Genomic DNA, 86935 nt, shown 5'->3' on the forward strand with positions numbered 1-86935 from the left:
TATTATCCTTGCCCTTGACTGGCAGATAGCCAGACTCCGCATTCAAAGCTCCCAGCAACTCTGAGATAGACTTGGTCTCGCCAGGAGCCAAGTAAACATTCTGCAGCTTATAAAAGGCTGTTTTCATGTTTTGAGCTTGGGCAGCGTTGGTCGGCAGTGGTACTTCCTTACGCTCTATAAAGTGCGTATATTGGCTCAGAAGCTCACTCTGATCTTCTGCTTCAACAGGCGTGCTCTCAACCTTGACATCATCAAATTTACCAGTCTTGGCAATCTCCTCAGATGCTTGGATAAAAGCAGCAGGGTCAATCTTATAGCCATTAGACTTGTCTCCCACCTTTACATTAGACTCGCCGTCCATGACCAGGTGATTGGTCGTTGGAAGCTGACTGAGAACATCAGGATGGGCAGCTAAGACATCGTTTAAAGGTCTAAGCCAAAAAAGACGGTTAGGATAGATGGAAATCTGCAGGTTTTCCTTGGTATCGAAAAACGGTGTAAACTTATCCCAAACTGTCTTGGCTGAGATATTATCCAGCCGCTTGAGCTCTTCTTCTGTGAAATAGCTCAATCCTAAAAAGCGCATATCTACAGAGAAGTGTTGCCCCGTAGACAGCTGAAAAGTCGCCTTATAGGGCAGTTCTCTGTAAACTTCAATCTCAGCTTCGCTCCGAGAGCGAACCTTCATAGAGGGACGGCCATTGATACTCAGGTCAATCGTTGGATTAAAGACAAAAATGACATAAAATAAACTACCCAGCAGAAAGGCAGCAAGTGTCGCTGCTGGAAGTAGTTTTTGATATTTTGATGAAACCTTTCTTTTTCTTCTTGACATGAATCTCATCCCAACCTTATACTACGCATTCAGCTAAGCGGATAAGGAATTTACGGTCGATACGGCGAAGAAAATCAATGATGTCATCTGAAACAGTATCTCCGGCATTCAGGATAACTCCTCCATCTGCATTAACAAGATCTTTTTGCAGTGTTTTGCCTACCAGAAGACGTTTTTGCCGATCGATAAAATCGTTAACAGCTTTCTTTGCTCCTGACTCTTCTTCAGCAACTGGCGCTGTGCTGATAGTTGTTTCTACTTCCTCAGCAGGGGCTGCCAATACTTCTTCCAAAGCAGCATCCAGACTCAGCGCTGCATCTGTTTCTTCAACTTCTTCTTCAGCTGGAGCTGTTGTTTCTTGTACCAAGTCTTGGACTTCTGGCTCTTCTGCTGTCTCTACGACTGCTTCAGAAAACTCCAACTCAGGAGCAGCAGCTCCCAGACCTACAGCAGCCAAGGCCTCTGTCAAATCTGTCGCAGCTTCTTCTTTTACATCTACTTTTTCATCTACAACTGGCTCGAATACAGGTACTTCAGCAACTACTTCCTCAATTTTTTCGGCAGGTTTTGCAGCTTCAGTTTCATGAAGCAGATCTGCTGCAGCCAGACGGCCCATTTCTACATCTGCTTCAAGATGAGGAGCTGTCTTTTTTTCATCATTGAGGATGATGTACTCTTTACCAATCATCAAGATGCGTGATTTAGGAATCTGAATTTCCTCGCTGGCATCTTCAGAATTAACCACCAAGTAACCAATTTCATTCTTTTCATCAATATGATAGTCAACAACAGTTCCCACCTTGTTTCCATCAATTGTGATGACAATTTCGTCAAAGACGCTACCCTGCTTGTCGTTCAAGACCTTCAGATCAGCCTCTTCCAGCTCTTGAAAGACTGAGCTGTTTTCTACCATGACCGCAAAGTCACCGATGCCTTGGATGTTCTTGCTAGACAGCAAGGCAAAAGGCTGTTCAGACTGCTTTGACTTAATAACAAAAGTCAGATTGACCCCCTCGTCAACAAAGACTTCATGGACTTCACCCAGTCCCATCCCTTTTTCAATCTCAATGACAACGGTCCCTGTGATTGTTTTACAACTTTTCATAATTTCCCCTAAAACCCTTCTAATTGATTACAATCAATTGTATGTTTATATAGTATTAATTTTTCACGATTTTGTCCAGCATGTTGAACGCTTCTTGACGAAGATTTTGATCTGAGCTGCCTTGGACAATTTCTTTCAGATAGCTCTCAGCTTCTTGAACTGCATTAGAAGCCAATAATTCCTGACTTTCCAGTAGGAGGAATTGGAAATAGACTTCTTTATCTCCCGCAGTTGCTGCAGCTGGTCTTGCTTCTGCCGCTTCCTCAGCTTTGAGGATGTCGGTGATTTTCTGAAGCAAATCTTCTTCTGTTTCATCTACAGCCGGAACGACTGGAGCTGCTTTGATTTGTGTTTCCTCAGCTTTGAGGATATCAGCAATTCCCTTGAGCAAGTCTTCTTCTGTCTCATCTGCAACTGCTTCTTGGATAGGCTCAGCCTGTGTCCAAAGAGCGTCTTCAGAAACTGATTGAACAACCGCTGGTTCAGCAGCTTCTTCAAATTCAAACGTTTCTGCAGCAGGTTCGAAGCTGCTTTCTTCCTCCCAAGCCTCTGCCACTTCAGCAGTCAAATCTTCCTCTTCAGATCCCAACAAATCATGCTGAATCTGGCTGAGAATATCTTGATAACCCTGAATATCAGCACGATCACGGCTAACCATAGACTCTTCAGTAGCAGAAAATTCTGGCTCTGCAGCTGCTTGACTGAAGGCGGAATCCATTTTAGCTTGTGGCTCAGTGTCTGAGTCAGCAAAGAAGAGAGATTCTAAGCTATTTGCTGCTCTCGACTCTTCTGCTCTAACTGGCTTGATATCTCCCGTAGCAGCAAAAACATCTTCCAGGCTGTTGCCTACTTCTTCTGCCACTGGCTGCTGAGTTTGTTCTTGCTCAGTGAAGAATTCTTCCTCATCTTGAGAAACAACACCTGTCACCTCAACCGCCTGCGGTCTGAAGTTGCCATAGCTAGACTCCGTATAGGACATCGGTCTAATCTTAGACAGAACAGCAGTCTCAAAGGCTGGATCATCTATATCTGTATAGCCTTGATTGCCGGCTGCATTTGCTTCCGTAGGCTGAATCAGAGAGTTGGCCACCTTAATCTTAGTAGAACCCTTGCGGTGATGAAGCAGGGACTGCAAAAATTCATCATTGGCCTTTTGTGCGCTGTGGTCCATACCCACCATGCCGACCTCAGCTGCCGCTAGCTGACTGTTTGGCTCGTATTCTCCAAAGGCAGGAGCTGTAGCCAAGTTATCAACAGGGTAGAGAGGTTTTACTTTCTCAAATCTTGTCATATCCTTTTTGATAGAACGGTCTGCTAGGGTGCGACCAGAAGCAGATACTCTCTGCCTTGCCGGACTTTCCTCAGCCTGAACCCTTTCTTTACTTTCCTTTCTCATCCTACCGGTTGAAGCATTGGAAAAGTTCAAATCTCTGGCAGATGACAAGCCTGCGCTCGTCGCTTCCACTTTCTTGCGTGGGCTCTTGGCATGCTTCTGGCTTCTGCTTCGCGCAGAAGCAGTTGCTCTCTTCTTGACTGGAGCTAGCTCCTGTGAAAAGAGCAGCACCATATAAACAGCCAAAGCCAAGGCACAGAGCCCAACAAAGGCTATGCCGGGAACTTGTTGAAAGAGGAATGGAGCACCAATCGCAAATAGCATGACCCATACTACGAGAAAAAGGCGCTTTATTAATGAAATCCTAGAAACAAATAAAATGCTAATCGTATGCAGCGCTATAAGCCCTGCTCCAAAAGGTAAAAAATATGCCATTTGAATATTTTCGACACCCCCCACTTTCTAAATGATATTAAACTTTTTCAATGCAAAACCAGTCTTGATTTTGTTTTTCCATAAACTCCATTAAAACCCAAAATAGACTCGGGCGTCTATTCTGAGTTTGCTTGTATTATACTTCAAATATCTCTATGTTTTAGTTTACTATAAATGCACCGTGAATACTAGTCTAATAACTTGGTTTTTAGCATTTTTTTAAGAAAAATTTACACATGCTCTTGAAATTTTAAACCATAGACTTATTTGGTATTTTTTCAAAGTATTTTAGCTAACTACCAAGTTATTCACAGATAGGTTATCCAGCTTCATAGTCGTTTCAGGGCTTTCTCCACTTGGAGTTTCGAAGTAGTAACCCACAATAGTCATTGGATAGCTGAATCCTGGAATGTTTTCAGGATCGAAGCTAACTTCGCGCCAGCCAGTCCAGCTGTTTGGACGAATGACGTGAAGGTAAATCTTCTGCCCACTGGCATTCTTGACAATCAAGCCAATCTTGCCCTGCCATTGATTAGACAGAGATAGAGAGAAGCTGATAGCATCAGGCTTATTGTTCAAGGATACATACGGTGCTGCAAATTCCATTTCATACATAGTAGAAGACTTGGTTGCTGGAATCTTAACCACATTGGAACCTGAACCCTCAAGAAAGTCCGTATTGTCAACTGTCACATCATACTGATTGCTGCCGCCTGACTGAATCAGCTTCAGTGGTGACTCGAAGCGGTAGATAGTTGATGAATTGTAATAAGCTGACAGGCCATCGTTCCGACTAGACTGAGTGCTAAGCTGCTCCAGATAAGACGGAGCCAGATTGGTACTGCTGTTAGCATTCGCACTGCTAGTTGTATTGGTTGTTGCGGCCCCCAAACTGCCCTTATTGCCAGTTGCATCCGTGCCGCCACCAGCTGTCGTTACAGATATAGAGCCTGCCTGCCAAGTCGGAATCGCAAATGGAGACTCCCAGTTAGCAAACTGAATCGGCGTCTTATCGACATTACTCTCCAGAGTCACATAGCGCTCGACGTCTTTAACCTGATAGAAACGCAGCTTGATTTTACCGCTGGTCAGATCAGGGTTTTTGTTTTCCTCCGTGCTAGACAGGCTTTTCTTTCCGCCCAATTCCAGCTCGCTGGAAACGATTTTTTGTTGATTGCCATCAATCAATTCCAACAATTTCAGAACCTGTGTATAAGTTCCTTCGAACTCAATGTCCGCTGTCATCTGCGTGATGTTGGTATTATTGGTCGTTCCGTTCCCTGGTGTCGCTGTATTAGCTGCAGTTGTTGTTGCAGTATTCGCATCTGATGAAGAGCTACTGCTAGATGAAGATGAGGACGATGTACCAGAAGAGCTAGAGGTCGTACTGGATGAAGAAGACGTCTCGCTTGAGCTTGAACTGCTAGTCGTACCAGAAGAGTTGGAGTTTTGACCCTTAGACGAAGTCGCAGCCAATCCCTCCTGCTGGAGTTCCAACTCTGTGCTCTCAGTATAGTTGACAGACTTGAATTTAATACCGCTTTCGTTGACTAGCTTGTCAATCAAGAAGATGAATTCCCCTTGATTGGTCGTACCATAGTATTTCTTAGCCTGATCCAGAGTCTTAGCATTCAAAGTTTGGAGCTGTTTGGTAAGAGACTTCCTCTGACTAATCTTGGCATTCTTGCCTTCCAACTCTGTAGAGATAGTTGCATGCTCTTCAGCTAACTGCGCCATCCGTGTATAAGAATTTGTTACCAGATACCCACCACCAGCAAGTACCGCTACTCCTCCAACACAGGCCAACAATTTCTTGTCACGCTCATTTAAATTACTCAGGATTTTTTTCTTTTCTTTCTCATTTTTGCTCTTCATTGAAATCTACATCCTTCGTCAAAATTTTAATGTTAAACTTGTACACTGTATTGTTATCCTTTTCCTCGCGAGTAATGTTATCCACAAAAATATGGTTAAACTTCTCAGACTTACGAAGCTCTTCCTCAAACTTAGCGATGGAAAGATGCTCTTGAGACGAACCATTGATTTCTACATTGTCGTTATTAATCTTGATATCGTCAAAGACCAGGTTCCGTGTCACGTTTTTATTAAGGAAGTCCATAAAGGCTTTGTTTACTCGATGCAGGCGGCGGAAATCACCTTCCAGGCTGGTAAAGAGAAGTTCGTCATTCTTGACCGTAACAATCTTATCTTCAGTCTCAGAGACTGCCTTCAGCTCTTGAGCCATCTCTGGACTCTTGAGTGTCTGCTCCGCTCGGTCAATCTCGCCTTGGAGGTGCATAGCGCTAAACTGGAAGAAGCCAATCAGCACAATCATAATCGCTGCAATCCCAGCAAAAGCGGAAATAGCAGCAAGTTTTAGTGGACTGGTTTTAGCCGGTGCCACATGATATTTTGAAAAGTAGTTTAAATCTCTCCGCATTAGTTCGCTCTCCTAATCAACATGGCTGTAGCCGGAATGAACTCCGCATTAAACTCGGCAGAACCTTCCCACAGTACATTCTCATAATCTACGTTATCAATTGAGATGAATTCCCGATTCATGCTCTGCTTCAGAATAGCTGCCAACTGCCAGCAAATGTCCTGGTCACCAAAGACGTAGAAGCTGTCAATGTTGAGACCAGTTGACCCGCTAAAGAAGTTTTCAGTATTGAGAATGTGGTTCTTCGCATCAGCCACCCACTCATCCAAGGCCCTCTTCAAGAGACCCGTATCCAGATCATCTGAAGCCACTGCTGGAAGCTTCTGCAATAGACTAGCGTCGTCTGCATAGCTCAGGATGTCCTTGTAGCCACGGTTGAGATAGTTGCTGGTCACAAACTTGCCTTCTGAGTAGAGATAAACACCAATGAAGCTCTTGCTCAGATGTACCATGCCGACATTCTCCTTGGTCAGCTTCTTGGCACGATTGTTAACCGCCTGAACGCGTTCCAGCCATTTTTCAAAGGTATTAGACTGAAGGTCAAAGACATAAGGTGTCAGCTTCAAATTCTCAGCCAAGCCCAGATATTGCTCTACTACGCCTTTTGGCACAGCATAGACCATGAGTGAGCGAGTATCTTCATCAAGCGGAAAAGCTGAATTAGACTCTTGCTCTTGGAATTGAATAACATAAGAAGTCGGATCAATATCCAGATATTGCTGGAGCTCGTAAGATACCAAGCCCTCAATATCCTCATCATTCTGCACACTAGCTGCCACATCAACCGAACGGGCGATGATATTGGTATTGCCAAGTGCAAAGAATGCATACTTAGCAGTGATCGCATGTTGCTCCATCAGGTCGCTGATAATGTTTTTGAGAGTAATCGGATCGATAATCTCACTATTCAGTACAACACCTTCTGGCAGATTGGCAGATGCCATCTTGATAATCTCCAGCTCATTGCGCTTCTGTCTAGCAACAACCAGATAGACTGATTCGTCAGTGAAGTCAATGGCCATCAGATTGCCCTTGATTGGCTTGCCAAACATAGTGTAAGGTGCATGCATTCTAGTGACCGGTTGGCTCGCCGCACCACTGCCTTTCTTAGCAAAGAGTGAACGATTGCCAGACTTAGCAGGCATGTCATCACTGCCACTATTCTTAGAAAAGAGCGGCTTGTTGAGCTTGGTTAAGAAGCTCCCTTTTGCTGTTGACTTTTCCTCATCGTCAAAGTCTTCTTGACGATCTGACTTGATCTGAACTCCTTGAATAGATAAGTGTTCTTTATGTTTCCCTTTTGATGAGAAGAGCGGTTTATTTAATTTTCCTAAAAATGAGCCTTTTTTCTCATTGTCTTCTTCGTCCAGAGCTCTTCTGCGCCCCTTGGACGAAAACATATTTTTTGCCATAATCTCCTAATCTCCCTTATTTTTCCTAAAACTATTTCACTTATTCACTTGCCTTATATTTTTCGCTGAAATACTTAGCAAGTTTTTGTATATCAACGTCGTTTAACGATGTTTTATAAATTGCAAATTCATTGATATAGGTATTCCCACCAAATACAATTTGGCCTGTTTCAACATTATGACGAACACCATTTTTATTCAAAAATAGTTGCTGTGTATGAGCCAACGCTCCGTTGACAAAAAATTCAAGTGTTAGAATATCATTTTTAGTAGAACTACGAACCTGAATAGAATTGTCTTTTGTAAAATCTAGTTTAGCATTTGCATACTGCTGACCACCATTATTAGCGGCAGTATTATCTACTGTTTTTATTGCAATTTTACCGCTATCTTCCAAGTTAATTGCCCAACTTAAAGTATTATCTAACTTATAAGTCAACAACGATCCTATTTGCGTTCTATTCCCAATTAAGATTGATGTAGTATTTGAGTTCCCATTTCTAAAATCTCGTTTTTCAAAAGTCAACGAATACTTATCGCGAGGTGCAATAAACTGCCGAGATTGACGAATTACATCTTCATAATAATTAAGAACAGGTACATTAAAAATATTAAATGAATCAAACGACTTGTCATGAGCATAGTCACGTACGTCCGTATTGGTGTAAATTTGAGCATCACTCGGTAGCATTGAAAATGTGCTATTTTTTTTCAGAAGCGCTAAATCGGCGTCCGTATGTATATCTAAATTATTTGTTACAGGCAGTCCCATAACCCAAATACGCTCAGCTTCTTGGTAGTTACCGACACGACCGTAGGAGTTAATAACCCGTGCCGCAAAGGTTAGATAGCGTCCTCGCATGTTATCAGTAATGTAAACTCCATTTCCTTTCTTAGAAAGTTGTCGAAAGTCAGTAGGCATTTCAGGAAGAACGGTCGCGGAACCGATTGTATCACCAACTTGACCAATTGTCCCAACTGGTACAATGCCAGGAAGACCATTCCCAATGCTACGATCACTAAGAAACCATCCAGACTCTGTATAAATCCTCGCTTTGCTTCCTTGCTGACTATCAGCAAGTCCAACGGAGCCAGGTTTAGTAGTTTCCCCAATATAATAAAATCTTTTAGAATCTGGAACCTTTACATCTAAATCTTCTGGAATTTGAAGAACACTCTCTTTTGCATTTGCTGCAAAAAGATGTATATTTTTAGTTTGGTTATTTTTATTATAAGAAAGAGTCTGACCTGTCACTTTTATATTCTGCAAAGAGCCATTTCCAATCCGGTAGGAGAAAGTTTCCACCTCTGTCCCCTTGCCACTATTCTTCTTAATTTCTGACAAGCGAGTTTCAAAGTCCTGTTGGATATCAAAGTTGATAGTATTTTGCTTGCGTTGCCCCAGAATATTGTGATAACTGCTGGCAAAGAATGTCAAAAATCCCGCAGCAATGACACCTATAAGGATAAGAGAAATTAATACTTCAACTAACGTTATACCCTTACGTTTCTGTAATCTTTTCATCTCTTCTCCTTTCTATGGACCAGAAACAAACCAAAGATCTTGCTGAATCTGTTTTTTAATATCTGAAAAAGTCTTTTTTAACTCCTCAGCATCAGTAGCCGACACATATTGTGCGTCCACAACACCTTCGCGAATAGCTTCCGTTAGAGCTTCACCATATGCAACCTCTTGCTCTACTCCAGAAAACCCTATAAGATTAACTCGCCTTATGTCTTTACCAAACTTTTTAGATACTGCCCCAGCATAACCGATTGTTTTAGCTCGAAAAGCACTGTCAGAGGAGTCTTGATCATAGGCCAGTCGAGAAAATTGTTCACTGTACTTAGCACCATCTAAATAACCAACTTGGAAATTATCCACTTTCGTGGACAAATTATATATTGGTTTTTGGTAATCTACTATCTCTCCTCCTCGAATCCATACTTTATTTCCAGGATAATTAGCACTAGGATCTACTATATAAGCATTTGGGATACCATCTGTCAGTAAAACGACATACTTAAGTTGGACATGCTGTTGCTGCAAACTAACCATTCCATAACGGAGACCATCACCAGGGTTAGTAACGCCTCGGGTCGGTAAACTGTTAATACTTTTCTCTATTTGTTCTGTTCCTTTATCTAGTTGAGAAAAATCTTTTTGAACGTAAAAACCATAATGTGAAAAACCTGATAAGTTAACACTAACATTTCCTATTTCTTTCAGTTCTTTCACCATTTCGATTGCTTTCTCTCGCAAAATGCTAATTCGTCGTTCCTTTACTACATTTGTGTTTCGCCCTTTCATATCTCTTTCCATCGAGCCAGAACTGTCAAAAACAAAAGAGATAGCTACATTCACCTGTCCTTCAATCGGATCGTTTCTATAAGCCAGAGCGATGCCTTTTTTCCCTTTACCAACTTTTGAAAAGACCTGCTTACTGTTGAGGGTAGACATAGCTGTATCAATAGAGAACTTATTATTAGAATCTGGATATTTCCCAGTCAGATTGTAATTAATTAGACGGTTATCTTGATAGGCACCGTCAGTTTTAAATTCTAAGTCCAGCTTCATATCATAAAGAGATTTTGTTCCTAATTTAATAACATTCCAATCTTGTTTCTTCTTATCCCAAACATAGTTAAGAACCATTTTTCCATCAGCCGAAAGACCGATATAGCTCCACTCCTTAGTCAAGCCTTCCCCGCTCCCTTTGTACTTGCTATCATCCAAGATAAAGACTGAGGTTGCCTTGCCAATAGTACGGTCAACATACTGCATAGAAGTTCGCATTTCTGCTTGAATATTTGCTTCACGCTCAATGAGCTCTCGACTAGAAAACATAGTATTAAATATAACTCCGATGATGAGCGCTATCATACTCATGAGCATAATAGCCATAATCATCTCGACTAGGGTAAAACCTTTTTGTATTTGTTTCATCATTCCTACCTATTTTTTATTTCTTAGACGAAATCAAGTGGCCTTCTTCTGAACGGATACCACTGCTTGCCCAATTAAATTTAACGATATGTTCATAATAGTCCTCACTATTGGGGAGCTTAGACCTTGACTTAATCGTAATGTAGTAATTTTCTGGTCCACTAGTAGCTCCTACAAAAGCTCCAGTCATCTCGATTTCTGCCTCACCACCATCTTTAAACTTATGTTTTGATCTAATCGGACCTGCTGAGTTCGGCTGCCCCTCTGCTCTCTTCTTGAATTCAGCTTTCAAAGGAGAAGCATCTTCATCCTCAAAATAAGCTCCTAAAGCCAACTGCGTACCAGAAGTCGCTGTGTACTTAGCTTTTAGATAGCTATACATGCGCTGAGTCTGGGTTTGCCCAGTATCTACAATAGATGCTAAAATTCCAATCATAGCTACCAGAATTACTATGGTTACAATAACCATTGGTAAGGTTGACCCCTGTCTTTTTTTCCCTTTCATTTTAGTATTCTCCTAATATTTCTACTTTTGATATTGCCAAAATAGTTGTCACAGTCTGACAACTACTTTGGTAATATCCGACTGCCAAAGCAGTCGGAGTAGAGAAATAATCTCTTTTACATGTTGTTAGTTCAATAATTAACTATTAGCTGTTGTACGAGACTTCCAGTCATAAGTCCATTTTTTATAATTAGTATCTGAAGCCGTTTTCCCTGCTGGAATAAACTCTGATACCAGCTTACCACCGTCAATCTTATGAGCTGGATTCTTATCGTTTTTAGCCAAAGCGGAAGCCAAATCACTTTCTTGTTTAGCATTTTTAGAAATATAAGGAGCTAACTGATTAAGACTCTCCAGTTTAGTTTCTTCTGGATTTTCTTGACTGCCAACAAAGGATTGTACCGCTGACATTAGCTCACGATGTTCGGATTGAATACGGGTCTTGCGAGCATTGTCCTGGAAAGAAGTGAGGGAAGGAATTGCTACAGCTGCGATGATAGCGATAATGATGATTACCACAATCAACTCAACCAAGGTGAAACCTTTACCTTTTTTATTCAAGTCCTGACGGAACTTTTGCAACCTGCTTAACATCCTATGATATCTCTCCTAATTCTTTTTCATAATTATACCGAAATAACTATACAAATATCTTACTCAGATAATTTGATGATTAATTACGGCCACCTTGTGCTGCAGTTGCGGTTGTTTGAGCTTTCCAATCATAAGTCCATTTCTTGTAGTTAGGATCGGAATTCGTTTTTCCTGCCGGAATAAACTCTGATACTAGCTTACCACCGTCAATCTTGTGAGCTGATGCAGTACCATTTTTAGCCAAAGCGGAAGCCAAATCACTTTCTTGTTTAGCATTTTTAGAAATATAAGGGGCTAACTGGTTAAGACTAGTAAGCTCCGCTTTTTCAGGATCATCTTGGCTTCCAATAAAGGACTGAACTGCTGAAACCAACTCGCGGTGTTCTGATTGAATACGGCTCTTACGTGCATTGTCTTGGAATCCAGTAATCGCTGGAATCGCTACAGCTGCGATGATTGCGATAATGATGATTACCACGATCAACTCTACCAAGGTAAAACCTTTACCTTTTTTCTTCAAGTCCTGACGGAATTTTTGCAATTTGTTTAACATTTTGAATAGTTCTCCTATCTCTTTATTTATAAAGGCTGATAAATAGCCTTTTTATATTTTTAATTTTTAACATCTCTCAAATGTAGGGTTTTAATACATCATTATTTAGATGATTTGATTAATTACGGCCACCTTGTGCAGCAGTCGCGGTTGTTTGAGCTTTCCAATCATAAGTCCATTTCTTGTAGTTAGGATCGGAATTCGTTTTTCCTGCTGGAATAAACTCTGATATCAGCTTACCTCCATCAATCTTGTGAGCTGATGCAGTACCATTTTTAGCCAAAGCAGAAGCCAAATCACTTTCTTGTTTAGCATTTTTAGAAATATAAGGGGCTAACTGGTTAAGACTAGTAAGCTCCGCTTTTTCAGGATCATCTTGGCTTCCAATAAAGGACTGAACTGCTGAAACCAACTCGCGGTGTTCTGATTGAATACGGCTCTTACGTGCATTGTCTTGGAATCCAGTAATCGCTGGAATCGCTACAGCTGCGATGATTGCGATAATGATGATTACCACGATCAACTCTACCAAGGTAAAACCTTTACCTTTTTTCTTCAAGTCCTGACGGAACTTTTGCAATTTGTTTAACATTTTGAATAGTTCTCCTATTTTTTCATAATTTTTACTATTTTCGCCCACAGGGGCATTTGTTTTGTTCCTAGCTGGGAGACCCTACAAACTCCCAGCATCAGAACGATTTCCTAACTTTTGCAAGGCTATCGCCCTGCTATCTCCTAAACTTTTCTGGGGTGCCTTTCTACTGGTCAACTCCAGATCCTGCATCCACAGCATGAGCAAGCTCAAACATTGGCAGCATGACAGACGCTACGATACCACCGATGATAACCCCCATGACGATAATCATGGCTGGCTCCAAGAGTGAGAGCAGCTGCTTGATAGCTGTTTCAAGCTCTTCTTCATAATAATCTGATGTCTTGACCAGCATGGACTCCAGAGATCCGGACTCCTCACCAATCTTGACCATAGAGAGCATCATGGGAGGGAAGAGACCAGTCGCGGTAATCATCCCTGTTAGACGTTCCCCTTTTTGCAGACCTTCATTAGCGATCTTCATCTTTTCAATGACGACAGCGTTGTTGGTTGTTGCAGCAGCAGACTCAATAGCCTCGACCAGAGGAATACCTGCACTAGTCAGGATAGCCAAGGTGCTGGCAAAGCGAGCAGTAACAATCTTCTGCATTGGCCCCTTGATGACCGGTAGCCAAAGCTTAAGTCGATCTAGCTGGTAACGTCCTGCTTCTGTGCTGCGATAGCGCAGGAAGAGGAAGACCAGAATCCCCGTCACACCGAAGAGGATATACCAGTAAGAGCGGACAAAGTTACTAGCTGCTAGGACGATACGCGTTGGCAGCGGCATAGCCATCCCACTCTGCTCGAAGATTCCTGAGAAGCTTGGGATAACGATATAGAGCAAGGCCAAGACTGCTGCTACAGCTAGAAAGGCTAGGACTGCGGGATAGATCATAGCCCCACGAATCTGGCGGCTGGTCTTGAGCTCTTTGTTATAGTGCTCAGACATCTTTTCCAGTACCTCGTCCAGCTTACCAGTCTTTTCACCGGCCTGCACCATACGAATCAAGAGATCGGGAAACATCCCTTCCTGATCCAGCATGGCCTTGGACAGCTGACTACCTTCTTTTAGGCTCTTGCTGACAATTTTAAGACTAGACTTGAGATTCTTTGAAGTAGCCTGTTGCTCTAGGATATCCACTGCATTATTGAGGGGAATCCCTGACTCCAGCATAACCGACATCTGCTTACAGAAGAGCGATATGTCCTTGAGCTTGATCTTCTTACTTTGGAAAAGGGTGATTTCCTTAGAGCCCATGACCTTTTCTTCGACACTGATTGGCTTACCTTTGAGACGGATCCGATTGACGGCGTCAGTCCGGTTAGGCGCATCCACCTCTAGTGTGACGACCCCTTGCCGAGTGTCTAAGTATTTACATACATATACTGTCATGCTCTAGTACCCCACTATTCCTAGGGATTTTTCAACTTGAGCGCGGTCCACTGAGTAAGACAGCAGCGTTCTTTGGTCGATGACATTGCGACGGTAGAGTCCCATGAGCGAAGTATCCATGGTAATCATGCCTAGCTGAGCCCCCGTTTGGATTGGCGTCAGCAGCTGGTGGGTCTTCCCTTCGCGAATGAGGTTGCGAATAGCGGGTGTTCCCAGCATGATTTCAAAGGCAGCCACACGACCCTTGCCGGTCGCTGTACGCATAAGCTGCTGCGATACAACGCCTTCCATAACGGCTGAAAGCTGTACACGGATTTGCTCCTGCTGCTCGGCTGGAAATACGTCGATAATCCGGTCCATGGTGTTTACGGCACCGACCGTGTGGAGAGTTGACAGGACTAAGTGACCTGTTTCCGCCGCACGCAGGGCGATTTCAATCGTTTCCTTATCCCGCATCTCACCGACTAGGATGACATCCGGATCCTGACGAAGGGCACCGCGGAGGGCATTTCCGAAGCTCTGCGTATCTGCTCCCAGCTCACGCTGGTTGACCAAGCACTTATTATGCGTATGCATGTACTCGATCGGATCTTCAATTGTGATGATGTGCTCGTCCCGCAAGCTGTTCATGTAGTTGATCATGGTTGCCAGAGTCGTTGACTTTCCGCTTCCTGTTGGTCCGGTAACCAATATCAGCCCCCGGCGTTTCTCAGCTAGCTTTTTGATAACTGGTGGCAATCCCAGAGATTCCATAGATGGAATATCCTTGGGAATGACCCGCAAGGCAATCCCGCAGTTGTTTTTCTGCTTAAAGATATTGACCCGCAAGCGATAGCCATTATCGACCTCGTAGGCACAGTCCACTTCACCGACTTCTAAAAGATGAGCAATCTGCTTCTCATTTAAAATATGCTTGGTGAAGCGAACCGTGTCTTCGTTGGTCAAAATTGTATTGTTGAGTTGTGTTAACCTCCCGTGCAGTCGCATGGTTGGCTCAGCGCCAACCGTGAAGTGGATATCTGATGCACCCGCTTCAATCGCCTGCTTAATTAACTCATCCAAATTCATCCTAAACTTCCCCTTCTAGACTAAAGGCAATCTTCATTGCTTCTTCAATCGTTGTAGTCCCCTGTTTTGCGATATCAATGGCCTCCTCCGCCAAGTCTCGCATACCATTTTTCTTAGCTTCTGCTCGAAGCTGTGCTGTTGTTCCACCATCATTAATTAGTGATTTAATCTCCCTTGTCACTGCCATGATTTCGTGGATAGCTATACGTCCATAGTATCCCGTACCGCTGCAGTAGTTGCAGCCGCGTCCGCGATACAAGGTGTCTCCCTTGTGAATACCGATACCTGCATGTTCATTTGTTTCTACAGTGTATTCAGTCTTACACTTAGGGCAGATGCGCTTAATCAAGCGCTGTGCGATAATACCGACAGTCGCCGTTGAGACCAGATAAGGCTTGATGCCCATATCGACCAAACGGTTGACTGTGCTAGCTGTGTCATTGGTGTGGATAGTCGAGAGAACGACGTGACCAGTGATAGCGGCCCGAACCGCGATACTAGCTGTCTCTTCGTCCCGAATTTCCCCCAAGAGAACGATGTCCGGGTCCTGACGCAAGATACTTCTCAAACCACTCGCGAAGGTCAGTCCAGCTTTATTATTTACCTGAACTTGGTTGACCCCTTCCAATCGGTACTCAACCGGATCTTCAACAGTGATGATATTTTTTCCTACATCATTGAGCTCACGGAGCGCTGTGTAGAGAGTGGTTGTCTTTCCGCTTCCTGTCGGACCAGTCAGCAAGATGATGCCTTCTGGCGCCTTAAGAATATCTTCAAAGAGCTTCTGATTGGTTGGCGAGAATCCTAGCTCCTCTTTACTGAGGAGAGTTGCATTCCGGCTCAAAATCCGAATAACGATTTTTTCACCGAATACAGTAGGCAAGACTGAAACCCGCATGTCGACTTCTTTGCCGTCGATGGTTGTTTCAATCCGTCCATCCTGAGGAATCCGCCGCTCGGCGATGTCCAGACCACTCATGATCTTAATCCGTGTCGCAATAGCTGAGTGAGCATTGGCTTTCAACTGCATGTTTTCCACCAAGGTCCCGTCAACCCGGAAACGAACACGAACAACTTTTTCAAAGGGCTCAATATGGATATCGCTGGTCCGCGTCTTGATTGCCTGACTGATAATCGAGTCAATCAAACGTACAACCGGAGCGTTTTTGATTTCGAGATCTTCTTCGACAATCTCTTCGTCCACATTAAAACCTTCGATTTCGGTCGCTGCCTGTTGGGCTTCTTCTCCTTTAGAATAGTATTGATCGATATACTTCTCAATATCATCCCGAAAAGTTACATAAGGTTCTACCGCCATCTTAGAGACGATTTTAACGTCATCTAGGGCGATATAGTTGCTTGGGTCTGCCATCGCAACTATTAACTTGGGTTCTTCTCCCTCTTCTCCATCTGTGAAAGAGATCGGAATCAATCCATGACGTTTAGCAACTTTTTCTGAAACCTTCTCGACAGCTTCCTTTTCTATCACAAACTGTGATAGATTGACATGAGGTACACGATAGTAGTAACTCATGACTTTCAGCATATCTTCTTCTGTCACATAGCCCTTGCTGATTAGATATCTCTCTAACTGCATGTTTGATTGTGGCATATCTTGAAGAATTTCTTCTTTTTGAGCTGCCGTTATCAGATTGAATTGAACCAATATAGCGATTAGTGCCATTTGTTTCTCCTGTCTGTGATTTTTTTGTAAAAATCCTTCAATTCTTTCTATGCGTTATTAGATAACAGCTTTCTTAAAAAAATCTCCCTCGCTTAAAGTTTCCTTTAAGGTTTCTTTAAGCTTTTTAAGTTAGGCTAGTACATGGAAAATTTACCAATAGAACCAAACTTAATGTTTTAAGTTAGATGCTTTGAGCAGTATCTCTATTTGATAAATCTAGTAAACAGTCCTTAAAACAATCCTAGGATTGACAAGGGACGTTTTAGTTTTGTCAAAAGGGGCGCAAAAAAGCAGATGCCAAAAACATTTGTTCTTGCGTTCTTAAATACTATACAAAGCAAGTTCTCTTGCAAAATTTCTCATGCTTTTAGATGCAGGTTAAACCGCGTGTGTGTGAAGTTGGTTTAACCCGAATCATTAAGCAGCCAGTGCCATAAGATAAGAATTCTTGTCTTATGGTTTTTTCTTTTTACCGATATGCATATTTTGGTAGGAAATGCTAGGAACAAAAGCTTTATTTGCTTTAAAAAACATTTACCTATCACAGTATATGACATAATTGACGTCTTGTCAACAGGTTTGCCTCGAAAAAAATGATTGCATTTAAAAAAATGTTTAATTTTGATAAAAGCTTGTTATATCAACGTTTCTAACGTTTTTTAAATAGCTTTTTTTCTTTCAAAGTTTAAAAAACAGCAAAATTTTTGAGGGAATTTCTCCCCTTTACTGCTTCTTTTTCAACCTTCAGATGGACAGTGTGACAGCATCTGTCTTCTTCTGATCGGTAGTCGATATGCTTAGGAAAGGCGCTTCAGGACAAGGCTTAGCAAGCTTTGCCTGTTTCTTCCTACTCAATAGTATATGCTAAAGAAAATGCATTGTCAATACATTTGCATTTTCTAAGAGGTAAAACCACCCTAAAAATGCACAGAGTGTTTAGCTTGTCTATTTTTTATAGAAAAACCACAAAATCAAAAAGCTAGAATTTTCAGACAAATCTACATTGTTATATTATAGAAGAAAAAACTCCAGAAAATAATATTTCCTGGAGTTCTTTTAATATGCTACAAACTTATAAGATTACAACCTGAGCCCTTGATATCTTTGAAATAGTATCTTCTTATTATACACCAAAAGACTGAGATAGTTTCATGGCTGGTCTAAAGTTTATATTAAGATAGTGGATGTCTTTCAAATTAATAAACTTATTCAGTTTCTGGAAAACTAATTCCTTCTTCAGCAGCCCAATCATAACGTCTCACAAAGGGCTGCCAATTTAGACTTTCCCAATCAACTTCTGGAGCAGTTAGATATTTTTTTTCGGCTTGACTAATTGTCGTTATCGGCTTACCCTTTTCTATATCACTTTCATAGCGATAAAGCTTTAGGGAACCTTTATTACGAGAAAACCTCGCTACAGTTTCAGGTACTTTAGTTACGGGATCCACTTTGATAATTTCATAATCTATTGGAGATTCTCCTTGAGAAGAGTCCTCTTCTGTTGTTGTTATTATCGTCCCATCTTCTAATATCTTATACTTATGCTTATAATTATATACAGAGCTGAAACCCTTAGGCAAATGTACTGGTTTTAAACCTACATAAGTCTGGGCATCTGAAGTCTGCCCGTATGCATATAAAATTTTTTCTATTTCACCATTCACTAGATAAACCAATTCTGGGAATCCATTTTTATCTAAATCATACAATGTGTAATAGATAGGTGTGCCATCTGCAACATTAAAATAATGGTAAAGACCTTCTATTAATATATCACCATCTCTATGAGGTCCTGGCATCAATTCAAATTTAAATGCTCGATAATTCTTTACGTTATATGGCAACTCACCTATTTTTATGTTGGTAATTTTACGTGTGGACTGCAAATTCCTTAAAGAAAAAGTATTGCTGAAATGATTCTCACTATCATCGGAACTATCAGATGTGTCATCATCAGAACTAGTTTCATCAGATTCATCTAATGGCTTGACGTCTTTGAGCTTTCTTTTACCACTGTTTGGTTTGTACTCTCCCTTAGCCATCAGACGCTCAAAGAAACGCTCACTGTCTAAGAATTTCCCTTCCAACTTCAGACCAGAGAAGCCCACTTCATAACCTAGGGTTAAGTCCGCAAAGAGAACAGCACGACCACTGGCTTTTTCTAATTTAGGCGAATCAAGATTTTTCTGAGTGACCTGTGCATTCAGTTCACCTTCTAATCCGAGGCCAACCGCAACATCAAAGGATGCTACAGATAGATTAAGGAATCCTGGTTTAAAGACCGCCATAGGACCCTCTTTTATTTGACCATAAATGTTTAAGTCTAACTTATTGCTTAATTGAACATTTTGATCAAAGTAGGCTTTCTGATTTTTAACACCTAATTCAGCTGCTACATCAAAATTACTTTCGGTACTAATATTAAACTTTCCTTCAGCATTGAGGAACACATAGATGTCTACGCTAACTACAACACCGTAATAAGATGAAAAATTGACCGTTACTAGTTTCACCTTCTCTTCGAAGCTGGCTTCTTTCTTGAAATCAGTCGTCAATTTAAAGTTAAGAGACGGTTTTACAAAGACATGCGGAGAACGTCCTGGAGCCCAGTCAAGCTTAGCCTCGACCTTTCCGGTAACCTTCAAGCCAACATCAACACCTTTGATTTTCTTCTTCCATGTCTTTCTAGCAGCTGCAGAAGCAGAGACCGAGGCTCTATTACCGAGGTCATCTCCTTCATCTTCTTCTACGCTCGTGCCTTCAGCAGGAGTAAAGGTTCCTCCATCAAGATCAAACTCTGTCTGTACATTAATCTCTTTGGCTACCTCTTCTAAAGTAGCCTTTGTGACAGTCAGAACGGTTTTCCCGTCAGCAACCTTTGAAGTAACCACTTTAAAGGCAAAACCTGTAGGATAATTTCCGCTTGCCGGCAGAACAATAACATCCCCTGGTTTTAGTTTTTTCTCCTCGGGCAGAATGACCTGACCAGCCTTTTCATCAACCTGATAATCAACAACATCTAGTTGAACAACTGATGGATTCAGAACAACCTTGCCCATAGCATCTGAGTTGTTATGTCCCGGAGAGAATTGACCAAGAATATTGTGAACTTGGAAATCATTATTTCCATTTGCAGTAATACTAGCTTCAAAATCCTTCCCATGAAGGGTATATGTTTTTCCTCTAGTCAGGTGAACATAGAAATAACCATCACTATCAGTTTCAATCGTTTGAATTTCTTTACCATTCTCTTTCAGAGTAACGGTTCCAAATTCTATACCTCTGCCTGTTAGATTTGAAAAAGCGTGACCTGAAAGTAGAACTTCTTCTGCTGACCCTTGTTTTGGGCTATCAGAACTATTTCCTAATTCATCCCCTTGGCTATTTTTTTCCGAGGATGGAGTGTCAGGATTCGTTGATTGATTAGGATTCATTGGTGTTGATGGTTGGGTGCCAACCGAAGATCCAGTATCAGACACTGTCGGAACGGTTCCTGAATCTACAGATGTGACTGGTGAATCTGAATCCGGAACAGTTGGACTTGGAACTACACCTGAAGCACCGCTATCCAAAGGCGGAGTCAGAGTATCCACACTTGGTGACGGATTGGTGACTACTGCCCCATTGTCAGATGCTGTCGGAACAGTTCCTGAATCTACAGATGTGACTGGTGAATCTGAATCCGGAGCAGTTGGACTTGGAACCACACCTGAAGCTCCACTATCCAAAGATGGAGTCAGAGTATCCATACTTGATGATGGATCGGTGACTACTGCCCCATTGTCAGACGCTGTCGGAACGGTTCCTGAATCTACAGATGTCCCTGGTGAATCTGCACTTGAAACTGTCGGACTTGAACCACTTCCATCTGAAGATGGAGATGGAATAGCTGTCCCTGGTGATGATTGACTACCAAGCGAAGACCCAGTATCAGACGGTGACGTTACAGTAATGGTATCTACCGGTGTCACTGGTGAATCTGAATTTAGCCCTGTACTTGCACTACCATCTGAAGACGAACTTGGATAGGCTGGCGTCCCAATATCAACTGGTGACGTGCTACCATTCCCTGATATTCCTTGCGTATCCGTCTGACTTGGCATGGTAGATGAACCTACGTGTGCCTCAGTAGCAGGATTGACAGAAGTTTGATTGGTCAGGCTAGATTTCTCTTCAAGAAGAGGATTTTCAACCGAGCGATAATAAACAGTCAACCGAACAGGGACATCTTTATCAAAGAGCCGAACATTCTGAGTAAACTCAACTAGAGAACTAACCAAAGTATCGGCAGATACGAGTGCCGCACCAAAAACACTAGCTGAAATCACTAAGAAAAATAATAACAATTTTCTTGAGTAGGTATATCTCCACAAGAAGAACCCTAGAAGAAGCAAGATAAAACCAGCAACTGAAAAAATGAGTGTTTTTTCTCCTGTTTTTGGTAAAACTCCTGCTTGATCCTGCTTAATGTTTACCTTAAACTCATGAGTTTGACCAGACTTTAGGCTTTCTGATGTAGGCAAATGCCCATCAACTTCATAACCTTGTGGCAAATTTAGCTGATAGCTAACATCATTTACCTCTGAATTACTTGAATTTCTTACTTTTACTGATAATTGATTTTGACCATCGCCACTAATTTCCGCGCTAATTTGTTCATTAGCGAAAGCAATTCGGCCAGTCCCCAATATCATTGCTAAGAAAAACAAGATACTAAACAGTTTTTTCCTCATTTTACCTCCTATTTTATTTTATAGGGAAAGGCAGAATTTCCCAATGCTAAGTATAGTATGAGTTAATGTATTTGTCAATATTATAATTTATTAATTATATTAATTATGTTTTTGTACAATAAAAGCAGCTCTTATGAACTGCTTTTATATATTGAGTTAGATTCTAAAGTTTGTTTTGATATTAGATTTTATATTATTAATTATATATATCCATTTTGTTGTTTTTGTCTAAAAAATACTTTAGTATAAGATTTAGTCCACTGCCTCTCCACCTATGCACCACTCTTCATGCTCTTCCAAACTGCTATCCGTCTGGATAGTGATTTTGGTGATGCCATAGGCTTGCAGTTCTTGACGCAGAGTAGTCTGGGTCTCGGCCAGCAGCTCTGGATTTTCAAGACAGATATGGATCATAGCAAATTTTTCCAAACCGTCTGTGGTCCAGACATTAAGCTGGGTAATAGTCTGAACGTTTTCAACCGCCAGAATTTCCTGATAAAGCTGGCTCAAATCAATATCGCTAGGGATATGATCCAAAAAGATCTTGATGTTTTCCCAGAACTTAGGCAGGGCCTTGCTGACGATGAAGCCCGCAATAAGCAGGGAGAGCAGCGGATCAAGAAAATACCAGTCGGTAAAGCGCAAAACGATAGAGACCAGAATAACAGCTACCCAGCCCAGAATGTCCTCTAAGAAATGGAGACTGAGAATAGACTCATTATGACTGTGTCCATGACCATGGCCGACCACCTTGCTGGCTGCTAGATTGACTATAATGGCAAAGATACCTAGCACCAACATGCCGTCATAATTGACCTTTTCAGGCGCAAAGACCTTGGGTACATTTTCGACAATCACCAAGGTCGAGCCGACCAGCAAGATGACCGAGGTCAGCAGGGCTCCCAAAAGGCTGTAGCGCTTATAGCCCAGAGTGTATTTCTTGTCTTCTTTTTTATTAGAAATTTTTTCAAAAAGGGTGGAAAGTCCGATGGCCATCGCATCTCCCGTGTCATGCACGGCATCGGCTAATACAGCGCTGGAATTGAACATGAAACCAAAGATAAACTCAAGAATGGCAAAGGAAAAGTTTAACAGAAAGGCAATAGTCATATTTTTACTAGATTTCACGGCAGCCTCCTTTCAGTTTGGCTAAATTTATAGTATAATGTAATCAAAACGGAACACCTTGTTCAGTTTTTCATCTTTATTATCCCTTATTCTCAGAAAGGAAACAAGAAGCAATTGAGGGGCTTTGTCCGTTACTGAACAATCCTGCTCTTTTGTTCCGAAATGCTATGGACAGACGAGTCAAGAAATCACGCGCAGCTATTTACCAAGCTTTTATCAGCCTGCTGCATCAAAAAAGTTATGAAAGCATTACAGTGCAAGAAATCATCGACCTGGCAGATGTTGGCCGGTCGACTTTTTATGCCCATTTCGATACTAAGGAAGCCTTGCTAGAGGAGGTTTGCCAAGACCTCTTTCAGCATACCTTTCTTGAACGCGACGACGGCAAGGATCTCTTTGAAGCAACCGCCCATATTTTCAAGCATTTCCAAAAGAATCAGGACAAGATTGCAACCTTGTTGCTTTCAAAAAATATCTATTTCACCAATCGCTTAAAGATTGAGCTGGAAAACTATCTCTTTCCAATGATTCAGGAGCAGCTCCTGCGAAAAAAATCTCAGCTACCCGAGCCCTTTCTAAGAAATTATGTGACTTCTACCTTTGTGGAGACGGTCAGTTGGTGGCTCCAGCAGAAGAAAACATTGCCAGAAACAGTTATCAGCCAGTATTTTCTGGATTTGATGGACTGATTTTATTTTGATATTTATATAGGAGGAAACTTAACTTTATGAAAAAGAAACATTCAAAATTTTTACTTCCAGGCATTCTGATGGTGGGGGTTGTCCTACGGGCGCCTTTTGCAGTGCTGCCCGTTGTTCTGGGTGATATTGCTAAGGGACTGCAAGTTCCCGTCAACTCTCTGGGACTGCTGACTAGCCTGCCCTTGATCATGTTTGCACTCTGCTCAGCCTTTTCCCCACGCCTGGCTCAAAAGGTCGGCCTGGAAAAGCTCTTTACCATAGCCATGATTGTGCTGACTCTGGGCTCTTTTATTCGTATCTTTAACCTGCCTCTACTCTATGCAGGTACAATCATGCTAGGGGCTGCCATCGCTGTCTTAAATGTGCTCCTGCCTAATGTCATTCAGGCAAATCAGCCAGAGAAAATTGGATTTTTAACCACGCTTTATATCACTTCTATGGGGCTAGCTATCTCAATCATGTCTCCCTTGGCTGCGCCTATTGTCCGCTTAGCTGGCTGGAAAGGACTGATTCTCGTCCTGACCCTCATCTGCTTACTGGCTTGCTTGATTTGGCTTCCCAACAGCCGGCATAATCACCAACTGACTAGCAAAAGCCGCGAGCATCAAATGGGCTCCCTGCTAAAAAATCCTAGAGTATGGGCTCTGATTGTTTTCGGTGGCCTGCAGTCTTTACTCTTTTATACGGCTATCACTTGGCTGCCGACTCTTGGTCAGTTGGCAGGACTTTCCAATGATGCTACTGGATTCTTGGCCTCTATCTTTTCCTTTATCAGCCTTCCTTTGGCCATGACGATACCTAGTCTGACAACGCGTCTATCCGCTAAAAAACGCTTGGGGATGATTGCTCTCTTTTCTGCAACCGGTATGGTTGGTCTGGGTATGCTGCTGGTCAAGACAGATTCCTTTGTCTACTGGCTCATCCTCAATCTGCTAATCGGTATGTCCGTCAGCGCCCTCTTCCCCTACCTCATGGTTACTTTCTCGCTGAAAACCAGTACTCCTGAGCAAACCGCTCAGCTATCTGGCTTAGCCCAGACTGGTGGTTATATTCTGGCCGCCTTTGGACCTAGCCTCTTTGGATACAGCTTTGATTTATTCCATTCCTGGACTCCAGCCATCCTCATTCTCATTGGCTTGGCTGCCATCGTGACACTAACACTCTTTTACATTGAGAAGTTTGACAAGATATAATAAAAACGAAAAACGCTTAGAAATCCTAAGCGTTTTTGCAATAGTTGAGACACTCTTCCAGATCCACATCTCGCTCTAAGTGTTCTGGTGTCCAAGGAATCAAGATATCTGGTTCAACTCCCCTGTCATTCATGCCTTTTCCTTGATCAATCCTAGTGTCACGTGAAGTGGGGAACAGGAGCTCATAGTCACCAAAATCCTTCACGCAGCAATTGGAATAATCTAAAATTCCCATAGTCGGACGCCCTAGGACCGTAACCTTGGGCATCTTTTTCATGGTATCAACAAAATTGTCGCCTGAAGACCCACAGGTAACATCTGCTAGTACAAAGACTTTTTCAGGTCGAGCTAGGCCTAGGACGTCTGGCAGAATGTTCTGATCACTGTCTTCATCGCCATAAAGGACATAACCTTTTCCCCTATTTTCTTCTAGCTCTTTTAGAAATTCTTTGAGAATCTGGTGAGTTTCTGCTGACAAGTTTGGATCTTCTAGGATATTTTGCATCAGTTGCTGACGCAAATCAACATTTCTATCAGTATAGAGAATCTCCATCCCATCATCGCTTGGCAAATCTAAGTCTCTGAAGGCCTTTCCCTGAGGGAGAATATATTTGAAAAGTGGATAATAAAGCGAGTCCGTCCCGCCATAATTGACTCGAACATCAATGATTAAATACTTGGCCTGCTCAATTGCTGCTTGGCTGTCTGCATATAGCTGACTGATAGCAGCCTCATCCGTAAAATCTTCTAACTTGAGATAAACGATGTCCTCAGAAAGATTGCGCCATTCAAACTGCGGTGACTTCTTTGGGTGAGCGGTCGGCTGAACATGCAGTTGCTCTTCCTTGCCATTGCGTACCACCGTAACTTCTCTGGCATGCCCCACAAAGTAAGCCCACTCCTTGTGCTGTCGCTCTGGTGTGGAACTGACAAAATAATCCTTGTGCTCTTGATACACCTGAGGTAAAGCTTTCCCATCCAAGGCTAAAATCTGATCTCCACGTTTCAGCCCCGTGTCGTTATTTGCCTGTAGGACGTAGAGGCAGTCTTGATAATATCTCAGTTTAAAACCGGGCGTTTGCGTTTCCTTAAGCCCAAACCAAACATGGGACAAAATCCCAAAACTGGCTATATAACAATGCATCTGGTAAAGAAAGTCCTCTTGGCTCATCTGGTCTGTGATACGCGCTCGATATTCTTCGGGATTTGCACCCATGATATCTTTCTTTGTTGAGGAATCCTCTCGCATAATTTCTACGACTTGCTCAAAAATCTCTGTTTTCTTCATTTTTTACTCCTTCTTCCAAGTGTCCTCATCATCCAGCAGGCCTCGCTTGGGCACTTTTGAGACATGACGATTGCCGGCCACATAAAATCCCAAAGGCTCCTCCAGCCAAGCATCTGAGCAGGTCACGCCAATCCGCGGACGGCTGGCAATCTGATTGGGAGTCAGGTCATGGGCTAATTGCAGACTGGAGGTCTCTAAACTCTGTCCATCAAAGCGCTTATCAATCCCAGCATACTTGGTTAACTTGCCAGGACCATTAGCTAAAAGTCGGCCATCCGGTAGCTCCAAAGCTCGAATCAGTACGGCTTCGGCCACATTTTCAGACTTGGTCACCAGATTCAGCATCTGATGGCCATGAATCTGATAGATATACCAGTGACCAGCTGGCAGATACATGGATTCATTCTTAGGGGAGCGGCGCCCTCTAGCTGAATGACAGGCGCTGTCCTGACTTCCTAGATAGGCTTCTGTTTCGACAATCCGGCCTAACTTCTGGCCATTTAGAATCAGCTGCATACCTAGCAAAGCTCGCGCTGCTGCAACCGTATCTGCCTCGATTAGTTTCTGAAAATCTCTTGATAACATAGGTTGATTATAGCATGATTTCTCCATTTACAGAGGAAAAGAAATGTTGCAAAAATGTTATTTTTCTCCTTCTCATAAACTTGTTATTTGTTACAAAACGATTACAAGATAAATAGCCCAGAAAGCGCGAAAAAGCTTGTAGAATCTGTATATTTTCTATTTATCGTAAATATAATTTGTAACATTTTTATTAATACAGTATGTTATTTATGTATCAATCCAGTTTTTCATTGCTTCAAATGAAATATTTGTTTAATATTATACTAGAAGGAGGGGTAAGATGAAAAAATTATCTAAAATTTCTTTATTTTTATTACCACTAATTGCACTTTTCTTTTTGGTAGCTTGCGGAAATTCTGCAGATAAGAAGACTGAAGAAAGCTCAAGTTCCAGCTCAAGCGTATCTTCTTCATCTAAAGCTAAAACAAGCTCTAGCAGCACATCTGAAGAAAGCGGTAGTGCCAAAGTCAACGTAAACGGCGGTGATACCAGCGTTAATGTAAATGGCGATGACGAAAGCGGCGATGCTTCTGTTGAAACTAACGGAGACGGTAGTGCTAATGTACAAACTGACAACGCTGGCGTTAGCGTAAATGAAGATGGTGTCCATGTTCAAGGCGGCGGTGTTGATGTTAAGGTCGGCAGCGATGGATCTGTCAATATCCAAACACCTTAATTGAAAAACATGTTTCGATTATTATAATTCATAAAAACCGAGTTTTGCTCGGTTTTTTGATTTTCTCCTGCACATTTAAAAAGACTTGCAAAACATTATAAACACTTGTAAAAGCTTATCCGTCGTGTTATACTCTATTTAGAAAAGCAAGGAGGGACAGGCATGTACCAAGAACAACGCTTAGCTGAAATTTTAGAGCTCTTGGCTGAGAAAAAACAGCTGTCAGCCAAGGATATGATTGAACATTTTCAGGTCTCTAAAGATACTATTCGGCGAGATTTTTCAATTTTAAGCGAGCGTAGGCTTGTGCAACGCACCCACGGAGGTATTATCCCGCTGGATACTAGCCGGCAAATCCCCTCCTTTAACGACCGTATCAACCAACTAAGTCAAGAAAAAAAGGCTATTGCCCAGAAGGCCCATGACTTTCTCAAGCCGGGGCAGATTGCTTTCTTTGATGTCTCAACCATCGTTCTCCATCTGGCTCAGCGCATCAAGGAGCCTATGACAATCTATTCCCATTCTCTGGATAATGCAATCATGCTGAGCAGTCAGGACAAAGTAGATTTTCACCTCTTAGGTGGAAAATTCTATCCCAAAAACCGCTTCTACTACGCGCTCAATGAAGCAGAGCTGCTGGAGCAAATTTCTTTTGACATTGCCTTTATCGGAGCAGCTAGTGTCTCTGACGGTCTGGTCAGCTTTGAAGACGAGGCTGATACTCACCTGAAAAGACTGGCTTTGAAGCACGCCAAGACTAAAATCCTGCTGGCCGAACAAGACAAGTGGCAGAAAGAGTCTAAGTACATCCTAGGTCCTGTCAGCGACTTTGACTACTGGATTACGGACCAAGAGCCCAGCCCTGAAGTCCAAAAACTGCTTGGAGACAAGGTTAAAATGATTTATTAAATCAATCCATTAGACACAAAGGAGGACGAGCTATGACAAAACAAGCGATTCGTCTGATTATCAGCGATATTGACGGCACGATTTTGGACGACCAGCATCAAGTGGATCCTAAGCTCAAGGATATGATTCCCCTGCTAAACCGAGAAAAAATCCCTTTCGTTCTCGCTTCTGCACGCTCTCCTCTAGGCATGGAGCCGATTGCGCGTGAGCTGGGACTGGGAGATAATCCGCTGGCCTGCTACAATGGCGCTCTGGTCATCAAGGGCGACCCGCAAGCTTATGAGACCATTATCGAACACCCTCTAGATAAGGAAGAAATCCGTTCTTTTCTGGAACTGGTCAAGGCTGAATTTCCTAGCGTGTCCATCAATCTCTATTCCGGTAAGGATTGGATTGCCGATAGTTTGGATAAGTGGGTACAGATAGAGGCTGCTATTACAGGTGAGCAGCCGATAATTCAGAATGTGTTAATGCCGGTGCTGGATGTTCTAATGCCTGCTCACAAGTTACTCCTCATTGATGAAGCGCCTATCATCCAGAAACTCCATGACTACCTACAGACCTTGGACTTTGCCAAGACAGCCTTCTATCTCTCTAAGGACAACTACATGGAAGTCACGGCCAAGCATGTCTCCAAGGAGCAAGCCTTATACGAAATTGCCCAGCACTATCAAGTGCCTCTAGAGCAGGTTATGACAATCGGAGACAACTTCAATGACCTTCCTATGCTCCGCCTGGCTGGACTTGGAGTCGCTATGGGCAATGCCCCCGAAGCAGTCAAAACCGAGGCAAAAGCCGTCACCAAAAGCAACAATGAGCACGGAGTTGCAGAAGCTGTAGAAAAGTATGTTTTGATATAACGCAAAAAATCTGCTCAAGGGCAGATTTTTTTATTGATGATAGTCATAAGCCAGGCGAGGACTGCCATCAGCCACATAAATAATGCCACACTCCCTAAAGCCGTAGTTCAGCACAGCAGCCTGCATAGCTTGATTGTCCGCATGGGTATCGATTCGCAAGTAGGGAATCTGCTGGCGGCAAAAATCAAAGACCTGACGGGATAGGCCTCTGACTTGCCCGTTCGAGGCGATGCGGTGAATGGTGTCGTAAGGCTCCGCAAAATGCCAGCTGCCCTTTTCGATGACCTGATAGGTCGGGTCTTCTCCAATGATAAAGGCAAAGGTGCCAACCGGCCGCCCTTCTTCCTCGACAACAAAGGAGTGGCCAGCCGCAATGTCATCCTCAATCAAGCTCGCGCTGGGATAGCCTCCATCCCACTGAGTCGGATTGCCTTGGTCTTTCATGAACTGACGAGCCACATCATAAATCGCCATAATGGCTGGGATATCTTCTATTTGGGACAAACGAATCTTCATCTTTCCTCCTTTATAAAAATAAGGCTGGAAAGTCCCAACCTTATTTGAATTCTTCTGGTTTGCCAGTATACTGAGACCATTCCTTGCTGAAGAAGCGGTCATTGATCTGGTAGTTTGGCGCCGGCTGTGGATTGGCTACAAAAGGATCAACCGCCTTGTCAAAGGCCAGCCAGCCATTCCAGCCCATGTGAATAGTATCCTGCATGAAGTAAGGCTTGTCGCCATCCTTAGAAAAGTCAGCAATGTTGGTAAAACCCTGACTTTCCAGCTGATAGCGAATCTTAGCCACCGTCCGCTGGTACATTTCAGGACTGAGTCCTGTATACTCCATCCACTTGGAATTAACCGGTGGAATGATGAAGATGACATTAGTCTTTGACTTGGCAAACTGGTCCAGAACCAGCTGCAAGTCGTTGTACTCAGGGGATTTTTCATAAGATTGCTTGGTCTGAAAACCTCTGAGCTTGGCAACCTTACCAGCCAGACGGGTCTTGTAAAATTGATTGTCTATGCCGAATTGGTTATTATTGGTCTTCTTCTTGGCCTCTGCTGTAGCAATCTCTTCCAAAGCCTGATAGGAGAAGGTGTCTGGCAAATCAGCCATATAAGGCAAAATTCGCTGGTCATAGTTTTCATTATTGAGGGCAGCAAAGTTGCTGAAAAAAGCATCTTGACGCTCATTAAGATGAGCCATCATCTCAATATGGCGCTCTTCAAAGCTGCTCAGCTTTTTACCTTCAGACAGCTTCTGGACGCTCTCTGCCATAGCGACATCTGGATAAAGCTGCAGGAGGCGCTGGGCTGCATATTGCGCCGCCGCATCTCCTTGCTGCTGAGACAGATAGGCCGTCAGCTGATCGCTGTTGAAGTACTGCTGAAAGGCCGAAGCATCATAGCCAGTCTTGGTAAACCACTGGGGCGACACTACATAGACCGCCGTTTGTCCCTCCAACTCAGAGGACATCTGCTGCATACCAAAGTACTGATTAAATGATGCTGCCCCGCGCTGGCCTAGAAAATAAGGCCGATAGGAGCGGTCATATTTCTCAGCCAGCACTGCTGGATGCATGCTATCAAAGCGCAGCCATTCACTAGAGCCAAAGAAGGGGACAAAGCGCATCTTCTTATCGGTCAAGGCTGTCACCTTCTTGCTGCGGCTCTTGAAGTTTTCTGCTGTCAGGGTCACTGCCGAGCGCTTCTCTGCTTCTATATCATGCTTTTTATCAAGCGGATAGAAGAAAAAGAGCAGGGCAACCATGACCATAGCGCAGAAAACCGGCCCCAGAATCAGCCAGAGTCGTTTAAGCATTGCGAAGCTCCGTCACGCCTTCAACGATTTTATTGGCTGTGTTCCAGTCATCGCGGCCAAACTCTGATACTGGCACGCGGATATCAAAACGGTTTTCCAGCTCAACAATCAGCTCGACCGTTCCCATACTGTCTAGAACACCAGCGTCAAACAAATCCTCGTCCATCATGTCTGACACATCTTCCATAAATAGTTCTTCAATAATTTCAATTACTTCTGCTTTTATATCCATTTTTCTTCCTCATTCATTTTTATTTTTTAAACCAAAGCTCATTTAAAAATCCAGAAAAGATTAAAAATGAGAACATGACCGCGTGAAAGGTCACCACAATCCCCAAAGCTTGGGTCCATTTATTGTCTGGCAGAGGCGGAAGTCCCTTAGCCTTGCGCTCTTTGTTTAGAGTTTTCTTCTTACGCAGCCAGGCATCATTGACGACTAGACCAGCTCCATGAAAGAGACCGTAGGCGATATAGTACCAGGTTACACCATGCCAGAAGCCCATAATCAGCATGTTGATCAGATAGGCCACACTAGAGGTCGTGTTGCGGTTTTTAAAGACCTTATTGCGCATCAGGACCATGACCAGCCTCATAAAGACAAAGTCACGGAACCAAAAGGACAGACTCATGTGCCAGCGATTCCAAAATTCTTTCAAATCGCGTGAGAGAAAAGGCTTATCAAAGTTGATAGGGCTCTTGATTCCCATGAGATTGGAAATAGCTAGCGCAAACATCGAATAACCGGCAAAGTCAAAGAAGAGATCCAGACCAAAGACATACATGACGCCCAGAGTTCCCAGATTAAAGAAACCGCCGGTATAGAGAGCGTAGGTCTTGACATGCCCCAGCAAGAGATGTCCAAAGATATGTGCCAGGATAAACTTATAAAGGAAGCCTAGCATGATATACTTGACAGACTGCTCTAGCATATCCAGCAACTCATCGCGCTCGGGAATGTTCAAATAGTCTTCATTGAAACGCTTGAAACGATCAATGGGTCCGCTCGAAAAGGTCGGCATGAAGAGCAGGAAACGCAGGAACTCCCAGAGCGTGAAGTCTGTCAAAACTCCATCCCGCATCTCAATCATCATCCCTACCGAGCGAAAGGTCAGATAGGAAATCCCCAAAAAGCCAAAGAGAGACTGATGACCGCTGATTGCGGGCTCTACCTTGACAAGCACAAGCGGCAGAACTGCCAGCAAGGTATGCAGATAAAAGATCCACTTGCTGTCTCGCGACCGCCGATAAAGCTTGTATGAGTAAACCCAGACTATCTGCCAGATGACATAGCCCAGTAAAGCACAAAGCTGCGCCAGACTGGGACCTGTCAGCATCAGGACGATAAAGACTAAGCTGACCAAGGCTTCATAAAGGGGGAAGCGTTTCTTAAAGAAAAGTCCAACAAAGATTGGCAGAACTGCCAGAACGATATAGACAAAGTAAACTGGGTTGCCGTAGGGTTCCAAGTGAGGCAGCTGTTTCAAGAAATCCATCATCGCTTATTGACCTCGCTAATCAGCCCCTTGATGTCAATCTTGCCATTCGGGGTCAGAGGCAGGGTCTCTCGATAGAGAAACTTGGACGGCATCATATAGGACATCATGATATCCTGCAGATCTTCCTTGATTGCCTTGGTAATATCGATTTCCCGCTCAAACTGCTCAGCCACACCGTCTTTGAGAATGACATAGGCTAGCAGATTTTGGACCTTGTGGTCCTTGTTGTAGCGGGGCACAGCCACCGCAGACTCAACGTATTTCGATTTGTTCAGGTTTTGAGACACATCCTCCAGCTCAATACGAAAACCATTAAACTTGATCTGGAAATCCATCCGGCCACCGTAGAGCAGCAGACCTTCATCTGTCATCGAGCCGACATCTCCTGTATGATAGGCTGGCAGACCTTCAAATTCAAAGAAGGCCTCCGCTGTCTTCTCAGGATTATTCAGATAGCCTTTGGATACAGCTGGGCCGCAGACGATGATTTCTCCCTGCTGGCCATTCGGTACTTTCTGCCCTTCTTCGTCAATGACAAAGGTCGGAGAGTCCGCCTTGGTATAGCCAATCGGCAGGCGCTTGCAATTTTGCAGCATCTCGTCTGTCACTGCTACCGCAGACAGGGCCACTGTTGCCTCAGTCGGACCGTAAGCATTGATAATGCGAGCTTGAGGAAAGCGATCGCGCAGCTTCTGAGCTGTCTTGACCGTCAACTCCTCGCCGTCAAAGTAGAAATGCGTCAGCTGAGGCAGCTTCTGGCTGTTAAAGTCATCTGACAGCAAGGCCATATCCGCGAAGGAAGGCGTCGAAGTCCAGATAGCAATAGGCAGACTGAGAATCGTCTCAAACAGCTGCTTGAAATCCTGAGTCACTGCCGAAGGCAGGGCAAAAAGAGTCCCTCCCAAGGCCAAAGTCGGCGCCCAATACATGACTGATAAGTCAAAAGAATAAGGCGGCTGAGCCAACATTTGAGGACGCTCCGGAGTCGCAAACTCCTTATCCGTAATCATCCAATTCGTAAAGCTGAGCAGATTATTATGGGAAATCTGCACCCCCTTAGGCTTGCCAGTCGTCCCTGATGTGAAAATGATGTAATAATTATCATCTCCCTGCACCGGATGGCTAAGCTCATAGGACGCTCCCTCTCTGAAAGCTGCCTGAACTTGCTCCGCACTAAAAATAGGAGCTGCAACATCTGCCAGCGGAAAATCACTGATAGCAATAATCAAGCTTGGCTCAGCAACTTCCACAATCGCTGCCACGCGCTCCAAGGCTGAATGGCTGTCGATTGGAATGTAGGCATGACCAGACTTGGTCAAGGCCACAAAGGTAGCCAGCATTTCGTATTCCTGACCGCCAAAGACCACAACCGGAGACTTGTCAGGAAGTCCCAGACGGTCAATCTGAGCCGCCAACGAATCGGAGTCCTTCTTTAAATCGCCATAAGTATGAACTTGACCTAAAATATCATAGACCGGAAAATCCGGCTGCACCTGAGCAAAATGCTCAATTGCTTCAATCATATCTTGTATCACTTTATTTGACATTGTTTCCTACTCTCTCACATTAAAATTCATTATAGATAAAGCCACCCTGACCCTGACCCAGATAGCTAAAGAAATAAAGCAAGGCCAGAAAGATAACAAAATATAGTAGGGTTTGGCCCAAAAATTTATATAGGGTTTGATGTTTTTTCATTGATCTCTCTTATATTTTTAGTTAGACTTACACCATTTTACCATTTTATGGAAGATGTTTTCAACACAAAAGCTAAGGAAGATGTAAAGTTCTTATAAGGAAGAAAGTTACTTTGATGCACCTTATAAATAGCCATAAAAAAGTATTTTCAAAAAATATATAAAAATTTTATATATTTTGCTTGACTTTTTTCCTAAGAGGTTGTAGACTATATATAGAAAGATTATATATAAATATTTTACACAAGGAGGTGGTCCTATGTCTTTCCCCACATCATCGGCTTTGATTGAGTTTCTCATCTTAGCCATCCTTGAAAAAGACGATTCCTACGGTTATGAAATCAGCCAGACGATCAAGCTGATTGCCAATATCAAAGAATCAACACTTTACCCTATTCTGAAGAAGCTGGAGCAAAATGACTGCCTCACGACTTATTCGCAGGAGTACCAAGGACGAAAACGAAAATACTATTCACTCACTGCCTACGGGCATGAACATTTACTCACTCTAAAAGAAGAGTGGCAAACTTATACCATGACCATCAGCGGTATCATAGAAGGGAGCATCCGTCATGACAAGAACCGAGTATCTAGCTGAGCTAGAAAAATATCTGAAAAAACTGCCACGCAAGGACTACCAGGAAGCTATGGATTACTTCACGGAGTACTTCGACGAGGTAGGCCCAGAGGGCGAGGCGGCTGCTATTGCTGAGCTTGGTAGCCCTAAGGAAGCGGCCCACGAGATTATGCTAAATCTTTTGGATAAAAAAGTTGAGGAAGATAATCAAGACAGCAGTTCATCAAAAAACACTAAGAACATCGTCCAGATTGCTATCCTATCCATTTTGGCAGCACCTTTGGCTATTCCGCTCTTTATAGTAGCAGCTCTTTTGACTTTCGTTTTCTTCCTCTTAGTCTTTATCTTTGCCCTAGTCATGGCTATAGGTGCCTTTGCCTTCTTTATTTTTGGAATCAGCCTGATCTGGGACACTTTGACAGTGGGACTGACGACATCTATCCCGGCCTTCCTGTTCACTCTGGGGCTCAGTGTTCTAGCTCTAGGATTGTCTGGCATCTTCTACGCAGGCATTTCTCCTGTTACTCAGTTTGGCAAGGCTGGCTTTGTCAAACTAGCTCAACTTTTCGCAAAGAAAGGAGCACGTCATGGCTAACATCAAATTGAAAAAACCTCTTTTATCCGCAGCTATTTTAGCCTGCCTCTTTGGTGGAGCCCTGACAACGATCGGCTCCATTACAGGCGGTGTCAATGATTTGGTCAATTCTACCAAAAGCAAGGTAAAACTAACGAAAAAAGAAGAAAGTTTCTCTGATCTTTCTTCCCTAAATATTAATTTAGCAGCTAGAAACCTCGTCATCAGCGAATCTCCTGATGACAAGGCTCACTTGACCTATTACCAAAGAGACGGCAACTATCAGATTGGCGGCAGCATGCTTGGAAAAATAACAACAAGTTCTGAAAATGGAAACTTAAACATCAAGGAAGATGGTGCAGACTCCTTCCACATAAGCACTGACATCCGCTCCTTCCACATAAGCACTGGCATCCGCTCCTTACTCAGCTTATTTGACCAAGAATCTCAGGAGAAGCGTACTGTGGAGCTTTCCCTGCCCAAGGGGACCAAGCTTGAGACATTCAGCGGCAGTTCGTCATTAGGAGATGTTACGCTGTCCAATCTATCAGCCAAAAATGCTGACTTCTCTCTATCTCAGGGCTCGTTGACTGTGAATGATGGCCAATTCGCATCTGGTAAATTTAAGAACTCTCTGGGAGAGATTACCATCAATAACAGTCAGATTAGCTCTGGAAAAATCATTGATTCTTCGGGTACCATCACTCTGAGCAACAGCCAGTTCGCATCTGGCGAAATATCAAACTCTCTGGGAGAGGTCAATCTAAACTCGAGCAAAATCTCCGACAGCACTCTGAAAATCTCAAGCGGCTCACTGAACTCTGAACAGTTGGAATTAGCTGGTACAATCTCTATCACTAATCAACTGGGCGATATTAATCTGCATCTGGTTTCTGGCAGTTTGTCGCAGCTATCCTTTGATCTGAAAACGGATCTAGGTGAAATTGACATCCCTAGTAGTATAAGTGTAGAGCACTCCAAAGGCCATGAACTTGGCGGCTCTGCCATCCGTAAAGTCGAAAATCCGACAACTACACTTACTGCCAGCGTCGAAAGCGGTAGCATTAAGCTCAGCGAATAAATCATAGAAAAGAATATATACAATCAGGGAGTCTTCAGCGGCTCCCTTTTTTTGATAAAAATTCCCGCACTGACCTAAGTTTGCTTTACAGGTCTTGGCCTTTGTGCTATGATATTCTATAAAAATTTATCATAAGGAGGTCCCTATGAAAAAACTCGCACCTGGTATGCACATTCGGGTCGTCAGCCCTTCGGCATCAATCGAACACATCGGTGGCTTTGAGGCCAATCTAGCCGCCAAGGAGCGCTTGGAAAAGCTGGGTTTTATCGTGTCTTTTTCGGAGCATTATCTGGAAAATGATATGCTAGACTCTGCCTCCATCGAAAGCCGGGTGGCAGACATCCATGCTGCCTTTTCGGATGACTCCGTTGATGCTATTCTGGCCACTATCGGAGGTTTTAACTGCAATGAGCTCCTGCCCTATCTGGACTTTGAATTGATTGCTAGAAATCCTAAGATTTTCTGCGGCTACTCAGACACAACAGCCTTGCTCAGCGCTATTTATAGCAAGACCGGCATGAAAACCTACATGGGACCGTCCTACTCCAGCTTTAAGATGGATGCCTTGCAGGACTATCAGACTGAGAGCTGGCTCAAGGCCGTCAGCCAGACTTCTTATGAATTGACTCCTAGTGAAAAATGGGGCGACAATGCTTGGTATCTGCCCGATGCCCCACTAACCTTCCATGAAACGAAGTGGAAAGTCTATCATCATGGACAAGCCCAAGCAACTGCTATCGGGGGCAATCTCTCCACCTTCTCACTCCTACGCGGCACGCCCTACGCCCCGACAGATGAAAACTATGTCCTCTTTGTTGAAGAGGCGGAGGAAGATGATTATGTGGAGTTTGACCGCAATCTAGCTGCCCTCCTTCAGGCCTATCCCAACCCTCAGGCCCTTCTCATCGGTCGCTTTCCAAAAGAATGTCAGATGACAGAGGAACTGCTCCTTTATATCTTGGACAAACATCCAATTCTAAAGACAATTCCCGTTCTCTATGACTTGGACTTTGCTCATACTCAGCCACTCTTTACCATCACCATCGGTGCTCAAGTGACGGTGGATACGGAGAAATTATCTATCAGAATTGATGAATAGCAAGAAATCCTCATTCCAGCTGGAATGAGGATTCTTCTTTTTCATTAAGCACTATTTCATTGTTATCTCGTCGGCTTTTTTATCGTCCACCAAAACCGCCTGGGGCACCGCCGCCACCGGGTCCACCAGCGCCAGGTCCGTCTGCTGTGATTTCTGTCCGGCTTTCACCATTGACCGTGATGGTACCGCCAGTGTAGGTGGCCGTTCCGTCAAAGTCAAAGGCCGATACCGTAGAAGTAATGTCTAAGTTTCCTCCTGACATAATGACATCGCCGTTGGAGTCGATAGCATCGGTATCGCCTTCACCGACCTCGACCTTGATATCGCCACCAGTAATCTTGATAAAGATATCAGCGCCAGTTACGTCACTAGCTGCATTGATCCCATCATCTGTCGCATAAAGATCCAGCTTGCCGCCGTTAATGGTAACATTGGTTCCTTCCAGAGCTTCTACACTCTTGGAAACCGTAATAGTCCCACCATCAATCAAAGCTATATTGCTCGCGTGCAGACCATCATCACCTGCATTAATCGTGATGGTGCCGGACTGGATATAGAGATTTCCCAGAGAAGTATCTTCATCATTATCTGCGTGGATGGCATCTTCTGCCGCTGTGATATCGATAGTAGCGTCCTTGATATTAATGGCTGAAGCTGCTGACAGACCATTCTTAGCTGCCTTGAGTGTATAGGTACCACCTGTCACCCGCAAGGTCTGCTCAGACTTAATCGCTGTTTCATACTTACCATCAACTATCAGGCTTCCAGAGCCATTGAGAGTCAGATCAGAGTTACTATAGATAGCTGCATCTGCATCCGTATTGCTATGATTTGATGAGTCTGAGATGGTGTTTTGGCTGCCGTCAGCCAGAGTCAGGCTTGTTTTACCCGCATTTTCTACTAGAATAGCTGCATCTGTCCCGCTCATGGTTACACCATTTAGGACGATTTGAACCTTGTCGCTATCACCTGCTTTGACGACAATCTGCACATTTTCACTCGTTCCAGAAACGACATAGGTCCCAGCCTCAGAGATTGTCACAGTAGAGCCAGAGACACTAGCCCCGTCACCAGAGGTCTTGGCACTGGATCCACTCAGGCTGATAGTCGTCGCCTTAGACTCATCATAAGAAGCGTCTGAATCCTCTGAGGCAAAGTAATCAGAAGTATTGGTCTTAGTCTGACTGGTGCTTGAAGCTGTAGAACTGCTGGCATTTGAGCTGCATGCTCCTAGCACTGCTGTCATCAAGACTAGTGGGATCATCAATTTAATTTTTTTAAGGGTTGATTTTGATTGTTTCATTTTTCTTTTCCTATCTATTTTATTTTCTTCTGATACAGTTTAACTTTTTGTAAGCAAAACCATATTTGGAGAAAGAGCTCGGAGACAGCTGGTAGCGATCCATAATCTCGCTAAGCCATAGTGGACAAGCTTCTGGAATCTTAACTTCCATAATCACGTGGTTGGCTGGCAGGAGATGATCTCCATGACGACCAGCCAAGAGACTCAGATCATAAGGACGGTAGGTCAGGCCGTGATCAAAGGTAATCCGAATCCGCTCATCCTCAATCCCCTTCATCGAATAACGATTGTAGCCAATATACATCATAGGCTGAATATGGCCAAAATGCTGGGTCAGCCAGGCCATTTCCTTATCTATCTGAAGGTCAGTCAGCTGACTGTAATCACCGTCCAGATAGGCTTCTGCCGTCAGCAAATCTGCTGCAAGACGGCGTTTGGTGACCAGATTCTCAGTCTTTTTCTTGATTTCCAAAAATACTTGACTATCCTCGGTCGGATGCTCTTGATAAGTCCGCAAACGCACCTTCTCATCAAAGCAAGGATTTTCCAAGGACTCACGAATCAACTGATAAGACGACGTATCGTAGTAGAGATTGTTAATGGTCGAATAAGCTCGCTCATCCTCCACCAGATAGCCTTCAAACTCTAGCAATAGATCCAGCAAGGTTTCCTTGGAAATGATGTATTTGGTTTCAAAGCGCTGAAAATGATGTTGAAAAAATTTTTCTGCCATGGGCTTCTCCCCTCTCTATCTTTCTTGAATGTAATGCAATTTTAAAGATGAAAACTTAAAAGAAAGATAAAGAAAACTTAAAGAAAACAAAACATCTCCCTTTTCAGGAGATGTTGATTAGATAAAAACTAAAAGAATTACAGATAGACTTTTTATCTACATTTTTACAGATTCATAAAAGCACATGCCCTAAGCTAGCTGTTTTTTATCTGTTCGATAGACCAGAGTACCAAGCGCCATGAAAAGAACTAAAACAAAAGCAAGGAAGAGCACCTGAGTACCAATTTGGCCATTCATAGAAATCGTTTGGCGTAAGCCCGATACAGAATAGCTCATTGGCAGCCAAGGATTGATAACTTGGAAAATCTTACTAGTCAGCTCCAGCGGATAGGTTCCTGCACTAGAAGCCAGCTGTAAGAGCAAGAGAATCAGAGAGGCAAAGGCGCCGAGCTTGCTATCCCAAGTAACCAAAGCGGTCACAAGAGCCATAAAGGTCATGCTGGCTAGGACTATCAAACCAAGGGTTGCCAACTCATGATTAGCAGATAGGCCTATCAAGTGCACAGCACCATAGACCAAAACACCCGCCACGACAGAAATGACTCCATTTACCTCTATACGGGCCTTCAGCCAGTCTCGTTTCGTCCTAGGTTCTTGACCCGATGGAAGTGTGCTAAAGATGATGTTGGTTGAAATAGCTGCCACAAATAAAGCTACTGAAATCATATAAGGCGCCATCCCAATGCCGTTTTTCTCCACCTTGTTCTCATCTGTCTTGCTCAGTGTCAGAGGATCTGCCAGAGTTTTTGCATTGTCTTCCTTGGTTGAAACAGCCGACAATTTATCGCCTGCATCTGAGAGGCCATTGGACAAATCGCTCGTTGCCACAGTAAGTTTAGAAAGATTATCTGTTAAAGCACTGCTGCCATCAGCCAGCTTTTCTGTACCGTTCGCTAATTGATTGGTTCCATCTGCTAATTTCCCGAAACTAGAGGTCAATTCTGGTGATTTATCTGTTAATTGGGCAGCCCCATTTGCTAATTTTGTTGTATTTGCTAGCAAATCAGGGTTCTTACTTGCCAAAGCTGATGTTCCCTCAGATAGCTGACCAACTGCATTGGTATAACTTATCACCCCTTGTTCCAATTGTGTCGCACCAGTCGTTAGTTTTTCATTTAAGGTATCTACACCTGCGATTAGTTGATTGGCTCCTCCGCTTGCTGAACCGAGGCTAGCACTCACTGTTGATAAGCCATTATAAAGGCCATTGATCATGTTAGCTGCCTGTGGCAGAACTTGATTTGATGCACCTTCTAACTGACTAAGTTTTGTTTGACTAGCGCCTTTTATCGTTTCAAGAGAAGCCCTCATCATATCAACTTCGGATAAGATTGCCTGAGCAGATTGGTCACTTCCCGCTTGACTAGCACTGACTGCTGCATCAATCTCAGCCTTAGCCTCACTAGAAAGTCCTTGATAAGTGCTCGTCCCTTGGACACTTGCTAAAGCTGCAGCCTTGGCATCCTGATTATTATTGATAATGGCCTGAGCGGATGCTGCTATGCTAGTCAGTGAAGCTTCAATGCTGTCTGTCGACACTGCTGAGTCACTTGCTGCAGCTTGAATACTAGCATTCAACTGAGTCAAGCCAGTTGCCAAATCATTCACGTTTTGCTGATTGTTAGCTAAGGTTGTATCTATCGATGACTTTAATGTAGCCAAGCCAGTGTTCAGATTCGTTACACCTGTTGATAAGGCCTGAACTCCATCTCCTGACTGAGTAAGCTGTTGGACTCCACCCAATAAGTCTGCTGATCGACCCGACAGCTGATTTGCACCTGCGGCAACAGTACTTACACCATTAGTATAAGTGTTTATCCCATTTGACAAACTACCCAGTCCAGACGATACTTGTGCAACACTCCCAGTATAAGTCTGTAGTCCTGTGTTAAATTGAGTTGCACCGGACGATAATTTGCTCGTAGCTTGATTCAGAGTTCTTAAGTTATCTGCAATTGTCTGACTGCCTGAGCCTAGTTTTTGACTGCCAGATGCTAATTGCTGAGCACCATCGGATGCCTTCATCAAGCCAGTTTTTAGATCTCCCATATTCTTAAATAAGGCGCTCGTATAAGTATCCGTCACATTTTGCGCCACCGTCTGCTTCAAAGAAGTCATAGCTGAATCACTCATCTTACCAGCAATAAAACTGTGGCCGCTAGACGTTTGATAGTCAATCTTCATTTGCTGAGGATTATCGGTCAAAACACTGGCTGCACGTTCAGATAAATCACTTGGAAGCGTCACAACCATGTAGTAATCACCCTTTTCCAGACCATTTTGAGCGTCTTCTTTACTGACAAAGTGAAAATCCAAATTTTTATTTTCCTTGAGGCTGGAAACAATATCCTCGCCTATAGACAAGGTCTTGCCACTAGCAGTTACAGCTTTATCCTGATTGACGACTGCCACTGGCAAGTCCGATACCTTTCCATACGGATCCCACATGGAGCTCAGGAAAATAACATTATACAAAGCAGGAATCAAAGAGACTCCTAACATCACAATGATAAAAGTCGGCTTTTTTAAAATAGCTTTCCATTCTCTTAACATGTCTACCTCCTAAAATTATACACAGTGTCCAAATTTCGATAAAATTGATTATACACCAATCGAAAATTATTACAAGTTTATTCTTTAAAAATTGGACATGGTGTCTAATTTTGTTTAAAAAGATTATAGGGAAGCGGAATAAGTTAGCCCTAGTGTCTTTAATCCCTGAATAATCTGTAAACAAAAGGTATTTTTCCACAGGTAGCTACACAGGAAATCAGTATTATGTTAGAATGATAAGCGAGGTAAATGGAGTCAAGCATCGAGATCTTAACTTGACGGTACGGTTCCATGTGAAACACTGTTGCCAGCAGATGCCTCACATCACAATAGCTAAAGTCAGATTGAGCATAGTAAAGAAAGGTTTAAGACAATGAAAAAAAGAACACCATTTAGCTTATTTTCTCTAATTGCAGTACTATTTCTGCTGTCAGCCTGCCGTTTCCTTGTACCATCTAACTCAGAGTCTACCACTCGCCCTTCTAATTCAGATAAATCAGGAAAAAAAGTTAGTTTAAAGGATTCCTCAAGCTCATCAAAGCAATCTTCCAAAAGCAAAAGCAGCTCCTCTAGCAGCAGTAGTTCTTCCAGAAGTTCTAGTAAAGAAAATAGTAGTTCTAGTCAAGATATAGAAAAAACCACAGATGGTCTTCCAGAAGATGCCGATCATGCTAAGAAAGACAAGATTTATGCGACTGGAGATGCCAAGGTTTATTACCAATCCTATGAATCTGGCGGTTTTGAAGCTCAAATTCCTGAATTTAAAGGATATACCCAAGAAAAAGTTAAAAGTATTCTCGGCGAACCAGAAAAAGTAAGCACCGACCTCGCTTCTGAATACGAAGCCTTCCAAAACAAAGAATTAGAAAATCTGAAGAGGCTGGTTCAAGAGCAAAAAATCAACACCGAACAAGCGCGTGCTTTCTTAGCAGGTGTAGTTGATATTTCTCAAGCATCAAGGTTACAAAACACCTATACGATTTACTCTTATAAAAATGAACAAATTTCTATTATCTTCTCGCAAGAGGGTGAGTTGCTTTACGTCACTCCTGACCCCGACTATCTCTACTTCAAATAATACATAGACTGAAAGCTGAGACTTTACTTTAAGTCTTGGCTTTATTATTTTACCAGTCTAAGAAACCTAATAAAATAAAATTTTGCCTATCTATGCCTATTTTCGGAATTTAACTCTTTTCCACTTGAAAAACATTTGATATAATAGTACATGGAGAAAAAGAAAAAGTAGTTTGCTATGATAGCTATTAGTTTGAAGAGCAGACTGAGGCTTAGCCTCAAAGGGAGATTTTATGTTAGAAAGCAATAAACGCCGAAAAACCAAGGCTATTATTGAGAGAGCCATGGTTTCACTACTGCATCAGCAGTCCTTCGACCATATCACTACTGTCCAGCTAGCTCAAGCTGCTGGCATCAGCCGTAGTAGTTTCTATACTCACTACAAGGATAAGTACGATATGATTGAACGTTATCAGCAAAACCTCTTTCATCAACTGGGGTATATTTTTGATAACAATCAGGAGGATATTCAAACTGCAATTACGGAGGTCTTTCAGTTCCTCCAGCTAGAGCCGCTTTTAGCTGCTCTTCTGACGGAAAACGGAACGAAAGAAATTCAAAATTTCCTGCGCCATAAGCTGCAGATGATGCTAGCTGATAGCCTTCAGGATCGCTTTAGCAATCGCATTTACAATCATTTTGAAAAAGAATACAGCCGGGTCTTTCTCGCTAATGCCTTCTTCGGCGTCTGCCAGATGTGGGTTTCCAGAGGAAAAAAAGAAAGTCCTGAACAAATAGCAGAATTTCTTTTAAAAATGATATAAGAAGTTGCTTAAGCCCATCGGGCACACTTCTACTCAAATTTTTGAACAATTAAACAGGGTGTACGAAACCAAAAGAGGTTCTGTACACCCTATTTTTATTGTATTATAATTTCATAGCCAACATATTGACTGTCATACCAGCTGCTGTTCCCATCAGAGCGATGGTGTCTCCTTCCTTGACTAGATTGCGCTCCAGAGCATAGCAGAGAGAAAAGGGCACTGCTACTGACACCATATTACCATAGTCTTGCACAATATTAAGGTATTTATCATCAGGAATACCCAAGCTGCGCATGACCATTGGCAGAGCACGACTCGCCTGATGCGGAATGATATAATCCAAGTCAGATAGACTGAGGCCACTCTTTTCTTTAAATTCTTTAAACATTTCTGGAATTTTTCTAGCAGAGAGTAAGAGAATCTTCTTGCCATTCATGTCAAACATGTAGTGAGTCTTGGTAGCATCCGAATACTCCTTAGGCTGAAAAGATGTCAGACCACCGCGAATCTCTGTATCGTGAGCTCCTTCAGACCAGGTCCGCTGCAGGCTGGAGATAACCCCTCTCTCTTCCTCTGTTGCTTCAAAAATCAAAGCAGCCGCTCCATCACTGAACAACTCAAAACTTTCCTTCTGATTAGGATTGAGGCCCAGGCTTCCAACCTCACTGGACACGATGAGGATCCTTTGATACTCACCAGCCTCCAACAAATGAGACATAAGACTCAAAGCCGAGATAAAGCTGGTGCAGGTCGTATTGATATCCATGGCTGGAATGGACAAGCCCTTAGCCACCAACTCATGAATCAGGGCCGCTGTGCAAGGAATAGGCTGAACGCCCACCGCGCTGGCCGATACGATACAGTCAATATCTTTTATGGTTAAGCCCGCCTTGTCTAAGGCTTTTTCGATGGCCTTGACCGCCATAGAAAGCTGGGTTTCTTCATTTTCCACCACTCGATAACGGGTCTGATCCTTAAAAGTCACAGTATTTCTAGGTAGATGCGTACCATAACCAACAATCTTTATATGATTCTTTACTGTAGTCATATTAAACTCCTTCTTGTCATATTTGGGGCTTCTCGACAGCTGGGTAAACTGCCAAAGCGCTTGAGCCACCAATTCATATGTTTGCCAAATTGGGGCATTCTTAGGCCCGATAGATGCGTTTCAACTTACGGCTTCTGTCCCGCTGATAATCTTCAAAAGAAATAGCTGGCATAAGAAAGTCTTTATCAGTCGCTAAGTTTTGAAACTGCTGGACAATCTCGTCTTCTCGCTGCTGACTACGATGTTCGATAGCAATGGTCAGCGTATGATCCTGCTTCTGAGCTACCTGATATTCTCCAATCCCATCAACTAAGAGCAGGCAGCGGCGAATAAAGTCTGGAAAGACCTCCACCGACTGACCTGCAGCATTTTCAAAAATGAAAATATCATCCGAGCGCCCCTCAATCCTGTCAATCCGTGTAAAGACCGAACCGCAGGGGCAAGGTTCAGGATTTTCCACCAAGATATCATTAAGCTCATATTGAAAAATTGGCTGAGATGTCCGCTTGAAATCCGTAATTATTGGATAAAAGCGTCTATCGTCCAAGTAGCGCTTATCTACATGGACAATATCTTCGTTTAGATGAAGATTCCCGTAGGAACAGCTACAGGCTAGGAAACCCTCGGTCGCTTGGTAGACCTGGTCCACCTTTTTCAGACCAAATCCTGCTTGAATCCTCTGCCGATCTTGCTCTTCCAAAATCTCTGCCACCGATATAACTTTGCTAGGCGCAATTTTCAAATTTCCTGCCTGGACTTGTTTAGCCAGCTCCAAGAGCATTGATGCTGGCGCTACCAAAATCGTTGGCTGGTAAGCATTCAAGCGCTCTACATGTTCTTCAGCTCTCTGAAAAGTATCAAAATACTCCAGAGAAATCAAGCCTGAATTGACAGTCTGATAGAGTTGGTTATCTGCCCGAAGAAAGAAGGCAATTTTGTGCCCAAAGAGTTTTCCTATAGGCAGCATCTTGGCCAAGATAGCTGCCGCCCACATACTCCGCTCCTTTTCAGTGGTGACAAACAAGCCTCGGTGACCGGATGTCCCTGAAGACAAGCCAACAGCAATCTCTCCTATCATGGGACTGAAATCACGTGTCCGCTCGCTCTCCAGAGCCAAGGCTAACAACTCATCACGATCCAGCCCTTGAGTATTGAGATCATTGAAATGCTCCATCATAAAGGCCTTATTCATCTTAAAATCTGCTGGAATACCTGATTTGAAATAAGGCGATTCCTGCTGCAGAAATTCCCGATAGATTGCTAAAACCTTGACTTGATAGCTTTCCAGGGCCTGTCGATTTTTAAATCGATTTCCCCAGCGCATGACGCTAAAGGTTTTTAGAAATGTTCCTAGTTTCATACAAAATCTGCTCCGCTCTCTCGGCCGGATCATGACTGACTAGCACCTGATAGCCAACAGCAAGCAACTGCCGAAGCAAGGCCACACCAGCCATGTATTCTTCCTTGTTATCCTGGATTAGTGACGGCAAGAAACGCATCTGCTCCGTATGAGGCAACAGATCCACGCCCCAGCACAAATCAGCTCCGATAAACAGATGATAATCTGGCAAAAAGAGACAAGCTTGCCCAGCAGCATGGCCATCAACTGAGGCCAGATATAAACTGCCATCCCCAAACAAGTCAACTGTCTTGCGATAGAGGAATGCTGCTTGCACCTGCTGAGGTTCCACTACTTCCAACCGACTCTCAAAATCCTGCGGAAGAAATTCCTTGAAAATCAAATCCTTAAGCTTGGCATGCTGATACGTTTTGAAAACGGTCTTGGTCAAAATGAAGCGGGCCTTGGGAAAGAAAGCGGCTCCGCCGATGTGATCTGGATGCAAGTGCGACAAGATGACATAAGAAATATCTTCTGGCGCAATTCCTTTTTGCTCAAGCAGACGATCTACACGCTCCTCTTCTGACATATCAACAGGCGTTCCCAGACCATAAAGCCAGTATTTGAAGTTGGACTTCAGAATAGCTGGAGAATAGCCAGTGTCGTAGAGAATATAGCCTTTCTCACGATGCTTCAAGAGGAAAACGCCAGCTGGAAAAATCATTTTTTTCTTGGCAACTCCCTTAAACATCTGCTGCAATTGACTGCTGCAGCGCCCAGGCTGAAGATACTCAATTTTCTCGATAATGTTGGACATATTTTGCAATCCCTTCACTGATTGTCAACTTGGGTTGATAGCCCAAATCCCTTACTGCTGCTGATATATCCAGCGTTTGACTGTAACGCATTAAGTAATAGGTGTAAAGAGTAAGAGGTGGCTCTTTTTCAATGTTAAAAAAGCGATAAAAGCTTTCAAATCCTTGTGCCAGAAGACCTAGAAAAGCAGCAGGCAATCGAACATAACGTTTACGAACCTGTAAACCATCCAAAGCTTCATCCAGCATATCCTTGAAACTACGGGATTCTCCATTGGTAATGTTGTAAACCTTTCCTTGCGCTTCTGGAATTTCCAAAGCCAGACGAACAGCCAAGGCCACATTTTCCACACAGGTCATGTCCATCATTTGCTGGCCATTTCTGATAAGTGGAATCGCCAGTTTTTGGCTCAAGCGCAGAATCCTAGGAAAGATACTGGTATCTCCGATGCCAAAAAGTCCTCTAGGGCGTAAGATAACAGACGATACTTGAGGATAGCTTCGGACAATCCGCTCAGCCATGAGCTTGCTTTTTATATAGTAATTCAGCTCATTTTCCTGAGGAGCAGCCTCTTCTTTGATAGCAAATTGGTCACGCGCCGCAGCATAAACACTCGGAGAGGAAATATAGACCAGTCGTTGCACTCCAAAATGTCGGCAGGCTTCCATAACCAGCTTGGTTCCTACAACATTCGTCTGATAAAACTGCTCCCAGGGTCCCCAAATCGTTGAGAGAGCACCAGCATGCACCACTGCATCCACTCCTTCACAGGCTGCAAAAATTTCTTCTTCTCTGGTAAAATCTCCAGCAAAAAACTCTACTAAAGGACCTTCTAACTGCCGACCAGCCTTCAGATTACGACCAAAAGCCCGTACCTGATAGCCTTGTTCAGCCAGCTCTTCAACAACATACTTTCCTAGAAAGCCAGTCGCTCCTGTCACTAGAACCTTCATCGCTATTCCTTTCATACAATTTTCTGTTTGTGTCTTGTCCCCATTATACACCATTTCAGCAAATCTTCCGTAAAAAAGCTGGAAAAAATCTTTACAGAGTGTCTCACCAGATTGGATAGGAGCAGAAAGAAATCAGATAATTTCCCAAAACAGTTGTCTCAAGCCACTGACTTTTTTTAGTTGGAAATAGCTCTAATTAATTCATTGAGAGTATAAAAAAGAAGCCGGGAAACCGACTTCTGAACAAATACAAATTAAAGCATTTTGTTGTAGAATTCAACGATAAGTGCTTCGTTGATTTCTGGGTTGATTTCATCGCGCTCTGGAAGGCGAGTCAATGAACCTTCTAATTTTTCAGCATCGAATGATACGAATGCTGGACGTCCAAGAGTTGCTTCAACAGCTTCAAGGATTGCTGGAACTTTCAATGATTTCTCACGAACTGAGATTACTTGACCTGGAGTTACGCGGTATGATGGGATATCAACGCGTTTGCCGTCAACAAGGATGTGACCGTGGTTTACGAATTGACGAGCTTGACGACGAGTAGTCGCAAGACCAAGACGGTAAACAACGTTATCCAAGCGACGCTCCAAGAGAAGCATGAAGTTGAAACCAAGAATTCCTTCTTTGATTTTTGAAGCTTGAACAAACAAATTACGGAATTGTTTTTCACCTACACCGTAAGTGAAACGAAGTTTTTGCTTTTCAGCCAATTGTAAACCGTATTCTGACAATTTGCTGCGGTTGTTTGGTCCATGTTGACCAGGTACATAGTTACGGCGAGCCAATTCTTTACCTGTACCAGTAAGAGAAAGACCCAAACGACGAGCTTGTTTCCAAGATGGTCCTGTATAACGTGACATAAAAATGTCCTCCTGTAAAATATTTTTGAGGAAATAGTCACTTAGAAAGCCCTGATTCGTGCAGAACATTTTCGCCCAAACAGCTAAGGCTACTTTTATAGCTGATGTTCTGTTGACGAGCTCCATGCTTTCCTGCTGCTATTTCACACAAGGGCTATTGTACCATGAATAAAGTCAAAAGTAAAGGGCCTCATACAAAAAATCAAGCACAGAGGCTTGATTTAAGTTGTTTCTTGAAAGCAAAGGAATTCAGGCAGTTGCTTCACACTCCCAAAATCTTCAAAATCTCCTGCTTGTATCGCAGCTTCTGCAATTCCTTATCCTCGCTGTCTGACCAGGTCAGCTGGAGATCTGCAACGATTTGCCCAGGCCGATTTTTCAGAATATAGATACGGTCACTGAGAGCCAGAGCTTCCTCGATGCTATGAGTGATAAGGAGAGTCGTCAGACCCAGCCTACGGTGAATATCCAGATACCAAGTGTGCAGCTCCATCTTGGTCAGCTCATCCAAGGCACTAAAGGCCTCGTCCAGAAGAAATAGCTTGTGGCCGAACATATAGGTTCGCAGCAGAGCCACGCGCTGCCGCATCCCCCCGCTCAGCTCATGTGGATACTTATCTGCCACATCAAAGAGCCCGAACTCCTTCAAAATCTGAGTTGCCTGCTCCGTCGCTTCCTTTTTGGATACCTTTCGGATTAAGAGGGGCAAGATGACATTGCCCAACACCGTCTTGTGCTCCAGCAGCAAGTCCTTCTGCAGCATATAACTCACCCGGCCCTTGGGATTTTCCTGCCCGTCTAGGACAATCCTGCCCGACTGGACCTCCAAAATCCCAGCAATTAGATTAAAGAGGGTCGTTTTCCCGACTCCACTAGGCCCCAAAATCGCTACGACCTGGCCTGCTTCTACCTGTAGGCTGATGTCTTTCAAAATCTGCTGCTCATCATAAGCATAGCTTACATTTTCAAGTTTAATTTCTGTCATTATTTTATATAATCGTTGCTAAATCCCTTGTCACTCAAGTCATTGTCCACGATCCCCTTATCCTTGGCCCATTTGTAAAAGGCATTCCAACGGCTAGCCTCAAACTGACCCCACTTTTCCTTATCCGATGCATATTGCTCAGACAGATATTTTTGCGAAGCCAAAACAAAGTCTCGTTTGTTTTTCAGCTCTGGCGCATGCTTGATTAAAATATCTGCTGCTTCTTCAGGGTGCTCCATGGCATATTGATATCCCTTCTTGATAGCCTGCAGGACCTTTTTTGCCTCATCTGGATTCTCCTTCAGATAGTCATTATTGGCAATAATCACTGGAGAATAATAGTCAAACTCCTTGACATAGTCCTTCATGTAAAAGAAATTCGTGTCCATGCCCTGAGACTGTGCCATGATGCCATCCCAACCATGATAAATCCAGGCTGCATCAAACAAACCATTTTCAATCGGCGTAATAGAGTTGGAATCGTTGTTTGGAACTTTCTCTACCTCATCAAACTGACCTCCTTGGCTTTCAACCAAAGTTTTGAGCATGCCTAGCTCCACTGGATCATTCCAAGTGCCGTATTTCTTGCCAGCTAGGTCCTTAGGTCCAGTAATCCCTGCAGACTTCTTGGAAATAATGCCCGAAGTATTATGCTCTACAATGGCCGCGACTGCTGTGATTTCTGCGCCCTTATCCAGTTTTTTAGCCATGGAGTCCTGGAAGTAAATACCAAAAGGCGCCTTGCCGTTGATAATCAGATCCGAACTGCTATCTTCAGGCGGCAACTTGATGTCCACATCCACGCCTGCTTCCTTGAAATAGCCCTTTTCCTGAGCCACATAAAGGCCGGTATGGTTGGTGTTAGGTGACCAGTCTAGGATAAAATCAATCTTTTTATCCTTGCTTTCAGATGTAGATTTCGACTGACCGCAGGCCACCAGGCCGATGATTGACACAGCAGCCAAACCTGCCAACAAGACTTTATAACTTTTTTTCATCATTATCCTCTTTTCTTTATTTGGGAAATGGCAGAGCTGAGCTCCTATTTCCACTTAATAACATATTTTTCACTGACAGCCACCAGCTTCATCCCCAGAAGACTGATGACCGAAACCAATATGATAATGGCAAACATGGTGTCGTACTGGAAAAGTTTCTTGGACTGAATCATATAAACACCCAAACCTTCAAAACCGCCCAGCCATTCGGAAACTACGGTCGTGATAAAGGCATAGGAAACACTGACGCGCAAGCCAGCATAGAAATAGGGCAGACTAGCCGGAATTTTAAAATGCCAAAGAATCTGCCAGCGATTGGCCTGCATGAGCTCAAAGAGAGTCAGAGTATCCCAGTCACAATGCCGAAAACCATCCAGAATACTGATGATAATCGGAAAAGTCGTTGTCAGAATAATCAGCACAATCTTTGGCAAAATCCCATAGCCCAGCCAGAGAACCAGAATTGGCGCTAAAGCAATGGTTGGAATCGTCTGCACCACGACCATCATGGGGTAGATTAGATCATTGAGCCAGCTCATACTGTCCATGAGTATAGCTAGTATACAGGCCAAGATGACGCCCAAAACTAAACCCAGCAAGGCTACTTTTAAAGTCGCCCAGCTATGACTTGCTAGAAAGCCAGCATCTCTGATAAAGGCCTGACCGATTTCCAGAGGTGTCGGCAGGATAAACTTGGGCAAGAGCTTGAGCCAGCCCATGACCTGCCAGATGACAAGTACACCCAGCATACCTAAGAGACCGATTTGCTGTCGCATCAGCCTTTGTAGTGCTTTCATTAGAACGATTTTCCTCCCTTCCTGCATTTTGGTGCTGCAATTCTTCAAGATATCACCATCGATAAAGATGATAAAAGAAAAAGCCTTTTCCATATATGGAAAAGGCGCACAATACCACTATTTTCGGTATGATTCCTACGCTGGCATTACCCAGATCAGGTGCGGTCGAAGCTTACACTTCCTCTCAGACTGTACACAGACTCCCATATATAGGACTATGATAGCGCAATCATCAGCAAATGTCAAGGTTTGAGCTTGGACTCACTCCTTTTCAACGATAAGTAAAGCAAACGATCATCAATCAGCCAAACTTCCCCTTCACAGCCAGCAAATCCTCCATAGCACTGATATTCTCTGTCTCGCTTGTGGATAAGATGGTTTCAAAGCCCAGCTCAGCTGCCGTATCTAAGTTAGCCTGAATATCATCAATGAAGACGGATTCTACTGGATCCAGACCATATTTCTTTAACAACTTTTGGTAAATCTCTGCTTCTGGCTTGACGACACCGACCTCTGAGGAAAGGATATAGCCCGACAGCAGTGGGTAAATGGGTAGCAAACCAGCTTTTTCAATATGATAAAAAATCTCACAAGTGGTTGACAAGATATAGATTCGATAGTTCTGGTCAGCCCATAGCCGAATCCTTTCTTGTAAATCACTGTAAACATGCACAACCTCATACCAGTGATAGAAGATATTCTTAACGGCAGAATGATAAGAAACATCCAGCTGAGCCAGGACTTCCTCACAAGCTTCTTTCAAACTCAGCTCTCCCTTGTCCGTCTGATGCCAGACACCTGACTCAAAAATGGCCTGTCTAAGAACCTGCCGCCGCTCTTTCTCAGGTTCAAAATATGTCAAGATTTTCTCAGAATTCCATTCAATCAGAACATTGCCCAAATCAAAAACCAAATTTTTAATCATGATGACCACCTGTTTTCTTTGCTTATCATCCTCTATATACGTCGATTTGACTGAGGAATTGCTTCAAATATAAGTAAAAAGGCCCACTGGACCTTTCTATTCATCAAAATAACGAATGAGGTTCTTTTCTGTCAAAATGTCAGAATAAGTATAAGACTCCACATAGGTATTGGAGATTTCCCCTGGCTGACCGCCTTCATTGGAATATTCCACGATAAACAAAGACGGATAGACTTCAATCAGACGGCCTTGCTTGCTTTTTTGGCGCTTACGACCGTTTTCCAGCGTCATCTCAACGATTTGTCCTTCATGCGCCTTGATATCTTCTTTGATTTTTTTCATTTTTGCCACATCTGTAAATGCATCACTCATCTTTATTCGTCCTCTCTTTTGGAAATACTTGAGAATTTATTATACTCTTTCTGGAAAATTAACTCTACTGTACCACGCGCCCCACTCCGGTTTTTCTCGATAATGACTTCAACCTTGTTGTTGGGAATGCCTTCTTCCTCCTCACCAGCTCGATCATAATAATCATCCCGGTAAAGGAAGGCAACGATATCCGCATCCTGCTCAATGGAACCTGATTCCCGAATATCAGACAGCACTGGTCGCTTATCCTGCCGCTGCTCTACGCCACGCGAGAGCTGACTCAGCGCAATGACCGGCACCTTGAGCTCCTTAGCCAAGATTTTCAACTGCCGGGAAATTTCCGAAACCTCTTGCTGGCGGTTTTCACGACCAGTTCCTGTAATCAGCTGCAGATAGTCAATCAAGACCAGCCCTAAATTGCCCGTTTCCTGAGCCAGTTTTCGAGCCCGCGAGCGAATCTCTGTAATCCGAATCCCTGGTGTATCATCGATATAGATACTAGCATTAGCCAGATTAGCTGTCGCAATGGTATATTTTTGCCACTCTTCATCTGTCAGTTGCCCCGTACGAATAGAGTGAGAATTAATCACCCCTTCTGAAGCCAACATCCGGTCCACCAAGCTTTCCGCCCCCATTTCCAGAGAGAAAATAGCTACAGTCTTATCCAGCTTGGTTCCGATATTCTGAGCGATATTAAGGGCAAAGGCCGTCTTTCCGACCGCTGGCCGAGCCGCCAAAATGATTAATTCTTCCTCATGCAGACCAGTCGTCATCTTGTCCAGCTCACGGTAGCCAGTCGCAATCCCAGTGATATCTGATGTCTGCAGAGACCGAGCCTCCAGATTGCCAAAATTAAGGTTCAGCACATCACGGATATTTTTAAAGCCACTGCGGTTGGCAGTTTCACTGACATCAATCAGAGCTTTTTCAGCTCCGGCAATAATTTCCTCTGACAGACGGTCACCATCGTAGGCTTGATTGATGGACTCTGTCAGACGCGAAATCAGCCGCCGCAGAATGGCCTTTTCTGCAACGATTTTAGCATAGTATTCAGCATTGGCAGAGGTTGGCACAGAATTGACCACTTCCACCAAGTAGCTGAGACCGCCGATATTCTGCAAGTCACCCTGACTGTCTAAAATATTACGAACCGTCGTTGCATCAATGGCATCACCGCGGTCAGCCAAGTCAATCATAGCCTTGAAAATCAAGCGATTGGCATACTTAAAGAAGTCAGCAGGCTCGATATACTCACGAACAAAGACTAGTTTGCTCTCATCAATGAAAATGGCTCCTAAGACGGACTGCTCCGCTAAAATATCCTGAGGCTGAGCTCGGAGTTCATCAATCTCTGCCATCGGTAAATCCTTCCTTCAAATCACTATTATCCTTCTTTAACCCGCAAACGAATCACCCCAGTTATATCCTGATAAATTTTCACTGGAACATCTATCAGACCAATAGAGCGAATCGGTGAGTCCACCTTAATATGCCGTTTGTCAATTTTGATGCCAAACTGCTTTTGCAGCTCTTCTGCTATTTTCTTGCTGGTAATGGAGCCAAAGGTGCGGCCGTCCGGACCAACTTTTTCAGTAAATTCAACAAGAGTAGCTTCTTCTGCTAACTTAGCTTTAATAGCTTGAGCTTCTGTCACTAGTTCTGCGTGAGCTTTTTCTTCGGACTTTTGCTTACCGCGCAGTTCACCGATAGCCTGCGCTGTTGCTTCCTTGGCTAAATTTTTCTTAATCAGAAAATTTTGAGCATAGCCAGTCGGCATTTCCTTGATTTCGCCTTTTTTGCCCTTGCCTTTTACATCTGCTAAAAAAATTACTTTCATCCTTTTTTCTCCTCGTCTATTATTACTTCCTCTTTAATGACTTGGTCCATAATTTCTTGATTCAGCGACTGAAGGACCTCAGAAACTGTTTTACCTTCAATTTGAGCTGCTGCCAGATTGAAATGACCGCCACCGCCCAGCTTTTCCATAATTCGCTGAACATTGATCTTGCTGCGACTGCGAGCCGAAATAGACACATAGCCTTTGGTGTTCTTGCTCACGACAAAAGTAGCTTCAATTCCTGACATGGACAGCATGGTATCAGCTGCCTTACTGATGACAACCGTATCATAAGTATTCTCCTCTGGACCAGCTGCTACAATGACATTAGGCAAAATCTTCTTGCCATTTAAAATCAGCTCATTAATCGCACGATATTCCTCAAAATTCGTAGCGGAAATATCCTGAATCACAACACTGTCACTACCACGAGTCCGTAGATAGCTGGCCACATCAAAGGTCCGACTGGTGACCCGAGATGAAAATCCTTTAGTATCAAGCATGATACCCGCCATGAGAAGACTGGCTTGCATCTTGCTGAGACGGTTCTTTTTAGAATTCTGGAACTGAATCAGCTCCGTTACCAACTCACTAGCACTGCTAGCCCCACTTTCGATATAGGCAATGACAGCATTTTCTGGAAAATCTTCATCACGACGATGGTGGTCAACTACGATAATCTGACTGAATTGATCAAAGAAATCCTTAGACAGAGTCAGAGATATCTTGGAATGGTCAACCATAATCAAAAGAGAACGATTGGTCACCATATTTACTGCTTCAGAAAGCGGCACCAGATAGTCAGCCCCTTCCTGCTGGAGCTTTGTAATGGATCGTTCAATGTCAGAAGCCATCTGAGACGGATCATAGACCACATAAGCTTTCTCAATGATATTACTAGCAAAGAGCTGCATACCAAGAGAAGAACCCAAGGCATCCATATCCAAATTTTTATGTCCGACTATAAAGACCTGATCCACACTCTTAATCTTATCAGAGATCGCAGTCATCATAGCCCGAGTTCGGGTGCGCGTGCGCTTAACAGCTGACGCCGTTCCTCCACCAAAGAAGATTGGGTTCATGTTGTCATTATTTTCTTTGACAACAGCCTGGTCCCCACCGCGAACTTCAGCTAAGTTGAGGTTAAGCAGGGCTACCCGACCGATTTCATCATGATTGCCATCGCCATAAGAAAAGCCCATACTGAGTGTCAGCGACAGCTCTCGATTTTTAGCTTCTGTCCGAAATTGATCAATGATAGAAAATTTATTTTCCATCAGCTGTTCCAGCACTGTGTAATCCGTAAAAAGATAGAACCGATCCATGCTAACCCGACGGTAAAACATATGAAACTGCTCAGAAAATTCTGCTACGAAGTTGGCCACAAAGCTATTGATATGACTGATGTCCGTGTCTGAAACGACATCTTCCAAATCATCATAATTATCCACCGAGATAATCCCGATTACCGGACGCGTTGTTACCAGACCAACGGTGGCTTCGTATTCATTGGATGCATCAAAAAAATAAAACACGCTGGATGCACGGTCCAAGTAAACCGAATATTTCTTGTCTCCAACCGTAGCATAATGACCAGAGTCTGAATAAGCAGCCTTCATGATATTCTTGAGCATATCAGCATCAAAATCGCCATCTTCGGTTGTAAAAATCAGTTCTGCATATGGATTAAACCACTCTACATCACCATTATCTTCACTAATTTTAATGACACCAACTGGCATCTTATCCAGCAAGGAAGCGAGGCTTCCTTCTGCTTGATGATTGACATAATGAATCTGCTCAATCTCATCTAGCTCGGATACTCTCTGTTGCTGGATAAAAAGCACAATCAAAAGAGCCAGCACAAGCATGAGAGCAGCTAGCATGGCTAAACTATCACCAAAAAGCCTCAGACAGATGGCTAAGATTATAAAGGAAATTAAACCCGCCATCGCCAAGTGAATTGGGGCAAAACGAAATTTTTTCATCATAGACCTCTTATTCCGCCATTTTACCATAAATCCTAGAAAAAAGCGAATTTCTCCCAATAAGTAAAGCATTTAAGAAGGGTAAAGGAAGCGAAAAATAGTCTTTCAAAGTTTACAATCTTGTCAACCCCTTGTAAATTTACACAAAAAGGCTGCTTCCCAAAGGAAACTCAGCCTTTTACAAGAGTTACTTCGCTTGATTTTTAAAAATGCTTCTGGACTTGCCTTCTAAGTAAACCATCAAAATAGAAATATCTGCTGGATTGACACCAGAAATACGACTTGCCTGACCAATCGTTTCTGGATTAATTTTCTTGAACTTTTGCCGCGCTTCTGTCGCAATCGAATCAATATCATCCCAGTCAATATTTGCTGGAATCCGCTTCTCTTCCATGCGCTTCATCTTTTCAACCTGATCAAGAGCTTTGGAAATATAGCCTTCGTACTTAATCTCTGTCTCAATCAGCTCGATAATCTTTTCATCAAGCTCCTCTGCCGCCGGACCAATGAACTGAACTACATCTTGGTAAGAAACTTCCGGACGCCGCATAAATTCTTTGGCAGTTACTGCATCTGTCAGAGGCTTAAAGCCAAGTGCTTCTACCTTAGCGTTTGTTTCCTTAACAGGCTTTAGTTTGATAGATTCCAAACGCTTCATCTCATTATCAAATTGATTCTTTTTAATCTCGAAACGAGCCCAGCGCTCATCATCTACCAGACCAATTTCTCGTCCCATCTCTGTCAAACGCATATCGGCATTGTCATGGCGGAGAATCAAACGGTACTCAGCTCGGCTGGTCAAAAGTCGATAAGGTTCTACCGTCCCCTTAGTCACCAAATCATCAATCATGACTCCAATATAACCATCACTACGCTTCAAAATCAACTCTGGCTTACCTTGGATTTTCAGGGCCGCATTAATCCCAGCGATAATTCCTTGACCAGCAGCTTCTTCGTAACCAGAAGTCCCATTGGTCTGACCTGCTGTAAAGAGCCCTGAAATTTTCTTAGTTTCTAAGGTTGCCCGTAACTGATGAGGCATAATCATATCGTACTCAATGGCATAGCCTGTCCGCATCATCTCAGCATTTTCTAGACCCTTGATGGAGTGAACCAAGTCCTTCTGTACATCTTCTGGCAGACTGGTTGACAGCCCTTGCACATAAACTTCTTCCGTATCACGTCCCTCAGGCTCTAAGAAAAGCTGGTGGCGTTCCTTGTCTGCAAAACGGACAATCTTATCTTCAATAGACGGGCAATAGCGTGGCCCTACTCCCTTAACGATACCTGAAAACATAGGAGCCCGATGCAGGTTGTTTTGGATAATTTCATGACTTTCTGCATTGGTATAAGTCAACCAGCAAGGCACTTGATCTTTCACATAGTCTTCATCACGAGATGTGTATGAAAAATGATTGGCCTTTTCATCACCTGGCTGAATTTCAGTCACATCATAATTGATAGATGACGCCTTAACACGTGGAGGAGTTCCAGTTTTAAAACGACCAATTTCAAATCCTAGGTCACGCAGATTATCTGCTAAAGGAATGGCTGCTAAGCTATGGTTTGGACCAGATGAATACTTGAGATCACCAATAATAATTTCTCCCCGCAAAGCTGTTCCAGTCGTAACAATAACAGCTTTAGCTGCATACTCCTGATGGGTCGCTGTTTTAACCCCAATGACCTTACCATCTTCTACCAAGATTTCATTAATCATGGTTTGCCGCAGAGTCAGATTTTCTTGATTTTCAACAGTCTTCCGCATTTCTTTGGAGTAAACTTCCTTATCCGCCTGGGCCCGAAGAGCCCGAACAGCGGGTCCTTTACCAGTATTGAGCATCTTCATTTGGATATAGCTCTTGTCAATATTCTTGGCCATCTCCCCACCCAAAGCATCTACTTCACGAACGACAATCCCTTTAGCAGACCCTCCGATAGAAGGATTGCAGGGCATAAAAGCCAGCATCTCAATATTGATGGTTGCCAAAAGAACCTTGCAACCCATTCGACTAGCAGCCAGCGATGCCTCAACCCCAGCATGCCCTGCTCCAATCACGATAATATCATAACTTTCAGTAAAATTGTGTGACATTTCTTTTTCCTTCGTTTTTTTTCACCAAAAAAGGCCAAGTCTCCAGAAGTGCAGGACAAAAAAGCCTGCAACATCCATGAGCTTTGACCATCATGACTATTGTTAAAGCTATTTTATCAAATCAAATCGTTTTGTCAATGCAAATCACTATTTGAGCAAGGTCTGCACACTGACGATAATCATCTGTATTCCTATCGAGAATAGTAAAAGTCCCATCATTTTCGTTATAATTTTCATCAAATTTTCTCCCAAGAAGCCTGCAATTTGTTTTGCACTTCTTAACAGGAGATAAGTGATGACACATAGTAGAGCAAAAGCAACTACGGTTATCAGTTGATTCTGCAAACCTCCATTAGCCAGACTTAAAGCAGTTGTAATTGTACCTGGTCCCGCAAAAAGTGGCATTGCAAGAGGAGAAATAGCAATAGACATTGGATCTGAATTTACTGCTTGCTGCTCCATTCCTTTATAGCTGGGTGAATGATTACCATTAATCATATGATAACCGATAACGGCCACTAATACTCCACCAGCAATTCTGAAAGAAACAATTGTAATTCCAAATACTTTAAAAATGAAATCTCCTGAAAAGATAAAAACAGTTACAATAACAAAGGCAATCAAAAGACTCCTAAAAGCAATTTTTCGTGAAATTTTTTGACTATCATCTGCTACTAAAGCCATGTAAGCAGGAAGATTTGAAATTGGGTTCATTATAGCGAAAAATGCCATAAATGCATAAAAAAATTGAGAACTCATCGTTTTTATTTAACTCCAGTTAGACATACTGACAAACCTTGCCATCACGGTAGGCATTGTCAATTAAACCGCCACCTAAACACTCTTCGCCATCGTAAAAGACAACTGCCTGTCCTGGTGTAATGGCGCGCTGTGGCTCCGCAAAGATGACCTCTGCCTTGTCTCCTTTGACATGTACTGTCACCTTAGAATCAGGCTGACGGTAGCGGAACTTAGCTGTACATTCCATAGTAAATTCTTCTGGCATTTCTTTTGTGAAATGAACCTGACTAGCGTCAAGGCTGGTTGACATCAAATTGTCATGATAAAATCCCTGACCAACATAAAGAATATTTTGGCTGAGATCTTTTCCAACCACAAACCAAGGCTCATTATCACCACCATGCTGACCACCAATTCCAAGACCACCTCGCTGGCCAATGGTATAATACATCAACCCAGCATGCTGGCCCATATCTCTGCCTTCCAAGGTCATCATGCGACCCGGCTGGGCTGGTAAATATTGACTCAGAAATTCTTTAAAATTCTTCTCACCAATGAAGCAAATACCTGTCGAGTCTTTTTTCTTAGCTGTAGCTAAACCAGCTCTTTCAGCAATTGCTCGAACTTCTGGTTTTTCTAAATGACCCAGAGGAAACATAGTCTTTTGCAGTTGTTCCTGTGATAGTTGGCTTAGGAAGTAAGTCTGATCCTTATTGTTGTCCTTGCCACGCAGCATGTGAACCAAGCCATCTTGGTCTCTCTTCACCTGAGCATAGTGACCCGTTGCAACGTAATCTGCACCCAGTGTCAAGGCATAGTCAAGGAAGGCTTTAAACTTGATTTCCTTGTTACACATGACATCTGGATTTGGAGTCCTACCAGCTCGGTATTCCGCCAAGAAGTATTCAAAAACACGTTCCCAGTACTCTTTCTCAAAGTTGACAGAGTAGTAAGGAATGCCAATCTGGTCTGCAACAGCTGCCACATCCTTGTAGTCTTCTGTGGCTGTGCAGACACCAAATTCATCTGTGTCGTCCCAGTTTTTCATGAAGATACCAATTACATCGTAACCTTGCTCTTTCAAGAGCAAGGCAGTTACTGATGAATCGACACCTCCGCTCATACCAACAACGACACGAGTCTTAGAGTTATCACTCATTGTGTTCTCCCATCTTTTCGTTATTTCACGATTGAAGGTCGTGCTGTGCTTCAACGATTGAAGGTCGTTTGAGCAAGCCCTATTATAGCACGAAAGGATTAGGAAAACAAATCAGAAATTTAACTAAATTTATTATCTGTAAAGAATGTTTACAACGTTGTAAATTTATTGATTTTCTCGTTTACTTTCCTCTCTAACGAAATTTTATAATATCCATTTTTAATTCATTTAAAAAATCAGCAGAAAGCCCTTAACTTTGTTATAATGAAAATAAAAAATAAGCTGCAAGGAGAAATCATGACTTCACTAAGATTTCAATCTGTTTTTGATATTATCGGACCTGTGATGATAGGCCCATCAAGCAGTCATACAGCAGGCGCCGTTCGTATCGGAAAAATTGTCTCCTCTATTTTTAACGATGAGCCAACAGAAGTAGAATTCCAGCTCTTTAACTCTTTTGCCAAAACTTACCGAGGTCACGGAACTGACTTAGCTCTTGTAGCAGGGATTTTAGGTATGGATACAGATGATCCAGAGATTCCTAACAGCCTTGAAATCGCCCATAAACGCGGTATCAAGATTGTCTGGACGATTCAAAAGAACAGCAATGCACCCCACCCAAATACGACAAAGATTACAATCAAAAATGACCATAAAACAATCAGTGTGACTGGAGTCTCTATCGGTGGCGGCAACATTCAAGTAACAGAGTTGAATGGTTTTTCAGTATCTCTGAGCATGAATACTCCGACCATCATTATTGTCCACCAGGATGTCCCAGGTATGATTGCCCATGTCACCGAAGCTCTGTCACGCTACAATATCAATATAGCTCAGATGAATGTTACACGTGAGAAGGCTGGAGAAAAAGCAATTATGATTATTGAAGTTGACAGCCGCAGCTGTGAGGAAGCTATCAATGAAATTCGTAATATTCCTCATCTGCATAATGTGAATTTCTTTAAATAGGAGAAAATATGTTTTATTCCATCAAAGAATTGGTAGAGCAAGCTGACTTGGATTACCAAGGAAATGTTGCTGAATTGATGATTACTACCGAGTATGAATTGACTGGTCGCGAAAGAGATGAAGTCCTGCGACTGATGCATCGCAATCTGGAAGTCATGAAAGCCTCTGTCCTTCTTGGACTTGATGAGAGCAAGTCTCGCAGCGGATTGACTGGCGGAGACGCAGCAAAACTTGACCGCTATATCCAGTCGGGAAAGACTTTATCAGACCACACTGTGCTGACTGCTGCAAAAAATGCTATTGCTGTAAATGAACACAATGCTAAAATGGGCTTGGTTTGTGCTACACCAACGGCTGGCAGCGCTGGCTGTCTGCCTGCTGTCCTTACATCAGCTATCGAAAAATTAGGCCTCTCAGAAGAAGAACAGCTAAACTTTCTATTAGCTGCAGGCGCTTTTGGCCTAGTCATTGCAAATAACGCCTCAATTTCGGGTGCTGAAGGTGGCTGTCAAGCTGAGGTTGGCTCCGCTTCAGCTATGAGTGCAGCTGCTTTAGTTCTGGCTGCTGGAGGTTCACCTTTTCAAGCCAGTCAAGCTATTTGTTTTGTCATTAAAAACATGCTGGGCTTGATTTGTGATCCAGTAGCTGGTCTGGTGGAAGTGCCTTGTGTCAAGCGAAATGCTATGGGAGCCAGTTACGCATTTATTGCAGCTGATATGGCTCTTGCAGGAATCGAGTCTAGAATTCCTGTTGACGAAGTCATTGACGCTATGTATCAAGTTGGGTCAAGCCTGCCTACTGCTTTCAGAGAAACAGCTGAAGGCGGACTAGCTACAACACCTACAGGACGCAGACTTTCAAAAGAAATCTTTGGAGAATAACTTTGACAAATTTGTCAAGTAGATTTACTAGATAGTAAACAAGGAGACAAGATGAATCATTTGAAATATATCTTCTTTGATTTGGATGGAACTTTAGTTGACAGTTCAAAGGGCATCCAAGAATCTTTTGAATACAGCTTCAAACAACTTGGAAAAGTGTGCCCTGAAGAAAGTATTATCAAAAGTTTTATGGGGCCGCCTCTGGAAGTAAGCTTCGCCTCCGTTCTTGAAGAAAGGCAAGTTCCAGAAGCGATTAACTATTATCGTAGCTTCTATAAGGAAAAAGGCATCTGGGGCGTTCGCCTCTATGAAGGGATACCAGAATTACTGACACAGTTAAAAGAAGCTGGTTATAAAATTTATGTAACAACTAGTAAAAATCAACCCACAGCACAAGATTTATTAGCAAATCTAGCTATCTATGAGCAATTTGATGATATTTTTGGCTCACTGCCAGATTCATTTCACAAAGCAGATGTTCTGCGCCGAGCTCTGCAAACACTAGATGCAAATCCAGAAGAAACCATAATTATAGGTGATACAAAGTTTGATATAATTGGCGGTAAAGAAGTAGGAATCTCAACTCTAGGAGTTCTTTGGGGCTTTGGCAGCCAAAGAGAGTTACTAGAAAATGGAGCAGATTTGCTGGCTAATTCTCCCAAGCATATTTTAAAAATATTGAACGAACACTTTTTATAACTTTACACATTTGTCAATTTAGATAAGATTGTTACCTTTAAATCTTTATCTACACTATCATTTTTTGCTTATAAATTGTCAACTTTATGTAAACTAAAAAACCACAGAAATTGAACTGCACCCCAAAAGTTAGACATAAAATCTAACGATTGGGGTGCTATTTTTATGAAATTGAGTTATGAAGACAAGGTTCAAATCTATGAGCTCATAAAACAAGGTTTAAGCTTTAACCAGCTTTCAAAAAGATTTGGTGTGGATGTTTCTGGACTAAGGTACATGATTCGCCTGATTGACAGGTATGGGTTAGCCATTGTCCAAAAAGGGAAGAATAGTTATTATTCTCCAGAACTGAAGCAAGAGATAATAGATAAAGTTCTGATTGATGGGCAATCTCAGAAACAGACGTCCTTAGATTATGCCTTACCAAATTCTAGTATGATTTCAAGGTGGATTGCGCAATACAAGAAAAATGGCTATACTATTCTTGAGAAAAGAAGAGGGAGACCAATAAAGATGGGGCGTAAACCAAAGAAGACTTGGGAACAAATGACAGAGTTGGAACGACTCCAGAAAGAATTAGACTACCTTAGAGCGGAGAATGCGGTGCTAAAAAAGCTGAGAGAATACCGATTGAGGGACGAAGCAAAGCTCAAAGAGCAACAGAAATCATCCAAGAATTAATCGGTCAATTTTCTCTAGCGACTCTGCTGGAAATCCTTGATTTATCACGGTCAACCTATTACTATCAAGTCAAGCGACTAGCTGCTCAAGAAGATCAGGACATGGCCTTAAAGGAGCTCATTCAAGACATCTATGATGAACATCATGGCAATTATGGCTATCGTCGCATCCATCTGGAACTAAGAAATCGTGGTTTTATCGTCAATCACAAAAAAATACAACGTTTGATGAAGAGGTTAGGCTTAAAAGCCCGTATCCGCCGCAAACGCAAGTATTCATCATACAGAGGGGAAATAGGTAAAAAGGCTGATAACCTCATTAACCGTCAGTTCAGTGCATCTAAACCTTATGAGAAGTGTTATACTGATGTGACAGAGTTTGCTTTAGCAGAAGGAAAACTCTACTTGTCCCCTGTGTTGGATGGTTACAACAGCGAGATTATTAACTTCACTGTGTCACGTTCACCAGATTTGAAACAAGTTCAGAGCATGCTTGAGAAGGCCTTTCCAGCTAAATCATATAGTGGAACAATCCTTCACAGTGACCAAGGCTGGCAATATCAGCACCAATCTTATCATCATTTTTTAGAGAACAAGGGCATTCGTCCATCCATGTCACGTAAAGGGAACAGTCCTGATAACGGAATGATGGAATCTTTCTTTGGGATACTTAAATCTGAGATGTTTTATGGTCTTGAGACATCATATCAGTCCCTGGATGAGCTTGAGCAAGCTATTGCGGATTATATTTTTTATTACAACAACAAACGAATTAAGACAAAACTAAAAGGACTTAGCCCTGTTCAATACAGAACTAAATCCTTTGGATAAATAAATTGTCTAACTTTTGGGGGTCAGTACAAAATCTGTGGTTTTTTTAGTTCTATCTTAGTAACCCCAAGCTGAAAGTCCTTGAGCACTATAGGCGCTATATGCTGATTGGATTTGATCATCAACAGTGGCTGTTGAACCCCAACCTGGCATTGTTTGGAAAAGACCACTAGCACCTGAAGGATTATAGGCATCTACTTGACCATTTGATTCACGGGCAATGATAGCTTCCCAAGTTGATGCAGGAACACCTGTCATTTCTGCCATACGTGATGCTGCATAAGAACCAGTTGCACCAGCGGTATTACCATTGCTAAGTACAAGGCCTCCTGAAGTTGCTGCTGAATTAGCTGTTGCTGCAGGTGCTGCATAATTATTTACGGGAGTTGCAGTTGCTGCTACGCTTGTTTCAGACGTTTTGGCACTATTTCCAAGTTCCAAGATTTGACCAACACGGATGTGATTTGGATCTGCAATCTTGTTTAACTCTACTAATTTCTCAAGAGTTGTATTTTTTTCGTTAGCAATAGCTGATAAAGTATCACCGGCTTCAACTGTATAGGTCTCAGCATTTGCAATACCTGAAACCAAGAAAGCCGCTGCAGCGACTGCACCTGTTAAAGTCCATTTTGCTGTTTTTTTGTTCATTAAAATGTAATTCTCCTTTCGGTGATAATACTATCTTACACATAAAATATTACCAAAAAGTTACATTACCAAGTCAAACGTTACAAGAACATTTAGTTTAGACGTTAAAAACAGACTTTTAGAGCTTTTCCCCAAAATATTTTCTTTGACGAAGTAAAAAATAGACAAGTTTAACTTGTACTATTCTCTAAAAACACTTTAAACAGCAGATCAGTTTTTCAATATATAAAGTAGAATACCTAATATAAGTAAGCTAATAATAGCCAAGCTGTCATTTCTTTTCCATGCTAAACGGCGAAAACGTGTCCGACCTTCACCTCCATTATAGCCACGAGCTTCCATGGCAATTGCTAGAGCGTCTGCCCTTTTAAAACTGGAAGCAAACAAAGGGATTAGAATAGGAATAATAGATTTAACCTTTTGAACAAGCTTTCCCTCGCCAAAGTCAACACCACGCGCCCTCTGGGCGTTCATAATCCGAGTAGTATCATCCATCAAAGTTGGAACGAAGCGCAGGCTCATAGAAAGCATCAAGCCAATCTCATGTGCTGGCACCTTGAAAACCTTCAGTGGTTTCAGCAAAGACTCAACCGCATCGGACAAGCTTAAGGGCGTCGTTGTCAGAGTCAGAAGAGTAGAAAAGAAAATAATCAGAATAAAGCGGCTAAAAATAATTCCAGCCTGTGACAATCCTAGTTCTGTAATTCTGATAAAAGCGAACTGAAAGATTGTGGCCCCTCCAGAGGTTAAAAACAGCTGGAACAAGGTGGTAAAAGCTATGATAAAAACCATGGACTGGATACCCTTTAAAAAGAACTTCAAAGGAACCTTGGACAGCAAGACCAAACTAAAAACGAAAACAAACAACAGCAGATTGGTCACAAGATTATTAGCCCAGAAAATTAATAGAATAAAAAGAAACATCGCCAGCAACTTGCTCCGCGGATCCAAACGATGGATGATTGAATTTCCGGGAATATAGCGACCTAAAATCAACTTATCCATGCAAGATCTCCTTGAATTCTTCAATTGTAATAGGATAATGCGAGAAATTCATCCCTTTCTCCGCCAATTCGTGAGCAAATTTTGTAATCTTAGGAACACCCAATTGAATACTCTCCATAAAATCAAGATCCTGAAAAATCTGAGCAGGCTGACCGCTCTTGACGACTCTGCCCTTATCTAAAACATAGACTGTATCAGCAAAGTTGGCTACATCATCCATTAGGTGAGTTACCAAAACAATGGTCATACCGGCACGATGCAGCTCTTCAAAGAGCCTCATCAGTTCTTTTCGACCGGATGGATCAAGTCCTGCTGTCGGCTCATCCAAAACCAAAATATCAGGTTCCATGGCTAGTATACCCGCTATGGCCACTCTGCGCATCTGGCCGCCAGAAAGTTCGAAAGGACTGCGATTGAACAAATCCTCAGAAATTCCGACTAAGTGCAGCTTTTCACGCGCCAAAGCTTCCGCTTCTTCCTTAGAAACACCAAAATTCTGAGGACCAAAAGCCACATCTTTCAAAACTGTTTCATCAAAAACTTGACTTTCCGGAAATTGAAAGACTAGACCGACCTTCTTGCGCACCTGTTTAATGTCTTTATTAACAGAATCAGCCGTGATGACTGTACTGCCTACTTCAACACTACCCTGATTGGGAACCAGCAAGCCATTTAAAAGCTGGAGAATGGTTGACTTACCGCTGCCAGTATGTCCGATAAGAGCGGTATAGCTGCCGGATTTTATCTCCAAATCCACTCCAAAAAGCGCTGGTCCCTCAAAAGGGGTGCCAGCTTGATAAGTATAACTTACATTTTTGAGAGTAATGCCCATAGTTGATCCTGCAATTCTTTTTCTGTTAAGTAAGAGTCTGGCAGAGAAAAGCCTGACTGACGTAAAGCCGCTTTTACCTGATTGACAAATGGCTGATCCAATCCTAGCTCTTCCAAATCTTCTCGAGAAAAAAGTTCTCTCGGGGTAGCGGTAGATTCAACCTGACCCTCTTTCATGACCAAAACACGGTCGCTTAAGGCTATTTCATCCAAATCATGGGTGATGGAAATGACAGTCAGCTGATTACTATCTTTAATCTTTTTTACCGTCTGGATAAGAGCCAAACGTCCCTCCGGATCCAGCATGCTGGTTGCTTCGTCCAAAATAATAATATCCGGCCTCAGCGCTACCACACCTGCAACAGCTACCCGCTGTTTCTGACCCCCAGAAAGACGAGCTGGTTCACGTTCTCTAAAATCCTGCATGCCGACAAGCTCTAATGCCTGCTGGACTCGCTCTACCATCAGATCATAGTCCAGCCCTTGATTTTCCAAGCCAAAGGCTACATCGTCTTCTACAGTTGCTCCGACAAACTGATTATCTGGATTTTGGAATACCATGCCAATCTGTCTGCGTTTTTCCCAGACATTTTCAGCTGTTAGCTTATCACCTGAGATAATAATATCTCCGCTTTCCGCTTCTAAAAGACCGTCAATCAAACGAACTGTGGTTGATTTTCCACTCCCATTATGACCGACAATAGACAGCCATTCCCCTTTTTTTACTTGAAAGGAGACATCATTTAAAGTGTAATTCTCAGACTCACTATCGTATTTGTACTTAAGATTTCTTACTTCGATGATATTTTCCATATTATTTAAAGGTGTCTTTAAAGAGATAGGCACTTCCCTTGAAGTAGTCATATCCAGAATAAATCGTAAAGATTAAAGCGATATACAGAAGGATTTGTCCTAAGAGAGTCCAATGAATCAGTAGAAAAATAATAGCAAACATCTGCGTGAAGGTCTTGATTTTACCTGGCATAGCAGCTGCTAAGACTGTACCGCCTGTTTCCACTAAAAGCAAGCGCAGACCTGTTACTGCCAATTCCCGGCAAATAATAATAGCTACAACCCAGGCAGGAGCCATTTTCATCTCGATCAACATGATAAAAGCAGACATCACTAAAAGCTTATCAGCCATTGGATCAGCAAATTTACCAAAATTTGTTACTACTTCCCACTTTCGAGCCAAATAACCATCTAGATAATCAGTTATACTGGCAAAAGCAAAGATAAAAGCTGCTAAAATATGCATGATGTAAGAATGACCGAATGTTAAAATCACAACAAATACAGGGATTAAAGCAATTCTAACAAGGGTTAATGCATTTGGAATATTTTCTTTTTTCATGGGATTCCCTTCGTTTTTATCCTTTCGTAATGTTCAAACTAATGGTTCCACTGTCGCTAGTCAAAGCCGAAGTATCTAGTTTTTGTCCCTCTATTGTCACAGTTACTCCTTTAACAGGTGCTAACGTAATAAGATACTTATTGCCTGGCTCAAGAGAAACCGTCTGGCTTGATTTTTCTGGAGATAAGGTGACGCCTTCGGCTAGTTCTGAATCGCTTATGCTTACCAAATTAGTTGTTTGCTCCACAGAAACGGTCACTTTAACAGGCTGACTTGCTTCGCTATACTCAGCAATCAAATTCTCTCCGCTTCCACTAACTGTCAATTTGCTAGCTGAGGAAGAAACTGACTTAGAATCAGCCGAAGAAAAGGAAGTCTTCTGATTGTTAGTGCTTGTAGAGGAAACCAGACTATAATTGCTGTTAGATGCTTTAAAACTTACCGAATTAGTGTGAGCATAGCTCCAAATATAGTATGCCACGAAAGCCGCAATAGCTGAAGCCAACAAGAGAAAATAGAACAAGGGCAGAAAAGAGGTTTTATTTTTATTTTTTCTGCTCCTGAATTCCTCATCTGCTGCCAGTGCCACTTCATCAAAGACAATCATCTCACCAGCTTCGTAAGCCTCCAGAATAATAGATTCATCCAAATCTACAGCCCAAGCATATTTCCGCAAGAAGCTGCGGGCATAGAAAGGACTAGGAAGCAAATCATAGTCATTTCGTTCCAACGCTTCCAGCAAATCCTGCTGGATATCTGTCTTGTTTGACAATTCCTCTAAGCTCAGCCCTTGATTGGTCCGGGCAAGCTTCAACACTTCTCCTATCGTTTTTTTTCTCATACGTACTTTTCCCTTATTTCTATTCTTCACTATTTTAACAAAATTTTAAAAACGATTCTGGAATTATTTTGGAAAAATAGTAAAATCTGTCATATCACACTGATCGATAAAACGATGACCTAGTTTTATCACATCATTCAGGCTGATATCCTGTAAGATTTTTGGCAAATCAAACAGATTCTCACCCGTCAAATGCGGTTCATACTGAGTTGCAATATACTCAAGCGAGTTTAAACCATGCAGAAAATCACCAAACATCTCACTTTTAATCGTATCCAAGTGCTCTTCTGTCACATCCGGATCCTTGTCAAAATTCTTGATGGCTGAGCGAAACTGATGAGAAAGTCCCACCGGTTCCTGAGTGTCCATCGTCAGCATGACAAAGTGAAAATCTTTTTCTACTTCCACTTCCAGCGTTAAAGAATTATCCATTTTCCCACTTTCATAGAGGGACTGAAAACGCTTGGAAGTCCAGCCAAACATCATGGCAAATAGGAGTTTCAAAGTGATTTTATAGCGATACAACTCCGATTCATCAACAAAGTCTGTCCCTCGAATCCCAACTGCCAGTTTTGGACTAGCCACCTCCATTCGGTAGGTGTCTGTTGAAACAACTGGATGAAGGCTAACAGGAATTTTTTCAATAGGTTCCGAACTCCCAGCAAAAACTAGTTTTCCCTGCTGTTCAGCAATCTCTGCAGCTATCTGTTCCAAATCGAAATTACCAATCACAAACAAAGTCATATTAGAAGGATGATAAAAGTTACTGAAATTTTCCTTCAAATTTTCGACGGTAATCTCAGAGATAGACTCTTTCGTTCCTGCAATGTCTTCTGCCAGAGGTGTTTGAGGATAGAGATTGGCCAAGGCTCCAAAAAAGAGACGATAATCTGGATTATCCTGATACATTTCAATTTCTTGGCCGATAATATCCTGTTCCCGCAAAATGGATTCTTTTGTGAAATCAACCCGATGCACAAGTTTTTGCAAAAGCTGTAGGTTTTCTGACATATTGTCCGTTGCAGAAAATAAATAGCTAGTCCGAGTAAAGCTTGTAAAGGCATTACTCTCAGCCCCTAACTTAGTAAATTCCAGCAGCAAATCCTTTCCTTGCGGGCCTTCAAAAAGCTTATGTTCCAAAAAATGAGCTATTCCCGCCGGATACTGAGTGACCTGCTTGGTTTCACGTGAAACAATCCCTGTATCCACTGAACCAAAATTAGTTGAGATAATCCCATAAGTTTCATTAAAATCATTTTTAGGCAGAAGAAAAACACGCAAACCATTTGCCAAGACTGTCTGATAAACAGTTTCTCCCACTGCTGAATAATTGATTTTTTTTAGCACTTCTCCCTGCATTATTTTCCTTCCATAAAGTAAATAGCTTGTAATTTTAAGAGACCCGCTGCTTTGACAATATCATCTTTATGAACCTGTTCCAAAGCTTCCAGCCAAGCTTCAAGAGATAAGAATTTTTTCCCTAAAACAGAAGCCATATAAGCTCTCTCTAAGATTGTATTCTGTCGATCCTGAGCTAACAATACCGAATTTCTCAGCATTTTCTTGGTTTGATTCAGTTCTTCCTGACTAAAATTTCCGCGCTTCAAATCAACAATCTGTCGGTTGATTAAAGCAACTGTTCTAGTCCGATTGCTGCGGTCAATACCAGCGTAAATCCGCATCATGCCTGAAAAAATATCAAAGTTGCTGGAAATCGTATAAGCCAGTCCTTCCTTTTCACGAAGATTGACAAATAATTTCGAATGGGCAAAGCCACCTAGCAAAGCATTTAAAACGACCAAAGGCAGGTGCTCACTCTCTCCGTACTGAATAGGGAAGTGATAGCCCAACTCAATAATTGACTGATGCACGTCCTTCTGCTCCAGTCCTTCTCGCAAAACATTGGAATATTCTTGCTGATAAACTAGCTGAAGTTCTTGCTGGCGAGGTGCAAAATTGAAAGATTGAATTTTCTCCCGAACAGCCACTTCATTAAAGTCCCCAATAAAGAAAAAGTCAATCTGATTTTCCTGAAGCATCTGCTGAAAAGCAGCAAAACTGCTTACAGCTGTCTCTTTCTGAATTAATTCAATCGTCCCAACACGAGGCATCTGCATTTCCTCTTCTTCATAAAAGAGTTTATCTAATTCTCGATGAGCATGATAAAAATGATTCTCAATTTCAGCTTCCAAATCATTCAAGATATTTTTCTTCTCAATTTCAAAAGCAGATTCATCAAAAGCGTCCTGACTTACCAATGGAGAAAACAAGCTAGCTCTCAAAAAATTAAGCATAGCATCTGTTAGGACATTTTTACGACTCAAAAATTTATCCCGCACAAAAGAAAGATTGATATCTAAATAATGGACCAATCCTCTCCTTGAAAGACTCGTAGAATAATCAGCTCCATACAAATTGGCCAAACGTTCTCTGAAGGCCTGCGAAGTAGGATAAACAGCATTGACAGTCTCCAGCATACTGGCTGTTAAAACCCGACCAGCTACTGTTTCTTTGGACATAGGCGCTGAAAAACGAACCCTGATTTTATTTGTTTTAAATTTTTCTGATTGAATAAAATGGAGACGAACTCCTTTAGTGATTTCCATGACGCCCCTCATACTGAATAATATAGACTACTATTATATCATGAAATGCCTCTGATTTGTTTGTTCCACCAAGCTTTTTACTGATTAAAACGTTTTCTGATTTTAGGAGAAAATTTCCATTTTTATCCAAAGCACCTCAGCACTTTTTACTAACAAATATGGTATAATGACAGGGTTGAGGTGAAATATGGAATATAAATTATTTGATGACTACATCACGCTACAAGCCCTTTTAAAAGAAACAGGAATTATCCAAAGCGGCGGAGCAATTAAAACATTTCTAAGTGAATATCCAGTTCTTTTTAACGGTGAGCCAGAAAACCGCCGGGGAAAAAAACTTCGTGTCAATGACAGGATTTCCCTTCCCGAGCAAGGAATTGAAATTAATCTGACAGCTCCTAGTCAAGAAGAAATTCTGCAACACCAGAAAGAAATCGCAGAAAAAAAACGAGTTGCTGAACTTGTCAAAGCCATGAATAAGGATTTAAAAAAATCTCAGACTTCTAAAAAAGAAAAGCGTAAGAATACAGGGCTACCTAAAAAGCAGAAAACTACTAAAATCCCTGTTCGCTTCCCTGGTATCTAATCATGTGGCTGCAATCATTAAAAATCAAGCATTTCCGAAATTATCAGGAAGCTGATATTGACTTCCATCCTGGCTTAAATGTCTTTCTAGGCCAGAACGCACAAGGTAAAACCAATATTTTAGAAGCTGTTTATTTCCTAGCCTTGACAAGAAGCCACCGCACACGCTCAGATAAGGATTTGATTCATTTTACAGAAAATGATCTTCTTGTTTCTGGTATCTTAGAAAAAAAGACTGGTAAAGTTCCCCTTGACATTAACTTGACACCAAAAGGTCGTATCACAAAAGTCAACCACTTGAAACAAAGTAAATTATCAGACTACATTGGAACTATGAATGTTGTTCTTTTTGCTCCTGAAGATTTACAGTTGATTAAAGGTTCCCCCAGTCTACGCCGTAAATTTATAGACATTGAGCTTGGACAAATCAAGCCTGTCTATCTATCAGATTTATCCAATTATAACCATGTCCTCAAACAACGCAATGCCTATCTGAAAGCTAATGACAAAGTTGATGAAACCTTCTTGACTGTCCTTGATGAGCAGCTGGTTGACTATGGCTGTCGTGTCATAAGGCATCGGTTGGATTTTTTGCAAAAATTAGAAAGCTTTGCTCAAGACAAGCACTGGGACATCTCTCAAAATTTGGAAGAATTGACTGTCAAGTATCTGTCATCTATTCCTTTACACCAAATTGACAGTTTAGAAGAAACTTACCGCTCTTCTTTATTAAGCAGCCGTAAACGCGATCTATTCAAAAAAAATACAGGCGTTGGTCCCCATCGTGATGATATTGCTTTTTTTATCAACCAGATGGATGCCAACTTTGGTAGTCAAGGTCAACATCGCAGTCTTGTTTTATCACTGAAACTAGCCGAAATCAAGTTAATAGAAAGCATTACGAAGGAAACACCTATTTTATTGCTTGACGATGTAATGAGCGAACTTGACAATAACCGTCAACTAAAATTATTAGAAACTATCTCTCAGGATATTCAAACTTTCATTACCACAACAACTTTAGAACATTTAAAGAATCTTCCCCAAGATATTAAAATTTTCACCATTCAGCAAGGACAAATTATATCTCAATCCTAGCATTACATGAGATTTACGTTTTTGTAAATTTCATTTACAAAATATTGCTTATAGTGTAAACGAATTATATCGAATTGTTGTTAGAACAGCTTTTATAGCCTTTTAGATTGTAAAAGTATGTCAATTTAAATCGTAAATTTAAAAAGAGGTTAGGAAAAATTCCCGACCTCGTTTTATTTTTTATTGAACTGAATAGTTAGGGGCTTCATTTGTAATTTGCACATCATGAGGGTGGCTTTCCTTCAATCCAGCACCACTCATCTCAATAAACTGAGCATTATCGTGAAGTTCTTGCAGATTTGCAGCACCAACATAGCCCATTCCAGAGCGGATACCACCCAGCATCTGGAAGACAATATCTGCAGCAGCTCCCTTGTACGCCACGCGGCCTTCAATTCCTTCTGGAACTAACTTATTAGCTTCATTAACAGACCCTTGGAAGTAACGGTCACTAGAGCCCTTCTTCATAGCGGCGATGGATCCCATACCACGGTAAGTCTTAAATTTCCGACCTTGGAAGATTTCCGTCTCGCCTGGCGCTTCGTCTGTTCCTGCAAACATTGAACCCAGCATAACAGCATTTCCACCTGCAGCCAAGGCCTTAACAATATCTCCAGAATATTTAATCCCACCATCAGCAATGATGGTTTTTCCATATTCACGCGCCACAGCAGCTGCATCATAAATAGCAGTTACTTGAGGAACACCAACACCAGCAATGACACGGGTTGTACAGATAGAACCAGGACCAATTCCGACCTTAACAACATCCACACCTGCATCAAAAAGTGCACGCGCACCCTCAGCAGTTGCAATATTTCCAGCAATCAAGGTGCGATCAGGGAAATGAGCACGAATCTCAGCAATCTTGCGCAAAACTCCAGCTGAGTGGCCATGAGCAGTATCAATAACAATCGCATCTGCACCCGCTTCAAAGAGAGCTTCTGCACGTTCAAAAGTATCTGAAGTAACACCGACAGCACCAGCGACCAAAAGACGACCAAATTCATCTTTAGCAGCATTTGGAAACTCAATAACCTTTTCAATATCTTTAATGGTAATCAAACCTGAAAGGCAGCCCTTATCATCAACCAAAGGCAACTTTTCAATCCGGTGCTCCTGTAAAATGCGCTCTGCTGTTCCTAAATCTGTACCAACAGGCGCCGTTACAAGATTCTCACTGGTCATATGACGAGAAATAGGTTGATCATAGTCAGAAATAAAACGCAAATCACGATTAGTTAGAATCCCTACTAACTTACGATTTTCAAGAGTTTCTACAACAGGAACACCACTGATGCGGTAACGTCCCATTAGCTCATCTGCTTCAGCAATCGTATGCTCTGGCGTTAGGAAAAAAGGATCAATAATAACGCCATTCTCAGAACGTTTAACCTTTCGAACTTCATCGGCCTGTTGCTCAATAGACATATTTTTGTGGATAACTCCAAGACCACCGGCACGGGCAATAGCGATAGCCATCTGACTCTCTGTAACAGTGTCCATAGCGGCAGTAATAATTGGGATATTCAAGGTCAGATTCTCAGCAAGCTTGGTACTCAAATCAGCATCGTTGGGCAGTACATGGCTTTCAGCTGGAATCAGCAGCACATCATCAAAGGTAAAACCTTTTTTCAAAAATTTAGTGTCCCAGTTAGACATCCACAGTTTCCTCTTTTCCTTCTTATTTGAACTAATACCCAAAGAAAATTGAAGTTCAGATTTCTTTGAATAAGAGCTGGTTTTTTTGTTGTTAATATCATACCATTCTATAGGAAATTGTCAATCATTATTATACAAAAAATAAAAACCATCATTTTTAAAACTAAAAACGATAGTTTTTGTGATTTATAATCAATAATGTTCGTTATTTAAAATAATTAATCCCCATCGCAGACTTCACTTCCGAAAGAGTCTGAGAGGCAGTCTGACGTGCCTTATCGCATCCTTCTTGCAGCATCTGATAGACTTGTCCCATGTCTTTAGCAAACTCCACACGACGCTCACGAATCGGACCTAACTCTCGCTCTAAAATTTCTAACAGATAGCGTTTGGTTTTGACATCTCCCAGACCACCTCTTTGATAATGCTCTTTCATTGCAGCAATATCAGCAGCATCTTCGGGGCGGCCAAAAACATCCAGATAATGAAAGACCATATTTCCCTCAACTTTTCCAGGATCTTCCACTCTGATATGATTAGGATCTGTATACATGCTCATAACTTTCTTTTGCAGAATATCCATATCATCTGACAGATAAATGCCATTATTGAGAGACTTAGACATCTTAGCATTGCCATCCAAACCAGGCAAACGTCCAGCTGCTTCATTTTCAGGATAAATCCCTTCCGGTTCTACCAAAACATCTGTCTGATAAGCATTGTTAAAGGAGCGAACAATCTCCCGAGTTTGCTCAATCATAGGTTTTTGATCATGTCCGACTGGTACATAATTAGCTTTAAAAGCAGTGATATCTGCTGCCTGAGAAATTGGATAAACTAAAAATCCAGTCGGCAAACTTTCACCAAATCCTTTTTGCGCAATCTCTGTCTTGACAGTAGGATTACGCTCAAGACGAGCTAATGACACCAAATTCATATAATACATTGACAACTCTGCCAACTCAGGAATCTGACTTTGAATAAAGATAGTTACTTTTTCAGGATCCAATCCAGCCGCTAGATAATCTAAAGCTACATTACCAATAGACTCAACAATTGTCTGAGGATCCTTTGCATGATCAGTCAAAGCTTGCTGATCTGCCAAAAATACGAACATCTCATATTTACCTTGATCCTGCAAAAGCACGCGATTCCGTAAACTTCCTACATAATGACCAATATGCAATTTTCCTGTCGGACGATCTCCTGTTAAAATAATTGGTTTAGTCATTTATTACTCCTCAATTTATAATGAGTTCATTATATCATTTTCAATGAAAATGAGAAAGAAGTTTCTAGAAAAAAGCGAAAAATCCAGTTTTTACAGCTTGATTGACATCCCTTTACAGTATTTGTAAACTTAATTGACAAACTATTCTGGCTGTAAAACCTAAAAGTCTTAGTTCATTCTAATCTCCTTTTTTCTTTTGGCTTCGTTTTTTACTTTTTATCTCAGAATTATTTGAAAAAAGTTCTGTTTTCTAGTAAAATGAAGAAGATTATATATATAGGAGAAAGACATTGCTTACAGTATCAGATGTATCACTGCGTTTCAGTGACCGAAAATTGTTTGATGAAGTCAACATCAAATTTACAGAAGGAAATACTTATGGATTGATTGGAGCTAACGGCGCTGGAAAATCAACCTTTTTAAAAATTTTAGCTGGCGATATAGAGCCAACAACAGGCCACATTTCTCTAGGACCAAATGAACGTCTTTCAGTCCTTCGCCAGAACCACTTTGACTATGAAGAAGAACGGGCTATTGATGTTGTAATCATGGGAAATGAGCATCTCTACAATATTATGAAAGAAAAAGATGCTATTTATATGAAGCCTGATTTTTCTGATGAAGATGGTGTACGTGCGGCCGAGCTTGAGGGAGAGTTTGCTGAACTAGGGGGCTGGGAAGCTGAAAGTGAAGCCTCTCAATTATTGCAAAATCTGAATATCCCGGAAGATCTTCACTACCAAAATATGAGCGAGCTCTCTAACGGAGACAAAGTCAAAGTACTCTTAGCCAAAGCCCTTTTTGGTAAACCTGATGTCTTGCTTCTGGACGAGCCAACTAACGGTTTGGATATTCAGTCTATTACTTGGTTGGAAGACTTTCTTATCGATTTTGACAATACAGTTATTGTTGTATCCCACGACCGTCACTTTCTGAATAAAGTCTGCACTCATATGGCCGACCTTGACTTTGGAAAAATCAAACTCTATGTCGGAAACTATGATTTCTGGAAAGAATCAAGTGAACTTGCGGCTAAGCTGCTCGCTGACCGAAATGCCAAAGCAGAAGAAAAAATCAAGCAACTTCAAGAATTTGTTGCTCGCTTTTCTGCCAATGCTTCAAAATCAAAACAAGCAACTTCTCGTAAAAAGATGCTTGACAAGATTGAATTAGAAGAAATTGTTCCATCTAGCCGTAAATACCCATTTATCAGCTTTAAAGCAGAACGTGAAATCGGTAATGATCTCTTGACAGTGGAAAACCTTTCTGTCAAGATAGACGGAGAAATTATTCTTGATAATATTAACTTCATTTTACGTCCTGGCGATAAAACAGCTTTGATCGGCCAAAATGATATCCAAACAACTGCTTTAATTCGTGCCTTGATGGGTGATATTGAGTATGAAGGAACTGTCAAGTGGGGTGTCACAACCAGTCAATCTTACCTGCCAAAAGATAATTCTCGTGACTTTGCTAGTGGCGAATCAATCCTTGACTGGCTGCGTCAATTTGCTAGCAAAGAAGAGGATGACAATACTTTCCTCCGAGGTTTTCTTGGCCGTATGCTCTTCTCTGGAGATGAGGTTAACAAGTCTGTCAATGTTTTGTCAGGAGGAGAAAAAGTTCGGGTTATGTTATCTAAGCTGATGTTGCTTAAATCCAACGTTTTAGTCTTAGACGATCCAACCAATCACTTAGATTTGGAATCAATCTCCAGCTTAAATGATGGATTGAAAAACTTCAAAGGATCCATTATTTTTGCCAGTCACGACCATGAATTTATTCAAACCTTGGCCAACCATATCATTGTCTTATCTAAAAACGGTGTCATTGACCGCATTGACGAAACCTATGATGAATTCTTGGAAAATCAAGAAGTTCAGGCAAAAGTCAAGGAACTTTGGAAAGATTAATTCCTTGTCAAATTACGTTTACAAAGCTTTACAGAGGCATGAAACAACGTTTCTGCCTCTTTCTATATAAGAAATATGAATCACATTAAAGAATATTTTAAAAAAAATTGGCCTTATTTTTGTGCCTTCTTTCTTCCATTTTTCATCATGTTCTTTGTCTACTTGATGTACGGAATTTACTGGAATAGCGAAACGTCTCCCTTGCTTGGTGATGGTTTTCATCAATATGTCATTTTTGATACTAACCTAAGAAATATCCTCCATGGAACTGACAGTATTTTCTATACTTTCTCTAGTGGACTTGGGCAGAATTTCTATGCTTTATCTAGTTATTATTTAGGTAGCTTCTTATCTACCTTGGTTTATTTCTTTGATTTGAAATCAATGCCAGATGCCGTATATCTATTTACCTTAATCAAGTTTGGATTAATTGGACTCTCTACCTTTATCAGCATCAAAGGAATATTCAAAAAGATTCCAGCTTTACTCATCATCACTCTTTCAACTTCATTTTCTTTAATGAGTTTTTCAGTCAGTCAATTGGAAATAAAAACCTGGCTGGATGTGTTTATCCTTGCACCTTTGATTGTGCTAGGTTTACATAGGTTGATAACTGGAAAAGGAAGAGTACTATACTTTACAACACTGTCAATTCTCTTCATCCAAAATTATTATTTTGGATATATGATGGCAATCTTTTTGGTCTTTTGGTACCTTCTTCAATTATCTTGGGATTTCAAAAATAGAATTAAAAGTTTACTTGACTTTACAGTCGTATCTGCTTTAGCAGGTCTGACTAGCCTAATCATGATTCTGCCAACTTACCTAGACATAAGTACTCATGGTGAAACCTTAACAAAAGTTTCTTCCTTGTTGACAGAAAAAAGTTGGTTCTTAGATGTGTTTGCTAAAAATTTTATTGGCAGTTTTGATACAACCAAATATGGTTCTATCCCTATGATTTATGTCGGAACCTTCCCCTTGATTCTGGCTATCTTATTTTTCACCTTAAAATCTGTTAAGTTTCACGTGAAACTTTGCTACTTTTTACTCATTGCAATTTTTATAGCTAGTTTTTATCTTCAATATTTAGACTTGCTTTGGCAGGGAATGCATGCACCGAACATGTTTCTTCACCGTTATTCTTGGTTATTTTCTCTGGTAGTTATCTATATGGCTGCTGAGACTTTAAATCGTTGGAAAGATGTGAAAGTAATGAATGTTGCCATTAGTTTCACTTTGCTCAGCCTCGGATTCATTATGACGTTTATTCAGAGAAAACATTATGACTTTTTGGGTCCTGAGAATTATATTCTAACATTAGAATTTCTGCTGGCTTATCTCTTGATTAGCTTTGTCTTAGCAAAATCTTCGATTCAACCAAAAATCATTCTCCCTGTCTTGCTTTTCTTTGTTACTTTTGAATTGTCGCTTAATTCCTATTATCAAGTTGGAGGAATTGCTAAAGAATGGGTATTTGCCACTCGTTCTTCATATGCTAGCCACCTTGACGAGATTGACAAGCTTGTCAATTATTCCAAAAAGGAAAATATTGACTTCTTTAGAACTGAAAGATTGAATCCACAAACGGGAAATGACAGTATGAAATTTAACTACAATGGAATTTCCCAGTTCTCATCTGTCAGAAATACTCAGGCAAGTTCTACTTTAGATAAACTTGGTTTTAAATCAGCAGGAACAAATCTGAATCTACGTTATCAAAACAACAGTATTTTAATGGACAGTATTTTTGGTGTTCGCTACAATCTATCTGAAACAGATCCTCAAAAATTTGGTTTTCTTCCTGAGAAAACTGAAAAAGAAATGTCCCTCTACCAAAATGATGCTGCACTTGGTTTAGCTTTTCTGACCAATGATATTTACTATGATGTCAAGTTTACAAATTTGACTTTAGATAATCAGACAGAATTTTTAAATCAGTTGACTGGCTTTGATTTTAAATATTATGATAAAGTAGATGCTATAACTACTAATGAAAATGTCAAGCAAATTGGTAACAGAGTGACAGTGGATATTGACAGAGAAAACAATACAAGCTTTGCTAGTGTAGTCTATACTGTCAATGTACCTGCTAATAGTCAACTGTATGTCAATGTCGCTGGGATTGATTTTAGTAATGATGATCAGACAGATGTTGACATTACTGTAAATAACTTTACAGAACGTTATACAACTAATAATGTCTTTCCTTTCTTTAATGCTGGCTATTTCAGTCAAAGTCAAACAGTATCTATTCGCTTTACATTCCCAGATAATTCGACAGTTTCTTTTGATACGCCAGAATTTTTTGCCGTTAATACTGAGCAATATCAAAATGTCATTCAAAAATTAAAAGAGCAGCCCGTTTCCACAACTACTGATTTAAACACAGTAAAAACAAACTATAGAGCGGAAAAGGATACTTCATTATTCTTTACCATTCCTTATGATAAGGGATGGTCAGCCACTCTTAATGGGAAGCCTGTCACACTAAAACGAGCTCAAAACGGCTTTATGAAATTAGATGTGAAAAAAGGAGAAGGAAAAGTTGTCCTCACTTTCATTCCTAATGGACTGAAAGAAGGTGGCATTGCCTTCATATCTGGCATAATCTTATTTGTTTGCTATAATTTTCTACGTAGGAGACGACATAGAATGTAAATATATAAAAAATAAGGCTCTTCATTAAAATGCTAGTGAAGGCCTTTTTTGAATAATAAAAAAACACTCACAAGGAGTGTCTCTAGCTCCGGCAGTAGGACTCGAACCTACGACATCATGATTAACAGTCATGCGCTACTACCAACTGAGCTATGCCGGATTATATAGTCCGTACGGGATTCGAACCCGTGTTACCGCCGTGAAAAGGCGGTGTCTTAACCCCTTGACCAACGGACCATATGGTATGCTCTCTTTCAGAACATATTCCATTATATCAGGTTTTTAAGCTTTGTCAACTCTTTTCCCTTTATTTTCGAAAATATCTTTCAGATATTTCACTCTTAAACGAGTGACCGGACAGCGATGATTTTCGTAAAAAATAATTTCTCGATTTTTCTTGTCATAATCAACAATGTTGCCAATATTAACCAGATAAGATTTATGTGGTGAAAAAAATCGTTTAGATTGCTGATCTTTTTCTTGAATATCTGTTATCGTTCCATAAAACTCCTTGAGAAAATTTTTACCGACAATCCGAAGTTTATGAGAGCTCCCTGTCGTTTCGATATACAAAATATCGTTATAAGGCATTCGAACATCATTGCCACGATAACTATATTCAAAATAATCTACCATATTGGTATTTTCAATTAGTGTACTCTTAGTGTAAAGAATACTGTCTTTGATTCTATTTTTAAAAGCATCATTGTTGATGTCTTTATCAATAAAATCAAGTGCTGATACTTTATATTTAAAAGTCATAGTAGCAAATTCAGATTTTGAGGTTACAAAAACTATAATGGCATAAGGATTATGATGACGGATAAATTGAGCTACTTCCAGCCCTTTTGTTTCCTCTCCTTTAATGTCAATATCCAAAAAATAAAGCTGGTTAACGTCTCCATTTTCAATATATTTTTTGAATTCTTTGATTTTTCCTGTAACCTGAACCTGGATGTCAATTCCAAGTTCCTCAGCAATTTCTGCTAATGTCGTTTCCATCCTGACTTGATGAGATACGGTATCCTCTAAAACTAACACTTTCATAAATTCTATCTCCTAATTGTTAAAATCTGTGTGAAATTGTTTGGCTCAATTTGTGTATCAAGAGTGATAAATTCATACCTATCTAAAATTTCCTTGATGTTATTCAATCCATAGCCTCTATTTTCTCCTTTAGTTGAAAACTCGGGCTGATAGAGTTCTTCCAAATCCAATTTTCCTTCTTTACGAGAATTTTGAACAACAAAAATGGTTCTATCATCCAGTTGAACCAGAGAAACATGGACAATTTTTTCCAGGCTGTCAATGGCACTCTCAATAGCATTATTTAATAAAATACTAGCAATTCTCACAAGATCTAACAACTTGATTGGAAGGCGTTCCACTTTATCCTTAACTTCAAAAGTCAGCTGAATCTGATGTTCACGCGCTTGAAAGATTGTCTCGGTCATGACACTTCTTAAAGCTGAATCTCCTACATTATTCAAATCAAAAACTGTATATTTATCTGAACGCAGGTTCAAATTTGCATCAGCCAAGACCTCTTGATAAATGTGCTCAATTTCCTTGATATCTCCAGTTTGAATAGCCACTTGCATACTCGTCAACATGCTAGCATAATCATGACGAAATCCTTTGATTTCATAGTACAATCTCACAATTTCATCAGTATATTCCTGAAGTCGAAGCTGTTCAGATTCTTTTTGACGCAAATGCTCTTCTTTTTCGTATTTCTCACGGCTGTCCTTGAACGTCACCAAGGTAGAAAGAAAGGCCAAGAAACAAATAGTAGCAATCATACTGCTAAAACTGTTGAAATGCCTTATATTACTAATCCAATGAGAGAGATTTAAAATCAGCCAATTCATTGCATATAAACTACTAATCATCAGGATCTGAGATTTAAAGAAACTTCTTTTAAGATAATCTATTCTGAAATCAAAAATATCAATAACCTTTACCATAAAGAACAAGGATATTAAGTTGATACATGTCAGAAACAAGCCCATGTACTGAGCTACAAAATCATCTCCTAAAACAGATGAAATAATAACTGAAAAGAAAGTAGTAGAACTATCAATTGACAGACATAAAAAGAAGGAAAGTAAGAAAGATTGATATTTTTTAATTTTTTCAACTCTACAAAAATACCAAACTATAAATAGAGGGAGAAAAAATGACAGTGCATATGATGGAAATGAGATTTCAAATGAAAACACATGCCCTAAAAAAGCAATTATAAACGGAATTATAATCTCAAGACTAAAGCAAACACCTACAAAAAAGTAAGTATGCTTAATTTTAGTGATTTTTGATAAAATCACTAAAAATGCAGCTACATTAATAAAAGGATGAACAATTAATCCTATTATTTCAAGTGACATAAATTTCTCCCCTAAACTTTAAAATTCTTATCTTCCAAAAATCCAATCCCATGGATTTGGAATACCTCTTATATCCCAAAAGGTTTGAACAAGTGAATTGCTATTTGCAGCAATTTGAAAAGAATAGATTTTCATAACTATCTCCTATCTTTTTATCTTGTAAGTCACCTTACATTTATCATTATAGAAAAATAGAAAGAGTTAGTGACAATTTTCCCTGAAATGTCATTTTTTATCCCCAAAATGACATTATACCAAAAAAATAGAAGAAAAAAACACGAAATATTGTAAAATACTTCGCATTTTTTTACCTTTCTGATCTCAGCAGGATTCGAACCTGCGACCGTTCGCTTAGAAGGCGAATGCTCTATCCAGCTGAGCTATGAGACCAATACTATCTCATTCTATCAGAAAATAGGATTGCCGTCAAGATTACTTATGATAAGGACTCCCCTGCTGAATCATAAAAACTCGATAGATTTGCTCTATTAAAACAAGGCGCATCAGTTGATGAGGTAGCGTTAATTTGCCAAAACTCATCAGAAGATTTGCCCGTTTTTTTACTGCAGGAGATAAACCTAAACTTCCGCCAATAACAAAAGTGATATCAGAAAAGCCATGCACTGTAGTATCCATCATGAGCTGACTAAACTTTTCTGACGGAAATTGCTTTCCTTCAATTGCCAAAGCAATAACAAATTCACGCTCATTGATTTTAGACAGAATTTTATTTCCTTCTTTTTCAAGAATCTGCTGATTTTCTAAATCACTAGCTTTATCAGGTGTTTTTTCATCCGCTAGCTCAATCATTTCCACCTTGCAGAATCGATTGAGACGCTTCATGTATTCGGCAATTCCATCCTTTAAATATTTTTCTTTCAGTTTTCCAACTGTTACAAGTTTTATTTTCATAAGTTTATTCTATCATATTCATCTATACTTCACACTTTATTAACAAGTAAAATTTATCTGGGAATCGGCTAATCTGTGTATTTTCTAATGCCTATCAACAGTTTTTCTAAGTTTTCCACAAGGTGTGGAAAACTTAGAGGATTTAAGTTATAATTAAGTTTAGCTAACTATAATTTCATCAATTGTAATTCAAGGAGGAAAACATGAAAAACTCTTCAACTGCCTTCAAAAGGGCTTTATTGCTTTTTGCAGTGTTAATTGTAGGTTTTATCGGCGGAAGTTTAGGGAATTATGTTACTACATTAGTAACTTCACGTGTAAAAATGAATGGAAATTCACCAACTAGTGTATCTAATTCATATAAAAACTCTACAGACATTTCAGAAGCTGTGAAAAAGGTTCAAAATGCGGTTGTTTCAGTAATTACTTATGCTGAATCTTCCAGCAGCGTTATCAATGATGAATCTTCCAACGATGAATCACAAATCTCCAGTGAAGGTTCTGGCGTAATTTATAAAAAAGATGGAAAATCAGCCTATCTGGTAACCAACACCCACGTTCTTAATGGATCAACCAATGTAGATATCTTACTAGCTGATGGAAACAAGGTTCCAGGTGAAGTAGTTGGATCAGATGTTTATTCAGATATCTCTGTCGTTAAAATTAGTTCTGAAAAAGTAACTGATGTCGCTGAATTTGGAGATTCTGGTTCTCTTACAGTTGGTGAAACAGCAATCGCTATCGGAAGCCCTCTTGGAACAGAATACGCTAACTCTGTCACACAAGGAATTATTTCTAGTTTAGGCAGAAACGTTACGTTACAATCTGAAAATGGTGAAAATATTTCAACAACTGCATTGCAAACAGATGCTGCAATCAATCCTGGTAACTCTGGCGGCCCGTTGATTAACATCCAAGGACAAGTTATTGGGATTACTTCAAGTAAGATTTCAACAAATGGGCAAACCTCTGTTGAAGGGATGGGATTTGCGATTCCGTCTAATGATGTCGTAAATATTATCAATCAACTTGAAAAAAATGGAACAGTCACACGTCCTGCTTTAGGAATTCAAATGATGGATTTATCTAATCTGACAACTTCTGATTTTTCTAAATTAAATCTTCCTTCTTCAGTGAAATCAGGTATTCTTGTTCGCTCTGTTCAGCAAGGAATGCCTGCTGATGGCAAGCTTCAAAAAAATGATGTCATTACAAAAGTAGATAACACAGATGTGGAATCCACTAGTGACCTTCAGTCTGCTCTCTACAAGCATAGTATTGGAGATGAGGTAGAGATTACTTATTATCGAGATGGTAAATCTCAAACAGTCAAAATCAAACTCACTAAATCAACAAAAGAGTTAAGCTCAAATTAACCTATTTACAAGATTGTCAACACACCTTTACACAATCGTAAAGGTGTGTTATTCTATATACAAATGGAAAACTTTAAATATATTGCACTTAAAGATATTCGAACCAACCCCTATCAGCCTCGTAAAGAGTTCTCACAAAAAAAGATTGAAGAATTAGCAGCATCAATCAAAGAAAATGGTCTCATTCAGCCAATCATTCTTCGGAAATCTTCACTTTTTGGTTATGAAATTTTAGCAGGAGAACGGAGATTTAGAGCTGCCTCTTTTCTTGGCCTAGAAACGATCCCAGCTGTCGTCAAAGAATTATCTGATGATGAAATGCTGAAGCAGGCCATTATCGAAAATCTTCAAAGAGAAGACTTGAATCCTATAGAAGAAGCTGAGTCTTATCAAAATTTGGTTGACAAAGGCTTGACACATGATGAAATTGCTAAAATCATGGGAAAATCTAGACCCTATATCAGCAATATTGTCAGACTTTTACAGCTGTCTAAAGAAGTTCGCCAAGCTATAAAGGAAGAAGAGATTTCTCAAGGACATGCTCGCCTGCTGGTCCCCTTAAAAGAAGAAGAACAGTTACTATGGCTAGAAAAAATCTGTCGAGAAGATTTATCGGTTCGAGCAGTTGAAAAGCTTCTCCAGCAAAAAAAGAGTCTCAAAAAGAAACCTAATAAAGAACTGTTTGCTAAATCTGAAGAGGAAAAAATTAAAAAAATTCTCGGTCTGGAAGTTTCTATTCAGTTAAAAAGCCAGAGTAAAGGAAAGCTGATTATTCCTTTTGAAAGCGAAGAAGAATATCAAAGAATTATAAACAGTTTTAAATAAAACTGTTATTTTCTTTTTTTAAAATAACAAAATTATCCACTGGTAAATCAATTAGGAAGCCTATTAGAATAAGAAAGTTTAGCTTTATTCACATTCTGTGGATAACTTTAGCTAACAATGTGAATTCTTTTCCAGTTCTTGTGGAAAACTTTGAACCTTTATGATAAAATAAGATGCGTATGAATCAGAAAATTATAGAAAAGGAGGGAAGTT

Annotated in this window: 79 protein-coding genes and 3 tRNA genes (1 of these 82 only partly in view); 21 read left to right on the forward strand and 61 right to left on the reverse strand. The window is 41.6% G+C overall.

Annotated elements, in window-relative coordinates; genetic code table 11:
• The 17 genes from J1C81_RS11570 to J1C81_RS11650 form a co-directional block, all read right to left on the reverse strand.
• Positions 1–844, reverse strand: partial view of a VanW family protein gene (locus J1C81_RS11570; RefSeq protein WP_002901879.1) — the 5' portion only. Its footprint begins 221 nt before the window's first position; only the first 844 of its 1065 coding nucleotides appear in the window; it begins with the start codon at positions 842–844; its stop codon lies beyond the left edge, outside the window.
• A gap of 7 nt (positions 845–851) precedes the next feature.
• Complete coding sequence (locus J1C81_RS11575; RefSeq protein ID WP_004189463.1) at positions 852–1940, reverse strand: hypothetical protein; 1089 nt, start codon at positions 1938–1940, stop codon at positions 852–854.
• Positions 1941–1995: 55 nt separating this feature from the next.
• Positions 1996–3708 (reverse strand): SSA_2305 family type IV pilus system protein, encoded by a 1713-nt coding sequence (locus J1C81_RS11580; protein WP_427197460.1) that lies wholly within the window; start codon positions 3706–3708, stop codon positions 1996–1998.
• Between the two features lie 288 nt (positions 3709–3996).
• Positions 3997–5583, reverse strand: coding sequence for a hypothetical protein (locus J1C81_RS11585; RefSeq protein ID WP_002894176.1), 1587 nt, complete (start codon positions 5581–5583; stop codon positions 3997–3999).
• A complete protein-coding gene (locus J1C81_RS11590; protein WP_002899352.1) occupies positions 5567–6148 on the reverse strand; it encodes a PilN domain-containing protein in 582 nt (193 codons plus the stop codon). Before J1C81_RS11590 ends, J1C81_RS11585 begins: the two co-directional genes overlap by 17 nt.
• Positions 6148–7560 carry a pilus assembly protein PilM gene (gene pilM / locus J1C81_RS11595; RefSeq protein WP_002899353.1) on the reverse strand — a complete coding sequence of 471 codons (1413 nt, stop codon included), beginning with the start codon at positions 7558–7560 and terminating at the stop codon, positions 6148–6150. The genes J1C81_RS11590 and pilM overlap by 1 nt, the downstream gene beginning before the upstream one ends.
• A 40-nt stretch (positions 7561–7600) precedes the next feature.
• Entirely contained in the window at positions 7601–9085 is a 1485-nt protein-coding gene (locus tag J1C81_RS11600) for a type II secretion system protein (RefSeq protein WP_004189459.1), read from the reverse strand.
• 12 nt (positions 9086–9097) lie between these two features.
• The gene (locus J1C81_RS11605; RefSeq protein ID WP_004189457.1) at positions 9098–10510 is read right to left on the reverse strand and encodes a VWA domain-containing protein; all 1413 of its coding nucleotides are present in this window, start codon (positions 10508–10510) and stop codon (positions 9098–9100) included.
• A 13-nt stretch (positions 10511–10523) separates the two neighbouring features.
• Positions 10524–11012 carry a hypothetical protein gene (locus J1C81_RS11610; protein ID WP_004189456.1) on the reverse strand — a complete coding sequence of 163 codons (489 nt, stop codon included), beginning with the start codon at positions 11010–11012 and terminating at the stop codon, positions 10524–10526.
• A 138-nt stretch (positions 11013–11150) separates the two neighbouring features.
• Complete coding sequence (locus tag J1C81_RS11615) at positions 11151–11606, reverse strand: prepilin-type N-terminal cleavage/methylation domain-containing protein (protein WP_004189453.1); 456 nt, start codon at positions 11604–11606, stop codon at positions 11151–11153.
• A 79-nt stretch (positions 11607–11685) separates the two neighbouring features.
• Positions 11686–12159, reverse strand: coding sequence for a prepilin-type N-terminal cleavage/methylation domain-containing protein (locus tag J1C81_RS11620; protein ID WP_427197461.1), 474 nt, complete (start codon positions 12157–12159; stop codon positions 11686–11688).
• 118 nt (positions 12160–12277) lie between these two features.
• Complete coding sequence (locus J1C81_RS11625; RefSeq protein ID WP_427197462.1) at positions 12278–12751, reverse strand: prepilin-type N-terminal cleavage/methylation domain-containing protein; 474 nt, start codon at positions 12749–12751, stop codon at positions 12278–12280.
• 166 nt (positions 12752–12917) lie between these two features.
• A complete protein-coding gene (locus J1C81_RS11630) occupies positions 12918–14144 on the reverse strand; it encodes a type II secretion system F family protein (RefSeq protein ID WP_004189448.1) in 1227 nt (408 codons plus the stop codon).
• Positions 14145–14147: 3 nt separating this feature from the next.
• On the reverse strand, positions 14148–15212 hold the full coding sequence (locus J1C81_RS11635; RefSeq protein WP_002899359.1) for a type IV pilus twitching motility protein PilT: 1065 nt from the start codon (positions 15210–15212) through the stop codon (positions 14148–14150).
• A gap of 1 nt (position 15213) precedes the next feature.
• Positions 15214–16896 (reverse strand): GspE/PulE family protein, encoded by a 1683-nt coding sequence (locus tag J1C81_RS11640; RefSeq protein WP_002899594.1) that lies wholly within the window; start codon positions 16894–16896, stop codon positions 15214–15216.
• A 1205-nt stretch (positions 16897–18101) separates the two neighbouring features.
• Complete coding sequence (locus J1C81_RS11645) at positions 18102–21629, reverse strand: LPXTG cell wall anchor domain-containing protein (protein ID WP_004189445.1); 3528 nt, start codon at positions 21627–21629, stop codon at positions 18102–18104.
• Between the two features lie 252 nt (positions 21630–21881).
• Positions 21882–22757 carry a cation diffusion facilitator family transporter gene (locus tag J1C81_RS11650; RefSeq protein WP_004189442.1) on the reverse strand — a complete coding sequence of 292 codons (876 nt, stop codon included), beginning with the start codon at positions 22755–22757 and terminating at the stop codon, positions 21882–21884.
• Between the two features lie 167 nt (positions 22758–22924).
• On the opposite strand from J1C81_RS11650, the gene J1C81_RS11655 reads away from it, so the two are divergent.
• Both J1C81_RS11655 and J1C81_RS11660 read left to right on the forward strand, forming a co-directional pair.
• Complete coding sequence (locus tag J1C81_RS11655; RefSeq protein WP_002894195.1) at positions 22925–23446, forward strand: TetR/AcrR family transcriptional regulator; 522 nt, start codon at positions 22925–22927, stop codon at positions 23444–23446.
• A gap of 38 nt (positions 23447–23484) precedes the next feature.
• Positions 23485–24651, forward strand: coding sequence for a CynX/NimT family MFS transporter (locus J1C81_RS11660; protein WP_004189438.1), 1167 nt, complete (start codon positions 23485–23487; stop codon positions 24649–24651).
• Positions 24652–24676: 25 nt separating this feature from the next.
• On the opposite strand, the gene J1C81_RS11665 is transcribed toward J1C81_RS11660, so the two are convergent.
• Both J1C81_RS11665 and J1C81_RS11670 read right to left on the reverse strand, forming a co-directional pair.
• Positions 24677–25939: a S41 family peptidase gene (locus J1C81_RS11665; RefSeq protein WP_004189435.1), complete on the reverse strand. Its 1263-nt coding sequence runs from the start codon at positions 25937–25939 to the stop codon at positions 24677–24679.
• A gap of 3 nt (positions 25940–25942) precedes the next feature.
• The gene (locus tag J1C81_RS11670; protein WP_032909863.1) at positions 25943–26524 is read right to left on the reverse strand and encodes a DNA-3-methyladenine glycosylase; all 582 of its coding nucleotides are present in this window, start codon (positions 26522–26524) and stop codon (positions 25943–25945) included.
• A 280-nt stretch (positions 26525–26804) separates the two neighbouring features.
• On the opposite strand from J1C81_RS11670, the gene J1C81_RS11675 reads away from it, so the two are divergent.
• From J1C81_RS11675 to J1C81_RS11685, 3 genes are all read left to right on the forward strand, one after another.
• Positions 26805–27200, forward strand: coding sequence for a hypothetical protein (locus tag J1C81_RS11675; protein WP_004189429.1), 396 nt, complete (start codon positions 26805–26807; stop codon positions 27198–27200).
• Between the two features lie 162 nt (positions 27201–27362).
• Positions 27363–28109 (forward strand): DeoR/GlpR family DNA-binding transcription regulator, encoded by a 747-nt coding sequence (locus J1C81_RS11680; protein WP_004189425.1) that lies wholly within the window; start codon positions 27363–27365, stop codon positions 28107–28109.
• A 32-nt stretch (positions 28110–28141) separates the two neighbouring features.
• Positions 28142–28969, forward strand: a complete 828-nt coding sequence (locus J1C81_RS11685; RefSeq protein ID WP_004189422.1) for a Cof-type HAD-IIB family hydrolase — start codon at positions 28142–28144, stop codon at positions 28967–28969.
• A 30-nt stretch (positions 28970–28999) separates the two neighbouring features.
• Here the strand turns inward: J1C81_RS11685 and J1C81_RS11690 are convergent, their stop codons facing one another.
• The 6 genes from J1C81_RS11690 to J1C81_RS11715 are packed head-to-tail and all read right to left on the reverse strand — an operon-like array spanning position 29000 to position 33988.
• Positions 29000–29485: a GNAT family N-acetyltransferase gene (locus J1C81_RS11690; protein WP_004189419.1), complete on the reverse strand. Its 486-nt coding sequence runs from the start codon at positions 29483–29485 to the stop codon at positions 29000–29002.
• A gap of 40 nt (positions 29486–29525) precedes the next feature.
• Entirely contained in the window at positions 29526–30794 is a 1269-nt protein-coding gene (dltD, locus tag J1C81_RS11695; protein WP_004189417.1) for a D-alanyl-lipoteichoic acid biosynthesis protein DltD, read from the reverse strand.
• Positions 30787–31026 (reverse strand): D-alanine--poly(phosphoribitol) ligase subunit DltC, encoded by a 240-nt coding sequence (dltC, locus tag J1C81_RS11700; protein ID WP_002894204.1) that lies wholly within the window; start codon positions 31024–31026, stop codon positions 30787–30789. The genes dltD and dltC overlap by 8 nt, the downstream gene beginning before the upstream one ends.
• Before the next feature lie 19 nt (positions 31027–31045).
• Positions 31046–32290, reverse strand: a complete 1245-nt coding sequence (dltB, locus tag J1C81_RS11705; protein ID WP_004189414.1) for a D-alanyl-lipoteichoic acid biosynthesis protein DltB — start codon at positions 32288–32290, stop codon at positions 31046–31048.
• The gene (dltA, locus tag J1C81_RS11710) at positions 32287–33837 is read right to left on the reverse strand and encodes a D-alanine--poly(phosphoribitol) ligase subunit DltA (protein WP_004189411.1); all 1551 of its coding nucleotides are present in this window, start codon (positions 33835–33837) and stop codon (positions 32287–32289) included. The genes dltB and dltA overlap by 4 nt, the downstream gene beginning before the upstream one ends.
• A 19-nt stretch (positions 33838–33856) precedes the next feature.
• Positions 33857–33988, reverse strand: coding sequence for a teichoic acid D-Ala incorporation-associated protein DltX (locus J1C81_RS11715; protein WP_002894209.1), 132 nt, complete (start codon positions 33986–33988; stop codon positions 33857–33859).
• Positions 33989–34246: 258 nt separating this feature from the next.
• Here J1C81_RS11715 and J1C81_RS11720 point away from each other — a divergent pair, with 258 nt between their 5' ends.
• The 4 genes from J1C81_RS11720 (at position 34247) to J1C81_RS11735 (ending at position 37318) form a co-directional block, all read left to right on the forward strand.
• Complete coding sequence (locus J1C81_RS11720) at positions 34247–34585, forward strand: PadR family transcriptional regulator (protein WP_002899377.1); 339 nt, start codon at positions 34247–34249, stop codon at positions 34583–34585.
• Positions 34560–35159, forward strand: a complete 600-nt coding sequence (locus J1C81_RS11725; RefSeq protein WP_002928503.1) for a DUF1700 domain-containing protein — start codon at positions 34560–34562, stop codon at positions 35157–35159. Before J1C81_RS11720 ends, J1C81_RS11725 begins: the two co-directional genes overlap by 26 nt.
• Positions 35152–36219 (forward strand): DUF4097 family beta strand repeat-containing protein, encoded by a 1068-nt coding sequence (locus tag J1C81_RS11730; RefSeq protein WP_004189406.1) that lies wholly within the window; start codon positions 35152–35154, stop codon positions 36217–36219. The genes J1C81_RS11725 and J1C81_RS11730 overlap by 8 nt, the downstream gene beginning before the upstream one ends.
• A gap of 145 nt (positions 36220–36364) precedes the next feature.
• Positions 36365–37318, forward strand: coding sequence for a S66 family peptidase (locus tag J1C81_RS11735; protein ID WP_004189403.1), 954 nt, complete (start codon positions 36365–36367; stop codon positions 37316–37318).
• A gap of 79 nt (positions 37319–37397) precedes the next feature.
• Here the strand turns inward: J1C81_RS11735 and J1C81_RS11740 are convergent, their stop codons facing one another.
• The 3 genes from J1C81_RS11740 to J1C81_RS11750 all read right to left on the reverse strand — a co-directional run bounded on the left by J1C81_RS11740 (position 37398) and on the right by J1C81_RS11750 (position 41967).
• Positions 37398–38621, reverse strand: coding sequence for a carbohydrate-binding domain-containing protein (locus tag J1C81_RS11740; RefSeq protein ID WP_004189401.1), 1224 nt, complete (start codon positions 38619–38621; stop codon positions 37398–37400).
• A gap of 19 nt (positions 38622–38640) precedes the next feature.
• Entirely contained in the window at positions 38641–39354 is a 714-nt protein-coding gene (locus J1C81_RS11745; protein ID WP_004189399.1) for a polyphosphate polymerase domain-containing protein, read from the reverse strand.
• Positions 39355–39543: 189 nt separating this feature from the next.
• Positions 39544–41967 carry a YhgE/Pip domain-containing protein gene (locus tag J1C81_RS11750; RefSeq protein WP_004189397.1) on the reverse strand — a complete coding sequence of 808 codons (2424 nt, stop codon included), beginning with the start codon at positions 41965–41967 and terminating at the stop codon, positions 39544–39546.
• A gap of 373 nt (positions 41968–42340) precedes the next feature.
• Here J1C81_RS11750 and J1C81_RS11755 point away from each other — a divergent pair, with 373 nt between their 5' ends.
• Complete coding sequence (locus tag J1C81_RS11755; protein ID WP_004189394.1) at positions 42341–43045, forward strand: DUF4947 domain-containing protein; 705 nt, start codon at positions 42341–42343, stop codon at positions 43043–43045.
• Positions 43046–43277: 232 nt separating this feature from the next.
• Positions 43278–43808, forward strand: a complete 531-nt coding sequence (locus J1C81_RS11760; RefSeq protein ID WP_004189391.1) for a TetR/AcrR family transcriptional regulator — start codon at positions 43278–43280, stop codon at positions 43806–43808.
• Positions 43809–43911: 103 nt separating this feature from the next.
• Here the strand turns inward: J1C81_RS11760 and J1C81_RS11765 are convergent, their stop codons facing one another.
• From J1C81_RS11765 to mnmA, 16 genes are all read right to left on the reverse strand, one after another.
• Positions 43912–44856, reverse strand: a complete 945-nt coding sequence (locus J1C81_RS11765; RefSeq protein WP_032909861.1) for a 3-oxoacyl-[acyl-carrier-protein] synthase III C-terminal domain-containing protein — start codon at positions 44854–44856, stop codon at positions 43912–43914.
• A gap of 100 nt (positions 44857–44956) precedes the next feature.
• Positions 44957–46216, reverse strand: coding sequence for a F390 synthetase-related protein (locus J1C81_RS11770; protein WP_004189386.1), 1260 nt, complete (start codon positions 46214–46216; stop codon positions 44957–44959).
• Positions 46185–47012, reverse strand: coding sequence for an MBL fold metallo-hydrolase (locus J1C81_RS11775; RefSeq protein WP_004189383.1), 828 nt, complete (start codon positions 47010–47012; stop codon positions 46185–46187). Before J1C81_RS11775 ends, J1C81_RS11770 begins: the two co-directional genes overlap by 32 nt.
• On the reverse strand, positions 46987–48018 hold the full coding sequence (locus tag J1C81_RS11780; RefSeq protein WP_004189381.1) for an NAD-dependent epimerase/dehydratase family protein: 1032 nt from the start codon (positions 48016–48018) through the stop codon (positions 46987–46989). The genes J1C81_RS11775 and J1C81_RS11780 overlap by 26 nt, the downstream gene beginning before the upstream one ends.
• A gap of 200 nt (positions 48019–48218) precedes the next feature.
• On the reverse strand, positions 48219–48830 hold the full coding sequence (gene rpsD / locus J1C81_RS11785; RefSeq protein WP_002899562.1) for a 30S ribosomal protein S4: 612 nt from the start codon (positions 48828–48830) through the stop codon (positions 48219–48221).
• A gap of 262 nt (positions 48831–49092) precedes the next feature.
• Positions 49093–49815 carry an ABC transporter ATP-binding protein gene (locus J1C81_RS11790; RefSeq protein ID WP_004189378.1) on the reverse strand — a complete coding sequence of 241 codons (723 nt, stop codon included), beginning with the start codon at positions 49813–49815 and terminating at the stop codon, positions 49093–49095.
• Positions 49815–50816, reverse strand: a complete 1002-nt coding sequence (locus J1C81_RS11795) for an ABC transporter substrate-binding protein (protein WP_080557035.1) — start codon at positions 50814–50816, stop codon at positions 49815–49817. Before J1C81_RS11795 ends, J1C81_RS11790 begins: the two co-directional genes overlap by 1 nt.
• 41 nt (positions 50817–50857) lie before the next feature.
• Positions 50858–51637, reverse strand: coding sequence for an ABC transporter permease (locus J1C81_RS11800; RefSeq protein WP_173334388.1), 780 nt, complete (start codon positions 51635–51637; stop codon positions 50858–50860).
• A 274-nt stretch (positions 51638–51911) separates the two neighbouring features.
• Positions 51912–52535: an HAD family hydrolase gene (locus tag J1C81_RS11805; protein ID WP_004189369.1), complete on the reverse strand. Its 624-nt coding sequence runs from the start codon at positions 52533–52535 to the stop codon at positions 51912–51914.
• 96 nt (positions 52536–52631) lie between these two features.
• Positions 52632–52907 carry a Veg family protein gene (locus J1C81_RS11810; RefSeq protein ID WP_002894239.1) on the reverse strand — a complete coding sequence of 92 codons (276 nt, stop codon included), beginning with the start codon at positions 52905–52907 and terminating at the stop codon, positions 52632–52634.
• 2 nt (positions 52908–52909) lie between these two features.
• Positions 52910–54265: a replicative DNA helicase gene (gene dnaB / locus J1C81_RS11815; protein WP_002894241.1), complete on the reverse strand. Its 1356-nt coding sequence runs from the start codon at positions 54263–54265 to the stop codon at positions 52910–52912.
• A 26-nt stretch (positions 54266–54291) separates the two neighbouring features.
• Entirely contained in the window at positions 54292–54744 is a 453-nt protein-coding gene (gene rplI / locus J1C81_RS11820; RefSeq protein ID WP_004189365.1) for a 50S ribosomal protein L9, read from the reverse strand.
• Positions 54741–56762: a DHH family phosphoesterase gene (locus J1C81_RS11825; RefSeq protein WP_032909870.1), complete on the reverse strand. Its 2022-nt coding sequence runs from the start codon at positions 56760–56762 to the stop codon at positions 54741–54743. Before J1C81_RS11825 ends, rplI begins: the two co-directional genes overlap by 4 nt.
• 157 nt (positions 56763–56919) lie before the next feature.
• On the reverse strand, positions 56920–58827 hold the full coding sequence (gene mnmG / locus J1C81_RS11830; protein WP_004189359.1) for a tRNA uridine-5-carboxymethylaminomethyl(34) synthesis enzyme MnmG: 1908 nt from the start codon (positions 58825–58827) through the stop codon (positions 56920–56922).
• Positions 58828–58974: 147 nt separating this feature from the next.
• Positions 58975–59586, reverse strand: coding sequence for a MarC family protein (locus J1C81_RS11835; protein ID WP_004189356.1), 612 nt, complete (start codon positions 59584–59586; stop codon positions 58975–58977).
• Between the two features lie 19 nt (positions 59587–59605).
• Complete coding sequence (gene mnmA / locus J1C81_RS11840; RefSeq protein WP_268869252.1) at positions 59606–60751, reverse strand: tRNA 2-thiouridine(34) synthase MnmA; 1146 nt, start codon at positions 60749–60751, stop codon at positions 59606–59608.
• Between the two features lie 273 nt (positions 60752–61024).
• On the opposite strand from mnmA, the gene sdaAB reads away from it, so the two are divergent.
• The 4 genes from sdaAB (at position 61025) to J1C81_RS11860 (ending at position 64787) form a co-directional block, all read left to right on the forward strand.
• Positions 61025–61696, forward strand: coding sequence for an L-serine ammonia-lyase, iron-sulfur-dependent subunit beta (gene sdaAB / locus J1C81_RS11845; RefSeq protein WP_032909856.1), 672 nt, complete (start codon positions 61025–61027; stop codon positions 61694–61696).
• A gap of 8 nt (positions 61697–61704) precedes the next feature.
• A complete protein-coding gene (gene sdaAA, locus J1C81_RS11850; RefSeq protein ID WP_004189348.1) occupies positions 61705–62577 on the forward strand; it encodes an L-serine ammonia-lyase, iron-sulfur-dependent, subunit alpha in 873 nt (290 codons plus the stop codon).
• 51 nt (positions 62578–62628) lie between these two features.
• Positions 62629–63276: an HAD family hydrolase gene (locus J1C81_RS11855; RefSeq protein WP_004189346.1), complete on the forward strand. Its 648-nt coding sequence runs from the start codon at positions 62629–62631 to the stop codon at positions 63274–63276.
• A gap of 165 nt (positions 63277–63441) precedes the next feature.
• A protein-coding gene (locus J1C81_RS11860; protein WP_173334392.1) for an IS3 family transposase occupies positions 63442–64787 on the forward strand; the annotation gives its coding sequence in 2 pieces (ribosomal slippage) (positions 63442–63892 and positions 63892–64787; 1347 coding nt in all).
• 57 nt (positions 64788–64844) lie between these two features.
• Here J1C81_RS11860 and J1C81_RS11865 read toward each other — a convergent pair.
• The 8 genes from J1C81_RS11865 to yfmF form a co-directional block, all read right to left on the reverse strand.
• The gene (locus J1C81_RS11865) at positions 64845–65435 is read right to left on the reverse strand and encodes a LysM peptidoglycan-binding domain-containing protein (RefSeq protein ID WP_002894257.1); all 591 of its coding nucleotides are present in this window, start codon (positions 65433–65435) and stop codon (positions 64845–64847) included.
• A gap of 210 nt (positions 65436–65645) precedes the next feature.
• A complete protein-coding gene (locus J1C81_RS11870; protein ID WP_004189343.1) occupies positions 65646–66440 on the reverse strand; it encodes an energy-coupling factor transporter transmembrane component T family protein in 795 nt (264 codons plus the stop codon).
• Positions 66433–67272 carry an energy-coupling factor ABC transporter ATP-binding protein gene (locus tag J1C81_RS11875; protein WP_004189340.1) on the reverse strand — a complete coding sequence of 280 codons (840 nt, stop codon included), beginning with the start codon at positions 67270–67272 and terminating at the stop codon, positions 66433–66435. The genes J1C81_RS11870 and J1C81_RS11875 overlap by 8 nt, the downstream gene beginning before the upstream one ends.
• Complete coding sequence (locus J1C81_RS11880) at positions 67248–68084, reverse strand: energy-coupling factor ABC transporter ATP-binding protein (protein ID WP_004189339.1); 837 nt, start codon at positions 68082–68084, stop codon at positions 67248–67250. Before J1C81_RS11880 ends, J1C81_RS11875 begins: the two co-directional genes overlap by 25 nt.
• 1 nt (position 68085) lies before the next feature.
• Positions 68086–68625 (reverse strand): CDP-diacylglycerol--glycerol-3-phosphate 3-phosphatidyltransferase, encoded by a 540-nt coding sequence (gene pgsA / locus J1C81_RS11885; protein WP_004189336.1) that lies wholly within the window; start codon positions 68623–68625, stop codon positions 68086–68088.
• A 16-nt stretch (positions 68626–68641) separates the two neighbouring features.
• Positions 68642–69496: a cytoskeleton protein RodZ gene (gene rodZ, locus J1C81_RS11890; protein WP_004189333.1), complete on the reverse strand. Its 855-nt coding sequence runs from the start codon at positions 69494–69496 to the stop codon at positions 68642–68644.
• 33 nt (positions 69497–69529) lie between these two features.
• A complete protein-coding gene (gene yfmH, locus J1C81_RS11895; RefSeq protein ID WP_004189330.1) occupies positions 69530–70825 on the reverse strand; it encodes an EF-P 5-aminopentanol modification-associated protein YfmH in 1296 nt (431 codons plus the stop codon).
• Positions 70825–72072, reverse strand: coding sequence for an EF-P 5-aminopentanol modification-associated protein YfmF (yfmF, locus tag J1C81_RS11900; protein WP_328284759.1), 1248 nt, complete (start codon positions 72070–72072; stop codon positions 70825–70827). The genes yfmH and yfmF overlap by 1 nt, the downstream gene beginning before the upstream one ends.
• Before the next feature lie 187 nt (positions 72073–72259).
• On the opposite strand from yfmF, the gene yaaA reads away from it, so the two are divergent.
• Positions 72260–72658, forward strand: coding sequence for a S4 domain-containing protein YaaA (gene yaaA / locus J1C81_RS11905; RefSeq protein ID WP_004189323.1), 399 nt, complete (start codon positions 72260–72262; stop codon positions 72656–72658).
• Between the two features lie 2 nt (positions 72659–72660).
• A complete protein-coding gene (recF, locus tag J1C81_RS11910) occupies positions 72661–73755 on the forward strand; it encodes a DNA replication/repair protein RecF (RefSeq protein WP_004189320.1) in 1095 nt (364 codons plus the stop codon).
• Positions 73756–73935: 180 nt separating this feature from the next.
• Here recF and guaB read toward each other — a convergent pair whose 3' ends face one another.
• Together guaB and trpS are read right to left on the reverse strand one after the other, a co-directional pair.
• Positions 73936–75417: an IMP dehydrogenase gene (gene guaB, locus J1C81_RS11915; RefSeq protein WP_032908038.1), complete on the reverse strand. Its 1482-nt coding sequence runs from the start codon at positions 75415–75417 to the stop codon at positions 73936–73938.
• 205 nt (positions 75418–75622) lie between these two features.
• Positions 75623–76648: a tryptophan--tRNA ligase gene (gene trpS / locus J1C81_RS11920; protein ID WP_004184986.1), complete on the reverse strand. Its 1026-nt coding sequence runs from the start codon at positions 76646–76648 to the stop codon at positions 75623–75625.
• A gap of 290 nt (positions 76649–76938) precedes the next feature.
• Between trpS and J1C81_RS11925 the strand changes: the two genes are divergently transcribed.
• Together J1C81_RS11925 and J1C81_RS11930 are read left to right on the forward strand one after the other, a co-directional pair.
• Positions 76939–78561 carry an ATP-binding cassette domain-containing protein gene (locus J1C81_RS11925; protein ID WP_004189317.1) on the forward strand — a complete coding sequence of 541 codons (1623 nt, stop codon included), beginning with the start codon at positions 76939–76941 and terminating at the stop codon, positions 78559–78561.
• A 75-nt stretch (positions 78562–78636) separates the two neighbouring features.
• Positions 78637–81222, forward strand: a complete 2586-nt coding sequence (locus J1C81_RS11930) for a YfhO family protein (protein WP_004189314.1) — start codon at positions 78637–78639, stop codon at positions 81220–81222.
• Positions 81223–81308: 86 nt separating this feature from the next.
• Here J1C81_RS11930 and J1C81_RS11935 read toward each other — a convergent pair.
• The 7 genes from J1C81_RS11935 to rlmH all read right to left on the reverse strand — a co-directional run bounded on the left by J1C81_RS11935 (position 81309) and on the right by rlmH (position 84521).
• Positions 81309–81382 (reverse strand) — tRNA-Asn (locus tag J1C81_RS11935).
• 5 nt (positions 81383–81387) lie between these two features.
• Positions 81388–81459 (reverse strand) — tRNA-Glu (locus J1C81_RS11940).
• A 45-nt stretch (positions 81460–81504) separates the two neighbouring features.
• Complete coding sequence (comE, locus tag J1C81_RS11945) at positions 81505–82269, reverse strand: competence system response regulator transcription factor ComE (protein ID WP_002899424.1); 765 nt, start codon at positions 82267–82269, stop codon at positions 81505–81507.
• A 5-nt stretch (positions 82270–82274) separates the two neighbouring features.
• Positions 82275–83609 carry a competence system sensor histidine kinase ComD gene (gene comD / locus J1C81_RS11950; protein ID WP_004189312.1) on the reverse strand — a complete coding sequence of 445 codons (1335 nt, stop codon included), beginning with the start codon at positions 83607–83609 and terminating at the stop codon, positions 82275–82277.
• A 27-nt stretch (positions 83610–83636) separates the two neighbouring features.
• On the reverse strand, positions 83637–83744 hold the full coding sequence (locus tag J1C81_RS11955) for a hypothetical protein (RefSeq protein WP_032909851.1): 108 nt from the start codon (positions 83742–83744) through the stop codon (positions 83637–83639).
• Positions 83745–83925: 181 nt separating this feature from the next.
• Positions 83926–83999, reverse strand: a tRNA-Arg gene (locus J1C81_RS11960).
• Between the two features lie 42 nt (positions 84000–84041).
• Positions 84042–84521, reverse strand: a complete 480-nt coding sequence (rlmH, locus tag J1C81_RS11965) for a 23S rRNA (pseudouridine(1915)-N(3))-methyltransferase RlmH (protein WP_004189309.1) — start codon at positions 84519–84521, stop codon at positions 84042–84044.
• A gap of 203 nt (positions 84522–84724) precedes the next feature.
• Here rlmH and J1C81_RS11970 point away from each other — a divergent pair, with 203 nt between their 5' ends.
• Positions 84725–85897 (forward strand): S1C family serine protease, encoded by a 1173-nt coding sequence (locus J1C81_RS11970; protein WP_004189306.1) that lies wholly within the window; start codon positions 84725–84727, stop codon positions 85895–85897.
• A gap of 63 nt (positions 85898–85960) precedes the next feature.
• Entirely contained in the window at positions 85961–86722 is a 762-nt protein-coding gene (locus tag J1C81_RS11975) for a ParB/RepB/Spo0J family partition protein (protein ID WP_004189303.1), read from the forward strand.
• Positions 86723–86935: the final 213 nt, after the last annotated feature.

It is taken from the genome of Streptococcus sanguinis (genome assembly GCF_050225395.1).
Taxonomy (GTDB): Bacteria; Bacillota; Bacilli; order Lactobacillales; family Streptococcaceae; genus Streptococcus.

What these genes read in the sequence shown, in the direction of transcription:
- J1C81_RS11575 (WP_004189463.1), bottom strand. Translation starts at nt 1,940, where the DNA reads ATGAAAAGTTGTAAAACAATCACAGGGACCGTTGTCATTGAGATTGAA.
- J1C81_RS11580 (WP_427197460.1), bottom strand. Translation starts at nt 3,708, where the DNA reads ATGGCATATTTTTTACCTTTTGGAGCAGGGCTTATAGCGCTGCATACG.
- J1C81_RS11585 (WP_002894176.1), bottom strand. Translation starts at nt 5,583, where the DNA reads ATGAAGAGCAAAAATGAGAAAGAAAAGAAAAAAATCCTGAGTAATTTA.
- J1C81_RS11590 (WP_002899352.1), bottom strand. Translation starts at nt 6,148, where the DNA reads ATGCGGAGAGATTTAAACTACTTTTCAAAATATCATGTGGCACCGGCT.
- pilM (WP_002899353.1), bottom strand. Translation starts at nt 7,560, where the DNA reads ATGGCAAAAAATATGTTTTCGTCCAAGGGGCGCAGAAGAGCTCTGGAC.
- J1C81_RS11600 (WP_004189459.1), bottom strand. Translation starts at nt 9,085, where the DNA reads ATGAAAAGATTACAGAAACGTAAGGGTATAACGTTAGTTGAAGTATTA.
- J1C81_RS11605 (WP_004189457.1), bottom strand. Translation starts at nt 10,510, where the DNA reads ATGATGAAACAAATACAAAAAGGTTTTACCCTAGTCGAGATGATTATG.
- J1C81_RS11610 (WP_004189456.1), bottom strand. Translation starts at nt 11,012, where the DNA reads ATGAAAGGGAAAAAAAGACAGGGGTCAACCTTACCAATGGTTATTGTA.
- J1C81_RS11615 (WP_004189453.1), bottom strand. Translation starts at nt 11,606, where the DNA reads ATGTTAAGCAGGTTGCAAAAGTTCCGTCAGGACTTGAATAAAAAAGGT.
- J1C81_RS11620 (WP_427197461.1), bottom strand. Translation starts at nt 12,159, where the DNA reads ATGTTAAACAAATTGCAAAAATTCCGTCAGGACTTGAAGAAAAAAGGT.
- J1C81_RS11625 (WP_427197462.1), bottom strand. Translation starts at nt 12,751, where the DNA reads ATGTTAAACAAATTGCAAAAGTTCCGTCAGGACTTGAAGAAAAAAGGT.
- J1C81_RS11630 (WP_004189448.1), bottom strand. Translation starts at nt 14,144, where the DNA reads ATGACAGTATATGTATGTAAATACTTAGACACTCGGCAAGGGGTCGTC.
- J1C81_RS11635 (WP_002899359.1), bottom strand. Translation starts at nt 15,212, where the DNA reads ATGAATTTGGATGAGTTAATTAAGCAGGCGATTGAAGCGGGTGCATCA.
- J1C81_RS11640 (WP_002899594.1), bottom strand. Translation starts at nt 16,896, where the DNA reads ATGGCACTAATCGCTATATTGGTTCAATTCAATCTGATAACGGCAGCT.
- J1C81_RS11645 (WP_004189445.1), bottom strand. Translation starts at nt 21,629, where the DNA reads ATGAGGAAAAAACTGTTTAGTATCTTGTTTTTCTTAGCAATGATATTG.
- J1C81_RS11655 (WP_002894195.1), top strand. Translation starts at nt 22,925, where the DNA reads ATGGACAGACGAGTCAAGAAATCACGCGCAGCTATTTACCAAGCTTTT.
- J1C81_RS11660 (WP_004189438.1), top strand. Translation starts at nt 23,485, where the DNA reads ATGAAAAAGAAACATTCAAAATTTTTACTTCCAGGCATTCTGATGGTG.
- J1C81_RS11665 (WP_004189435.1), bottom strand. Translation starts at nt 25,939, where the DNA reads ATGAAGAAAACAGAGATTTTTGAGCAAGTCGTAGAAATTATGCGAGAG.
- J1C81_RS11670 (WP_032909863.1), bottom strand. Translation starts at nt 26,524, where the DNA reads ATGTTATCAAGAGATTTTCAGAAACTAATCGAGGCAGATACGGTTGCA.
- J1C81_RS11675 (WP_004189429.1), top strand. Translation starts at nt 26,805, where the DNA reads ATGAAAAAATTATCTAAAATTTCTTTATTTTTATTACCACTAATTGCA.
- J1C81_RS11680 (WP_004189425.1), top strand. Translation starts at nt 27,363, where the DNA reads ATGTACCAAGAACAACGCTTAGCTGAAATTTTAGAGCTCTTGGCTGAG.
- J1C81_RS11685 (WP_004189422.1), top strand. Translation starts at nt 28,142, where the DNA reads ATGACAAAACAAGCGATTCGTCTGATTATCAGCGATATTGACGGCACG.
- J1C81_RS11690 (WP_004189419.1), bottom strand. Translation starts at nt 29,485, where the DNA reads ATGAAGATTCGTTTGTCCCAAATAGAAGATATCCCAGCCATTATGGCG.
- dltD (WP_004189417.1), bottom strand. Translation starts at nt 30,794, where the DNA reads ATGCTTAAACGACTCTGGCTGATTCTGGGGCCGGTTTTCTGCGCTATG.
- dltC (WP_002894204.1), bottom strand. Translation starts at nt 31,026, where the DNA reads ATGGATATAAAAGCAGAAGTAATTGAAATTATTGAAGAACTATTTATG.
- dltB (WP_004189414.1), bottom strand. Translation starts at nt 32,290, where the DNA reads ATGATGGATTTCTTGAAACAGCTGCCTCACTTGGAACCCTACGGCAAC.
- dltA (WP_004189411.1), bottom strand. Translation starts at nt 33,837, where the DNA reads ATGTCAAATAAAGTGATACAAGATATGATTGAAGCAATTGAGCATTTT.
- J1C81_RS11715 (WP_002894209.1), bottom strand. Translation starts at nt 33,988, where the DNA reads ATGAAAAAACATCAAACCCTATATAAATTTTTGGGCCAAACCCTACTA.
- J1C81_RS11720 (WP_002899377.1), top strand. Translation starts at nt 34,247, where the DNA reads ATGTCTTTCCCCACATCATCGGCTTTGATTGAGTTTCTCATCTTAGCC.
- J1C81_RS11725 (WP_002928503.1), top strand. Translation starts at nt 34,560, where the DNA reads ATGACAAGAACCGAGTATCTAGCTGAGCTAGAAAAATATCTGAAAAAA.
- J1C81_RS11730 (WP_004189406.1), top strand. Translation starts at nt 35,152, where the DNA reads ATGGCTAACATCAAATTGAAAAAACCTCTTTTATCCGCAGCTATTTTA.
- J1C81_RS11735 (WP_004189403.1), top strand. Translation starts at nt 36,365, where the DNA reads ATGAAAAAACTCGCACCTGGTATGCACATTCGGGTCGTCAGCCCTTCG.
- J1C81_RS11740 (WP_004189401.1), bottom strand. Translation starts at nt 38,621, where the DNA reads ATGAAACAATCAAAATCAACCCTTAAAAAAATTAAATTGATGATCCCA.
- J1C81_RS11745 (WP_004189399.1), bottom strand. Translation starts at nt 39,354, where the DNA reads ATGGCAGAAAAATTTTTTCAACATCATTTTCAGCGCTTTGAAACCAAA.
- J1C81_RS11750 (WP_004189397.1), bottom strand. Translation starts at nt 41,967, where the DNA reads ATGTTAAGAGAATGGAAAGCTATTTTAAAAAAGCCGACTTTTATCATT.
- J1C81_RS11755 (WP_004189394.1), top strand. Translation starts at nt 42,341, where the DNA reads ATGAAAAAAAGAACACCATTTAGCTTATTTTCTCTAATTGCAGTACTA.
- J1C81_RS11760 (WP_004189391.1), top strand. Translation starts at nt 43,278, where the DNA reads ATGTTAGAAAGCAATAAACGCCGAAAAACCAAGGCTATTATTGAGAGA.
- J1C81_RS11765 (WP_032909861.1), bottom strand. Translation starts at nt 44,856, where the DNA reads ATGACTACAGTAAAGAATCATATAAAGATTGTTGGTTATGGTACGCAT.
- J1C81_RS11770 (WP_004189386.1), bottom strand. Translation starts at nt 46,216, where the DNA reads ATGAAACTAGGAACATTTCTAAAAACCTTTAGCGTCATGCGCTGGGGA.
- J1C81_RS11775 (WP_004189383.1), bottom strand. Translation starts at nt 47,012, where the DNA reads ATGTCCAACATTATCGAGAAAATTGAGTATCTTCAGCCTGGGCGCTGC.
- J1C81_RS11780 (WP_004189381.1), bottom strand. Translation starts at nt 48,018, where the DNA reads ATGGTGTATAATGGGGACAAGACACAAACAGAAAATTGTATGAAAGGA.
- rpsD (WP_002899562.1), bottom strand. Translation starts at nt 48,830, where the DNA reads ATGTCACGTTATACAGGACCATCTTGGAAACAAGCTCGTCGTTTGGGT.
- J1C81_RS11790 (WP_004189378.1), bottom strand. Translation starts at nt 49,815, where the DNA reads ATGACAGAAATTAAACTTGAAAATGTAAGCTATGCTTATGATGAGCAG.
- J1C81_RS11795 (WP_080557035.1), bottom strand. Translation starts at nt 50,816, where the DNA reads ATGATGAAAAAAAGTTATAAAGTCTTGTTGGCAGGTTTGGCTGCTGTG.
- J1C81_RS11800 (WP_173334388.1), bottom strand. Translation starts at nt 51,637, where the DNA reads ATGCAGGAAGGGAGGAAAATCGTTCTAATGAAAGCACTACAAAGGCTG.
- J1C81_RS11805 (WP_004189369.1), bottom strand. Translation starts at nt 52,535, where the DNA reads ATGATTAAAAATTTGGTTTTTGATTTGGGCAATGTTCTGATTGAATGG.
- J1C81_RS11810 (WP_002894239.1), bottom strand. Translation starts at nt 52,907, where the DNA reads ATGAGTGATGCATTTACAGATGTGGCAAAAATGAAAAAAATCAAAGAA.
- dnaB (WP_002894241.1), bottom strand. Translation starts at nt 54,265, where the DNA reads ATGGCAGAGATTGATGAACTCCGAGCTCAGCCTCAGGATATTTTAGCG.
- rplI (WP_004189365.1), bottom strand. Translation starts at nt 54,744, where the DNA reads ATGAAAGTAATTTTTTTAGCAGATGTAAAAGGCAAGGGCAAAAAAGGC.
- J1C81_RS11825 (WP_032909870.1), bottom strand. Translation starts at nt 56,762, where the DNA reads ATGGTAAAATGGCGGAATAAGAGGTCTATGATGAAAAAATTTCGTTTT.
- mnmG (WP_004189359.1), bottom strand. Translation starts at nt 58,827, where the DNA reads ATGTCACACAATTTTACTGAAAGTTATGATATTATCGTGATTGGAGCA.
- J1C81_RS11835 (WP_004189356.1), bottom strand. Translation starts at nt 59,586, where the DNA reads ATGAGTTCTCAATTTTTTTATGCATTTATGGCATTTTTCGCTATAATG.
- sdaAB (WP_032909856.1), top strand. Translation starts at nt 61,025, where the DNA reads ATGACTTCACTAAGATTTCAATCTGTTTTTGATATTATCGGACCTGTG.
- sdaAA (WP_004189348.1), top strand. Translation starts at nt 61,705, where the DNA reads ATGTTTTATTCCATCAAAGAATTGGTAGAGCAAGCTGACTTGGATTAC.
- J1C81_RS11855 (WP_004189346.1), top strand. Translation starts at nt 62,629, where the DNA reads ATGAATCATTTGAAATATATCTTCTTTGATTTGGATGGAACTTTAGTT.
- J1C81_RS11865 (WP_002894257.1), bottom strand. Translation starts at nt 65,435, where the DNA reads ATGAACAAAAAAACAGCAAAATGGACTTTAACAGGTGCAGTCGCTGCA.
- J1C81_RS11870 (WP_004189343.1), bottom strand. Translation starts at nt 66,440, where the DNA reads ATGGATAAGTTGATTTTAGGTCGCTATATTCCCGGAAATTCAATCATC.
- J1C81_RS11875 (WP_004189340.1), bottom strand. Translation starts at nt 67,272, where the DNA reads ATGGGCATTACTCTCAAAAATGTAAGTTATACTTATCAAGCTGGCACC.
- J1C81_RS11880 (WP_004189339.1), bottom strand. Translation starts at nt 68,084, where the DNA reads ATGGAAAATATCATCGAAGTAAGAAATCTTAAGTACAAATACGATAGT.
- pgsA (WP_004189336.1), bottom strand. Translation starts at nt 68,625, where the DNA reads ATGAAAAAAGAAAATATTCCAAATGCATTAACCCTTGTTAGAATTGCT.
- yfmH (WP_004189330.1), bottom strand. Translation starts at nt 70,825, where the DNA reads ATGCAGGGAGAAGTGCTAAAAAAAATCAATTATTCAGCAGTGGGAGAA.
- yfmF (WP_328284759.1), bottom strand. Translation starts at nt 72,072, where the DNA reads ATGGAAATCACTAAAGGAGTTCGTCTCCATTTTATTCAATCAGAAAAA.
- yaaA (WP_004189323.1), top strand. Translation starts at nt 72,260, where the DNA reads ATGGAATATAAATTATTTGATGACTACATCACGCTACAAGCCCTTTTA.
- recF (WP_004189320.1), top strand. Translation starts at nt 72,661, where the DNA reads ATGTGGCTGCAATCATTAAAAATCAAGCATTTCCGAAATTATCAGGAA.
- guaB (WP_032908038.1), bottom strand. Translation starts at nt 75,417, where the DNA reads ATGTCTAACTGGGACACTAAATTTTTGAAAAAAGGTTTTACCTTTGAT.
- trpS (WP_004184986.1), bottom strand. Translation starts at nt 76,648, where the DNA reads ATGACTAAACCAATTATTTTAACAGGAGATCGTCCGACAGGAAAATTG.
- J1C81_RS11930 (WP_004189314.1), top strand. Translation starts at nt 78,637, where the DNA reads ATGAATCACATTAAAGAATATTTTAAAAAAAATTGGCCTTATTTTTGT.
- comE (WP_002899424.1), bottom strand. Translation starts at nt 82,269, where the DNA reads ATGAAAGTGTTAGTTTTAGAGGATACCGTATCTCATCAAGTCAGGATG.
- comD (WP_004189312.1), bottom strand. Translation starts at nt 83,609, where the DNA reads ATGTCACTTGAAATAATAGGATTAATTGTTCATCCTTTTATTAATGTA.
- J1C81_RS11955 (WP_032909851.1), bottom strand. Translation starts at nt 83,744, where the DNA reads ATGAAAATCTATTCTTTTCAAATTGCTGCAAATAGCAATTCACTTGTT.
- rlmH (WP_004189309.1), bottom strand. Translation starts at nt 84,521, where the DNA reads ATGAAAATAAAACTTGTAACAGTTGGAAAACTGAAAGAAAAATATTTA.
- J1C81_RS11970 (WP_004189306.1), top strand. Translation starts at nt 84,725, where the DNA reads ATGAAAAACTCTTCAACTGCCTTCAAAAGGGCTTTATTGCTTTTTGCA.
- J1C81_RS11975 (WP_004189303.1), top strand. Translation starts at nt 85,961, where the DNA reads ATGGAAAACTTTAAATATATTGCACTTAAAGATATTCGAACCAACCCC.